At 70.8% G+C, this 108,920-nt stretch carries 110 protein-coding genes (1 of these 110 running past the window's edge); 47 read left to right on the forward strand and 63 right to left on the reverse strand.

What is annotated here, in order from left to right; translation table 11 throughout:
* Positions 1–438: 438 nt before the first annotated feature.
* The 5 genes from rpmH (at position 439) to AC6EUL_RS04600 (ending at position 4,247) form a co-directional block, all read left to right on the forward strand.
* Positions 439–573 (forward strand): 50S ribosomal protein L34, encoded by a 135-nt coding sequence (gene rpmH / locus AC6EUL_RS04580; RefSeq protein WP_055947927.1) that lies wholly within the window; start codon positions 439–441, stop codon positions 571–573.
* An 85-nt stretch (positions 574–658) separates the two neighbouring features.
* Positions 659–1,243 carry a ribonuclease P protein component gene (gene rnpA / locus AC6EUL_RS04585; protein ID WP_499869112.1) on the forward strand — a complete coding sequence of 195 codons (585 nt, stop codon included), beginning with the start codon at positions 659–661 and terminating at the stop codon, positions 1,241–1,243.
* Positions 1,236–3,089: a membrane protein insertase YidC gene (gene yidC, locus AC6EUL_RS04590; RefSeq protein ID WP_056352709.1), complete on the forward strand. Its 1,854-nt coding sequence runs from the start codon at positions 1,236–1,238 to the stop codon at positions 3,087–3,089. Before rnpA ends, yidC begins: the two co-directional genes overlap by 8 nt.
* Positions 3,090–3,225: 136 nt before the next feature.
* On the forward strand, positions 3,226–3,876 hold the full coding sequence (gene yihA / locus AC6EUL_RS04595; protein ID WP_056215233.1) for a ribosome biogenesis GTP-binding protein YihA/YsxC: 651 nt from the start codon (positions 3,226–3,228) through the stop codon (positions 3,874–3,876).
* Positions 3,873–4,247 carry a DUF423 domain-containing protein gene (locus AC6EUL_RS04600; protein ID WP_056215230.1) on the forward strand — a complete coding sequence of 125 codons (375 nt, stop codon included), beginning with the start codon at positions 3,873–3,875 and terminating at the stop codon, positions 4,245–4,247. Before yihA ends, AC6EUL_RS04600 begins: the two co-directional genes overlap by 4 nt.
* Before the next feature lie 129 nt (positions 4,248–4,376).
* Here the strand turns inward: AC6EUL_RS04600 and AC6EUL_RS04605 are convergent, their stop codons facing one another.
* Together AC6EUL_RS04605 and AC6EUL_RS04610 are read right to left on the reverse strand one after the other, a co-directional pair.
* A complete protein-coding gene (locus AC6EUL_RS04605; protein ID WP_499869115.1) occupies positions 4,377–5,000 on the reverse strand; it encodes a carboxymuconolactone decarboxylase family protein in 624 nt (207 codons plus the stop codon).
* A gap of 35 nt (positions 5,001–5,035) precedes the next feature.
* A complete protein-coding gene (locus AC6EUL_RS04610; RefSeq protein ID WP_056215223.1) occupies positions 5,036–6,481 on the reverse strand; it encodes a short-chain fatty acid transporter in 1,446 nt (481 codons plus the stop codon).
* 162 nt (positions 6,482–6,643) lie between these two features.
* Between AC6EUL_RS04610 and AC6EUL_RS04615 the strand changes: the two genes are divergently transcribed.
* The gene (locus AC6EUL_RS04615) at positions 6,644–7,027 is read left to right on the forward strand and encodes a hypothetical protein (protein WP_056215220.1); all 384 of its coding nucleotides are present in this window, start codon (positions 6,644–6,646) and stop codon (positions 7,025–7,027) included.
* A gap of 72 nt (positions 7,028–7,099) precedes the next feature.
* Here the strand turns inward: AC6EUL_RS04615 and clpB are convergent, their stop codons facing one another.
* Positions 7,100–9,730 carry an ATP-dependent chaperone ClpB gene (clpB, locus tag AC6EUL_RS04620; RefSeq protein WP_056215216.1) on the reverse strand — a complete coding sequence of 877 codons (2,631 nt, stop codon included), beginning with the start codon at positions 9,728–9,730 and terminating at the stop codon, positions 7,100–7,102.
* A 229-nt stretch (positions 9,731–9,959) separates the two neighbouring features.
* Here clpB and AC6EUL_RS04625 point away from each other — a divergent pair, with 229 nt between their 5' ends.
* Positions 9,960–10,736, forward strand: coding sequence for an MOSC domain-containing protein (locus AC6EUL_RS04625; RefSeq protein ID WP_499869118.1), 777 nt, complete (start codon positions 9,960–9,962; stop codon positions 10,734–10,736).
* On the opposite strand, the gene AC6EUL_RS04630 is transcribed toward AC6EUL_RS04625, so the two are convergent.
* Positions 10,733–11,008: a hypothetical protein gene (locus AC6EUL_RS04630; RefSeq protein ID WP_056215210.1), complete on the reverse strand. Its 276-nt coding sequence runs from the start codon at positions 11,006–11,008 to the stop codon at positions 10,733–10,735. The genes AC6EUL_RS04625 and AC6EUL_RS04630 overlap by 4 nt on opposite strands.
* A gap of 199 nt (positions 11,009–11,207) precedes the next feature.
* Positions 11,208–11,417 carry a hypothetical protein gene (locus AC6EUL_RS04635; RefSeq protein ID WP_056215206.1) on the reverse strand — a complete coding sequence of 70 codons (210 nt, stop codon included), beginning with the start codon at positions 11,415–11,417 and terminating at the stop codon, positions 11,208–11,210.
* A gap of 262 nt (positions 11,418–11,679) precedes the next feature.
* Here AC6EUL_RS04635 and argB point away from each other — a divergent pair, with 262 nt between their 5' ends.
* Positions 11,680–12,576, forward strand: a complete 897-nt coding sequence (gene argB / locus AC6EUL_RS04640) for an acetylglutamate kinase (protein WP_055947887.1) — start codon at positions 11,680–11,682, stop codon at positions 12,574–12,576.
* A gap of 21 nt (positions 12,577–12,597) precedes the next feature.
* On the opposite strand, the gene AC6EUL_RS04645 is transcribed toward argB, so the two are convergent.
* Genes AC6EUL_RS04645 through AC6EUL_RS04660 form a run of 4 tightly spaced genes read right to left on the reverse strand, consistent with a single transcriptional unit; the run spans position 12,598 to position 16,128 of the window.
* Positions 12,598–14,319 (reverse strand): SpoIIE family protein phosphatase, encoded by a 1,722-nt coding sequence (locus tag AC6EUL_RS04645; RefSeq protein WP_499869121.1) that lies wholly within the window; start codon positions 14,317–14,319, stop codon positions 12,598–12,600.
* The gene (locus AC6EUL_RS04650) at positions 14,316–15,176 is read right to left on the reverse strand and encodes a GGDEF domain-containing protein (RefSeq protein WP_499869123.1); all 861 of its coding nucleotides are present in this window, start codon (positions 15,174–15,176) and stop codon (positions 14,316–14,318) included. The genes AC6EUL_RS04645 and AC6EUL_RS04650 overlap by 4 nt, the downstream gene beginning before the upstream one ends.
* Positions 15,173–15,559, reverse strand: coding sequence for a DUF1987 domain-containing protein (locus tag AC6EUL_RS04655; protein ID WP_056215197.1), 387 nt, complete (start codon positions 15,557–15,559; stop codon positions 15,173–15,175). Before AC6EUL_RS04655 ends, AC6EUL_RS04650 begins: the two co-directional genes overlap by 4 nt.
* Positions 15,560–15,573: 14 nt before the next feature.
* On the reverse strand, positions 15,574–16,128 hold the full coding sequence (locus AC6EUL_RS04660) for a SiaB family protein kinase (RefSeq protein WP_056381416.1): 555 nt from the start codon (positions 16,126–16,128) through the stop codon (positions 15,574–15,576).
* 406 nt (positions 16,129–16,534) lie between these two features.
* Here AC6EUL_RS04660 and AC6EUL_RS04665 point away from each other — a divergent pair, with 406 nt between their 5' ends.
* Positions 16,535–17,263, forward strand: coding sequence for a pyrimidine 5'-nucleotidase (locus tag AC6EUL_RS04665; protein ID WP_056215191.1), 729 nt, complete (start codon positions 16,535–16,537; stop codon positions 17,261–17,263).
* A complete protein-coding gene (locus tag AC6EUL_RS04670) occupies positions 17,260–17,679 on the forward strand; it encodes a metallopeptidase family protein (protein ID WP_499869127.1) in 420 nt (139 codons plus the stop codon). The genes AC6EUL_RS04665 and AC6EUL_RS04670 overlap by 4 nt, the downstream gene beginning before the upstream one ends.
* A gap of 4 nt (positions 17,680–17,683) precedes the next feature.
* Here the strand turns inward: AC6EUL_RS04670 and AC6EUL_RS04675 are convergent, their stop codons facing one another.
* The 5 genes from AC6EUL_RS04675 to AC6EUL_RS04695 all read right to left on the reverse strand — a co-directional run bounded on the left by AC6EUL_RS04675 (position 17,684) and on the right by AC6EUL_RS04695 (position 21,625).
* Positions 17,684–18,922 (reverse strand): peptide ABC transporter permease, encoded by a 1,239-nt coding sequence (locus tag AC6EUL_RS04675; RefSeq protein WP_499869130.1) that lies wholly within the window; start codon positions 18,920–18,922, stop codon positions 17,684–17,686.
* A 110-nt stretch (positions 18,923–19,032) separates the two neighbouring features.
* Positions 19,033–19,560 carry a DUF2937 family protein gene (locus AC6EUL_RS04680; RefSeq protein WP_056491762.1) on the reverse strand — a complete coding sequence of 176 codons (528 nt, stop codon included), beginning with the start codon at positions 19,558–19,560 and terminating at the stop codon, positions 19,033–19,035.
* A gap of 67 nt (positions 19,561–19,627) precedes the next feature.
* Complete coding sequence (locus tag AC6EUL_RS04685) at positions 19,628–19,915, reverse strand: hypothetical protein (protein WP_056381406.1); 288 nt, start codon at positions 19,913–19,915, stop codon at positions 19,628–19,630.
* Between the two features lie 5 nt (positions 19,916–19,920).
* A complete protein-coding gene (locus AC6EUL_RS04690) occupies positions 19,921–20,922 on the reverse strand; it encodes a WD40 repeat domain-containing protein (protein ID WP_499869132.1) in 1,002 nt (333 codons plus the stop codon).
* 13 nt (positions 20,923–20,935) lie between these two features.
* Positions 20,936–21,625 carry a YoaK family protein gene (locus AC6EUL_RS04695; protein WP_056381404.1) on the reverse strand — a complete coding sequence of 230 codons (690 nt, stop codon included), beginning with the start codon at positions 21,623–21,625 and terminating at the stop codon, positions 20,936–20,938.
* Between the two features lie 168 nt (positions 21,626–21,793).
* Between AC6EUL_RS04695 and AC6EUL_RS04700 the strand changes: the two genes are divergently transcribed.
* The 3 genes from AC6EUL_RS04700 to AC6EUL_RS04710 are packed head-to-tail and all read left to right on the forward strand — an operon-like array spanning position 21,794 to position 23,768.
* Positions 21,794–22,222 carry a response regulator gene (locus tag AC6EUL_RS04700; protein ID WP_056215166.1) on the forward strand — a complete coding sequence of 143 codons (429 nt, stop codon included), beginning with the start codon at positions 21,794–21,796 and terminating at the stop codon, positions 22,220–22,222.
* 51 nt (positions 22,223–22,273) lie between these two features.
* On the forward strand, positions 22,274–22,636 hold the full coding sequence (locus AC6EUL_RS04705; RefSeq protein WP_056215163.1) for a hypothetical protein: 363 nt from the start codon (positions 22,274–22,276) through the stop codon (positions 22,634–22,636).
* A gap of 55 nt (positions 22,637–22,691) precedes the next feature.
* Positions 22,692–23,768 (forward strand): ROK family protein, encoded by a 1,077-nt coding sequence (locus tag AC6EUL_RS04710; RefSeq protein ID WP_056215160.1) that lies wholly within the window; start codon positions 22,692–22,694, stop codon positions 23,766–23,768.
* Between the two features lie 14 nt (positions 23,769–23,782).
* Here AC6EUL_RS04710 and AC6EUL_RS04715 read toward each other — a convergent pair whose 3' ends face one another.
* The 14 genes from AC6EUL_RS04715 to AC6EUL_RS04780 all read right to left on the reverse strand — a co-directional run bounded on the left by AC6EUL_RS04715 (position 23,783) and on the right by AC6EUL_RS04780 (position 36,948).
* Positions 23,783–24,394 (reverse strand): DUF2939 domain-containing protein, encoded by a 612-nt coding sequence (locus AC6EUL_RS04715; RefSeq protein WP_499869136.1) that lies wholly within the window; start codon positions 24,392–24,394, stop codon positions 23,783–23,785.
* Between the two features lie 14 nt (positions 24,395–24,408).
* A complete protein-coding gene (locus AC6EUL_RS04720) occupies positions 24,409–24,966 on the reverse strand; it encodes an RNA pyrophosphohydrolase (RefSeq protein ID WP_499869303.1) in 558 nt (185 codons plus the stop codon).
* Between the two features lie 92 nt (positions 24,967–25,058).
* Positions 25,059–26,273 carry a divergent polysaccharide deacetylase family protein gene (locus AC6EUL_RS04725; RefSeq protein WP_499869305.1) on the reverse strand — a complete coding sequence of 405 codons (1,215 nt, stop codon included), beginning with the start codon at positions 26,271–26,273 and terminating at the stop codon, positions 25,059–25,061.
* A 132-nt stretch (positions 26,274–26,405) separates the two neighbouring features.
* On the reverse strand, positions 26,406–27,728 hold the full coding sequence (locus AC6EUL_RS04730; RefSeq protein WP_056215148.1) for a S41 family peptidase: 1,323 nt from the start codon (positions 27,726–27,728) through the stop codon (positions 26,406–26,408).
* The gene (locus tag AC6EUL_RS04735; protein WP_244476451.1) at positions 27,728–29,050 is read right to left on the reverse strand and encodes a murein hydrolase activator EnvC family protein; all 1,323 of its coding nucleotides are present in this window, start codon (positions 29,048–29,050) and stop codon (positions 27,728–27,730) included. The genes AC6EUL_RS04730 and AC6EUL_RS04735 overlap by 1 nt, the downstream gene beginning before the upstream one ends.
* Before the next feature lie 29 nt (positions 29,051–29,079).
* On the reverse strand, positions 29,080–29,580 hold the full coding sequence (gene rlmH, locus AC6EUL_RS04740) for a 23S rRNA (pseudouridine(1915)-N(3))-methyltransferase RlmH (protein ID WP_056275575.1): 501 nt from the start codon (positions 29,578–29,580) through the stop codon (positions 29,080–29,082).
* A 16-nt stretch (positions 29,581–29,596) separates the two neighbouring features.
* Entirely contained in the window at positions 29,597–30,040 is a 444-nt protein-coding gene (gene rsfS, locus AC6EUL_RS04745) for a ribosome silencing factor (protein ID WP_082501367.1), read from the reverse strand.
* A gap of 63 nt (positions 30,041–30,103) precedes the next feature.
* A complete protein-coding gene (locus AC6EUL_RS04750) occupies positions 30,104–30,727 on the reverse strand; it encodes a nicotinate-nucleotide adenylyltransferase (RefSeq protein ID WP_499869139.1) in 624 nt (207 codons plus the stop codon).
* A gap of 30 nt (positions 30,728–30,757) precedes the next feature.
* On the reverse strand, positions 30,758–32,056 hold the full coding sequence (locus AC6EUL_RS04755; protein ID WP_499869141.1) for a glutamate-5-semialdehyde dehydrogenase: 1,299 nt from the start codon (positions 32,054–32,056) through the stop codon (positions 30,758–30,760).
* A gap of 108 nt (positions 32,057–32,164) precedes the next feature.
* Positions 32,165–33,301: a glutamate 5-kinase gene (gene proB, locus AC6EUL_RS04760; RefSeq protein WP_499869143.1), complete on the reverse strand. Its 1,137-nt coding sequence runs from the start codon at positions 33,299–33,301 to the stop codon at positions 32,165–32,167.
* Positions 33,302–33,377: 76 nt separating this feature from the next.
* Entirely contained in the window at positions 33,378–34,412 is a 1,035-nt protein-coding gene (gene obgE / locus AC6EUL_RS04765) for a GTPase ObgE (protein ID WP_056352666.1), read from the reverse strand.
* A gap of 159 nt (positions 34,413–34,571) precedes the next feature.
* Positions 34,572–34,838 carry a 50S ribosomal protein L27 gene (gene rpmA, locus AC6EUL_RS04770; RefSeq protein ID WP_056179428.1) on the reverse strand — a complete coding sequence of 89 codons (267 nt, stop codon included), beginning with the start codon at positions 34,836–34,838 and terminating at the stop codon, positions 34,572–34,574.
* A 39-nt stretch (positions 34,839–34,877) separates the two neighbouring features.
* Entirely contained in the window at positions 34,878–35,192 is a 315-nt protein-coding gene (rplU, locus tag AC6EUL_RS04775) for a 50S ribosomal protein L21 (protein ID WP_056215136.1), read from the reverse strand.
* Between the two features lie 223 nt (positions 35,193–35,415).
* On the reverse strand, positions 35,416–36,948 hold the full coding sequence (locus AC6EUL_RS04780) for a helicase HerA-like domain-containing protein (protein WP_056275570.1): 1,533 nt from the start codon (positions 36,946–36,948) through the stop codon (positions 35,416–35,418).
* 148 nt (positions 36,949–37,096) lie between these two features.
* Here AC6EUL_RS04780 and AC6EUL_RS04785 point away from each other — a divergent pair, with 148 nt between their 5' ends.
* Both AC6EUL_RS04785 and olsB read left to right on the forward strand, forming a co-directional pair.
* Complete coding sequence (locus tag AC6EUL_RS04785; protein ID WP_274534728.1) at positions 37,097–37,531, forward strand: DUF2267 domain-containing protein; 435 nt, start codon at positions 37,097–37,099, stop codon at positions 37,529–37,531.
* Between the two features lie 215 nt (positions 37,532–37,746).
* A complete protein-coding gene (gene olsB / locus AC6EUL_RS04790; protein WP_499869146.1) occupies positions 37,747–38,793 on the forward strand; it encodes a l-ornithine N(alpha)-acyltransferase in 1,047 nt (348 codons plus the stop codon).
* A gap of 12 nt (positions 38,794–38,805) precedes the next feature.
* On the opposite strand, the gene AC6EUL_RS04795 is transcribed toward olsB, so the two are convergent.
* The 4 genes from AC6EUL_RS04795 to AC6EUL_RS04810 form a co-directional block, all read right to left on the reverse strand.
* A complete protein-coding gene (locus tag AC6EUL_RS04795; RefSeq protein ID WP_499869148.1) occupies positions 38,806–39,897 on the reverse strand; it encodes an acyltransferase family protein in 1,092 nt (363 codons plus the stop codon).
* Between the two features lie 84 nt (positions 39,898–39,981).
* Positions 39,982–40,845: an SDR family oxidoreductase gene (locus tag AC6EUL_RS04800; RefSeq protein WP_056215117.1), complete on the reverse strand. Its 864-nt coding sequence runs from the start codon at positions 40,843–40,845 to the stop codon at positions 39,982–39,984.
* A complete protein-coding gene (gene queG, locus AC6EUL_RS04805; protein ID WP_499869306.1) occupies positions 40,842–41,987 on the reverse strand; it encodes a tRNA epoxyqueuosine(34) reductase QueG in 1,146 nt (381 codons plus the stop codon). The genes AC6EUL_RS04800 and queG overlap by 4 nt, the downstream gene beginning before the upstream one ends.
* 68 nt (positions 41,988–42,055) lie before the next feature.
* Positions 42,056–42,748 carry a glutathione S-transferase family protein gene (locus AC6EUL_RS04810; RefSeq protein WP_056215114.1) on the reverse strand — a complete coding sequence of 231 codons (693 nt, stop codon included), beginning with the start codon at positions 42,746–42,748 and terminating at the stop codon, positions 42,056–42,058.
* A 255-nt stretch (positions 42,749–43,003) separates the two neighbouring features.
* On the opposite strand from AC6EUL_RS04810, the gene AC6EUL_RS04815 reads away from it, so the two are divergent.
* The 5 genes from AC6EUL_RS04815 to AC6EUL_RS04835 all read left to right on the forward strand — a co-directional run bounded on the left by AC6EUL_RS04815 (position 43,004) and on the right by AC6EUL_RS04835 (position 48,104).
* A complete protein-coding gene (locus AC6EUL_RS04815) occupies positions 43,004–43,807 on the forward strand; it encodes an undecaprenyl-diphosphate phosphatase (protein WP_056352881.1) in 804 nt (267 codons plus the stop codon).
* Positions 43,808–43,976: 169 nt separating this feature from the next.
* A complete protein-coding gene (locus AC6EUL_RS04820) occupies positions 43,977–45,836 on the forward strand; it encodes a methylmalonyl-CoA mutase family protein (protein ID WP_499869150.1) in 1,860 nt (619 codons plus the stop codon).
* 66 nt (positions 45,837–45,902) lie between these two features.
* Positions 45,903–46,289, forward strand: a complete 387-nt coding sequence (locus AC6EUL_RS04825) for a hypothetical protein (RefSeq protein ID WP_056215104.1) — start codon at positions 45,903–45,905, stop codon at positions 46,287–46,289.
* Between the two features lie 173 nt (positions 46,290–46,462).
* On the forward strand, positions 46,463–46,894 hold the full coding sequence (locus tag AC6EUL_RS04830; RefSeq protein WP_056275555.1) for a hypothetical protein: 432 nt from the start codon (positions 46,463–46,465) through the stop codon (positions 46,892–46,894).
* A gap of 154 nt (positions 46,895–47,048) precedes the next feature.
* Entirely contained in the window at positions 47,049–48,104 is a 1,056-nt protein-coding gene (locus tag AC6EUL_RS04835) for a sensor domain-containing diguanylate cyclase (protein ID WP_244479581.1), read from the forward strand.
* 14 nt (positions 48,105–48,118) lie between these two features.
* Here the strand turns inward: AC6EUL_RS04835 and AC6EUL_RS04840 are convergent, their stop codons facing one another.
* The 3 genes from AC6EUL_RS04840 to lepA all read right to left on the reverse strand — a co-directional run bounded on the left by AC6EUL_RS04840 (position 48,119) and on the right by lepA (position 51,669).
* On the reverse strand, positions 48,119–48,811 hold the full coding sequence (locus AC6EUL_RS04840; protein WP_056215097.1) for a L,D-transpeptidase: 693 nt from the start codon (positions 48,809–48,811) through the stop codon (positions 48,119–48,121).
* 190 nt (positions 48,812–49,001) lie between these two features.
* Positions 49,002–49,847, reverse strand: a complete 846-nt coding sequence (locus tag AC6EUL_RS04845; RefSeq protein ID WP_082487559.1) for a glycosyltransferase family 2 protein — start codon at positions 49,845–49,847, stop codon at positions 49,002–49,004.
* A gap of 16 nt (positions 49,848–49,863) precedes the next feature.
* Positions 49,864–51,669, reverse strand: coding sequence for a translation elongation factor 4 (gene lepA, locus AC6EUL_RS04850; RefSeq protein ID WP_056215406.1), 1,806 nt, complete (start codon positions 51,667–51,669; stop codon positions 49,864–49,866).
* A gap of 261 nt (positions 51,670–51,930) precedes the next feature.
* On the opposite strand from lepA, the gene AC6EUL_RS04855 reads away from it, so the two are divergent.
* From AC6EUL_RS04855 to AC6EUL_RS04865, 3 genes are all read left to right on the forward strand, one after another.
* A complete protein-coding gene (locus tag AC6EUL_RS04855) occupies positions 51,931–52,671 on the forward strand; it encodes a response regulator transcription factor (protein WP_056491792.1) in 741 nt (246 codons plus the stop codon).
* The gene (locus AC6EUL_RS04860; RefSeq protein WP_499869154.1) at positions 52,668–54,005 is read left to right on the forward strand and encodes an ATP-binding protein; all 1,338 of its coding nucleotides are present in this window, start codon (positions 52,668–52,670) and stop codon (positions 54,003–54,005) included. Before AC6EUL_RS04855 ends, AC6EUL_RS04860 begins: the two co-directional genes overlap by 4 nt.
* 137 nt (positions 54,006–54,142) lie before the next feature.
* Positions 54,143–54,403, forward strand: coding sequence for a hypothetical protein (locus AC6EUL_RS04865; RefSeq protein WP_056215088.1), 261 nt, complete (start codon positions 54,143–54,145; stop codon positions 54,401–54,403).
* Positions 54,404–54,507: 104 nt separating this feature from the next.
* Here AC6EUL_RS04865 and AC6EUL_RS04870 read toward each other — a convergent pair whose 3' ends face one another.
* Positions 54,508–55,323: a HugZ family pyridoxamine 5'-phosphate oxidase gene (locus AC6EUL_RS04870; RefSeq protein ID WP_200917608.1), complete on the reverse strand. Its 816-nt coding sequence runs from the start codon at positions 55,321–55,323 to the stop codon at positions 54,508–54,510.
* 342 nt (positions 55,324–55,665) lie between these two features.
* Here AC6EUL_RS04870 and AC6EUL_RS04875 point away from each other — a divergent pair, with 342 nt between their 5' ends.
* The 5 genes from AC6EUL_RS04875 to AC6EUL_RS04895 all read left to right on the forward strand — a co-directional run bounded on the left by AC6EUL_RS04875 (position 55,666) and on the right by AC6EUL_RS04895 (position 59,702).
* Complete coding sequence (locus AC6EUL_RS04875) at positions 55,666–56,376, forward strand: response regulator transcription factor (protein WP_055947774.1); 711 nt, start codon at positions 55,666–55,668, stop codon at positions 56,374–56,376.
* A 97-nt stretch (positions 56,377–56,473) separates the two neighbouring features.
* Positions 56,474–58,195: a sensor histidine kinase gene (locus AC6EUL_RS04880; protein WP_082487557.1), complete on the forward strand. Its 1,722-nt coding sequence runs from the start codon at positions 56,474–56,476 to the stop codon at positions 58,193–58,195.
* Positions 58,196–58,215: 20 nt separating this feature from the next.
* Positions 58,216–58,737 carry an HPr kinase/phosphorylase gene (locus AC6EUL_RS04885; protein WP_499869157.1) on the forward strand — a complete coding sequence of 174 codons (522 nt, stop codon included), beginning with the start codon at positions 58,216–58,218 and terminating at the stop codon, positions 58,735–58,737.
* A gap of 125 nt (positions 58,738–58,862) precedes the next feature.
* Entirely contained in the window at positions 58,863–59,264 is a 402-nt protein-coding gene (locus AC6EUL_RS04890) for a PTS sugar transporter subunit IIA (protein WP_055947765.1), read from the forward strand.
* A gap of 117 nt (positions 59,265–59,381) precedes the next feature.
* Positions 59,382–59,702, forward strand: coding sequence for an HPr family phosphocarrier protein (locus AC6EUL_RS04895; protein ID WP_056491804.1), 321 nt, complete (start codon positions 59,382–59,384; stop codon positions 59,700–59,702).
* Between the two features lie 24 nt (positions 59,703–59,726).
* Here the strand turns inward: AC6EUL_RS04895 and AC6EUL_RS04900 are convergent, their stop codons facing one another.
* From AC6EUL_RS04900 to AC6EUL_RS04910, 3 genes are all read right to left on the reverse strand, one after another.
* Positions 59,727–60,641, reverse strand: a complete 915-nt coding sequence (locus tag AC6EUL_RS04900; RefSeq protein WP_499869159.1) for a GNAT family N-acetyltransferase — start codon at positions 60,639–60,641, stop codon at positions 59,727–59,729.
* Positions 60,642–60,856: 215 nt separating this feature from the next.
* On the reverse strand, positions 60,857–61,984 hold the full coding sequence (locus AC6EUL_RS04905; RefSeq protein ID WP_499869161.1) for a CobW family GTP-binding protein: 1,128 nt from the start codon (positions 61,982–61,984) through the stop codon (positions 60,857–60,859).
* 340 nt (positions 61,985–62,324) lie between these two features.
* Positions 62,325–63,845, reverse strand: coding sequence for a D-alanyl-D-alanine carboxypeptidase family protein (locus tag AC6EUL_RS04910; protein WP_499869163.1), 1,521 nt, complete (start codon positions 63,843–63,845; stop codon positions 62,325–62,327).
* Between the two features lie 369 nt (positions 63,846–64,214).
* On the opposite strand from AC6EUL_RS04910, the gene queE reads away from it, so the two are divergent.
* From queE to queC, 3 genes are read left to right on the forward strand one after another with little or no spacing between them, the layout of a single operon-like run.
* Complete coding sequence (gene queE / locus AC6EUL_RS04915) at positions 64,215–64,847, forward strand: 7-carboxy-7-deazaguanine synthase (RefSeq protein WP_499869165.1); 633 nt, start codon at positions 64,215–64,217, stop codon at positions 64,845–64,847.
* Positions 64,848–64,881: 34 nt separating this feature from the next.
* On the forward strand, positions 64,882–65,247 hold the full coding sequence (gene queD, locus AC6EUL_RS04920) for a 6-carboxytetrahydropterin synthase QueD (RefSeq protein ID WP_056215059.1): 366 nt from the start codon (positions 64,882–64,884) through the stop codon (positions 65,245–65,247).
* On the forward strand, positions 65,244–65,951 hold the full coding sequence (gene queC, locus AC6EUL_RS04925) for a 7-cyano-7-deazaguanine synthase QueC (RefSeq protein WP_499869168.1): 708 nt from the start codon (positions 65,244–65,246) through the stop codon (positions 65,949–65,951). The genes queD and queC overlap by 4 nt, the downstream gene beginning before the upstream one ends.
* Here queC and AC6EUL_RS04930 read toward each other — a convergent pair.
* Both AC6EUL_RS04930 and AC6EUL_RS04935 read right to left on the reverse strand, forming a co-directional pair.
* Complete coding sequence (locus tag AC6EUL_RS04930; RefSeq protein ID WP_499869170.1) at positions 65,918–66,832, reverse strand: Brp/Blh family beta-carotene 15,15'-dioxygenase; 915 nt, start codon at positions 66,830–66,832, stop codon at positions 65,918–65,920. The genes queC and AC6EUL_RS04930 overlap by 34 nt on opposite strands.
* 5 nt (positions 66,833–66,837) lie before the next feature.
* Positions 66,838–67,590: a bacteriorhodopsin gene (locus AC6EUL_RS04935; RefSeq protein WP_056215049.1), complete on the reverse strand. Its 753-nt coding sequence runs from the start codon at positions 67,588–67,590 to the stop codon at positions 66,838–66,840.
* A gap of 561 nt (positions 67,591–68,151) precedes the next feature.
* On the opposite strand from AC6EUL_RS04935, the gene AC6EUL_RS04940 reads away from it, so the two are divergent.
* Together AC6EUL_RS04940 and AC6EUL_RS04945 are read left to right on the forward strand one after the other, a co-directional pair.
* The gene (locus AC6EUL_RS04940) at positions 68,152–68,994 is read left to right on the forward strand and encodes an outer membrane protein (protein ID WP_056352622.1); all 843 of its coding nucleotides are present in this window, start codon (positions 68,152–68,154) and stop codon (positions 68,992–68,994) included.
* 93 nt (positions 68,995–69,087) lie between these two features.
* Positions 69,088–70,077: a catalase family peroxidase gene (locus tag AC6EUL_RS04945; RefSeq protein ID WP_499869172.1), complete on the forward strand. Its 990-nt coding sequence runs from the start codon at positions 69,088–69,090 to the stop codon at positions 70,075–70,077.
* Between the two features lie 133 nt (positions 70,078–70,210).
* On the opposite strand, the gene AC6EUL_RS04950 is transcribed toward AC6EUL_RS04945, so the two are convergent.
* From AC6EUL_RS04950 to AC6EUL_RS04960, 3 genes are all read right to left on the reverse strand, one after another.
* Positions 70,211–70,816 (reverse strand): cyclase dehydrase, encoded by a 606-nt coding sequence (locus AC6EUL_RS04950; RefSeq protein ID WP_499869174.1) that lies wholly within the window; start codon positions 70,814–70,816, stop codon positions 70,211–70,213.
* A gap of 33 nt (positions 70,817–70,849) precedes the next feature.
* Positions 70,850–72,022, reverse strand: coding sequence for a zinc-dependent alcohol dehydrogenase (locus AC6EUL_RS04955; protein ID WP_499869175.1), 1,173 nt, complete (start codon positions 72,020–72,022; stop codon positions 70,850–70,852).
* Between the two features lie 85 nt (positions 72,023–72,107).
* Positions 72,108–73,019 (reverse strand): LysR family transcriptional regulator, encoded by a 912-nt coding sequence (locus AC6EUL_RS04960; protein WP_056275502.1) that lies wholly within the window; start codon positions 73,017–73,019, stop codon positions 72,108–72,110.
* Positions 73,020–73,114: 95 nt separating this feature from the next.
* Here AC6EUL_RS04960 and AC6EUL_RS04965 point away from each other — a divergent pair, with 95 nt between their 5' ends.
* Entirely contained in the window at positions 73,115–73,561 is a 447-nt protein-coding gene (locus tag AC6EUL_RS04965; RefSeq protein ID WP_056215022.1) for a DMT family transporter, read from the forward strand.
* A 12-nt stretch (positions 73,562–73,573) separates the two neighbouring features.
* Here the strand turns inward: AC6EUL_RS04965 and AC6EUL_RS04970 are convergent, their stop codons facing one another.
* Genes AC6EUL_RS04970 through AC6EUL_RS04980 form a run of 3 tightly spaced genes read right to left on the reverse strand, consistent with a single transcriptional unit; the run spans position 73,574 to position 76,808 of the window.
* Positions 73,574–74,044, reverse strand: coding sequence for a secondary thiamine-phosphate synthase enzyme YjbQ (locus AC6EUL_RS04970; RefSeq protein ID WP_056381356.1), 471 nt, complete (start codon positions 74,042–74,044; stop codon positions 73,574–73,576).
* Positions 74,041–75,765, reverse strand: a complete 1,725-nt coding sequence (locus AC6EUL_RS04975; RefSeq protein ID WP_499869178.1) for a cisplatin damage response ATP-dependent DNA ligase — start codon at positions 75,763–75,765, stop codon at positions 74,041–74,043. Before AC6EUL_RS04975 ends, AC6EUL_RS04970 begins: the two co-directional genes overlap by 4 nt.
* Positions 75,762–76,808, reverse strand: coding sequence for a ligase-associated DNA damage response exonuclease (locus AC6EUL_RS04980; protein WP_499869180.1), 1,047 nt, complete (start codon positions 76,806–76,808; stop codon positions 75,762–75,764). Before AC6EUL_RS04980 ends, AC6EUL_RS04975 begins: the two co-directional genes overlap by 4 nt.
* 41 nt (positions 76,809–76,849) lie before the next feature.
* Between AC6EUL_RS04980 and AC6EUL_RS04985 the strand changes: the two genes are divergently transcribed.
* Positions 76,850–77,785 (forward strand): class I SAM-dependent DNA methyltransferase, encoded by a 936-nt coding sequence (locus AC6EUL_RS04985; protein WP_499869182.1) that lies wholly within the window; start codon positions 76,850–76,852, stop codon positions 77,783–77,785.
* 193 nt (positions 77,786–77,978) lie between these two features.
* Positions 77,979–78,716 carry a YoaK family protein gene (locus AC6EUL_RS04990; RefSeq protein ID WP_056215006.1) on the forward strand — a complete coding sequence of 246 codons (738 nt, stop codon included), beginning with the start codon at positions 77,979–77,981 and terminating at the stop codon, positions 78,714–78,716.
* Between the two features lie 34 nt (positions 78,717–78,750).
* Here AC6EUL_RS04990 and arfB read toward each other — a convergent pair whose 3' ends face one another.
* Positions 78,751–79,170: an alternative ribosome rescue aminoacyl-tRNA hydrolase ArfB gene (gene arfB, locus AC6EUL_RS04995; protein WP_056215003.1), complete on the reverse strand. Its 420-nt coding sequence runs from the start codon at positions 79,168–79,170 to the stop codon at positions 78,751–78,753.
* Positions 79,171–79,210: 40 nt separating this feature from the next.
* A complete protein-coding gene (locus tag AC6EUL_RS05000; RefSeq protein WP_056215000.1) occupies positions 79,211–79,495 on the reverse strand; it encodes a BolA family protein in 285 nt (94 codons plus the stop codon).
* Between the two features lie 135 nt (positions 79,496–79,630).
* Here AC6EUL_RS05000 and AC6EUL_RS05005 point away from each other — a divergent pair, with 135 nt between their 5' ends.
* From AC6EUL_RS05005 to cobT, 3 genes are all read left to right on the forward strand, one after another.
* Positions 79,631–80,257 carry a J domain-containing protein gene (locus AC6EUL_RS05005; RefSeq protein WP_056214996.1) on the forward strand — a complete coding sequence of 209 codons (627 nt, stop codon included), beginning with the start codon at positions 79,631–79,633 and terminating at the stop codon, positions 80,255–80,257.
* A 255-nt stretch (positions 80,258–80,512) separates the two neighbouring features.
* The gene (gene cobS, locus AC6EUL_RS05010) at positions 80,513–81,496 is read left to right on the forward strand and encodes a cobaltochelatase subunit CobS (RefSeq protein WP_056214992.1); all 984 of its coding nucleotides are present in this window, start codon (positions 80,513–80,515) and stop codon (positions 81,494–81,496) included.
* A 37-nt stretch (positions 81,497–81,533) separates the two neighbouring features.
* Positions 81,534–83,435 carry a cobaltochelatase subunit CobT gene (gene cobT, locus AC6EUL_RS05015; protein ID WP_499869184.1) on the forward strand — a complete coding sequence of 634 codons (1,902 nt, stop codon included), beginning with the start codon at positions 81,534–81,536 and terminating at the stop codon, positions 83,433–83,435.
* Between the two features lie 104 nt (positions 83,436–83,539).
* Here cobT and addA read toward each other — a convergent pair whose 3' ends face one another.
* From addA to ahcY, 8 genes are all read right to left on the reverse strand, one after another.
* Positions 83,540–87,028: a double-strand break repair helicase AddA gene (addA, locus tag AC6EUL_RS05020; RefSeq protein WP_499869186.1), complete on the reverse strand. Its 3,489-nt coding sequence runs from the start codon at positions 87,026–87,028 to the stop codon at positions 83,540–83,542.
* Entirely contained in the window at positions 87,025–87,273 is a 249-nt protein-coding gene (locus AC6EUL_RS05025; protein WP_499869188.1) for a hypothetical protein, read from the reverse strand. Before AC6EUL_RS05025 ends, addA begins: the two co-directional genes overlap by 4 nt.
* Before the next feature lie 18 nt (positions 87,274–87,291).
* A complete protein-coding gene (locus AC6EUL_RS05030) occupies positions 87,292–87,705 on the reverse strand; it encodes a PIN domain-containing protein (protein ID WP_499869190.1) in 414 nt (137 codons plus the stop codon).
* 66 nt (positions 87,706–87,771) lie between these two features.
* Positions 87,772–90,912, reverse strand: a complete 3,141-nt coding sequence (gene addB / locus AC6EUL_RS05035; RefSeq protein WP_499869192.1) for a double-strand break repair protein AddB — start codon at positions 90,910–90,912, stop codon at positions 87,772–87,774.
* 67 nt (positions 90,913–90,979) lie between these two features.
* A complete protein-coding gene (locus tag AC6EUL_RS05040; protein WP_499869194.1) occupies positions 90,980–91,717 on the reverse strand; it encodes a nucleotidyltransferase family protein in 738 nt (245 codons plus the stop codon).
* Between the two features lie 76 nt (positions 91,718–91,793).
* Entirely contained in the window at positions 91,794–93,320 is a 1,527-nt protein-coding gene (gene tsaE / locus AC6EUL_RS05045; protein ID WP_082514018.1) for a tRNA (adenosine(37)-N6)-threonylcarbamoyltransferase complex ATPase subunit type 1 TsaE, read from the reverse strand.
* Between the two features lie 192 nt (positions 93,321–93,512).
* Positions 93,513–96,011: a sensor histidine kinase gene (locus AC6EUL_RS05050; RefSeq protein ID WP_056275702.1), complete on the reverse strand. Its 2,499-nt coding sequence runs from the start codon at positions 96,009–96,011 to the stop codon at positions 93,513–93,515.
* 313 nt (positions 96,012–96,324) lie between these two features.
* A complete protein-coding gene (gene ahcY, locus AC6EUL_RS05055) occupies positions 96,325–97,731 on the reverse strand; it encodes an adenosylhomocysteinase (protein WP_156389726.1) in 1,407 nt (468 codons plus the stop codon).
* A 300-nt stretch (positions 97,732–98,031) separates the two neighbouring features.
* On the opposite strand from ahcY, the gene AC6EUL_RS05060 reads away from it, so the two are divergent.
* Entirely contained in the window at positions 98,032–98,379 is a 348-nt protein-coding gene (locus AC6EUL_RS05060; RefSeq protein ID WP_499869197.1) for a hypothetical protein, read from the forward strand.
* Between the two features lie 14 nt (positions 98,380–98,393).
* Here the strand turns inward: AC6EUL_RS05060 and AC6EUL_RS05065 are convergent, their stop codons facing one another.
* Both AC6EUL_RS05065 and AC6EUL_RS05070 read right to left on the reverse strand, forming a co-directional pair.
* Entirely contained in the window at positions 98,394–100,010 is a 1,617-nt protein-coding gene (locus AC6EUL_RS05065) for an AMP-binding protein (protein ID WP_056214965.1), read from the reverse strand.
* 10 nt (positions 100,011–100,020) lie between these two features.
* Positions 100,021–100,620, reverse strand: coding sequence for a nitroreductase family protein (locus AC6EUL_RS05070; protein WP_056352603.1), 600 nt, complete (start codon positions 100,618–100,620; stop codon positions 100,021–100,023).
* A 437-nt stretch (positions 100,621–101,057) separates the two neighbouring features.
* Between AC6EUL_RS05070 and AC6EUL_RS05075 the strand changes: the two genes are divergently transcribed.
* Positions 101,058–102,395 (forward strand): GGDEF domain-containing protein, encoded by a 1,338-nt coding sequence (locus AC6EUL_RS05075; protein WP_499869198.1) that lies wholly within the window; start codon positions 101,058–101,060, stop codon positions 102,393–102,395.
* Positions 102,396–102,419: 24 nt separating this feature from the next.
* Here AC6EUL_RS05075 and AC6EUL_RS05080 read toward each other — a convergent pair whose 3' ends face one another.
* Both AC6EUL_RS05080 and AC6EUL_RS05085 read right to left on the reverse strand, forming a co-directional pair.
* Positions 102,420–102,659: a hypothetical protein gene (locus AC6EUL_RS05080; protein WP_056275467.1), complete on the reverse strand. Its 240-nt coding sequence runs from the start codon at positions 102,657–102,659 to the stop codon at positions 102,420–102,422.
* Between the two features lie 87 nt (positions 102,660–102,746).
* Entirely contained in the window at positions 102,747–102,977 is a 231-nt protein-coding gene (locus tag AC6EUL_RS05085) for a hypothetical protein (protein ID WP_244472713.1), read from the reverse strand.
* A gap of 120 nt (positions 102,978–103,097) precedes the next feature.
* On the opposite strand from AC6EUL_RS05085, the gene AC6EUL_RS05090 reads away from it, so the two are divergent.
* Positions 103,098–103,322, forward strand: coding sequence for a hypothetical protein (locus tag AC6EUL_RS05090; protein ID WP_056275463.1), 225 nt, complete (start codon positions 103,098–103,100; stop codon positions 103,320–103,322).
* Between the two features lie 4 nt (positions 103,323–103,326).
* Here the strand turns inward: AC6EUL_RS05090 and AC6EUL_RS05095 are convergent, their stop codons facing one another.
* On the reverse strand, positions 103,327–103,935 hold the full coding sequence (locus AC6EUL_RS05095; RefSeq protein ID WP_056275460.1) for a glutathione peroxidase: 609 nt from the start codon (positions 103,933–103,935) through the stop codon (positions 103,327–103,329).
* A gap of 192 nt (positions 103,936–104,127) precedes the next feature.
* On the opposite strand from AC6EUL_RS05095, the gene AC6EUL_RS05100 reads away from it, so the two are divergent.
* Positions 104,128–104,646: a PRC-barrel domain-containing protein gene (locus AC6EUL_RS05100; RefSeq protein ID WP_056214946.1), complete on the forward strand. Its 519-nt coding sequence runs from the start codon at positions 104,128–104,130 to the stop codon at positions 104,644–104,646.
* 212 nt (positions 104,647–104,858) lie between these two features.
* On the opposite strand, the gene AC6EUL_RS05105 is transcribed toward AC6EUL_RS05100, so the two are convergent.
* The gene (locus tag AC6EUL_RS05105; RefSeq protein WP_056214943.1) at positions 104,859–105,293 is read right to left on the reverse strand and encodes a response regulator; all 435 of its coding nucleotides are present in this window, start codon (positions 105,291–105,293) and stop codon (positions 104,859–104,861) included.
* Between the two features lie 380 nt (positions 105,294–105,673).
* On the opposite strand from AC6EUL_RS05105, the gene argJ reads away from it, so the two are divergent.
* The 4 genes from argJ to AC6EUL_RS05125 all read left to right on the forward strand — a co-directional run.
* A complete protein-coding gene (gene argJ, locus AC6EUL_RS05110) occupies positions 105,674–106,924 on the forward strand; it encodes a bifunctional glutamate N-acetyltransferase/amino-acid acetyltransferase ArgJ (protein ID WP_499869202.1) in 1,251 nt (416 codons plus the stop codon).
* A complete protein-coding gene (locus tag AC6EUL_RS05115) occupies positions 106,921–107,664 on the forward strand; it encodes an SIMPL domain-containing protein (protein WP_499869204.1) in 744 nt (247 codons plus the stop codon). The genes argJ and AC6EUL_RS05115 overlap by 4 nt, the downstream gene beginning before the upstream one ends.
* Positions 107,661–108,089 carry an 8-oxo-dGTP diphosphatase MutT gene (gene mutT, locus AC6EUL_RS05120; protein ID WP_499869206.1) on the forward strand — a complete coding sequence of 143 codons (429 nt, stop codon included), beginning with the start codon at positions 107,661–107,663 and terminating at the stop codon, positions 108,087–108,089. Before AC6EUL_RS05115 ends, mutT begins: the two co-directional genes overlap by 4 nt.
* An 84-nt stretch (positions 108,090–108,173) precedes the next feature.
* Positions 108,174–108,920 carry the start of a DUF6880 family protein gene (locus AC6EUL_RS05125; RefSeq protein WP_499869208.1) on the forward strand. Its footprint extends 804 nt past the window's final position, so only the first 747 of its 1,551 coding nucleotides appear in the window; its start codon is at positions 108,174–108,176; its stop codon lies beyond the right edge, outside the window.

Here is a 108,920-nt window from a genome sequence, read left to right on the forward strand (position 1 = left end):
CCCGCTTCCGACGCGATCCCGATGCCTACCTCACCGCCCTCGAACGCCAAGCCCAACAGTTAGATTTGCCAGCCTAGAAAAAAAGGCCGCCCGTCGCGGGCGGCCTGACTAGCGAGTTTCGGGAGCAGTCCAAGCGAGCGAATCGGAAGATCCGCGCGTTGTCCGGAAGAACCGAACAGGATCACAGGATGGCGCGGATCGGTTAACGGACGGTTCACGGATGGCGTCGGGGCGCCAGATCGCGAACCCCGGATTTCGCCGTTTCGGCAGGCTCCGGAATTGACTCGCGCGGGACCTTGCCCCATAAGCCGCGCCATCGCGACGCGGCGCCCTTGAGGGGCGCTGTTCGCGCTTGCAGACACATTTCAGGGCGAGTGAATATCCGGTGCGGCCTTCGGTGCGGCCCGGATCGATCCTCGGCCATTCGGAGATCGCGCCATGAAGAGAACCTATCAGCCCAGCAAGCTCGTGCGTAAGCGTCGTCACGGCTTCCGCGCCCGCATGGCCACTGCCGGCGGCCGCAAGGTCATCGCGGCCCGTCGCGCGCACGGCCGCAAGAAGCTCTCCGCCTGAGAGATCCGCGGCGCCGTCACGGGCGGCGCGCCTCATCATGAGCCTGGCCAGGGGCCACAGGACCCGCTGCGAGATCGGATCGGGCATGTCATCGGCCCCATCCGCGATCGGGCGGCTGACGCGACGCTCCGAGTTCCTGGCCGCGGCCGGCGGACGTCGCTTCCACAACGAACGCTTGTCGGCGCAGGGCCTCGTCCGCGCCGTTGAAGCGTCCACGGACGGCGTCCCCGGCGATCCGGCGGGTGGCGGACTCCGAATCGGATTTACCATCACCAAGCGGGTCGGCCACGCCACGGAGCGCAATCGCATCCGGCGACGGTTGCGCGCGGCCGTGGCCCAGGTGGCCGGCGATCTGCCGGTGCGTCCGGCCGACGTGGTGCTGGTGGCCCGGCGCCCGGCCCTGCACGCTCCTTTCGAGACTCTCATCGACGACCTGCGCCGTGCCGTCGCCGTGGTGACGAAGCCGCAGGATCAGAAATCTGCGACGTCCGATCCGCGGCCCGCTCGGCGCGGACGCGGCAAAGGCGCGCCCGCGTCTGGCGCATCGGCGGCGGCTCCGCTATTGGCCTCGGGCGCGACGTGCTCCGCCGTGCCGGCCGGTCCCGGTCCGGCGCGCGCGAACGCGCCCTCCCCTCCTCCCAAAGCATGCGACGGACCGACCGATGGGTAACGACAAGACGAACATGATCGTCGCGATCGCCTTGTCGCTGGCGGTCCTGCTCGGCTGGAACTATTTCATCGCCGCTCCCCGCGTGGAGCAGCAGCGTCAGGCCGCCCTTCAGAACAAGGCGGCCACCCAGCCAGCCGGTCCCGACGGCGTACCGAGCGCCAGCCCGAAGGAAGGCGGCCCGGCCAATCCCGTCCCCGGAACCCTGCCGGGCGCCTCAGGTGCCGGCGGCGGTGTGGTGCCGCGCGAGACGGCGATCGCGCGCTCCCCGCGCGTCACCATCGACACCCCGGCGCTCGCCGGCTCCATCGCCCTGAAGGGCGGCCGCATCGATGACGTCTCACTCAAGAATTACCACGAGACCGTCGACGACAAGAGCCCGAACATCGTCCTGCTCTCGCCCACCGGCACCGAGAATCCCTACTACGCCGAGTTCGGCTGGGTCGGCCAGAACGCTGGTCCCCTGCCCAACGGCGACACCGTCTGGACCGCCGATGCCACCTCCCTGGCGCCGGGCAAGCCCGTGACGCTGAGCTACGACAACGGCGCGGGCCTGCTGTTCAAGCGGACCATTGCGGTGGACGACAAGTTCCTGTTCACCGTTCGCGACGAGGTCGAGAACAAGGGCGCCAACGCGGTTTCCCTCTATCCCTACAGCCTCGTCTCGCGCTGGGGTAAGCCGCACACCCAGGGTTACTACGTGCTGCACGAGGGCCTGATCGGCGTCCTCGGCGCCGACGGGCTGCAGGAATACACCTACGACCACCTCGCCAAGGAGCCGGCGCTCGGCAATGCCAGCACCAAGGGCAAGACCTGGCCGGGCGTGACCGGCGGCTTCGTCGGGATCACCGACAAGTACTGGGCCGCCGCCGCCATCCCGGATCAGGCGACCCCCTACACGGGCAGCTTCACCGAGCGGACCGACGGTGCCACCAAGGTCTATCAGGCCAACGTGCTCGGCAACGTGCAGGTGATCCAGCCCGGTGCCTCGGCCGCCGCGACCCAGCAGCTCTTCGCCGGCGCCAAGGAAGTGAACACCGTCAACGCCTACCAGGCGAACCAGAACATCAAGCAGTTCGACCTGCTGATCGACTGGGGTTGGTTCCACTTCATCACCAAGCCGATGTTTCGGGCGCTGGACTTCTTCTTCCACCTGTTCGGTAACTTCGGCGTGTCGATCCTCGTGGTGACTTTCTGCCTGAAACTGCTCTTCCTGCCGATCGCCAACAAGTCCTACCAGTCCATGGCCAAGATGAAGGCCGTGCAGCCGGAGATGACGTCGATCCGCGAGCGCTATGCTGACGACAAGATGAAGCAGCAGCAGGCGATGATGGAGCTGTATAAAAAGGAGAAGATCAATCCGGTCGCTGGCTGCTGGCCGGTGCTGATCCAGATTCCGGTCTTCTTCGCGCTGTACAAGGTCCTGTTCATCACCATCGAGATGCGGCATGCGCCGTTCTTCGGCTGGATTCAGGATCTGGCCGCGCCGGATCCGACGAACATCCTCAACCTGTTCGGCCTGCTGCCCTTCGCGGCGCCCGACTTCATCCACCTCGGCATCTGGCCCATCATCATGGGCATCACGATGTTCATCCAGATGAAGATGAACCCCGCGCCGCCGGACCCGGTCCAGGCGCAGATCTTCACCTTCATGCCGATCGTGTTCACCTTCATGCTCGGCTCGTTCCCGGCCGGCTTGGTGATCTACTGGGCCTGGAACAACACCCTGTCGGTGATCCAACAATACGTCATCATGCGCCGCAACGGGGTGAAGGTGGAGCTTTGGGACAACCTGCGGGGGATGTTCCGACGCAAGACTGCCGACAAGAACGCCGTCGCCAAGAGCTGATCGCTCCGTCCACAAGGACCGCGACGCTTGTCCCAACCCGGTCCTCTCCGTTTCACGACGGGGAGGACTTCCTGTTTCCGGCGTGTCGGCTCGCGAGAGTGATGAGCACGCCCTCTCCTCCGCCCGGAGCCGCTCGATGTCCCAAGCCGAAGACGATGCCGCCCTGCTGGAGGCCGGCCGCCTGCTGTTCGCGGGCGCGGCCGACTTCATCGCCTCGGCCCCCAACGTGCCCGCCCTTCCGCCGATGAAGGGCGTGGAGATCGCCTTCGCGGGCCGTTCCAACGTGGGCAAATCGAGCCTCGTCAACGCACTTACCGGGCGCAACACCCTGGCGCGGACCTCGCACACCCCGGGGCGCACGCAGCAGCTGAACTTCTTCGATATCGGCGGCCGCCTGACCCTGGTCGACATGCCGGGCTACGGCTACGCGGCGGTGGAGAAGACCAAGGTCGAGGCCTGGACCGACCTGATCCACGACTACCTGAAGGGCCGCTCGAACCTGGCCCGGGTGTTCATGCTGATCGACTCGCGTCACGGCCTGAAGAGCATCGACACCGACGTCCTCGACGGCCTCGACAAGGCCGCCGTGAGCTACCAGATCGTACTGACCAAGGGCGATGCCCTGAAGAAGTCCGAGATGGACGCCCGCATCGCCGGGGTGCAGGCCGCCATCGCCCGGCGGCCGGCCGCCTACCCGGAGATCCTGCTGACCTCGAGCCGCGACGACCGGGGCGTACCCGAACTTCGGGCCAGTGTCGCCCGCCTGCTGCAGGAGCGCGGCGCGTGAACGGCCTCGATCGCGTTCTCCTGGCGCTTGGCGCCCTCGCGGGTCTCCTCGGCGTCGCCGCGAGCGCCGCGGCGGCCCATCTCAGCGGGGCTGACAGCCTGAGGACCGCCGCCCAGTTCCTGCTGTTCCACGCCCCAGCGATCCTCGGGCTCGTGGCGTTGGCCGCCAACGGCACGACGCACCGGCCGGTCACCCGCCTCGCAGCCGCCGCCCTGGTGGTCGGCCTCGCACTGTTCTCGGGCGACCTTGCGCTTCGGGCGCTCCATGGCACACCGCTCTTTCCCATGGCGGCCCCGACCGGTGGCTTCGTCCTGATGGCCGGCTGGCTACTCGTGGCCGCGGCAGCCTTCGTTCCGGCCCGTCGGTCCTGAGGTATGAGCCGGCGGCTGGGCGTCGGAAGAGCATCGCGTCACCGCGCGGGCGACGCAGCGTCCTCGGCCCTGAAGCCGTGCACCCTCGTACGCCCTCGACGGCCCCGCAGAGCCGCTGAAGCCCGTCGCTTAACGGATCAGCGGCGGCAGTTGCGGCGCGGCGCCGTCCGGCAGCGCGGTCTGGGCCATATTCATGCTCATGGCGAGCAGCGTGTAATAGCCGTTGATGCCCGCCATCTCGATGGCGCCCTGCTCGCCGAGGGTTTGGACCGCCCGGGCGTAGGTGGTGTCGCTCACCGCCTTGTTGTGATGCAGCTCCGTCGAGAACGCGTAGACCAGCGTCTCCTCCGGCCCCATCGCGTCCGGCCGCCGGCCTTCCCGGATCGCGGCGACGATCGCCGGATCGAGGCCGGCCTTCAGGGCGATCGGCGCATGGATGTGCCACTCCAACTGCTGCGTCCATTCCCGGGCGGTGATCAGGATGATGAACTCGCTCAGCCGCAGGGGCAGTACGCTGCGGTAGCGCAGGTGCAGCCCCATATTGCTCGCGTTGGTCATCAGCTCGGGACTGCGCAGGAGCGGCACGAACGGACCGAAGACCGCGGTCTTGCGCGCCGCGAGAAAAGCCTCGGAGGCCGCCTTCTGCTCCGGGCTGAGGGTATCGGCCGGAATCGGCGGCAGGCGGTCTTGGGCCAAGGCAGACAGGCTCCCGAAGAGAAGGATCGACAGGACCGGCAGGACGGCGACACGCATGGGTTTACTCCTCCGGTCCGGCTTCCGGCCGCAATCTACGGCATCACCGGCGGGTGGTAGGTCAGCGTGAAGGCCAGGGCCCAGAGCAGGAACAGCACCACCGGCAGGTGGATGAGGAGCTGTAGGAAACTGAACCCGACGATGTCGCGCGCCTTCAGGCCGAGGATGCCGAGGAGTGGCAGCATCCAGAACGGGTTGATCAGGTTCGGTAGCGCCTCGGCCGCGTTATAGACCATCACCGCCCAGCCGAGATGGACCTGCAACTCGTTGGCCGCCTGCATCACGTAGGGCGCCTCGAGCAGCCATTTGCCGCCGCCCGACGGCACGAAGAAGCCGAGCACCGCCGAATAGACCCCCATCGAGATCGGGAAGCTGCCCGTGGTGTTCAGGCTGACGAAGGCGTGGGTGATCACCTCGGAGACCGAGATCCCGGCGGCGTTCTTCGGCCCGGTCAGCATCGCGCTGATGGCGGCGTAGAGCGGGAACTGGATGAGGATGCCGGCAGTCGCTGGAACGGCCTTGGCCACCGCCACGAGGAAACGCTTCGGGCGCCAATGCAGCAGCAGCCCGAGGGTGATGAACAGGAGGTTGTAGGTGTTCAGGTTCGAGATCGCGGTGATCCAGGATTGCCGCGCGAACTCCTGGTAGATCCAGGCGCCGGCGATCACCACGAGGAGGATCGTGAGGATCGGGGAGTGCTCCAGCCATTCACCGGGTTGCTCGGGCCGGCCGAGATCGGCTTCTTCGCGCGCGACGCTCACGCCGAGATCCTCGGCCGTCACCGCAGTGCTCGGGCGCGGCGCGGAGGCATAGGCGATGATCACCGACATCACGAACAGGATCGCGGCGATCAGCATCGACTGCCAGAGGAAGATGGTTTCGCTGAAGGGAATCACGCCGGTGATCGGCAGGAGCGCCTTCGGCAGGCTCGCCGGGTTCGCCTGGAGCTGGGCCGCAGAGGAGCTGAGGCCCATGGCCCAGGTGGCGCCGAGCCCGAGATAGGCGGCGGCCCCGGCGGCACGGTAATCCATGCGAAGTTCCGTGCGACGGGCGAGCGCGCGGGCGAGAAGGCCACCGAAGATCAGGCTCAGGCCCCAGCTCAGGAACGAGGACAGCATGGTCGCCGCGGCCACGAACCCGACGGCGCCGCGGCCGGTCTTCGGGATCGCGGCGAGGCGATCGATCAGCGCCTGGACCGGGGGTGCCGTCGCCACCACGTAGCCACCGATCGTCACGAAGGCCATCTGCATGGTGAAGGGGATCAGGCTCCAGAAGCCGTCGCCGAAGCTCTTGGCGATGGCGGGCGCCGGGGCACCGTTGGCCAGCGCGCCGAGGGCAACGATGACCACCGCGATGGCGACGAAGATGAAGGCATCGGGAAACCACTTCTCGGCCCAGGCGGTGAAGCGGATGCCGGCCCGCGACAGGGCGCTGTCCAGCGCGGCGGAGTCGGCGCGACGCTCCGGCGTGGGTGTCGACATCGGAAAGTCCTGGGAACGAGGGAATGGCCTTGGGAGGCGCATTGTCCGCAATTGCTGATCCGGCTCAAGACGGAATCCCGCCGGTACACAGGCTTGCCTGTGATGATCGGGTGAGACTGTCAGGGTCGCCGCTTCAGGCTTCCTTGAGGGTTCGCCTCTACGATGCGCCCTGTTCTCGCGTGGGAGATCCTGTTCGTGGCCGAAATCTCGAAGCTCCGAGACCTCGATGCGAGAATGGCCGAACGGCGTCAGGCCAGCACCAAGGTGCGGGATCTGGCCCGTCAGGAGCGGGACAGGACGGACTTCGAGAAGCCCTTCCTGTCGCCCCTTGGGTGGATGATCGCGGTCATCCTGAACTTCGCCCTGGTGCTGGTCGTGGGCCTCGGCACCGTGCTGGTCCCGCCCCTGATGGCCTGCCGCGAGCAGAGTGCGCGCGGTTTCTTCGCCGGCGACTCCTTCCAGGCCTGCGCCGGCCGGGGCATCTCGGCCAGCTTCCAGGACTTCGACCGTCGCATCCGCCGCCTCGTCCTGCGTTCGGGACAGTGAACGGCCGGCCTGACGATGCCCGCAACGGCGGCTGCCGTCGCGGGCCCCGGGATGTCGGGATGACGCCCGGCCTCAGTTGAGGGTGACGCTCTCCGGCCGGCGCTCGGTGCTGAGGCCCGATTTGCCGACCTTCAGCCCGAGGGGACCGACCTCCACCGGCACCACTTCCCCATCGTGGATCAGCCCGGACAGGAGCTGCTCCGCCAGCCGATCCTGCACTGCCTTCTGGATCACCCGCTTCAGGGGACGCGCCCCGTAGGCCGGGTCGTAGCCCTTGTCCGCGAGCCAGTCGCGGGCCTTCGGATCGACGTCGAGGGTGATCTTGCGCTCGTCGAGGAGCTTCTGCAGGCGCTTCAGCTGGATCTCGACGATCGCACCCATCTCCGACCGCTTGAGACGGTGGAACAGGATGATCTCGTCGATCCGGTTGAGGAATTCCGGCCGGAAGTGGCTGCGCACCACACCCATCACCTCCTCGCGCACGACATCGGTGTCGTCGCCCTCACTCTGGTTGACGAGGTATTCCGAACCGAGGTTCGAGGTCATGATCAGGAGCGTGTTGCGGAAGTCCACCGTCCGACCCTGTCCATCGGTCAGCCGGCCGTCGTCGAGCACCTGGAGCAGGACGTTGAACACGTCCGGATGCGCCTTCTCGACCTCATCGAACAGCACGACCTGGTAGGGCCGGCGCCGAACCGCCTCGGTGAGTGCTCCACCCTCCTCGTAGCCGACATAGCCCGGAGGCGCACCGATCAGCCGGGCCACGGAGTGCTTCTCCATGTATTCCGACATGTCGAGACGCACGAGTGCCGTGTCGTCGTCGAAGAGGAAGCCGGCCAGGGCCTTGGTCAGCTCGGTCTTGCCGACACCGGTGGGCCCGAGGAAGATGAACGAGCCGATCGGCCGGTTCGGATCCTGGAGACCGGCGCGGGCCCGGCGGACGGCGGTCGCCACCGCCTCCACCGCCTCGCGCTGCCCGACGACGCGCTCGCCCAGCACCGTCTCCATGGCCAAGAGCTTGTCGCGCTCGCCCTCAAGCATCTTGTCGACGGGAACCCCGGTCCAGCGCGAGACGACACCCGCGATGTGGGCCGGCGTCACCGCCTCCTCGACCATGCCGTCGCGGACCACGGCGCTCTCGGCCTGGGCCTCGATCTCGGCGAGCTGGCGCTCCAGCCCCGGGATCACGCCGTAGGCGAGCTCGCCCGCGCGCTGATACTGCCCCTGGCGCTGGGCCGAGGCCAATTCGTTGCGCGCCTCGTCGAGCTTGCGCTTGAGTTCGGCGGCAGCACCGAGCTTGTCCTTCTCGGCCTTCCAGCGCGAGGTGATCGCGGCGGACTGCTCCTCGAGGTCGGCCAACTCCTTCTCCAACCGCACGAGGCGGTCGCGGGAGGCGGAATCGGTCTCCTTCTTGAGGGCCTCGCCCTCGATCTTCAGGCGCACGATCTCGCGGTCGAGGTTGTCGAGCTCCTCGGGCTTCGAATCGACCTGCATGCGCAGGCGCGACCCGGCCTCGTCCATCAGGTCGATGGCCTTGTCCGGCAGGAAGCGATCGGTGATGTAGCGGTTCGACAGGGTCGCGGCCGCCACCAGCGCCGCATCCTGGATGCGCACGCCGTGGTGCTGCTCGTACTTCTCCTTGATCCCGCGCAGGATCGAGACCGTGTCCTCGACGGTGGGCTCGGACACGAAGACGGGCTGGAAGCGCCGTGCCAGGGCCGCGTCCTTCTCCACGTGCTTGCGGTACTCGTCGAGGGTGGTGGCCCCGACGCAGTGCAGCTCGCCGCGGGCCAGCGCGGGCTTCAGCAGGTTGGAGGCGTCCATCGCCCCATCCGCCTTGCCGGCCCCGACGAGGGTATGCATCTCGTCGATGAACAGGATGATCCCGCCTTCGGCCGCCGTGACCTCGGAGAGCACGCCCTTCAGCCGCTCCTCGAATTCTCCGCGGTATTTGGCACCGGCGATCAGCGATCCCATGTCGAGGGCGAGCAGGCTCTTGTCGCGCAGGGATTCCGGCACGTCGCCGTCGACGATGCGCAGGGCGAGACCCTCGACGATGGCGGTCTTGCCGACGCCGGGCTCGCCGATGAGGACGGGGTTGTTCTTGGTGCGCCGCGACAGGACCTGGATCGTGCGACGGATCTCCTCGTCACGGCCGATCACCGGGTCGAGCTTGCCCTCGCGCGCCGCTTCCGTGAGGTCGCGGGCGTATTTCTTCAGCGCATCGTAGGCGTTCTCGGCCGTGGCGTTGTCGGCGGTCCGGCCCTTGCGCAGGGCGTTGATCGCGCCGTTGAGCGAGGCCGGCGTGACGCCGGCCGCCGCCAGCGCGCGACCGGCCTCGGTGTCCTTCTCGACCGCGAGGGCGAGCAGCAGGCGCTCGACCGTGACGTAGCTGTCGCCCGCCTTCTCGGCCGCCTTCTCGGCGGTGTCGAACAGGCGCACGAGTTCGCGCGTCGCCTGCGGCTGGGACGCGTTGCCGGACACCTTCGGCTGCTTGGCGAGCCAGGCCTCGGTCTGCGCGAGGGCGACCCGCGACTGACCACCCGCCCGATCGATCAGACCGGCGCAGAGGCCCTCGGGATCGTCGAGCAGGACCTTGAGGATGTGGCCCGGCTGGAATTGCGGATGGCCCTCGCGCATCGCGAGGTTCTGCGCCGCCTGGACGAAGCCGCGGGCGCGCTCGGTATAGATCTCGAAATTCATCTGTGTCCCACCTCCCCGTGTCGGCACGACCCGCCGCCCGCTCCTCGCGGCACGGCCGATCGCCGAGACGTCGCCCCCACGGCCGATGCCGCTGGAGACCCCGGCGCCACCTGGCCGCCGGTCTTCGAGATGTAGTGTTGCAAATCGGCACCACAAGGGTGTGGAGCGCGATGGCAGGCGGCCGGCCGCGGGCTTGCGCCCGGACGCCTTTCAGGGCCACGCTCGGCGCATGACGGACACGCCCAGCCTGCGCCTCGACGCCCTCCATCGCTACCCCGTCAAGGGGCTCTCGCCCGAGCCGATGGACCATGCGACCTTGACGGCGAGTGACTACTTTCCGGGCGACCGCCTGTTCGCGGTGGAGAACGGCCCATCGGGCTTCGACCCGGCTGCCCCGGTGCACCAGCCCAAGATCAAGTTCCTGATGCTGATGCGCGACGAGGCGCTGGCGCAGCTCGACACGCTCTACGATCCCGAGGACGGGACGCTGACGATCCGCCAGGGTGGCGCGATCGCGGCCCGTGGCGACCTCGCCCAGCCGGAGGGACGGGCCGCCATCGAAGACTTCCTCACCCGCACCATGCCCGGATCCCTGCGAGGCCCAGCCCGCATGTTGTCGGCACCGGCCGGTTATCGCTTCACGGATTCCCCGCGCGGGTTCGTCTCGCTTCTCAACCTCGCCAGCGTCGCGGCACTCGAGACCATGACCGGCGCGGCGGTGGACCCCCTTCGCTTCCGGGCGAACCTCCACGTCACGGGCCTCACCCCCTGGGCCGAGCTCGATCTCGTCGACCGCACGCTGACGACGGAGGGCGGCGTGCGCCTGCGCATCCACAAGCGCACTCAGCGCTGCGCGGCGACCAATGTCGACCCGGTCACGGGCCAGCGCGATCTCGCAATCCCTCGCACGCTCGCGCAGCATCTCGGCCACACGGATTGCGGTGTCTACGCGGAGGTGCTGGAGGGCGGCGTGCTGACGGTGGGCGAGGCTCTCACCCTGGGCTAGATGGCGTCGCGGTGCACGAGGACGATGGCGGCGGCGTACCCGGCCCGGCGCAGATGGCGCAGGTCCGCGTGACGGCGCTCGCAGGTGACCTTGAGGTAGCGGCTCTCGCCTGCGGTCAGGCCCGTGGCGGCCGCGGCGGTCTGCCCGTGCATCAGGCACTCCATGGGGGTGCGGGCAGGGGCGACCATGACGTCGAGGGCGGTGTCGCGGGAGCAATCCTTGGCGAGGAGCGTCGCGGCACAGACGAGGGCGACGGAGAGCAGTTCAGACATGACGGACCCCTTGTTCGAGATGGCGAATAAGGTCCGCGGTGTGGCTCCGGCGTGTGAGCGGCCGCGTGATCGTTGCCTTGGTGTTCCCCGTATCGTTGTTGTCGTTGGAGAGGGCGAAGCACGGCGTGTGCCAGCGTCGTGTCCCAGGAGGCGCGGATCACCGTCCTACGAGGATGGGGCCGCCGTTGGCGCGACCTCGTCAGCGGCGGATCTGTAACCAATGCGGCTCGGGCTCGGATCGCGGCAGGACCGCCGCGACGGCGTCGAGATCGACGGTGAATTGTTCGGTCAGGAGGCGCCAGACCTCGGATGGGGAGGCCGCCTGCGGGTTGAGCTGGTCGACCGCGCTGGCGATGTGGTGCGGGCTCAACAGGGTGGGACGCGGATGGTACGGATCGGCATTCAGCATGGTGCAGGATCCCCGGCGACTTTCCGATCATGGTTCGTCAACCTTAAGGAACCCTTACCGGTGAGCGGTTGCAACCCCGTTCTCGATGCCTCCGCGAAATGGTTCCACGTGCTCCGGCAGCGCCGTCACGCGATGGGGGCCGACAATACCCGGCATCGCCGCGTGAAATTCATTTCCCCGCTGCTTCGCACCGTCGCGATGCTGCGCTAGAAGCCCGGCGTCGCGCGCGGTGCCCGACGCGCCATCGAGGACGAGCCCCACGATGAAAGAACCGCTGCCCAACGTCCATGTGCGCGCCGAGGTCCTGGTCCAGGCCCTGCCGCACATGCAGCGCTACGACCAGGAGATCGTGGTCATCAAGTATGGCGGCCACGCCATGGGAGACCGGGCGGCGGCGGAGGATTTCGCCGAGGACATCGTGCTCCTGGAGCAGTCCGGCCTGAAGCCGATCGTGGTCCATGGCGGCGGCCCGCAGATCGGGCGGATGCTCGGCCGGCTCGGCATCGAATCGGAATTCCGCGGCGGGCTGCGCGTCACCGACGAGGCCACCGTCGAGGTGGTCGAGATGGTCCTGGCCGGCTCGATCAACAAGCAGATCGTCGGCTGGATCTCGGCCGAGGGCGGTCGCGCCATCGGCCTCTGCGGCAAGGACGGCAACATGGTGCGGGCCCGCAAGGCCACCCGGACCATCATCGATCCCGAGAGCCAGACCGAGCAGGAGGTCGATCTCGGCCTCGTGGGCGAGCCCGAGCACGTCGAGCGCGGCGTTCTCGACGCGGTGCTGAAGGCCGAGCTGATCCCGGTCCTGGCTCCCGTGGCCTTCGGGGCGGACGGCCAGACCTACAACGTCAATGCCGACACCTTCGCGGGCGCGATCGCGGGGGCGCTGCGGGCCAAGCGCCTGCTGCTGCTCACCGATGTTCCTGGGGTGCTCGACAAGGACAAGAAGCTCATCCCCGAGCTGTCGATCGACGATTGCCGCCGGCTCATCGCCGACGGCACCATCACGGGCGGCATGATCCCGAAGGTGGAGACCTGCATCTACGCCCTGGAGCAGGGCGTCGAGGCGGTGGTCATCCTCGACGGCAAGGTCAGCCACGCGGTGCTGCTGGAGCTGTTCACCGATTACGGTGCCGGCACCCTGATCCGTCGGGGCTGAACTCCCTCCCCTGCCTCGCGCTCAGGTCGCGCGGGGCAGCGTCCGCGGCCGGAAGGCCACCAGGGTCATGTCGTCCCGACGCGTCTCCTCGCCGCGATAGGCGGTGAGCGCCGCATCGAGGATCGTCACCTGCTCCGCCAGGGGCGCCGCCTGATGATTGCCGAGGATCTCGGTCACGCCGCGATGGCCGAGGAGGCGTCGGGCCGGGCCGGTGCCGCCCATCTGGTCGGTGATGCCGTCCGTCATCAGGTAGAAGGTCGTGCCGGGGGCAACGCGCAGGCGCGTCTCCTCGACGGCGAAGCGCTCGCCCGGCCGCTGCGGATAGCCGAGGCCGCGCTTGGCGCCGCGGATGCGGGTCACCGCCGCGCCTTCGAGGGTGGTCAGGGCCGAGCCGGCGCCGGCGAAGCGGATCTCGGCCGCGGCCGGGTCCCAGACGCAGAGGCCGCAATCGAGGCCGTCGTCGGATTCCGATCCCCGTCCGTCCTGGCGCAGCTGGGTCCGCACCATGCCGTCGAGGGCCTCCAGGATGGCGGCCGGATCGCGCAGGCCGCGCTCGTGAATCAGACGGTCGAGGGCGGTGGCGACGATGAGGGTCAGGAAGGCGCCCGGAACGCCGTGCCCGGTGCAGTCGGCCACCAGCAGGATGCCGAGGCCGTCGATCTCCTCGAGCCAGAAGTAATCGCCCCCGACCAGGTGCAGCGGCTCCCAGAGCACCGCCACCTCGAGGCCCGTGCCGTCGAGGGCCGACCGGTCGGGCAGCACCGAACTCTGGATGCGGCGGGCGTAGCCGATGCTCTCCATCACCAGGTGGTTGGCCTGGGCCAGCTTGTGGTGCGCCTGCTCCAGCTGCTGCAGGAGCTGCTTGGCCTCGTCGCCGGCGCGGAGTCCGTCGACCATGCGGTTGAAGGCTTGGGAGATGACGTCGATCTCGTTGCTGGCGCGGAAGGCGCCATCGAGCTCCACCGGCACCCAGCGCTTGTGCTCGACCTCTCGCATGGCCAGCAGCAGGCGCTTCAGGGGGGCCAGCACGTGCCGCCGCACGTTGGCGTGCAGGGTCAGCACGAAGGCGAGCATCAGGATCAGGCTGGTGACGACGGCGAGGATCGCCTGCTTCTCGGCGTTGCCGCGCAGGGCCTCGGCCGAGATCGACAGGGTCAGGTGCCCCACCGGGGGGGCGACTGGGCCGGCGAAGAGATCCGCCTGCGTGGTGATCTGCTCGAAGGACCGCCCGCGCTTCGGCTCGCCCAGCGTCATCACCACGGTGCCGGCGGCGTCGCGCAGGGTCGCCGCGCGGAAGGCCGGGTCGAGGGTCAGGGCCTCCATCGGGCGGCGATAGACCTCCGGGCTGCCGCTCCAGCCGGGGCCGGCGATGGCCTTGGCAGTCAGGGACGCCATCAGGCCTGCGCGCTCGGTGTAGAGGTGGAGCTGGTCGCGATAATTGACCCAGGCGATGCCGATCTGCGTCACCAGGACGACCACCGCGATCACGGGATAGATCCGCAGGAAGAGGGTGTGGGCGAGGCTGTCGAGGTCACGCCCCTGGGCCGCGCCGCGCAGGGCGCCCGGACGCATCGCGCCCGGCTCGCCGGTCGGGACATCGACGAAGCCAGCCGCGCTGAGGAAATCGCTGCTGCGCCGCGGGCCGGCGCCGCGCAGGGACCCGCCGCGTCCCTCGCCGGAGGCAGGCCGGCTGCCGGCGGACGCGCCGGGGGCGGCGCCGAGGGCCGGGGTCTCTGCGGTCATGGCCGAATCGCGGCGCCGGAGACGTCCGGCGCGCCGGGCCTCAGCGCGATACGATTGCGACCGCAATCCTTGGCCGCGTAGAGGGCCGCGTCGGCCCGCTGCATGGCGCTCTCCAGGGTTTCGCCCGGCTCGGACTGGGCGACGCCGATGCTCACGGTGATCCGCATGGCGGCATCCATCATGGGCACCGGCGTGGCGGCAACGGCCTCGCGCAGGCGTTCCGCGAAGGCCGCGGCGCCCTCCAGGCCGGTATCGGACAGGACGATGGCGAACTCTTCGCCGCCCGTGCGGCCGACGAAGTCGAGGGTGCGCAGGTGCGCTCGGCAGATCGCGACGAAGGAGACCAGCGCGGCGTCGCCGGCCGCGTGGCCGAAGCTGTCGTTGAGGAGCTTGAACCGGTCGAGATCGAGGATGAGGATGGAGACCGGGGCGCCGCTGCGGGCGTGGCGCAGCCATTCGCGCGCCGCGACCTCCATGAAGCGGCGACGCGCCAGGGCACCCGTCAGGTCGTCGGTATCGGCCAGACGGCGCAGCTCGGCCTCGAGCCGGGTGCGGTGCTCGATCTCACCGGACAGGGCGGCATTCAGGGCCTGGAGATCCCGGCGCTGATCGGCGAGGCGCTGGTTCGCCTTCTGCAGGTCGAGCTGCATCCGGTCGCTCATCCGGACCAGCCTTTGCTGCTCGCGAAAGCCCCGGCGATAGGCGTCGGCCAGCGCCTGGACGCCGCCGGCGACGTCCGAGAGCCCCGACAGCATCGCCTCGGTGCGGGTCAGCACCGCTTCCTCGGCGTCGTAGAGGCTGAAGGAATCAGCTGGTTCGGAGGCCGCGCCTCCGACGGCCCTGATCGCGCGGGTCATGCGGCCTCCCTCACCATCTCGAACCGCGCGTAGGAGAAGTCGGCGGCGAAGTCCTCGCCCGCCTCCTCGATGGTCTCGTCACCATCGGCGAACCGCCAGCGCACCGTGACCGCGCGCCCTTCCTCGGCGGCGTCCTCGAGGGGCATGAACAGGTTCATCAGCGCTTTGGCGCTCGACGAGTTGAAGTAGGCCAGCCCGACCTCGAACACGATCGGGGTCGCGGAGGTGTCCGCCAGGTAGGCGCGCAGGGCCTGGAGCAGGGGGCCGAAGAAGGCGGCCGCATCCTCGGGGTAGGATTCGCCGTGCAGGGACAGGTGCCCGGTCGCGAAGTCGAAATCGACCCGCGGCGAGCGGTCCGTGGCGGCAAGCTGGATTCGGTCCATCGGTGGTCGGCCCGTCAGATATAGGCTTTGAGGCAGAAGAAGCTGCGCCCGGAGCCGAGCGCCTGGAAGTCGTACTCGACCGGGGCGCTGGAACGCCGTGCGATCTCGATCAGGCCGATGCTGCCGCCGAGGCTTCCCTCGTCCGGTGGCTGGCGGAGCTTCTCGCGGTAATACGCCTTCAATTCGTCGCTGTTCAGGCTCGCGATGTGGTCGAGGCGGGCGCGCAGGGGCGGGACGTCGGGATCGGGCAACTCGTTTCCGCAGACGACGTAGAAGCGTCCCGCCTCCATGCCGACGACGATCACTCCGTTGCTGATCAGGCTCGCCTGCGGACCGGACGGCTTCACGACCTTGTCGGCGGAGTAGCGGATGACGTTCTGGGCCTGCTCGACGAAGATCGCGAAGACCCGCTTGGCCACCGACGCATCGGTCTCGCCCTGGCTCATGCGCAACTTGAGCACTTCGCCGAGAGAGAACAGGACATTCTCCGAGATGTCGCCGCCGAAGGAGAGGATCACGCCCTGGCGCCGGGACGCATCGAAGAAGTTCATGAAATCGCGTGCGAGCAATGCAATTTCTCCCGCCTCACGGGGCCGGCAGCAGACTTGGACGTCGCGCAATACCGCTCTGATCGAATAGCTCGTCGTTCGTATATGTGGAGTTAATCTGGCCTTTTCGTCACGTCTCTCCGCCAGCAAGCAGAATAGCGCCAGGACAATGACTAAGCTGCCTATTTCGAATCCACACAGGACTGATTCTGCCTAACCACTGATCACTTCATCTCGGGTGCGCGTGGAGAGGCGGCCGTCAACGAACCGAGCGGACGAGGTGGACCCAGGGTACGGCCGCGGGAATGCTTGCGGGATGCCGACGGCCATGCTCTGAAAAGCACGCGCCCCGCTTCCCTTCGCGGTGTCCGGTCCCCATCTCGAACGGCCGGGCTTCGCGGCCCACCCAGAACCACATCGACCGACCTTGTTTCTACCCGGCGAACCCCACTTCACCACCGCCCAATCCCGCGGCTTTCGTCAGGTCGACACCTGGGTGTTCGATCTCGACAATACGCTCTATCCGAGCGACGCCCGCGTCTGGCCGCAGGTGGACGAGCGCATCACCCTCTACGTCATGCGCCTCTACGGACTCGACGGTCTCTCGGCTCGGGCGCTACAGAAGTATTTCTACCATCGCTACGGGACGACCCTGAAGGCGCTGATGGTGGAGTCGGCCATCGATCCGCACGACTTCCTCGACTTCGCCCACGATATCGACCATTCGTCGATCCGCCTCGACCCGGCGCTGGGCGCTGCCATCGAGCGCCTGCCCGGCCGCAAGCTCATCCTCACCAACGGATCGCGCCGACACGCCGAGAACGTGGCGGCCAAGCTCGGCATCCTCGACCACTTCGAGGACGTGTTCGACATCGCCGATGCCGATTTCATTCCGAAGCCCGAGCGCTCCACCTACGAGCGGTTCCTGAAGCGCCACGGCGTGGAGCCGCGCCGGGCGGCCCTGTTCGAGGACATTGCCCGCAACCTGATCGTGCCGCACGACATCGGCATGTCCACGGTGCTGGTGGTGCCTCCAACGATCGACCCCTTCCGGGAAGCCTTCGAGCAGGAAGCCGTGCGCGAACCGCATATCGACCACATCACCAGCGATCTCGCCGGCTTCCTGGCGGAGCGCGTGTTGCCGGAACTCCCGTGAGCGGCGGCGAACCGGACTGGACGTCGGCTCGGGCACCGGACCTCGGTGCGATCGAGGATCTGGCGGATGCGGCCTTCGCCAATCTGCCCCTGGCATTCCGGAATCTCTGCGCCGGCCTCGTAATTCACGTGGAGGACTTCCCCGACGAGGAGACCCTGCGGGAGATGGATTGCGAGAGCCCCTTCGATCTCCTCGGCCTGTTCCGTGGGATCGGTCTCGCCCAAAGCGGCGAGGCGGCGACCGGACAGATGCCGAATCAGGTCTGGCTCTACCGTCGCCCCCTGCTCGACGACTGGGCCGAGCATGATGAGACCCTCGGCCACCTCGTCACGCACGTCCTCGTCCACGAGATCGGGCACCATTTCGGCCTCTCCGACGCCGATATGGAGGCAATCGAGGCGGCTGCGGACGCCTGAGGCGTCAGGCTTTCTGGGCGGACGGCAACAGGCTGGCCTTGGGCCGGCGGGTGCGGAACTGCCCGCGCTCCACCGCGACGAAAACCAGGACCGCGAGCGCCAGGGTGGTAAGCCACCACATCACCGTCATCCCGACGCCGATGCAGGCGATGAGGAAGGCCGAGGCGAAGGCCGCCATGGCGCCGGGCACCAGCACCGATGCCTCGCGACCCGCGCGGCGGATCGCGGCGTGCAAGGCGAAGGCCGCCGCGAAGGCCCCGACGAGGCCGAGTTCGTACCAGAGCTCGAACAGCAGGGTCCGCGGCGCGTTCATCGGCAACAAGTTGACGTAACGACCTCGCAGGGCCGTCTCGAGGCCGTGCCCGGTGACGAGCCGCAGCGGCTCACTGGTCGCGATGGTCTGCCAGGCCTTGAGGCTCAGGACGCCGGTTGCACGCCCGCCGAACACCGTCGCACCGATCGGCCGGGCAATGAAGGGCAGGATAGGTCCCAACACCAGCAGGGTGGCCGCCGTGACGCCGAGGAGGCGCGGCGCGAGCATGGGCCGGAAGGCCGCGAGCGCGAAGGCGACCGCACCCAGCGCCAAGGCGACCAGGGTTGTCGGGCCGGGCGAGACCAGAAGTGCGACCGAGACGAGCAGGGCGAGCCCGAGGGCCTCGCTGTTGCGCCCGCGCGAGCGGAGCCACGAGACGGCCGGCCAGACGAACAGGATGAGCAGGATCAGGCCCCGGTCGAGGATCGCGTCCTCGTCGGGTCCGAGGAGCCCCTGTCCGAACGGCCCCTGCCCCGTGAGCCCAAGCCCGATGGCGAAGATGGCCGCCGCCGCCACGCCCACCGGCAGGAGATAGAGGTTTGCCGAGCGCATGCGGTCCGGCAGAGCGAGGTAGGCCGCCATCGTCATCAGAAGCGTGGCGATGACGTTGAGAAGCCGTTCGGTGGCGAGGCTCAGAAACGGCGTCCAGACCAGCGACAGGGCCGACCAGAGGATCACCAGGCAGCCGGCCAGGAAGGCGGGCGAGCGCAGCAGGCGCGTGGAGGCCGGGCGGACCGGTCGCGCGCGGCCGTCGATGGCGCTCGCCAGGAGCAGGAGTGCGATGGAGATCGGCGCGAGGATGACCACCGCGCGGCGGGCGACCTGCGCCGCCACCGGCATGATCACGAACAGGCCGATGAAGCCGATGCGACGCAACAGGGCGGCGGCATCGATGGCTGGGTCGACCGAAGTGGAAGGAACGCGCGCCATGGTTCGAAGGAGGCCGTGAAACGGCGCCAGGATGAGGCCCGCGCGCTAACCGTCAGACCCTAGTGCAGCCGCGGGAGCCGCGCTGTAGACGGCGGGCAACAGTCGCGTCCTCACGCCGGTCGGGTCATGGACTGCCGGCCACGACCCGCCAGGAGCCACCGACCGAGATCGGCGAGGATGCGCCAGCCGGCCCAGGTGGCCAGGAAGCCGAGCAGGCCGGCGGTCAGGCCGTCGACGGTGGTGGGGATCGCCGGAGTGTAGTCCTGGTAGGTGGCCCGCGCGAGGGCGAGGTCGGGATCGCGCATCAGGGCCACGACGCGGCCGAGGGGGCCACCGGCCTCCGCGAGCTCCCGGCGCTGCCGTTCAAGGGCAGCGAGGCGCACGATATCCTGGCGCGCCGCCTCGCCGCGCCGGGCGACGAGAGGGTCGCCGTCGCCGCGCAGGCGTGCCACCGCATCGTCGCGACTGCGGCCGGTGGCAACGGCATCAGCCTCGAAACCGGAGACCACGCGGCGCAGTTCGTCCAGGGTGCCACCGAGCCGCTGGGCATATTGCTGGGCGAATTCCGGCGCCTGCGCCGCCAGCGCGCCGCCGAGAAGTCCGAGGGCAAGCCCCAGGGTGCGTAGGACGCGAAACACCGGCCTCTCCGCGCGGGTGGCAATGGGGGACAAGGGCCCGACGGCGCGGCGGGTTCCGGCGCCCCGCTCAGCCCCGCGACGCCGTCCCCTCCCCGGCGAACGCCGCGGCGATGTCCGCTTCGGTCACGTCGGGCAGGGGGCGGCCTACCTTCAGGGCGCGGGTCGGGAGCCCGGGGGCGAGGATCAGGATGACGGTCTCGATACCCGGGCAGGCCGGGTCGGCACAGACGATCTCGCTCGCCTTGACGGTGATGGCCTCTTCGAGACCGCCGCAGCGGCGGACCCAATCGACGATCGCCGCGCGGGCCTCCTGATCCGCCGGCGGGCGGCGGTTGCCGAAGCCGAACAGAGCCATCGGGGTCAGGCCGGGAGAGTCAGGAGGCCGGCCTGCCCGTCGGCGCAGCCGAAGGCGAGGCGGCCGCCGCGCCCATCCCAGGCCAGGGCCGAGATGGCGCTGCCCTTCACCGCGGGCCGGACCAGCAGTTCCGAGGCGTCGGCGAAGCGCACGAGCAGGATGCAGCCGTCCTCGTAGCCGACGGCCAGGACCAGGGCCTTGGGGTGGAACGCCACCCGCGAGACCCGGGCGGGCCGCACGCCGCACTCGCGGGGTGCCTTGCCGGTGGGGCCTTCCTTGGAGTCAAAGGGCCAGACGATGGCGGCCTCGGCGCCGCTGGTCGCGAGCCAGTGTCCGTCGCCCGACCAGGAGACCGAGCGCACCTTCGCAGGGTATCCCGACATCCGCATGTGGCCCCGGTCGGGTTGCAGACGCCAGCCGTGCAGGGAGTTCTCCTGCATCGTCGTCACGACGAACCGGCCATCCGGCGACCAGGTCACGTCGATATGCGAGCCCTTCCACTCGATGAAGTCGGGCGCGGTGTCGAGGTTGGGGTACCAGAGGGTGGCGCCGTTGTAGTGCGCCACCGCGAGACGGTAGCCCTTGGGCGCGAAGGCGAGGCCGCGGGCGGTGGAGGGCGCCGCGAAGGTCTTTTCCCGCCCCTTCGCGTCGCGGGCGACGACATTGCGCCCGGCCGCATAGGCGAGGCCGCCCTCGGGATGCAAGGCAAGGGCGTCGATCCAGGCACCGTTCTTTGCGCGGGCGACCTCGACGACGTCGCCCGCGTCGGAGGTCGCCACCACCCGGCCATCGTCGCCGCCGGTGACGAGGCGGCGGCCGTCGCCGGCCGCCACCAAGATGCCGGCCTCCGGATGCGCCTCGACCCGGCGGAGTTCGGCGCCGGAGGCCAGGAGCACGCCGCCGTCCCCGAGGGCGAGGGCCAGGGTGTCCTTCAGCCAGACCGTGGCGGTGACGTGGGCACCGGCCGCCAGCGGCGTCACGTGATCGAGGAGGGAGGGGACACTCATCGCAACGGGTCTCTCAACCAGGGGCTCGCGGGCTCACTTGGCGACGGCGGCCTTCGCCGGCGCCGCGCGCCGTCAGGACCGTCGCGACGAGCGCGAGGAGGCCGGCGATGCCGGCGGGAATGGCGAGGGCATACAACGCCAGCCTTCCGTAGGCGACCGTTCCGGCCACGGATCCGACGAGGAGCGCGAGCCAGACGACGCCGTCGCCGATCCAGGCGGTGCGCGCACCGCGCCGGGCGAGCGCCAGGGCGAGCTTCTGGCCGAACCCGAACAGGGCGCCGGTCACGAAGGTGGTCCCGGCCCGGAAGCCCTGGACATGGGACAGCACAGCGTTCTGCGCGCCCATCGCCAAGGCCAGCATCAGCGAGGCGATGCCGGAATCCGGCGCGGCCGTGGCGGCCTCGAAGGCGGCGCCGACGATCGCGGTCTCGAAGCCGAGGATGACCGGGGTGACCCAGCGCGCGGGCGTCAGGGCCGAGAGGCCGCCGCCGCAGATGCCGCCCGTGAGGAAGGCCGCAATCAGCAGGGCCGGCAGAAGAGCGTGGTGCGGGTCGCCGTGCCCGAGGGAGACCGCGAACTGGGTCGTGTTCCCGCTCATGAACGAGGTGTAGAGGCCGCCGAGCCTGATGAACCCGAGGGCGTCCACGTAGCCGGCCAGGGCCGTGAGGACGAGGCCGAAGCCGAGATGCCAGGGACGGGTCATGGACGCAACGCGCACCCGCTCACCGGCACCGCCGCAGGGTTAAAGCTTCGCTTACCAAGTCCGCGCAATTGGAGTGATCGGCGGCGAACGATGCGCCTCGGCGACCCGTTTGTCTTGCGATCCGGCTCGGCCCCCAGGGGCTCACGCCGGATGAGTAGGAGTTGCGTCATGATTTCCTTCGCCTGCGCCTTTCCCGCCCATCCCGCCTTCAACCCGCGCGCCGCCGCCGAGACCGTCCTGGTGGTCGAGGATGAAGCCATGGTCTGCGAGCTCGCCGCCGAGGCGCTGCTCGACGAGGGCTACCGCGTCCTCACCGCCGCCGATGCCGACGCGGCGGAGGACATCCTGGCGCGGGAGCGCGTCGACCTGCTCTTCACCGATATCGATCTGGCCCGCAACACGAACGGGATCGCCCTGGCGCATCGCGCGCGCCGCTACTTGCCGAACCTGCCGGTGGTCTACACCTCCGGTGGACGCGGCCACCTCTCGCAGGCCGAGGCCGTCACCCAATCCGTCTTCGTTCCGAAGCCCTACCGCCTGAGCCATCTCGTAGCCCTCGCCAACGAGATCCTGCGTCCCCACCCCCACCACGGTTGAGACCGGACCGCGCGCGGCGCGGGTTCGGCCGCCGGAGCCCGGAGCCTTCCCATGCGCAATCTGTTCCTCCCTCTCCTCGTCCTCCTGGCCGGCACGGCGACGGCCTCGGCCGCCTGCGACGTGAAGGGCGCCAAGCTTGAGGAGGCCATCGCGGCCAAGGCCGAGCTGCGCGAGACGGCCAACAAGCAGACTGTGCGCGACCTGCGCACCCTGCGCGACGCGGCCATCGTGCTGGAGACCTACAAGTACGCCGCCGAGTGCGAGCGCCTGGTCGAGATCGTGCGGGCCCTCGCCGCGAACCCCGAGAAGACCATCGAGCGCGGCGGCGATACCGACGAGGACAAGGCCGAGGACCTGATGGAGGCCCGCGAGCCGAAAGCGCCGGCCCCGGCCGAAACCGCCAAGCCCAAATGAACGCGCCGTGCGTTGAGCTGCGCAGAACGACACGACGAGGGGCAAGCGGAGCGGCATGGCGAAGGACACTCAGATCCGCGAGGCGGGCATCGCGCACGCGGCGCAACGGCTGCCGTCGGTGGTGGTCGACGATTACAACATCGAGCTGAAGGACGGCGACGGCTTCATCGGCGACCGGGTTTCGAAGTCTGCGTTCCGCGAGATGCTGGAAGCGTGCCGGGAGCGCCTGCGCGCCGTGGGCGCCGATCCGCTGGGCGACAAGGCGAGCTGCGATTTCTCCAAGCGCCGCATCGACCAGATCCTCCTCGGCGAGGATCCCCTCGCCGCGGGCGTGGTGTTCAGCGCCATCGAGGACTTCGCGCAGGAACTCGCCCGCGTGGCCCGCCTCTTCCTCGGCCAGGACGGCTGGGAGGGAACGCAGGCGATCGTGGTTGGCGGCGGCTTCAGCGACAGCCGGGCCGGCCGCCTCGCGGTCGCGCGGGCGGGCTACCTTCTGCGCGCCGGGGGCCTCGGCATCACCCTCGAACCGATCCGGCACCATCCCGACGAGGGCGGCCTGATCGGCGCGGTGCACCTGGCGCCGTCCTGGATGTTCTCCGGATACGACAGCCTGCTGGCCGTCGACATCGGCGGCAGCAACATCCGCGCGGGCGTCGTGGTCACGAATCTGAGGAAGGCCGCGGACCTCTCGCGCAGCGAGGTCTGGCGCTCTGAGATCTGGCGCCATTGCGACGAGGACCCGATGCCGAGCCGCGACGAAGCGGTGGAGCGCCTCGTGGGCATGCTCGGCGACCTGATCCGCCGGGCGGACCGCGCCAGCCTGACGCTGGCTCCGTTCGTCGGCATCGGCTGTCCCGGCATGATCGAAGCCGACGGCACGATCGATCGCGGGGGCCAGAACCTGCCCGGCAACTGGGAGGGCCGTGACTTCAATCTCGCCGAGCGGGTGACGGCCGCGATCCCCCGGATCGGCGAGCATCCGACCATGGTTGTCATGCACAACGATGCCGTGGTGCAGGGCCTCAGCGAAGTTCCGCACCGGACGGACGTGACCCGATGGGGGGTACTCACCATCGGCACCGGCCTGGGCAACGCTCGGTTCACCAACCGCGGCACGGAGGACGAGATCTAGCCGCCGGGGCGGCCTCAGCGCGCCTTCGCGCCGGTGCGCGCGAAGGCCTGGGCGATGCGCTCGCGCAGCTCGTCGTTCAGCTCGATGTCGACGATGCGCCAGGTCCAGGCGCGCAGGCGCAGGCGGATCCGCAGGCGGCGGTCCCGGCCCGCCTCCGGCGGCACGCCGACGACCACGGTGCGGAAGCCCCGCATCTCGGAAGCGAGATAGAACGGGATCAGCCGGCGCAGGGCCTCGATCCGCAGGCCCCCGCCCCCCGATTTCTGCTCCGGCCCGTCGCGGCCGAATTCCACCGATTGCGGCCACCCGTCATCGAGGAGGTCGACGACCGTCCTGGGCGTGACCAGGGCCTCGGCGATCGGGATCGCCAGGGCCGCAGCGGCCTCTGCGATGCGCTGGCGCTCCCGGGGCTCCGCATCCGGCGCGGCGGGATCCCGCGCCTGGGCCGCCGCGGCGGCCTGTCGGATCACCGAGAGGCGCAGGGATCGGAAATTGACGTGCTGGGTGATGTAGTCGGTGTCGTGCGCCTGGACCGCGCGGGCGATGTCGTAGAGCGCCCAGAGCGGCGTCAGCGTGTACGCGAACCAGCCGAGCACCAAGAGGATCGGGATCGACCACCACCGCATCGGGCGTCAGGCCGTCACGCCGGGACGCGCCACGTCGTGAACCCGGAGAAAGCGTCGACCACGCCTTCGTAGACCGGCCGCTTGAAGGGCACGATCAGATCCGGCAACCCGGCGATCGGCTCCCAGCGCCAGGCATCGAACTCGGACGTGAAGGCACCGTTGCCCGGCGTTGCGACGTCGATCTCGTCGTCCGAACCGAGGAAGCCGAACGCGAACCACTTCTGCGTCTGGCCGCGGTAACGCCCCTTCCAGGCCTGCTTCAGCACCGTCGGCGGCAGGTCGTAGGAGAGCCATCCCGGGGTCTCGCCGAGGCGCACCACGGAGCCGGCCGAGACGTTGGTCTCCTCGTAGAGCTCCCGCAGGGCAGCGGCTTCCGGATCCTCCCCCTCGTCGATCCCGCCCTGGGGCATCTGCCAGGCCCGTCCGTCCGCCACGTGCTCCGGCCCGGCATCGGCCCGCCGCCGCCCGATGAAGACGAGACCGGCGCGCGAGATCAGCGTGATGCCGACGCAGGGACGGTAGGCAAGGTCGGCGCCGTCGGCGAACGGGGATGCGGTCATGGCGGCGACCATAGGCAGGCGGGGCATGTGCCGCAACGCACGAAACGGCGCCGCAGCGCAATTCCAAGCCGGGTCGCCCGGCCCGATCCATTACTCCGGATGTCTCAGGGCTTGGCGCTGGTGAGCCGGGTACTTGAGCCGCTCCCACGCAGGGCGACGCTGACGGGAACGAGGCGGATGCCGCGCGCCTCCGCCTCGGCGGCCCAGCGGGCGATTCGATCGATGCTCATCGGCAGGGCAGAGGCGGAGCCGAAGGCGAAACCCTTCTGACGCGCCTGCGCTTCGAGCCGGGCCAGTTCCCGGTCGATGGCCTCGGGTCGCGCCAGGGCGTCGAGGACGATCTCGGCCCGGGTGAAGGGCACCTTCCCCTTGGCGGCCAGCGCGGGGGCGATCGAGCGCGGGGAGGTGCCGTCGTCGACGAAGCCGAGGCCCCGGGCCCCGATCTCGCGCAGGACCGGCTCCAGGGCAGCCGGATCGCTGGTGAGCTTCGCACCCATGTAGTTGACGATGCCGACGAAGCCCGAGAACCGGCTCATCACCCAGCTCAGGCGATCGAGATTCTCCGGCGGGCGCGAGCTGGTGAGAAGCGTCTGGGGACCGGGATCGCTGTCGGGATAGTCGAAGGGCTCCATGGGCACTTGGAGCAGGGCCTCGTGTCCGGCTTCGCGGGCCCGGGCGACGGTCCGCTCGAGGTCGCTGCCATAGGGCGCGAAGCCCAGGCTGATCGCCGGGGGCAGGCGGGTGATAGCGCTGGCGGTCGCCGCCTGGCCGATCCCGAGGCCCGAGACCAGGATGGCGATGCGGGGCCCGGAACCACCGGGATCCGGCCGTGCGTAGACGTCGAGAGGGCGCAGGCGCCCCTCGCCGAGGCGGGGGATGTTGCCGTGGCGGCCGCGTTCGACGAGCCGCGGATCCGGAGCGGCGCTCAGCTTCACCGGGGTCGTGGACGGAACCTGGATGACCACCGCATCGGTGGGGGCGGCCGTGCCCGTCGGGCGAACGACGGTGACGCCGGAGGCGGTCTCGACGTCGCTGGCGCTGCTTGGACCGGATTTCGCGGCCTCGGGCTTCGATGCCTGTACGGCCGGCTCCGGTAAGACCGGTTCGCGGAGCGCGATGACCGCCACGGCGCTGGGCTCGCCGCCCTCGGGATCCCCGGCCACGACGAGGATGCTGGCGCCGAGCACGAAGCCCGCCACGAGGCCGCCGAGCACCATCGGGGCGGTCACCCGCACCTGCCGCAGCGCCCGCAGACGCTGGCCGGCGGTCGGCTTGCCGCCGAGCGGACGGGTCAGGATGTCGTCGGTGGCCACGCGCAGCCGCTTCCCCAGGCTCCCGGACCGGGGATCGCTGAGGGACTGGCCGAAACGGCCACGGCCCCCAGCGTCGGTCCTGAACCGACATTGGGGGCCGCCATGGTTAACGTTTCGCTAAGGCGCCGCGGATCGCGCTCAGTTCGGGACGGCGGCCTTAGGCGTGTTGGCCGCGCCCTTCTGGATCCCACGCAGGAAGTCGAAAGCGGCGATGAGCTGCTTGTCCTTGGCCGGGTCCGGCGGGACGTAGGCGGACGAACCGCCGCGCTCCTCGACGTCCTTCTGCTTCAGGTGCCCCTTCAGGCCGGCCTCGCCCTTCGTCTCGTCCTTGCCCTTCAGCTCGTCCGGCACCTCCTGCAGGATCTCCTGGTCCGGCTCGATGCCCTTGGCCTGGATGGAGCGGCCCGACGGCGTGTAGTAGCGGGCGGTGGTCAGACGCAGGGCGCCGCTGCCGCCCAGCGGAATGATCGACTGCACCGAGCCCTTGCCGAAAGAGCGCGTGCCGAGGACCGTGGCGCGCTTGTGATCCTGCAGGGCGCCGGCCACGATCTCGGAGGCCGAGGCCGAGCCGCCGTTCACCAGCACGACGATCGGCTTACCCTTGGTCAGGTCGCCGGCCTTGGCCGAGAAGCGCTGCGTCTCGTCCGGGTTGCGGCCGCGGGTGGACACGATCTCGCCCCGGTCGAGGAAGGCGTCCGACACCATCACGGCCTGGTCGAGGAGACCGCCCGGATTGTTGCGGAGATCCAGCACGTAACCCTTGAGCTTGTCGGCGCCGATGTCGGTGTTCAGCTTGTCGATCGCCGCACGCAGACCGTCGAAGGTCTGCTCGTTGAACTGGGTCAGGCGGATGTAGCCGACGTCGCCGCCCTCGGCGCGGGAGCGCACGGGCTTGATCTTGATCACGTCGCGGTTGAGCGTGACCTCGATCGGGTCCTTCGACTCCTTGCGGCTGATCTTCAACTTCACCGGCGAGTTCACCGGGCCGCGCATCTTGTCGACGGCCTGATTCAGGGTCAGACCCTGGACCTGATCCTCGTCGATCTGCGTGATGACGTCGTTGGTGAGGATGCCGGCCTTCGAGGCGGGCGTGTCGTCGATCGGGGTCACGACCTTGATCAGGCCGTCTTCCATCGTGACCTCGATGCCGAGGCCGCCGAACTCGCCGCGGGTCTGCACCTGCATGTCGCGGAAGCTCTTGGCATCCATGTAGCTCGAATGCGGATCGAGCGAGGTCAGCATGCCGTTGACGGCCGCCTCGATCAGCTTCGCCTCGTCGGGCTTCTCGACGTAGTCGGTGCGCACCTTCTCGAACACGTCGCCGAACAGGCTGAGCTGACGGTAGGTCTCCGCGGAGGCCGCGACCGCGCTCGTCCCCGAGAGCAGTCGGGTCTGGGTCGCCACCATGGAGGACCCGACGCCGAGGAACGCGCCGAGCAGAACGAGGGAAACCTTGCGCATTATCCGCGAACCTTCTCGCTGGGGCTTTTCGCCCACCAAGGCTCCGGATCGATGGAGCCGCCGTCTTTTCTGAACTCTACGTACAGGACCGGATCGCCGCGATCCGCGGCTGCCGCATCGGCGCCGGTACCGCCCTCCCCCATCGCCGCCACCGGCTCGCCCGCGAGCACGAACTGGCCGACTTCGACGTTGATCTGGTCCATCCCCGCCAACAAGAGATAGTAGCCATCGCCCGCGTTGATGATCAAGAGTCGCCCGTACGAGCGGAACTGCCCGGCGAAGGACACCCAGCCATCGGCCGGTGACGAAACCACGGCCTTCGGCCGTGTCGCGAGCGATATGCCGCGGGTGGTGCCGCCGTTGCCGTCGGGCTGGTTGAAGCTGCGCAGGAGCGCCCCGCTGACCGGACGCGGCAGGTCGCCACGGGTGTCGACGAAGCGCACCTTCGGCGAGAGCCGGGCAGGATCCCGGGCCCCGGCGGCAGCGAAGCGCTCCTGCGTCGCCCGGGCCTCGCGGGTCTCGGCGGCCTTGGCCTCCTCCGCGGCCCGGCGGGCGGAGGCGACCTCCCCCTCCATCCGGTCGAGGAGATCCTTGAGGCTGCGGGCCTGTACCGACAGCTCGGCCGTGCGGGTCCGCTCGGCCGCGAGGCCGCTCTCGACTTCGGCCTGACGGGTGCGGCGCGCGGCGATGAGGGCGTTCAGGCGCTGCTGCTCGCGGGCCCAGCCCGCGAGATCGTTGGTCAATCCTTCGCGATCGGCTGCGATGAGGCCCTTCAGCCTCACGAGTTCGGAGAGGTCGGCGGCAAGGGTCTCGGCCTCGCCGCGCAGTTCGGGCACCACGGCCCCGAGCAGCATCGAGGTACGGATCACGGCGAGCACGTCTTCCGGCCGCACCAGCACGGCGGGGGGCGGCCGCCGCCCCATCCGCTGCAGGGCCGCCAGGATTTCCGCGATCACGCCGCGGCGGGAATCCAGCGAGCGGCGCAAGGCCGCCTCGCTGGCACCGAGCGTCTTCAGGCGCTCCTCCAGCCGGCTCATCCGGACCTCGGTGGCCTGCGCCTGGCGCGCAGCGTCCAGAAGCGCGGTGTTGAGCTTGGCCCGGTCGCCGCCGATGCTGGCGATCTCCGCCTCGTACTTGGCGCGGGCCCCGGTGCTGGCGGTGAGGGCGTCCTCGATGCGCCTGAGGTTCTCGGCCCGACGGGTCTTCTCTTCGAGAGCCTTCTGAACCGCCTCCGGCGTCGCCGGTTCCTCGGCGCGGAGTGCGGCCGGCGCGGCGAGGAGCGGGGGCGCCAGGAGGACGAGCGCCAGCACGCCGCCCCTCATGCCGTCTCGCCTGCGTCGCGTGGCCGGGTTCATCGCTCGTCGAGGTTTCCGCGGTGGTACGGGTGGCCGGCAAGGATCGTCAGCGTGCGATACACCTGCTCCAGGGCGAGGACGCGCACAAGCCCGTGCGGCAAGGTGGCGGCTCCGAACGAGAGGCTGAGTTCGGCCCGGTCCCGCACGGTGGTGTCCAGGCCGTCGGCGCCCCCGATGGCGAGGACGAGGACGGAGCGGCCCGCATCGCGCCAGGCGCCGACGCGCGTCGCGATGGTCTCGCTCGTGAGATCGGCGCGGCCGCGCTCGTCATAGACCGCCAGCGCCGCGCCGGCGGCCGCATGGGCGAGGATCGCAGCTCCTTCCTCGACGGCGCGGTCCTGCGCGCGGCGAGCCCGGCTCTCGGGGATCTCGGCGATGTCGCAGGCGGCGAATCCGAGGCCGCGCCCGAGCTGTGCGGCCCGTTCGCGGTAGCGGGCGGCAAGGTCGCGCTCGGGTCCGGGCTTCAGGCGGCCGACTGCCGCCACGAGGAGGCGCACGAAACGGTGCCGGCGCTCACTCGGCGACGGCGGAAAGGGGACGATCGCTGGTCGGTCGATCGGCGCCCCACATCTTCTCGAGATTGTAGAAGCCGCGCACCTCCGGCCGGAAGATGTGCAGGATGATGTCGCCGGCATCGATGAGCACCCAGTCGCAGGCCGGGAGGCCCTCGACGCGGGCAGTACCGAGCCCCTTCGACTTCATCTCCTGCAGGACCCGGTCTGCGATGGCGCCGACATGGCGCTGGGAGCGGCCGGAGGTGATGATCATGGTGTCGGCCAGGGAGGTCCGGCCCATCAGATCGATCTCGATCGTCTCTTCGGCCTTCATGTCCTCGAGGCAATCGAGAGCCAGGCTCCGGAGATCGTCGATCTTCCGGTTGGTGGAGTCTTCGGAGCCGGGGGCTCCGGTATGGACCGCGTCGTTCAGCGTCTGGGTTCCTGCAATCGCCATCGTCATCCCGTGATCGTACCCTGTATGCGGATAAAGTGGAACGTGGCTCTTGCCTTTTCCATGACTGGCCTAGGCACCGTCCCCCGTCCTGGCCCGCAGCGCCGTCGACGAGAGGGTCGAGCGCGGCCCGTGCAGGAAGACCCAGGCCGGGGCCGGCCTGTCGGCCAGGGTGGGCGCCTCCGCTTCGGGAAGACGCCAGCGCGCCAGGGCCCGGGCGGCGCGGGCGGCCGGAGCCGTCAGCGTGAAGCCGGGCCGGTCGATGATCGCGATCGGCATCACGCGCGCGATCTCGAAAAATCCCTGCCAGCGATGAAATGTCGCGAGGCTGTCGGCGCCCATGATCCAGACGAAGCGCACCGATGGATTGCGGCGGGTGAGGAAGCGCAGGGTCTGGCGGGTGTAGCGCGCGCCGATCCGCGATTCGAAATCGGTGACGTCGATGCGTGGATGGTCGGCGACGCGGTCCGCCTCGGCGACCCGCCGGTCGATGGCCGCGAGTTCGCCCCTGTCCTTCAGCGGATTGCCCGGCGTCACCATCCACCAGAGGCGGTCGAGGCTCAGCCGCCGCAGGGCGACGAGACTGACATGCCGGTGCCCGAGATGGGCCGGGTTGAACGAGCCACCGTAGAGGCCGATGCGCAGGCCCGATGCGACGGGGGGCAGGCGCACCGGCCCCGATGCGTCAAGGCGCATCGGAACCCGGTCGGGTCAGGCGAGACCGCGTCAAGGACGCGTCTGCCCGTTCCCGTGGACGCGATACTTGAAGGTCGTCAGCTGCTCGACACCCACCGGCCCGCGCGCGTGCATCCGTCCGGTGGCGATGCCGATCTCTGCGCCGAAGCCGAACTCGCCGCCATCGGCGAACTGGGTCGAGGCGTTGTGGGTCACGATCGCCGAGTCGACTTCGGCGAGGAAGCGGGTCGCCTCGGTCATGTCGTCGGTGACGATCGCGTCGGTGTGGTGCGAGCCGTTGGTCTCGATGTGCTCGATCGCGGCGTCGAGGCCGCCGACAACCCGTACCGAGATGATGGCGTCAAGATACTCGGTGCGCCAGTCCGCCTCGCTGGCGGCGGTGACCCGGTCGTCGACCGCCTGGGTAGCGGCGTCACCGCGCACGGCACAGCCGGCATCCAGGAGGGCGGAGACGAGGGGGGCCAGGTGCGTGTCGGCACAGGCATGGTCGACGAGCAGGGTCTCGGCGGCCCCACAGATGCCGGTGCGGCGCATCTTGCTGTTGAGCAGGACGGTACGGGCCATGTCGAGGTCGGCGCCGGCCGCCACGTAGACGTGGCAGATGCCGTCGAGATGGGCGAAGACCGGAACCCGGGCCTCCGCCTGCACGCGTTCCACCAGGCCGCGCCCACCACGGGGCACGATGACATCGATGCCCCCGTCGAGGCCGGTGAGCATCGCTCCCACCGCGGCGCGGTCGCGGGTCGGCACGATCTGTATGGCGTCGGCCGGGAGGCCGGCGGCATCGAGCCCGGCGCGCATGACGCGGGCGATGGCCATGGCGGAACGGTGACTGTCCGAGCCCGCCCGCAGGATTGCGGCGTTGCCGGCCTTCAGGCAGAGCGCACCGGCATCAGCGGTGACGTTGGGCCGGCTCTCGAAGATGACGCCGATCACGCCAAGCGGGACGGCGATGCGCTCGATGAGCAGGCCGTTGGGCCGCTCGAAGGCCGCGATCTGACGTCCGACGGGATCGGGCAGCGCGCCAATCTTGGCCACAGCGTCCGCGATGCCGTTGAGACGGCCCGGATCGAGGGTGAGGCGGTCGATGAGCGCCTGGGTCTGGCCGGCAGCACGAGCCGCCTCAACGTCAAGGATGTTCTCGGCCAGGATGACGTCGCGCTCGGCGCGCAGGCGCTCGGAGATCAGGCGCAGGGCCGTGTCCTTGGTCTGAGCTGGGGCGAGGGCGATCTGGCGGGCGGCGGCGCGGGCGCGCCGGCCAATGGCGTTCATCTCCTCAGAGAGATCGCCGGGGGGCGCAAAATCGGTTCGCAGGTTCAGAACGGGCACGGCCTTCATCCTCGCGACCGTCGCGGAAAGGGGCGCGGCCGCCATGTGTTCCCGCCCGTCATGCCATGCCGGATACCGTCTCAACAAGCATCGCCGCTGACAGAGCTGCTATTCCCACACCATAGCGAGGTCGTCGCGGTGGACCATCTCGGCTCGACCCGGATGGGTGAGGAGGTCCGCGATCTCCCGGCTCGGCCGGCCGATGATGCGCAGGGCCTGATCGCTGTCATAGGCCACGAGCCCGCGCCCGAGGATGCGCCCGGCCTCGTCGCGGATCACCACCGCGTCGCCGCGGCCGAAGCCGCCCTGGACTTTCGTCACGCCCACGGGCAGCAGGCTCGCGCCGCCCTGGAGGGCCCGCGCCGCGCCGGCGTCGACCGTGAGGATGCCACGCGGCTCCAGGGAGCCGGCGATCCAGCTTTTGCGGGCGGTGACGGGGTTCGAGCCGGACAGGAACCAACTGCAGCGCCCGCCCCGGAGGATGGTGCGCAGGGGATTCTTCTCTCGCCCGTCGGCGATGATCATGTGGGTGCCGCCGCTCGCGGCGATCTTGGCCGCCTCGACCTTGGTGCGCATCCCGCCGCGGGAGAGTTCCGAGGCCGGCCCACCCGCCATGGCCTCGATATCGGGGGTGATCCGCTCGATCAGGGGCAGGTGGCGCGCTGCCGGATCGGTGTGCGGGGGCGCGGTGTAGAGGCCGTCGATGTCCGAGAACAGCACCAGCACGTCGGCCCCGATCATCGTGGCGACGCGGGCGGCGAGGCGGTCGTTGTCGCCGTAGCGGATCTCGCTGGTGGCCACCGTGTCGTTCTCGTTCACGACCGGCACCGCCCGCACCTCGAGGAGCTTCAGCACCGTGGCGCGGGCATTCAGGTAGCGCCGGCGCTCCTCGGTGTCCTGCGGCGTCACCAGGATCTGGCCGGCGGCGATGCCATGATGGCCCAGAGCTTCGGACCAGTGCCGCGCCAGGGCGATCTGTCCGACGGCCGCCGCCGCCTGGCTCTCCTCCAGGCGCAGAGTCCCGGGCGGGTAGCCCAGCACCGTGCGTCCCAGGGCGATGGCCCCGGAGGAGACGACCAACACGTCGGCGCCGCTGGCATGAAGGTCGGCGATGTCCTCGGCGAGTGCACTCAACCAGGCATGGCGCAGGCGCCCGCGCGTCCGGTCGACCAGGAGGGCCGAACCGACCTTGATGACGATGCGACGGAAATCTTGGAGATTGGGGGGCTGAACGGCGGAGGTCATCGGAAGCGTCGGCGAGAGGACGATGGAGCGCTTGTGACGACCGGTTGCCCGCCGCACAAGACCGGGTTGCCCCTCCTCAGGGTTGCCACGCCTCCGCCGGCCGCGCCTCGGCCTCGGCGAGCTTGGCGGCGTCCATCTCCCGAGCGAGCGCCCGTAGGGCATCCTGCACGCCGAGGCCGGTGGCCGAGGACAGAACGAGGGGCTTCTTCTTCGAGGCGCGCTTCAGGCGGGCGACCTGCTCCTTGAGCACGTCCGGATCGACGACGTCGGCCTTCGAGAGCGCCACGATCTCGGGCTTCTCGTCGAGGCCGTGGCCGTATGCTTCGAGCTCGCGCCGGACGAGCTTGTAGGTCTGGCCCGCATGTTCATTGGTGGCTTCGACGAGGTGCAGCAGCACCCGGCAGCGCTCGACATGGGCCAGGAACTTGTCGCCGAGGCCGACGCCGTCATGGGCGCCCTCGATCAGGCCTGGGATGTCGGCGAGAACGAACTCACGCTCGTCGGAGCGCACCACGCCGAGGCCCGGGTGCAGCGTCGTGAAGGGGTAGTCGGCAATCTTGGGCTTGGCCGCCGTCACGGTGGCGAGAAAGGTCGACTTGCCGGCGTTCGGCAGCCCGACGAGACCCGCATCCGCGATGAGTTTTAGGCGCAGCCAGACCCATTGCTCGTGGCCTTCCAGGCCCGGGTTGGCATGCTTCGGGGCGCGGTTGGTCGAGGTGGTGAAGTAGGCGTTGCCGAAGCCGCCGTTGCCGCCCTTGGCGAGACGCACACGCTGGCCGACATGGGTCATGTCGGCGATCAGGGTCTCGCCGTCCTCGGCCAGGATCTCGGTGCCGGCCGGCACCTTCAGAACCACGTCGGCACCGTTGGCCCCATGGCGGTTCGAGCCCATGCCGTGCTCGCCCTTCTTGGCCTTGAAGTGCTGCTGATAGCGGTAGTCGATCAGGGTGTTGAGGCCGTCGACGCACTCGACCCAGACGTCGCCGCCGCGCCCGCCGTCGCCGCCGTTCGGGCCGCCGAACTCGATGAACTTCTCGCGCCGGAACGCGACGCAGCCGGCGCCGCCGTCACCGGAGCGGACATAGACCTTGGCTTCGTCGAGGAATTTCACGGGCGGACTCGGATCGGTTTGGGGCTCGGCACGGACGCGGCGCCGAAACGTCGACGGGCGACACGTTGGACGAAACGACAACGGGGAAGACGGTTTCCCATCTTCCCCGGGATCATCTGGTGGTCGGGCCCGCCTGGCGGAAGGCCCTGGCTCGGCGCCTTACTCGGCGGCTTCCTGCATCGGCACGACGGTGACGAAAGCGCGACCGCGCTTCGTCTCGAACAGCACCCGGCCTGCGGCCTTGGCGAACAGGGTGTGGTCCGTGCCGATGCCGACATTGGTGCCGGGATGCCACTTGGTGCCGCGCTGGCGCACGATGATGTTGCCCGGAATGACGGCTTCCGAACCGAACTTCTTCACGCCGAGGCGCTGGCCGGCCGAGTCGCGGCCGTTGCGGGACGAGCCGCCTGCTTTTTTATGAGCCATGGGGAATTACTCCGAATTCTTGGATCTCAGGTCGGATCGTCAGGCGCTGATGCCGGTGATGCGGACCACCGTGTGATGCTGGCGGTGGCCCCGCTTGCGGCGGGAGTTCTGGCGGCGGCGCTTCTTGAAGGCGATGACCTTCGCGTCGCGGCCGTGGCTGACGATCTCGCCGGTGACGCTGATGCCCGAGAGCAGCGGCGCGCCGACCTGAGTGGCGCCTTCGCCGTTCGTGAACAGGAGCACGTCACCAAAGGTGACGGCCGAACCGGCCTCACCCGCGAGGGTGGCGATCGTGATGGTGTCGTTGGCGGCGACGCGATACTGCTTGCCGCCCGTCTTGATGACTGCGAACATCGTTCTCTCTTCGTGTTCTCTGCCGGTCTCCCGCTCGCCGCGAAGCGAGCCTGGACCGTCTTCTTGTTCAGGTCATCCGCGACACCGGATCGGGGCTTGATGCCTGGGCCGAGCGCGAACGCGAAACGCGCGGACTTCGTCGAGGAAGCCGCGCGAGAGGCGGTGGATAGGCGGGGACGGGGTGATTTGTCAATGCGGGCGCGAAGCCTCGGCGCCCGACAAGCTACCGCTTCGTCAAGCCGCCCAGGACGTTCCGCAGGATCGCGTTGCCCACCTCGGTCCCGACCTTGCGGGCCATCGAGCGGGCGGCGTTGCCGAGCACCTGCTCGGCGAGGCCGGGGGCCGGCCGGCGGCCGCCCTTACCGGCGGGCTTGCCGCCAAGGACGCCCCCGAGCCAGCCGCCGAGCATTCCGCCCAGGCTCCCCTCGGCGGCCTGGGCCCCGTCCGCTCCGCCGCCGAGGCCCTTGCGGGCGGCCAGCATCTCGTAGGCGCTCTCGTTATCGACCGCTTGGTCGTACTTGCCGCGCACCGGGCTCTTCGCCAGGAGCTCGGCGCGCTCGGCCGGGGTGATGGGACCGACGCGGCCCTGGGGCGGGGCGATCAGGGCGCGCTCGACGACCGAAGGCGTGCCTTTCGCTTCCAGGAACGAGACGAGGGCCTCGCCGACGCCGAGCTCGGTGATGGCCTTGGCGACGTCGAAACCGGGATTCTGGCGGAAGGTCTCGGCCGCGGCCTTCACGGCGCGCTGGTCGCGGGGCGTGAAGGCGCGCAGGGCGTGCTGCACCCGGTTGCCGAGCTGGCCGAGGACCGATTCCGGTACGTCCAGGGGATTCTGCGTCACGAAGTAGACGCCGACGCCCTTCGAGCGGATCAGGCGCACCACCTGCTCCACCGCGTCGAGGAGGGCCTTCGGGGCGTCGTCGAACAGGAGGTGCGCCTCGTCGAAGAAGAACACCAGCTTCGGCTTGTCGAGGTCGCCGACCTCGGGCAGCTGCTCGAACAGCTCGGAGAGCATCCAGAGCAGGAACGAGGCGTAGAGCCGGGGCCGTTGCATCAGCTTGTCGGCGGCCAGGATGTTGACGATGCCCCGGCCCTCGCGGTCCACCCGCATGAAGTCGTTGAGGTCGAGGGCCGGCTCTCCGAAGAAGCGGTCCGCTCCCTGGTTCTCGAGCATCAGGAGCTGGCGCTGGATGGCGCCCACGGAGGCCGCCGAGACGTTGCCGTACTGGCCCGAGACCGCCTTCAGGTTCTCGGTGAGGTAGAGAAGCAGGGCCCGCAGATCCTTGAGGTCGAGGACCGGCCACTTGTTGTCGTCGGCGACCCGGAAGGCGATGTTGAGGACGCCCTCCTGGGTGTCGTTGAGCTCCAGCAGGCGCGCGAGCAGCAACGGCCCCATTTCGATGACGGTGCAGCGGATCGGATGGCCCTGATCTCCGAACAGGTCCCAGAACACCGTCGGGAACCGGTCGGGCTCGTAGGGGATCCCCAGTTCCGCGGCGCGCCCGACGAAGACCGGCTTGGATTCCCCGGCTGCCGCGAGGCCCGAGAGATCCCCCTTGATGTCGGCGGCGAAGACGGGGACGCCGGCGTTGGAGAACCCTTCCGCCATGACCTGCAGGGTCACGGTCTTGCCGGTGCCGGTGGCCCCCGCCACAAGGCCGTGGCGATTGGCGAGCCGGAGGGTTAGGCCCTCGGGCTTCAGGCTGCCGTCCTTCAGCGGCGCTTTGCCGACCAGGATCGTGCCATCGTCCTGCATGACCGTCCGTTCCTCTTCGCCGGCCTGGGCGCGGCGGCATCGACCGTGAGGGTTATGGGCCGCGACCGCGGCATTTTCCAGCGCTTCGCGGGCCGGCCTTGATTTCGGGGCGACGAGGCCGGAAGGACAACATCCCGACCGAGCAGCAATCCCGGCCGCGCGGAACACCCGGCCACCCAGGAGCCCGTTTGAGATGGAAGAGTTGATCGCCCGCGTGACGAACCGGACCGGCCTCGACGCCGCCACGGCCCAGACCGCCATCGGCCATATCCTGGCCTTCCTCCAGAAGGAGGGGCCCGCCACCGAGGTGAGCCAGCTGCTCAGCGCCCTGCCGGGATCCGAGACCACGATCGCCGAGGCCAATGCCGGCGAAGGCGGCGGCGGCCTGATGGGCATGCTGGGCGGCATGATGGGCGGCGGCGGCGTCATGGCGCTGGGCCAGAAGCTGATGTCGGCCGGTGTGCCGATGGGCCAGATGCAGCCCCTCGGCCAGGAACTGTTCGCCTACGGCCGCGAGAAGGCCGGAGAGGACGTGATGGGACCGATCGTCGGCTCGATCCCGGGTTTGAACCAGTTCGTCTGAGTCCATTCGTGTGCGATCGGTGGGCCCGGTCCTTCGGCGACTACCCATCGGGCGGTCGCCGTGCTGCCGGGTCCTTCCCGTTGCAAACCTCTCTGGCTAAACGGCAATCCGTGTCATAAAAGCGTGTGGGCTTCGTGATGTTGTGACGTCCCGAAGGCACGAGGCCAGGGGCTCCCGCGGAGCCGCCTCGGTGTCCCGACAGGGCGGATTGGACGATGGTCCCGAACTTCGCGCGCGATGCCTCCATGGCGTGGCTCAATGGCTGGGAGGCGCATGTGCACGCCCCCTTCGCCCGGCTGAAGCAGCGCACCGCCGAGGCGGGACGCGGCGGCCTGCCGGCCTTCCATCCCCGCGGTCTGCTGCTCCCGCCCGGGGCGGCGGCGATCCGGTTCAAGCCCCGCCTGAAGAAGCCCCTGGCCGCGCCAGGCCTCGCCCCGACCCTCGGCCGGATCGGCACCCTGGAGGTCCGCCTCGCCACCACCGTCGCGGAGATCCGGCGGGCCCAGCGCCTGCGCTACCGGGTGTTCTACGAGGAGATGTCGGCGGTCCCGAGCGGCTTCGCGATGCTGTCGCGCCGGGACATCGACGATTACGACGCGGTCTGCGACCACCTCCTCGTCATCGATCACGCGGCCGTGAACACCACGCCCTTCGCCACCAAGCCCTTCCGCCGGGCCCGGCCGAAGGTGGTCGGCACCTATCGGCTCCTGCGCCAGGAAGCGGCCGACAGCCACTTCGGCTTCTACACCGCGGGCGAGTACGACATCGCCCCGATGATGGCGGCCAATCCGGGGGCGCGCTTCCTCGAACTCGGGCGCTCCTGCGTGCTGAAGCCCTACCGGACGAAGCGGACGGTGGAACTGCTCTGGGCCGGGATCTGGGCCTATGTCCAGCACCACCGCATCGACGCCATGCTGGGCTGCGCCAGCCTGGAGGGAACCGACCCCGACCGCCTCGCCCTCCCCCTGAGCTTCCTGCACCACCATGCCCGCGCCGCGGAGGGCTGGTGCGCCCGCGCCCTGCCCGAGCGCTACGTCCCCATGGACCGCCTCGCACGTGAGGCCGTGGATCCCAAGGCGGCGCTGCAGGCGCTGCCGCCGCTGATCAAGGGCTACCTGCGCGTCGGCGCCACCTTCGGCGACGGGGCCGTGGTGGACCATCAGTTCGGCACCACGGACGTCTTCGTGGTGCTGCCCGTCTCGGCCATCGCGGAGCGCTACCGCGACCATTTCGGACCGGCGGCGAACCGCAGGGCCGCCTGACGGCCCATCGGCTCAGGGTCCCGCCGTCCCGGTGGCGGCAAGCCCCGGACGGCCCTCGACGGCGGGGGCCGTCCGGCTTCCGAGGGCACGCAGGAGCGGCCGCTCGAGGGCGTGATAGGCCACGAAGCCGACAGCGACGCCGAGGACCAGCGCCAGGGCGATGAGGAGGTCGGGCGCCAGGCTGTCGCGCGCCACCGCAGCCCGCAGGAGTTCGAACGTGATCGTGTGGGTGAGATAGATCGAGTAGGACGCGTTCCCGAGGCCCTCCAGCGCCGTTCCGACCCGCATGCCGGCGCGCTCCATGAGCAGCAGGCCGCCGACCACGCCGGCGCTCGGAACGCCGAAGACCAGCACCCGGTAGGCGGCCCCCGGCAGGGCGACGGTGCATTCCAGCTCCGAGGCGTGACCGAAGCCGAAGACCAGATTCAGGGCAAAGCCGATCAGACCGAAGGCCAGAAGATAGCCCGCATCCGTGCGCCCGACGGTGCCGCGCCGGTAGAGCCACGCGAGGCCGATGCCGAAGCCGAATTCGAGGATGATCGGATTGAGGAGGAACAGGGTGAGGTGCTCGGGCCGCGCGAGGGCGAAGAGTCCCGCGAACAGGGCGAGCGCCACGGAGAACCGGCCCCTCGGCGTCCAGAAGAGCCACGCGCGGGCGAGATAGACGCAGAGATAGAACAGCATCTCGAAACAGAGCGTCCAGCCGACGGCGAGGTACGGCATCTCGAAGCCGCGCTCACTGAACGGGATGAACAGCACCGTCGCGGGAATTCGGTGCGGGTCGGGCAGCCCGGACAGGAGCGTCAGGCCGACGACGAGGCCGCTCAGGAGCCAGTAATACGGCACGACGCGCAGGACGCGACGCAGGGCGAAGCGATGCGCGGAGGGCAGATCGACGATGCGCTGCGCCGTGAGGGTGATGATGACGCCGCTGATGACGAAGAAGACGTCGACGCCGACGGCTCCGAAATCCTCGAGGTGGCCGAGGCGGCCCTGAACGGGCTGCCCGGAACTCAGGGTCTTGGCGAGGTCGAAGGCGTGGGCGTAGACGACCAGGCACGCCGCGATTCCCCGTAACGCCTGAAGGGAATGGAGGATTTTCACGGCGTGGTCCCTCGGTGAGGCGGGCCGAACCGTCGCGATGGCCGGTGCGACCGGACCCGGGCGCCCACGGGGCGGGCCGGGCCGCTACGCCGTTCGCGCATCCGCCACGAGGGCGGCCAGGCCCTCGCGGTAGGTCGGATAGGCGAGGTCGACGCCGAGTTCGTCCCGGATACGGTGGTTCCGGACCCGCTTGTTCTCGCCGTAGAAGCTGCGCGCCATGGGGCTGAGGTCGGCGGTCTCGAAATCGACCTCCGGCGGCAGCGGCAGGCCGGCGAGCTTGGCGGCGTACTCGGTGACGACCTGGGGCGGCGTCGGCTCGTCGTCGGTGACGTTGTAGACCGCGCCGGCCCGGGGCTTGTCGATCGAGGCCAGGAGCGTCGTGGCGATGTCGTCCACGTGGATGCGGTTAAAGACTTGGCCCGGCTTGATAATCCGCTGCGACTTGCCTTCGCGCAGCTTCACGATCGGGTTGCGGCCCGGGCCGTAGATGCCCGACAGGCGGAACACCTGGACGGGTTTGCCGGTCTCGCGGCCCAGCGCCAGCCAGGCCTCCTCGACGGCGAGGCGCCCCTGCGAGCGCCCGCTCACCGGACTGGGAGCGGTGTCCTCGTCGATCCAGGCGCCCTGGTGGTCGCCGTAGACGCCGATGGTCGAGAGATAGCCGATCCAGCCGATGCGGCTCTTCGCGATGGCGTCGCGGTATACGCCGAGGGTCGTGTCGAGGTCGCGGACCGGAGGGGCCGAGACGAGGAGCACGTCCGTGTCGGCGAGGTCGGCCGCGATGCGGGGGTCGTCGGAACCCGGTCCGAAGGCCCGCATCGCGGCGATGTCGCCGGGTCCGGTCCGCGCCGGATCGGTGACCGTGGCGCGGACCGCGTCGAAGCGGTCGCGGGCGCGCTCCACGAAGCGCCGGGCGGTGAAGCCGAGACCGAAGACGAAGAGGTTCATGCAGCAACGGGTCCTGTCGTCTCGGGGCCGTCGGAATCGAGGGCCAGGCGCCACTCGGCCCGGACGGCATCGTCGGTTTCGCCGACACCCCGGGCGTTGAAAAGGTCCCGCAACCGTCCCGGAGGGACGAGGCGCCCGAGGGCCCACACCGCCATGCCGCGCACGAGGGGCGACGGATCGGACAGGTTCGCCTCGGCCGCCGCGGCGAGACCGGGCTCGCCGGAGTTGCCGATGGCGATGAGGACGTTGCGCAGGAAGCGGTCCCGGCCCGTGCGCTTCACGGGCGTGCCGGCGAAGCGGACCCGGAAGGCCGATTCGTCCAGGCCGGCGAGCTCGGCCAGGGGCGGCGCCGCGAGATCGGCGCGGGCGGCCATGCGGCCCTCGGCGGCCACCGCGGCGAACTTGTTCCAGGGGCAGACGGCGAGGCAGTCGTCGCAGCCGAAGACCCGGTTGCCGATGGCGGTGCGGAACGCCGTCGGAATCGGCCCGGCATGCTCGATCGTGAGGTAGGCGATGCAGCGGCGCGCATCGAGCTGGTAGGGCGCCGGGAAGGCGTTGGTCGGGCAGATGTCGAGGCAGCGGCGGCAGGAGCCGCAATGGTCGGCCTCCGGCGCGTCCGGCTCCAGCTCGGCCGAGGTGTAGATCGCCCCCAGCAGCAGCCAGTTGCCGAGGTCGCGCGAGACCAGCACCGTGTGCTTGCCCTGCCAGCCGAGGCCGGCGGCGGCGGCGAGCGGCTTCTCCATCACGGGGGCGGTGTCGACGAAGACCTTCACCCGGACGTCGCCCTTGGCCGAGAGGTAGCCGCCGAGCTCCTTCAGCTTGCCCTTGACCACCTCGTGGTAGTCGCGCCGCTGGGCATAGGCCGCGATGGCGCCCCGGTCGCGCCGGGCCAGGAGGGCCAGGGGATCGTGCTCCGGGCCGTAATTCATGCCGAGCATGACCACGCTGCGGACGCCGGGCCAGAGGGTGGCGGGGTCGGCGCGCTGGTCGGCCCGCTCGACCATCCACTCCATGCTGCCGTGGTGGTCGGCGGCGAGCCAGGCGGGGAGCCTTGCCTTCAGTTCGGGCACGGCGTCGGGCCGGGTGACGCGGACGGCCTCGAAGCCGAGGAGGCGGGCGCGCGCCTCGACGGCGCGACGCAGGTCGGCGCCCGCGAGGACGGTTCGGGGCGCCCTGGTGGCGGCCCGGGCCTGCGGCGTCCGCTTTGGGTTCAAAAATCCAGGTTCGCGTAGTGGTCCGCCGGCGCCATGCCCGGCACCCGGTCGGCCAGCAGGGTGCGGAAGCACGGGCGGGATTTCACCCGCGCGTACCAGTCCCTCGCCGTCTCGTCCTCGTCCCATGGCACGTCGCCGAGATAATCCACGCAGGACAGGTGGGCCGCCGCGGCGAGATCGGCATAGGTCAGATGGTCGCCCGCCAGCCATTTCCGGCGGGACATGAGGTAGCCGATATACTTCATGTGGTAGCGCACGTTGGTGCGCGCGGCGCGAATGGCGTTCATGTCCGGCGGGCCGCCGCCGTTGGCGCTGTTCATGAAGCGCTTCGAGATCTTCTCGGTGACGAGGTACTCGGTCACCTCGGCGTTGAACTTCACCAGGAACCAGTCGAGCAGGCGGCGGACCTCGACCCGGGCCGCCGGGGTCTCGGGCAGGAGGCGCCGGCCGCTGAGGCCGAGCCCGCGAGTCTCGTCGAGATACTCGGCGATGATTCCGGCTCCCGGCACGGCGAGCCCGGTCTGCTCCACCAGCACCGGCGTCGTCCCGGCCGGGTTGATCAGCAGGAAGGCTTCGCGCCGGTCCCAGGCACGCTCCTCCATCAGCGTCGGCTCCATGCCCATCTCGGACAGGACGAGGCGGATGAAGCGGGAATGCGGGCAGAAGGGAGAGTGGTAAAGCGTCGCCATCGAGGCCGTTTCGAACGGGGAGGGTGTGCCGGGGGACGGGCCGCGTCGGTGCCCCGCGGGGATGGTCGGCGGCGATAACACTTATGGCCCGATGATTGCCGCCTCATTAACATGCCTGGCGCGAACGCGATAACCATCCGTCAACCTTGACGGATCAGCCTCGATCCGCGAAGGCCGCGCGAGGTGGATCCACACCCCCCGCTCCGGACCGGCCCGGTCCCCCGAAACACCCCCAACCGTCGAGGCGCTGAGATGATGGATGCGATGGGCATCGCGAAGGCGGTCGTGCTTGCCGTGGTGGAGGGGGCGACCGAGTTCATCCCGGTCTCGTCCACCGGGCACCAGCTCCTCGTCGGCCACTTCATCGGCTTCGAATCGCCCAACAACACCTTCGAGGTGCTGATCCAGCTCGGCGCGATCCTGGCGATCCTGGCCGTCTATTTCCGCCGGCTCCTCGGCATCACCCTGGCGCTGCCCAACGACCCCAAGGCCCGTCGATTCGTCCTCGGAATCCTGGTGGCCTTCCTGCCGGCGGCGATCATCGGCGGGCTCTTCTCGAAGTACATCAAGTACTACCTCTTCAATCCCTGGATCGTCTGCGCGACCCTGGTCGCCGGCGGCATCGTCCTCCTCGTCCTCGACGAGACCGACCTGGAGGTGAAGAAGCACGATGTCTTCGACTTCACCCTGCCGATGGACTTCCGGATCGGCCTGTTCCAGTGCCTCGCGATGATCCCCGGCGTGTCGCGCTCGGGCGCCACCATCGTGGGCGCGATGCTGATGGGGGCCGACAAGCGCTCGGCCACCGAGTTCTCGTTCTACCTCGCGATCCCCACCATGGCGGGGGCCTTCGCCAAGGACCTGCTCGACAACTACAAGAACCTGTCGCGGGACGACACCGGCCTGATCGTGATCGGCTTCATCGTCGCCTTCATCTCGGCCTTCATCGTGGTCCGAACGGTGCTCGACTACGTCGCCTCCCACGGGTTCCGGCTGTTCGCCTGGTGGCGCATCATCGTCGGCTCGCTGGGCTTCGCCGGCCTCATCATCTTCGGCTGACGCGCGTCGCCCGGTCCCCGGATCGATCCGGATAAAAAATACAGAACGGGGAGGCGATTGCGTCCGCGCGCCGCCCCGTGCAAGGGCTGTCCGGATAAGGATGTCCGGCCACGCTTGGCTGGCGCCAAGCCGCTTGGCCGGAGCCAAGCATCTGCGGAGGCCAGCCCCGATGGAAGACCGTCCCCTCGCCGACCTGTTTCCGCCCGCGACCCGCGCGCGCTGGCTCGGCCTCGTCGACGGTGTTCTGAAGGGCGGCGACTTCGAGAAGCGCCTCGTCGCGAAGACCGCCGACGGCATCCGCATCGAACCCCTCTACGACGCCGCCGCGCCGGTGGCGCAGCCGGTGCGGGCCCCCGGCCCGTGGCGCGTGGCCCAGCGGGTCGACCACCCGGACGGCGCCCAGGCGAGCGCCCTCGCCCTGGCCGATCTCGAGGGCGGCGCCGACGCCCTCACCCTGGTCTTCGCCGGCGCCCCCTCCGCGCGGGGCTACGGCCTCACCGCCACCACCGCCGCCGACCTCGACGCAGCCCTCGGCAACGTGATGCTGCCGCTGATCGCCACCCGGCTCGATGCGGGCGCGCGCGGGATCGAGGCCGCCTTCCTGATCCGGGACGTGGTCGCGGCCCGCGGCGAGACCCTGAAGGGCCTCGACCTCGACCTCGGCCTCGACCCCATCGGCACCCTGGCGGCCGGCGGGTCCCTGGCGGAGGATTACGGCGCCGAGATCGCCCGCACCCTGGCGGCCTTCGACGCGGAGGGCTTCTCGGGACGCGCCTGCCTCGCCGATGGCCGGCCCTACCACGAGGCCGGCGCCAGCGAGGCGACCGAGCTCGCGGCCGTGCTGGCCACCGCGGTGGCCTACCTGCGCGCCCTCGAAGCCAACGGGCACCCGCTGGAGCGCGCCCGGGAGGCCGTGGCGGTGCTGCTCACGGCCGATGCCGACGAGTTCCTGACCATCGCCAAGTTCCGGGCCATGCGCCGGCTCTGGGCCCGGGTGGAAGCGGCCTGCGGCCTCGACCCCCGGCCCCTGCGCCTCCATGCCGAGACCGCCTGGCGGATGATGACCCGGCGCGACCCCTTCGTGAACATCCTGCGCACCTCCATGGCCGCCTGCTCGGCCGGCCTCGGCGGCGCCGACGCGATCACCGCCCTGCCCTACACGGCGGCCCTCGGCTTGAGCGACGCCTTCGCCCGACGGGTGGTGCGCAACAGCCAGATCGTCCTCATCGAGGAATCGAACCTCGCCCGCGTGGCCGACCCGGCCGCCGGCGCCGGCAGCTTCGAGACCCTCACGGGCGAGCTGACCACGGCTGCCTGGGCCGCCTTCCAGGCCATCGAACGCGAGGGCGGCCTCGTCGCGAGCCTGCGGGCCGGTGCGATCCAGGGACGGATCGCCGCGATCCAGGCGACGCGGGCCCGGAACGTCGCCACCCGCCGCGAGGCCCTGACCGGCGCCAGCGAATTCCCCTACCTCGCCGAGAAGCCCGTCACGGTGCTGGACGTCGCCCCCGTGGCGGCGCCGCCCGCCGCCGGCTTCGGCAGCGGATCGGCCCTGACCGCCCCGCCCCTGCCGTCCCTGCGCCTCGCCGAACCCTACGAGGCCCTGCGCGACGCCTCCGACGCGGCGCTGGCCGCGAGCGGTCGACGCCCCGCGGTGTTCCTGGCCAATCTCGGACCCGTGGCGGTCTTCAACGCCCGCTCGACCTTCGCCGCCAACGCCTTCGCGGCCGGTGGCATCGAGGCGGTGAACCAGGAGGGCTTTACCGATCCGGCGGCCCTGGCCGAGGCCTTCCGGGCCTCGGGCGCCCGCATCGCCTGCCTATGCTCGTCCGACGCGCTCTACGCCACCCACGCGGTGGAAGCCGCCCGGGCCCTCAAGGCGGCCGGGGCCAGCACCCTGTACCTGGCCGGCAAGGCGGGCGACCTCGCAGCCCCCCTCGAGGCGGCCGGCGTCGACGGCGAACTCCATGCCGGCGGCGACGTTCTGGCGCTGCTGACGGGAGCGCTGGCGCACGCGACGAACGCGTAAGCGCGCAACCCTGGGGCGGTCGCGCTCGTTCTCGGCCCAGTCGAGTCGAAACACGAACGGATTCCCATGCGACGCGCAGCCCTCGCGGTGACCACCCTTGCCCTCCTGACCGCCTCCGCCGGGGTCGCGGATGCCGCCAAGAAGAAGGTCCAGGTGCCCAACCGCTACGACGGCACCTGGAGCATCGAGGTGGTCACCCTCGACGGTCCCTGCGACCGGGCCTACCGCTACGGCGTCCAGATCCGGCGCGGCGAGGCGAGCTATGCCGGCGGCGAGTTCAACATCAACGGGCGCGTCTCGCAGACCGGCGCCGTGCGGGCGGTGATCTCCCGCGGCAGCGACGCCGCCGACGTGGTCGGCCGGCTGGGCCGCTCGGGCACCGGCAACGGCACCTGGAACACCACGGGGCTGATCGCCTGCAGCGGACGCTGGAACGCCGAGCGTCGCGGCTGAGGCCGCGCGTCGCGGCTGAGGCCGCGCCCAGGATGGCCCTGTGATGGGCGCGCCACAACCGCGCGCCGATCGTCGTCGGACCGCCCGGTGCCGGACTTCTGCCCTTCTCCGGACCAAATCGCTGGTGAATACTCGCGTCGGATCGAGATCGATTTCGCACGGGGCTTCCGACGATGAAGGCTTTGCTGTTCGGCGCTTTGGTGACGACCTTGGGATGGGGCGCCGCGGCGGAGGCGGCAGGGCGCAATCCGGCGCAACCGCACGGGGTCATGTCCCCCCTCGAGCGGGCGGCGACGGAGTGCTTCGCCGAGACCGTGCTGTCCAACCCCGCCGCGACCCGGCACGCCCGCGCGGGCCGCTGGTACGAGGCCGCCGGCGTCACCGGCTTCCTGTGCCGCCCGGAGGTCGACGCGATGATCCAGGCGCATGATCGCCTCTACGGCCGCGGCACCGGCGCCCGCTACTTCCAGACCGCCTACACCCGCCATCTCGGCCAGCAGCTCGCCGAGCGCCTGCAGCCGATGCTGGAGCGCAAGTCGATGGCGAGCGCCGAGCCGCCGGTCGACAAGGTCGAGGCCCAGGACGGGGACAAGCCGGCCGAATAGGTCGACTCCGCCCGAAACTTCTCCCGCCGATGGCCTCCGTTAACCGGCCTCCCCTTAGCGTGATGACGAGAGGACATCTCGAAGCCGGGACGGCATTGCTGACGATCCGTACCTGCTCCGGGCTGAAGACCTTGGCGCGAACGGGGCACGCCGCGTGAGTTCTGACGACGATCCCATCGACCCGCTGCCGACGCCGCACCGCCCGCGCCTGGCGTCCGCCGCTCTCCGGCTGGCCACCCGGGCGGTCGACGCCGCTGCCGCCCAGCGCTGGCGGGACACCGCGACGATCCTGACCCTCCGGGGCGAACTCGCCGCCCAGGCGGCCTTGATCCAGCGCCAGGCCGACGCCCTCGCGGACATGACGCGCATCTTCGAGGCGGCCTCGGCCGAAGCGCGGATCGGCCTCTGGCAATGCGACCTCCCGGACGAGTCCCTGCGCTGGAGCGAGGGGGTCTACGACCTCTTCGAATTCCCGCGCGGATCCCCGGTGAGCCGGCCGGAGACCCTCGCCTGCTACACCGAGGAGGCGCGACGCCACCTCGTGGCCGTTCGAGCGGAGGCGATCGGCCGGCGCTCCCCCTTCACCCTCGATGCCGAGATCGTCGCCGGCCGCGGCAGCCGCCGCTGGATCCGCATCACCGGGTCGGTGGAGACCCGCGCGGGCGTTCCCGTGCGCCTGTTCGGGTTCAAGCAGGACATCACCGAGCAGAAGCTGAGCGCCGACCGCACGCGCTACCGGGCGGAATTCGACCGCATGACGGGCCTGGCGAACCGGTCGGTCTTCGACGAGCGCCTGGCGCAGCTGTCGGAGAGCGGGGCCCTGTTCCTGGTCGACCTCGACGGCTTCAAGGCGATCAACGACACCTACGGGCACGCCGTGGGCGATGTCTGCCTGCAGGAGGCCGCGCGGCGCCTGCGGGCGGCCTGCCAGGAAACGGACCTCGTCGCCCGCATCGGCGGCGACGAGTTCGCCGTCCTCGTGGAGCGGGAGGCCGACGGGCCGTTCTGCGAGGCGATCGGCCGGCGGATCGTCGCGGCCATGCGCGACCCCTACCACCATCGCGGCGTCTGCCTGCGGTTCGGCGCCTCCGTGGGCATCGCCCGGGCCGCCGCCTCGGCGCCGGCGGATCTCTTCACCCGCGCGGACGCGGCCCTCTACGCGGCCAAGGCCGCCGGCCGCGGCACCCTGCGCATGGCCCTGCCGCGCTGAGGACGCGTCCGCCCTCAGGCGGGCAGGACGACCACCTTCGTCTTCACCGGCGTGCGGGCGTAGAGGTGGATCATGTCCTGGCTCAGCAGGCCGACGCAGCCGCTGGTGATGCCCGAGCCGATCGTGTCGGGCTCGCTCGAGGCGTAGATCGTGTAGAGCGTGTAGGCGCCGTTCTGGTAGAGGTGCAGGGTGCGGGCGCCGAGGGGGTTGTCGAGGCCGCCCGGCATGCCGCGGGCGTACTTGGCCGCCTCGGGCTGGCGCCGGATCATCTCCGCGGGCGGGGTCCAGGTGGCCCATTCGGACTTGCGCCCGACATAGGCGTCGCCGCTCCAGCGGAACCCGTCGCGACCGACATTGGCGCCGTAGCGCGTCGCGGTCCCGTCGCCCTCGACGCGGTAGACGTAGTAGTTGGCCGGATCGACGATGATCGTGCCGGCGGCCTCCTGGGTCGGGTACGGCACCGTGCGGCGGAAGTATTTCGGATCGACCCTGCTGATGTCGGTGGCCGGGATGGGGAACCTCTCCTCCGGCATCGGGCCGTAGATCTTGGCCGCCTCGGCGCGCAGGACGCCGTCCGAAGAGACGCAGCCGGCGAGCCCGAGGGCGCCGAGGCCGGCCCCCGTACCGACCAGGAAGGACCGGCGGCTCAGGCGGCCCATTCGCCCGTCCGTCGTGCCGGACTCAACGTTCCTCGTGTCCCTCGTCATCGCAGGCGTCCCGTCTTCCCGTCGCGCGACGGGCCGACAGATCGCCCGGGTCCGCGCGGCCCCTATGGCCAAGCTGACAGTGCCGGTCCCCGGTCCGGCTGGCAAGCCGGGCGCCGGGGGCGGACGTCAATCGCGAGCAGGAACCGACCGATTGCGTCGCGGATGTGGCCGGGCGGGCTCCGGCGGCGCCTCAGCCGGGGGCGTCCGGGGCGGAGCGCTTGGCCCGGCGCAGGAACGGCAGCCCCGTGGAGGGCTGGCCGCGGGTCGCCTCGTGCATCTTCGCGATCCGGATGAAGCGGCCATAGGCGAGGACGCTGGCCATCACGAAACCGTCGAGGCCGGCGAGGAAGAAGCGCCGCAGGATGTAGAACTTCAGGAAGTTGAGGGGGTACTCGAACACCAGCCGCAGGCCGGTCTCGAAGCGCGAGCCGATCGGCTGCGTGTCGGCGGCGAGCTGCCCGACATAGTTCGACTTGGCGATGGCGTGGTTCCAGTCGCGAAAGGTGTGGTGCCAGACCACGGACCGGATCGTCACCGGCTTCGCGTCCGTGGTGATCGCGAGCTTGTCCCAGTTCGGGTTGTCGGTGGTGCGGGCCACCCGCCGGTCGTACAGGTAGATGTTCTCGGTGCAGAAGGCCCAGGGCGAAGGGCGCGCGTGGTGCGGCAGCACCATCGCCTTGCGGACGATCATCAGGGACGGAATGTCGCCCCCCTGGAAGATCCCCCGGATCTCCCGCACGATCTCCGGCGTCAGGATCTCGTCGGCATCGACGCTGAAGACGTGGTCGTGCCGGCAGAGGTCCTCGCCGAAGCGCCGCTGCGGCCCGAACCCCTTCCAGGGGTTCACCACCACCCGCGCCCCGAGGGCCTCGGCGATGGACACGGTGGCGTCCGTCGAACCCGCGTCGATGACGAGGATCTCGCACCGGAGCGGCAGCACCGAGCGGAGGCAGGCCGCGATGCGGTCGGCCTCGTTCAGCGTCCGGATCAGGACGGTGAGCGGGATGGGGGCGTTCGGGTCCCGGTGCGGATCCACGGTCGGGCGGCCCGGCTCAATCGTCCATCTTCAGGGCGGCGATGAAGGCCTCCTGCGGGATCTCGACCTTGCCGAACTGGCGCATCTTCTTCTTGCCCTCCTTCTGCTTGTCGAGGAGCTTGCGCTTGCGCGAGATGTCGCCGCCGTAACACTTGGCGGTCACGTCCTTGGACAGGGCCTTGATGGTCTCGCGGGCGATGATCTTGCCGCCCAGCGCCGCCTGGACCGGGATCTGGAACAGGTGGCGGGGGATCAGGTCCTTCAGCTTCTCGCACATGGCGCGGCCGCGATGCTCGGCGCGGGTGCGGTGGACCAGCATCGAGAGGGCGTCCACCGGCTCGGCATTGACGAGAATCGACATCTTGACGAGGTCGCCCTCGCGGTAATCCGAGATGTGGTAGTCGAACGAGGCGTAGCCCTTGGAGATCGACTTCAGGCGATCGTAGAAATCGAACACCACCTCGTTGAGCGGCAGGTCGTAGACCACCATGGCGCGCTTGCCGACGTAGTTCAGATCGACCTGGGTCCCACGCCGGTCCTGGCAGAGCTTCAGGACGCCGCCGAGATACTCGTCGGGGGTGAGGATGGTGGCGCGGATCCACGGCTCCTCGATGGCGGTGATCTTCATCACGTCCGGCATGTCGGCCGGGTTGTGCAGCTCCTTGATCGTGCCGTCCGTCATCTGCAGGCGGTAGACCACGGAGGGCGCCGTGGAGATCAGGTCGAGGTTGAACTCGCGCTCCAGGCGCTCCTGGATGATCTCGAGGTGGAGCAGCCCGAGGAAGCCGCAGCGGAAACCGAAGCCCAGCGCGGCGCTCGTCTCCATCTCGTAGGAGAACGACGCATCGTTGAGCCGGAGCTTGCTCATGGCGCTGCGCAGGGTCTCGAACTCGGCCGCGTCCACCGGGAAGAGCCCGCAGAACACCACCGACTGCACGTCCTTGAAGCCCGGCAGCATCTCCTTGCAGGGGCGCTTGTCCTCGGTGAGCGTGTCGCCCACGCGGGTGTCGGCCACCTCCTTGATCGAGCCGGTGAAGAAACCGACCTCGCCGGGACCGAGCTCGCCGATATCGGCCATCTTCGGCCGGAACACGCCGATCTTGTCGACGCCGTGGACGGCATCGGCCCGCATCATGCGGATGTTCATGCCCTTCTTGAGCACGCCGTCGACGATGCGCACCAGCACGACGACGCCGAGATAGACGTCGTACCAGCTGTCGACGAGGAGCGCCTTCAAGGGCGCGTCGCGGTCGCCCTTGGGCGGCGGCAGGCGCGTCACGATCGCTTCCAGCACCGCCTCGATGTTGAGGCCGCTCTTGGCCGAGATCGCCACGGCCTCGGAGGCGTCGATGCCGATCACCTCCTCGATCTGGGCGCGGATGCGCTCGGGCTCGGCCGCCGGCAGGTCGATCTTGTTGAGGACGGGCACGATCTCGTGGTTGGCGTCCAGCGCCTGGTAGACGTTGGCCAGCGTCTGCGCCTCGACGCCCTGCGAGGCGTCAACCACCAGCAGCGAGCCCTCGCAGGCGGCGAGGCTCCGGGACACCTCGTAGGCGAAGTCGACGTGGCCGGGGGTGTCCATCAGGTTGAGGACGTAGTCCTTGCCGTCCTCGGCCCTGTATTCGAGCCGCACGGTCTGCGCCTTGATGGTGATGCCGCGCTCCTTCTCGATATCCATCGAGTCGAGCATCTGCTCGCTCATGTCGCGCAAGGCCACGGTGCCGGTGGTCTGGATCAGGCGATCCGCGAGGGTCGACTTGCCGTGGTCGATATGGGCGACGATGGAGAAGTTGCGGATGTTGTCGATGGGGGTCGTTGTCATCGAGGATGCGATCTCCGGCGCGCGCGGCCCGCCGTCCAAGGGACGGACCCGGCGCACGGTTTCTTGGAATGGGAAACAGGTCGCCCGCAGATAGCAGTGCCGGCTCCGTGCGCCAAGCGCAGGCCCGGTGCGCCCAGCGCGCGCCGGACGCGGCCGGGGGCCGAGCCCAGCCCGGGCTTGCGGCGGCCCGCGATTTCCGGCTGATTCCCCGCGCCCGCCGATTCGCGACGGTGGCCGCATCCTCGGAGCCGAGCCAGAACCATGAACCCGTTGGAGGGCGCCGGGCCGATGCCGGAGCTGGGCCACGTCCTCCTGGTGGAAGACGACGACGGCCTGCGCATCCTGGTGAGCCGGGCCCTGCGCGACAGCGGCTACCGGGTCACCGGATGCCGGAGCGGCGCCGAGATGTGGCGGCTCCTGCCGGAGGGCGGGGTCGACCTGATCCTCCTCGACGTCATGCTGCCCGGTGCATCGGGCCTCGACCTGCTGCGCGCCCTGCGGGCCCGCTCCACCGTGCCGGTCATCGTCGTCAGCGCGCGCGGCGAGGAGGCGGACCGGGTGCTGGGCCTGGAACTCGGGGCCGACGACTACATCGCCAAGCCGTTCGGGCGCCCGGAGCTGCTCGCGCGCATCCGGGCGGTCCTGCGCCGCTCCGTCCTGGCGCCGGCGGCCTCCCTGGGCGGCGAGACCCTCGTCTTCGCGGGTTGGCGCCTCGACCTGCGCAGCCGGGCCCTGGTCGATCCGGACGGCGCCGGCGTCGACCTCTCGGGCGCGGAATACGACCTCCTGCTGGTGTTCCTCGACCATCCCGGGCGGGTCCTCGGCCGCGAGCAGATCCTCGAGCTGTCCCGGGCCCGCCTCGGCTCGCCCTCCGACCGCAGCGTCGACACCCTCGTCAGCCGCCTGCGACGCAAGCTCGACCCGCCCGAGGGCGAACCGCCGGTGATCAAGACGGTGCGGGGGTCGGGCTACATGCTGGCCGCGAAGGTCGAGCGCCGGTGAGGCGCCTGTTCGCCCTGTCGCGCAGCCTGGAGGCCCGGACCCTCGTCGTCCTCCTCGTGGCCATCCTGGCGGTGCATGGCGGGGCCCTGCTGCTCTATCGCCGATCGGCGGCCGCCGCCTCCGCCGAGGCGTTCGCCGCCCAGGTGGCGACACAGCTCGCCCTGGCCCGCGAGGCGGTGATGCGGCGCCCGCCGGCGGCGCGCAACGCCGAGGCCCAGGCCCTGTCCAACCCCCATTTCGAGGTCGCCTGGACGGACGCCCCCGCCCCGGCCGGGCGACGGAGCGACCCGGCCCTGGAGCCCCTGCACCAGCGCCTGACCGCCCTCGACCCCAGCCTCGGCCCCAACCTCTCCCTGGTGATGGAGGGCGACGCGGACCCGCTCCACCGGCTCGATCTCGGCGGCACGCTGGCGCTCCCGGACGGCAGCCAGCTGACCTTCCACTCCGCCCACGCCTCGGGCATGGCGCTGAGCAATCCCTGGGCCATGCTGGCCACCGCGATGGCGATCCTGGTCGGCCTCGCCGCCGTGCTGCTGACCCACCGGATCGCCCGGCCCCTGCGGGCGCTCGGCCACCTCACCGGGCTGATCGGCCACGCCGTCGGCCAGGGCCGGGTGGTCCCGGTGCCCGAGGTCGGCCCCGACGAGACCCGCGCGATCGCCCGCGCCCTGAACGGCATGCAGATGCGCATCCGCGACCTCGTCACCGAGCGGACCCAGGCCCTGGCCGCCGTGTCCCACGACCTGCGCACGCCGATCGCGCGCCTGCGCCTGCGCCTCGATGGCGTCGCCGACGACGGGCAGCGGCACGCGATGGCGTCCGACCTCGACGACATGCAGGCGATGATCGACTCGACCCTGGCTTACCTGCGCGGCGATGCCGATCCGGAGGTCCGGCGGGTGACCAACGTCGCCAGCCTGCTGATGAGCATCGCCGATGCCGGGCAGGATGCCGGACACGCGGTGGTGTACGAGGGGCCCGGCCGGGCGCTCGCCGCCATCCGGCCGGTGGCGCTCCGGCGCGCCCTGGACAACGTGGTCGACAACGCCGTCCGCTACGGGGACCGCGCCCGGATCGGCCTGGCGCTCGCGGACGCGGGCCTGGAGCTCTGGATCGACGACGACGGCCCCGGCCTGCCGCCCGACGCGGTCGACCGGGCCTTCGCGCCGTTCACCCGCCTGGAAACCTCCCGCAACCGCAACACCGGCGGGACCGGCCTCGGCCTGACCATCGCCCGCCGGGTGATCGAGGCCGAAGGCGGCCGCATCGGCCTGGAGACCCGGCCCGGCGGCGGCCTGCGGGTGCGGATCACCCTGCCGCGCCCGGTGGGCTGAGGCGGGATCGGATCGGCGACGCGGGCGCGCCGCCGCGTGCCACACTTCGTCACGGACCCGGCATCGGGCAGCCAAACGCCTCGGCTACATCAGGTCTCGACGCAGCCGACGGGGCTGCGGGACACGAGGACGAGACCATGTCGCGCATCAGCATCACCCTTCTCTCCCTGGCCCTGATGACCGCCCTGGCGGGACAGGCCTCCGCCACGGAGGGCAACGGAAACTCCGAGAACCCGTCGCAGGCCGTCCCGAATACCGGCGGCGTCTCGGGCGGCCCGAACCACCACACCGAGCGCGGCGCGCCCGCCACGATGCCCGAGAGCGGCAAGCCCGTGCAGGCGGCCAAGGACGGCCACACCCACACCCACGCCAAGACGCACACGCACGACAAGAAGTGAGGGCGCGACACGACGGAAGGGCGCGACGGAGCCTGCAGGGCCGAACGCCGATCCGAGCGTTCGGCCCGGCGCCCCCGGTCCCGCGCAGGGGTCCGGGCCCGCGCCTAATCCGCCGGCGCGCCGTCCCCGGCCCGGACCTGGGCCGCCATCGCCACCAGGGCCTTGCGCAGGGCGCCCATCTCGCGGACCGGCTCCGGGTAGAGCACCCGCGCGGTCCGGTCGCCGGTGAGGAGATCCATCCCCTCCGGGTCGAGGCCGGTGAGCCGCCACGGGCCGGGCTCGGCTCCGGCGGCCTGGGCATAGAGGGCGAGGGCGTCGGCGTGGTCGGCGTTCATATGCGCGACGGCCCCTTCCTCCCCCGCCACCAGCCCTTCCGCGCCGGTGAGGTCGAGGCGCAGCTCGTCGGCCGTCAGCACGGCGGCCTTGGCGAACCCGCCGTTGAGGTGCCCGGCCGTGGGCGCGAGGGCGAAGAAGCCGAAATCGGGGAAGTCGGCGTAGAGCTTCGACTTCGGATGCCGGGCCACGAAGCGGGCGCGGGCCCGCGGCTCCAGGGTCTGGGTCACCCGTCCCGTGACGGTGAGGCGCGGATGGGCGAGCGGGTCGCCCTTGCCGCCGGCGCTGAACAGCAGCGAGGCGCGCGGGTCCTTCAGCAGGTTGCGGGTATGGGCCGAGAGCCGCGAGAGCAGCATCAGGGGCGTGCCGTCGACATCCGTGGCGATGGTCACCAGGGAGGCGAAGGGCGTGCCGTCCTCCGGGTCGAGGGTGGCGAGCGCCCCGGAGCGGATGCTGCGCAGGAGATGGCGGGCGAGGCCGATCGCATCGAACGGCGCCTCGGAGGCCGGCAGCGGCACCGCCGGCCCGCGCCGCTCCCCCCCGGTCCTGGTCTCGCCTTCGGCCATCTTGGTCTCGCCCTCGGCCATGAAGATCCCCCTCGATTCGGTGCCCGCGGACCGGCGCTCAGGCCGCGTTCAGCCGCCGGATCATAGCCAGGGTTCGGGGCTCCGCACGAGGGCACCGGACTGCGGCCCGTTGGCATCAGTCAAGCGCCAAACGAACAAACGACCGAGGTCGCTCGCTTTTTCAGCATATTGCCATTACACAGCCTGACTCTCCGCGCGAACGCGGCCCGCCTCCCCGGCACGGTCGCCACCGCGTTTTTGCCGATCTCTGCCCTCTGTCCGCGACGGAGGATGGGGTGGGATGCGGAGGGGCTGGCGCCATCAGACGTCCGCCGAGCCGCATCCGAGCAACAGGACACGCGCATGCCGACCATCGCCCTCGTGGACGACGACCGAAACATCCTCACCTCCGTCTCGATCGCGCTCGAGACCGAGGGATACCGCATCCAGACCTACACCGACGGCGCCTCGGCGCTGGACGGCCTTAAGCATTCCCCGCCCGATCTCGCGATCTTCGACATCAAGATGCCGCGCATGGACGGGATGGAGCTTCTCAGGCGTCTGCGGCAGAAATCCGACCTTCCGGTGATCTTCCTGACCTCGAAGGACGAGGAGATCGACGAACTGTTCGGCCTGAAGATGGGCGCCGACGACTTCATCCATAAGCCGTTCTCGCAGCGCCTCCTCGTGGAGCGCGTGAAGGCCGTGCTCCGGCGCTTCGCTCCGAAGGACGGCCCGGGCGCCGCCGCCCGCGAGGCCGATGCCGCCGCCCGCTCCCTGGAGCGCGGCCTCCTGATGATGGACCCCGAGCGCCACACCTGCACCTGGAAGGGCGAGCCCGTCACCCTGACGGTGACGGAGTTCCTGATCCTGCAGGCCCTGGCCCATCGCCCCGGCGTCGTGAAGAGCCGCAACGCCCTGATGGATGCGGCCTACGACGACCAGGTCTACGTCGACGACCGCACCATCGACAGCCACATCAAGCGCCTGCGCAAGAAGTTCAAGGTCACCGACACGAGCTTCGACATGATCGAGACGCTCTACGGCGTCGGCTACCGCTTCAAGGAGAGCTGAGGCCCGGCCCGGGCCTCCATTCCCTCCCGCAACGCTGTTCCCTCACCACCGGACGCTCGTGGCCACCACAGATCAAGGCGAAATCCCGTCGCGCGGCATGCTGGGCTGGCCGCGCCAGATCTGGAACGGGATCGGCCAACGGGCCTCGTCGAGCCTGACGCGACGCATCGTCGTGCTCAACCTCGTCGGGCTGATCGCGCTCCTGTTCGGCTTCCTCTACCTGAACCAGTTCCGCCAGGGGCTGATCCAGGCGCGGGTGCAGAGCCTCCTCATCCAGGGCGAGATCATCGCCGGCGCCATCGCCTCCTCGGCCTCGGTCGAGACCGACACGATCCGGATCGACCCCGACAAGCTGCTCCAGCTCCAGGCCGGCGAGGCCGAGGAGCCTTCCTCCCCCCTCACCTTCTCGCTGAACCCGGAGCGGGTGGCTCCGCTGCTGCGGCGGCTGATCACGCCCACCGGCAACCGCGCCCGGGTCTACGACCAGGAGGGCGGCCTCCTGTTCGACACCCGCACCCTCTCGGCGCGGGGCGAGATGAACCGCAGCGACCCGGATGTCCGGCCACGCAAGCGCACCTGGCTGGAGAAGGCCTGGGAGGGCGTGCAGGCGAAGCTCGGGACGAAACTCGGCGGCGACGGCGCGGCCCCCGGCGTCGAGGATGTCGGCCCGGCCAGCGGCCACGGCCTGAAGGAGGTCCAGGTGGCGCTCACGGGAGCCCGCGGCACCATCGTCCGCCGCAACCCGGCGGGCGAGACCATCGTCTCCGTGGCGGTGCCGATCCAGCGGGCCAACTCCGTGCGCGGCGCCCTGCTGCTGTCCACGCAAGGGGGCGACATCGACCGCGTCATCGCCTCGGAGCGCTTCGGCCTGCTGCAGGTCTTCCTGATCGCCGCGGCGGTGATGCTCGTCCTCTCGATCCTGCTCGCGGGCGCCATCGCGGGGCCGGTGCGGCGCCTCGCGGATGCGGCCGAGAAGGTGCGGCTGGGCATCAAGTCCCGCGAGGAGATCCCCGACTTCACCGGGCGCACCGACGAGATCGGCCACCTGTCGGGGGCCCTGCGCGACATGACCCAGGCGCTCTACCGCCGGATCGACGCCATCGAGAGCTTCGCGGCCGACGTGAGCCACGAGCTGAAGAACCCCCTCACCTCGCTCCGCAGCGCCGTCGAGACCCTGCCGCTAGCCAAATCCGATGATTCGCGCGGGCGCCTGCTCGCCATCATCCAGCACGACGTGAAGCGCCTCGACCGCCTGATCTCCGACATCTCCGATGCCTCGCGCCTCGATGCCGAGCTCGCCCGCGCCGAGGCCCGCCGGGTCGACATGCGCAAGCTGATGACCACCGTCGTCTCGGTGGCCAACGAGCGCCGGCGCCCGAAGGACGCGGCGATCCAGTTCGACGTGGACACGCCCGCGGGCGAGATGGACGCGCCCTTCACGATCTTCGGCCACGACAGCCGCCTCGGCCAGGTGGTGAACAACCTCCTCGACAACGCCCGCTCGTTCTCGCCCCCCGATGCCAAGGTGCGGGTGGCCCTGCGGCGGGTGCGCAGCGACGTCGAGCTCATCGTCGAGGACGAGGGCCCCGGCATCCCCGAGCACGCCCTGGAGCGGATCTTCGAGCGCTTCTACACCGACCGCCCGGAGCAGGGCTTCGGCCAGAATTCGGGCCTCGGCCTCTCGATCTCGCGCCAGATCGTCCAGGCTCATCGCGGCACGATCCGGGCCGAGAACCGGCCAGGCCCGGCCGACGAGGACGGCGAGCCGACGGTGCGCGGCGCCCGCTTCATCGTCCGCCTGCCGGCCGTGACCCGCTGAGCGGGGAGGCCGGCCGCGCCATGGGCGATCCGTCGAGCCGCACCGACTCGGTGCATGCCACCTGCATCGCGCTGGGCGACGCGGGCGTGCTCATCCGGGGAGCGTCGGGCGCCGGCAAGTCGACCCTCGCGCTCCTCCTCCTCGACCGGGCGGAGCTGATGCAGGGGTCGGCGCACCTCGTGGCCGACGATCGGGTCCGGCTGACCCGCGCGGGCGAAACCGTGGTGGCCCATGCCGACCCCGCCCTCGGCGATCGGATCGAGGTGCGGGGCCTCGGCCTGCTCCGGGTCGCGGAGATCCTGCCCCGCGTTCCGGTTCGCCTGGTGGTCGACTGCGTCGCCGACGCCCCGCGCCTGCCCGAGAGCCCCTTGAGCCGCACGCCGCTCCTCGGCCTCGACCTGCCGGCCCTGCGCCTCGACGCGGCCCTGCTGCGCTCCGGCCTCGCGCCGCGCCTCGTGCTCGATGCCCTGGCCGCGTGCTCCGGCGTGGCAAGCGGGACGCACCGTCCGGTCTTGCGTCTGCCGCCGCTCCCGAGACCGTAGCGCCGGTGCCACCAGCGTGGCATGATGATGACGTTCGAGCACACAAAATGCCGCATTCACCTTGCGCTCGACCTTGCGCTGCACAAAATGGCGGCTCCGCTCACAAGGCGTTGGAACCCGCGTCGATGATTGGAATGGTGCTCGTCACCCACGGGCTATTGGCGACCGAGTTCAAGGCTGCCCTTGAGCATGTCGTCGGGCCGCAGAAACAGATCGAGACCATCACCATCGGTCCCGAGGACGATATGGAGCTGCGCCGGCTCGACATCATGAATGCGGTCAGCCGCGTGAATACCGGCAAGGGCGTCGTCGTGCTCACGGACATGTTCGGCGGCACGCCCTCGAACCTCGCCCTCTCGTGCATGAACGGCGGCCAGGTCGAGGTGGTGGCGGGCATCAACCTGCCCATGCTCATCAAGCTCGCCAGCGTCCGCGATGCCGAGCCCCTCGGCGACGCCGTCCTCCACGCCCAGGAGGCCGGCCGCAAGTACATCAACGTCGCGTCGCGCGTGTTGGCCGGCAAATAGGCTTTCTTCCCTTGCCGCCACGGCTTACAGGCAGTCTCGGGCCCCTGGCATGAGCGGTGGGCCGGCCGAGGCCGCAGGATGCGGCGCGGCGCGCCAGCGAGGGGACGGCCGACGCCCATGAGCTACGACGACGACGCCGAGGACAGCCTGCCGCCGGTGCCCGAGGGCGGGCTGATCCAGGTCCTTCCGATCATCAACCGGCGCGGCCTGCATGCCCGGGCCTCGGCCAAGTTCGTCCAGACCGTCGAGCGCTTCGATGCCGCCGTCACCGTGACCCGTTCGGGCGAGACGGTGGGGGGCCGCTCGATCATGGGCCTCCTCACCCTTGGCGCCGCGCAGGGGACCTCGATCGCGGTGGTGACCTCGGGCGGCGACGCGGAGGCCTGCATGACGGCGATCACCGACCTCCTCGCCAACAGGTTCGGCGAGGACGAGTAGGCGGAGGGGCGCGGCGCGCTCCCCTCAGGCGCGGCGGCCGAACCGCTCCGGCACCCCCTCGCCCGCGACCTGTCGCCAGAGAACGGCCTGCGCGCCGTGGCCGAGCGTGATCGTGGCCGCGACGATGGCATCGTTTCGCCGGGTCAGGGCGACCGTGGCCTGCCGACGCTGCGCGAACAGCCGCGTCACCACCCGCACCAGGGCCGCCTCCGACGGATCGCCGATGATCGGGGCGGACGAAACCTCGGCATCGAGGAGCAGGAACTCCTCCACCGCATCGCGGACGAGGCCCGGCTCGCTGACCCGCTCGACCTGCGCCGGGTTCGCCCGCACGCCGACGAGGCTGTGGGCCGGGATCCCGGCGCGGCGCGGGACGGCCCGGAGCGGGGCGATGGCGGTCTCCGGCCTGGGCGCGGCCACGGGCTCGAGCGCCAGGACGGCGCGGGGACGCAAACGGCGCAGGCAATCGGCCACGGCCGCGCGCACGGGCTCGAAGCAGGCCGGGGCGATGGCCGGGGTGAGCGTCGTGCCATGGGGCTGCCAGAGGCCGATCCGCTCCTGGCCCCAGAGGGTGTGCGGCATCGCCAGCGGCAGCACGGCGGCGAGCTGGTCGGGCCCCTGCCCGGTCGCCCAGGCGAGGGCGAAGACGAGGTCGCGCCCTCCCGCCTGATGCTGGGCCACCGACAGCAGGTGGTCGGGATCGGACAGGACCGGATCGGCGACCCGGGCGCGCACCAGCAGCGCACGCCACGCCGCGATCTCCGCCTCGCTCACCGCCGCCGCCCGGCGCAGGTCGACGCGCCAGGACACGGATGCCCCGATCGGCGAAGCGGGCGCGCGCTCGATCGCATCGGCCAGAGAAGTGCCGGCCACCGAACCCGCGACCACCGAACCTCCGGCCGCTGCGCCGCCCTCGATCACCGTGAAGCGCTGTCTCATGTCCCGATCCGATCCCGCCGACGTCCCATTCCGGGACACTGGGGCGCCCCGAGGCGCCAGTCGGCATTAAGATTTCAAGATCGGTGCCGCCCGTTTCCGGACGGGGTGCCTCCTAGAGCATGTTCAAGCGAGGGGGATTCCGGCTCGCGTGAAGAAAATGCAACCACACAATAGATCAGGGCAATTTCGGTGATCCAGAGATCACCGAAATTGCCCTAGCCGCCCGGAATCGCCAGGGGATTGTGGGTCAGCGCCGCCGCGTCGGGCGCATCGATGCGCGGCCGTCCGAGGAAGGCGTCCCACAGGCGGGTGACGAAGGCCGGGTCGAGGTCGCGCAGGATCAGGACGAGGCGCGAGCGATGGTCGGCATCGGGCCAGGCCTCGAGATGGACCGGGGCGTGGATCACGTGCTGCACCCCGTGCACCACCAGCGGCCGGTCGGGGGCGTCGGCCAGGGCCACGAGCCCCTTCAGGCGCAGCAGGTTCGGACCGTGGGCCGAGCGCAGGAGATCGAGGAACATCTCGAAGGCGGCCCGGGGCACGGGCACGTCGCTGGTCAGGCTGAAGGCCCGGATCGCGGCATCGTGCCGGTTCACGTCGTGCCGGTGGTGGCCGTGGTGGTGGTGCCCCGCGTGGTCGTGCCCGTGATGGGCCTCGCGCGCGGCCTCTTCGCCGAGCCAGGCGCGCACGTCGGCGCTCTTGCCGTCGAGGCCGAACAGGCCGCCGAGGAGGTCGGCGGGCGCCACCGCGGCCGCGTGCAGGGGCGCCGTCGGGTTCAGGGCCCGCAGGCGCGCCTCCAGGGCGCGGCCGTCATCCTCCGCCAGATCCCGTTTCGTCACCACGATCTGGTCGGCCACCGCCACCTGCCGCACGGCCTCGGCATGGGCGTCGAGGGTCGCGGCGCCGTTGACCGCGTCGACCACGGTGACGACGCCCTGCAGACGGTACCGGATGACGAGATAGGGGTGGTAGATCAGCGCGTGCAGGATCGGGGCGGGGTCGGCGAGGCCCGTCGTCTCGATCACCACCCGGCGGAAGGGCTGGATGCGGCCGTTGTCGCGCTTGCGCAGCAGGTCTTCCAGCGTCGCGATGAGATCGCCCCGCACCGTGCAGCACAGGCAGCCCGCCCCCAGCAGGACCATGTCCTCGTCGATCCGCTCGATCAGCAGATGGTCGAGGCCGATCTCGCCGAACTCGTTGACGATGACCACGGTGTCGGCCAGCGCCGGATCGCGCAGCATCCGGTTCAGCAGCGTCGTCTTGCCGGCCCCGAGGAAGCCGGTGAGGACGGTGAGCGGGATCGGCTCGGGCGCGCGGGGATCGGGCTTGGACAGGTCGGTCATCCCCCTGACCTAGCCCTCCGGGCGGCGGCGCTCAATCCTCGTGGGTGTTATAATGTTACAGAACACACACGTGTCGGGTTGGCGCATGGGGCTGAAGCAGGGCCGTCGTCCCGGAACGCATGATGTAACGCATACCGTCATTCCGGGGCGCCGAAGGCGAGCCCGGACCCGAAGGGGCGCGCCGAAGGCGTGCAATCCAGAACCGCTGACTGTGGACAGTCCTGCACCCTCGGCGTGTCTGGATTCCGGGCTCCGCTCCGCGGCCCCGGAATGACGTGGGGCTGAAACGGGCCCGTGGGCGAGGCCGGCCGCACCGCGCGAACCGCCCCCCGAAACCGTCCTACTCGTCCGCCTGGGCCTTGCTGGCCGCCTTGGTCGCCTTCGCCTTGGCGGCGGCACCGGCCGGCTTGTTCTCGGCCTTGGCACCCGCCTTGGGGGCCGCCTTCGCCGCCGGCTTCTTGACCGCGCCGACCTTCAGCTTCGGCGCGCCCTCCATCACGGGCGTCGACTCGGCGGGGGCGTAGGCGCTGGCCGTGGCCGGAACGCCGGCCTTGCCGCGGGCGAGGGCCTTCTTCGGCTCGGGCCTGGCGGCGGCCTTCGGGGCGGGGGCGGCCGCCTTGGCCTGGTGGGCGGCCTCGCGCTTGGCCGCGACCGCCTCGAGCTTGGCCTTGCGGGCCTCAGCGAGCTTGGCGGCCTTCTCCGCCTTCTCGGCCTCTTCCTGCTCGTTCAGCGCGATGGCGCCCTCGGCCGGGTCGCGGCCGATCCAGACCAGGATCGGCTGCAGCGGGGCGCGGGGCGGCAGGGCGCGGTTGCGCAGGGCGGCGCTGTTCATGGTGGCGAAGGCCAGCGCCGCGGAGGGCGGGGCGGCGGCGGCCATCAGCTGCGCGTTGGCGTTGTCGGCGCTGGCGCCGGCGGCGCTCGCGCTGGCCGTGATGGCGCCCTGGCCCTCGTCCACCGGCATCGGCTTCTTGCGGTCGCAGATGTAGGGCCGCATGTCCGGCGGCTCCGAGAGGCCGGAGGACGGCAGGGCGTCGAGGGTCTGGGCGCCCCAGCCGGGGGACTGGCTGAAGCCGTAGTCGAACAGGTCGGCCGCCTTCAGGTCGCGCTCGCGGGCGCTGGGCTGGCCCATCACCACGGTGAGGATGCGGCGTCCGTTGCGGGTCGCGGTCGCCACCACGTTGAAGCCGCCCGAGCAGATGAAGCCGGTCTTCATGCCGTCGGCGCCGGCATAGCGGCCCAGGAGACCGTTGTGGTTGGCCATCACCGAGCGGCCGAACTGGATCGCGCTGATCGAGAACAGCGCGCGGCTCTCGGGGAAGTCGCGGATCAGGGCGCGCCCCAGGACCGCCATGTCGCGCGCCGAGGTCCATTGCCGGGCATCGGGCAGGCCGTTGGGGTTGGTCCAGCGGCTCTCGCGCATGCCGATGCGCTGGGCGGTCTCGTTCATCATCTGGGCGAAGCCCTCGACGGAGCCGCCGAGATTCTCGCCGATCGCCCAGGCCACGTCGTTGGCCGACTTGACCATGATGATCTTCAGGGCGTTGTCGAGGGTGAGCTTGGTGCCCGGGCGGAACCCCATCTTCGAGGGCGGCTCGGCGGCGGCCGCCGGCGAGATGGTCAGGAGCGTGTCGAGGGAGAGCTTGCCCTGCCGGACGAGGTCCAGGGCGACGTAGGTCGTCATCAGCTTGGTGATGGAGGCCGGGAACCACGGGTCCGTGGCCGCCTGCCCGTAGATCACCTTGCCGGAATCGACATCGACCACGAGGATCGGTGCGGTGGTGGCGCTCGCGGAACCCGCACCCAGCAGGCCCGCCGTCACCGCGAGACCGACGACGAGGCGCCTCAACAATCCGTTCGACATCAGGCCTGTCTCAAGAAGGAACGCCCCGGCCCGATCGATGATCGGCCCTGGCGGGAAGCCGGTCAACGGCCAAGCTGGCATGCCACCCCTCCGGGAGCGGCGGCAAGCGCGCCTCGCCGGATCGTGACACGGTCTCCACAAAGCCGCGTTCCGTGGCAGGAGCATGGCAGACCCTCTCGCAGACGCGAGAGGCCGGCGGAATCATGGTATACCGCCGCCCTCCGCATGGGTGGGGGCCGCCGGGCCCCGTGGTGCCCGCGCCGGGGACCGCTTATGTGCGCGTGGGGCGCTTATCGCGGCCGACGGATGTTTCAGAGGATGGGGTGCGCTTGGCCCGGACGGTTCGCCGGGGCGGGTGCCGAGGACGTGATGGCGTACGCAGTCAAGGAACTGTTCCACACCCTGCAGGGCGAGGGCGCGCAGGCCGGCCGCGCGGCGGTGTTCTGCCGCTTTTCCGGCTGCAATCTCTGGTCGGGCCGCGAGGAGGACCGCGCCACCGCGGCCTGCCGGTTCTGCGACACCGACTTCGTCGGGATGGATGGCGAGGGCGGCGGGCGCTTTTCCACGGCGCCGGACCTGGCCGACGCCATCGCGAAGACCTGGGCCGGCGGGCCGCGCCACCGCTACGTCGTGTTCACCGGCGGCGAGCCGCTGCTCCAGCTCGACGACGCCCTGATCGCGGCCGTCCACGCAGCCGGCTTCGAGATCGCGGTGGAGACCAACGGCACCCTGGCGGCCCCGGCCGGGATCGACTGGATCTGCGTCAGCCCCAAGGCCGGCAACCCGATCGTCCAGCGCAGCGGGCACGAGCTCAAGCTCGTCTTCCCGCAGGCGGAGGCGGGACCGGAGGCCTTCGCGGATCTCGACTTCCGCCACCACTGGCTCCAGCCCATGGACGGGCCGGACCGGCTCGCCCACACCGCCGAGGCGGTCGACTATTGCCGGCGCGACGCGCGCTGGCGCCTCTCGCTCCAGACCCACAAGATCATCGGGATTCCCTGAGGGTCCCTGCCGCTCGCACCATGAAGATTGCTCGATGAAGATTACCCAAGCCTTCACCTTCGAGGCGGCCCACCGCCTGCCGAACGTGCCCGAGACCCATCGCTGCCACCGCATGCACGGGCATTCCTACCGGGTCGAGCTCACCCTCTCGGGGGCCGTCGACCCGGCCAGCGGCTGGGTGGTGGATTTCTTCGACGTCGAGCACGCCTTCGCGCCGGTGCTGGCGCGCCTCGACCATTACTGCCTCAACGAGATCGAGGGGCTGGAGAACCCCACCGCCGAGCACATCGCGGCCTGGATCTGGGACCGCACCAAGGCGGCGCTGCCGGCCCTCTCCTCCGTGAAGGTCTACGAGACGCCGATGTCCTGGGCCGAGTACGAGGGCGAGAGCCAGCGATGAGCGCGGGGCGCGCCCTGGTCCTGTTCTCGGGGGGCCAGGATTCCACCACCTGCCTCGCCTGGGCCCTGGAGCGCTTCGCGCATGTCGAGACCCTCGGCTTCGATTACGGCCAGCGCCACCGGATCGAACTCGACTGCCGGGACGCCCTGCGGACGGGGATCGCGGCCCTGAAACCCGAATGGGCCGCGCGCCTCGGCGACGACCATACGCTCGCCCTCGACGCCCTGGGTCAGGTCTCCGAGACGGCCCTCACCCGCGACACCGCCATCGCGTTCGAGGCGGGCGGATTGCCCAACACCTTCGTGCCGGGCCGCAACCTCCTGTTCCTGACCTTCGCGGCGGCGCTGGCCTATCGCCGCGCGCTGACGCACCTCGTCGGCGGCATGTGCGAGACCGACTATTCGGGCTACCCGGATTGCCGGGACGACACCATCAAGGCGCTGCAGGTGGCGCTGAACCTCGGCATGGACCGGCGCTTCGTCCTGCACACGCCCTTGATGTGGATCGACAAGGCCGAGACCTGGGCCCTGGCCCGGGACCTCGGCGGACAGCGGCTGGTCGATCTCGTCGTCGAGGACAGCCACACCTGCTACCTCGGCACCCGCGGGGACCGCCATCCCTGGGGCCACGGCTGCGGCCAGTGCCCGGCCTGTGATCTGCGGGCCCGGGGCTATGCCAAGTTCGTCGCCGAATCGGTCGCCTGAACCGCCGGCGCCCGGGCCGCGATCCGGTCGAGGAGGACGTGCGGCACCGTCAGGGCCGACAGCATCCGCAGGGTGAGGCACAGCAGGGTGGCGGCGGGGTCGTCCGTGCCGGCGGCGTAGAGCGGCCACAGGGCTGCGCCGAGCAGGAGCGTCAGGCCGAACACCGGCAGCGACGCGCGGACGGCCTTGCCCATCGTGTCGATGCCCGGCGCCCGGGTCGGATCGCGCACCAGCGCCCGCATGTGCCGGGGACCGTGGAGTCCGACGAAGTACAGGGTGAAGGCGGTGAGCGGCGGCAGCAGCCAGAAGGCGGCCGCCAGGGCGGCCATCTCGCCGCGCACGGACCAGGGTCGCCGCCCCGCGAACAGCCAGGAGGCCGCGAGGGCGAGCCAGACCCAGGACGCCGCCCCCCACCAGCCGGGGAGCTCCGGCATCGGCACCCGCGTGACGGCCGCGAACAGCCCGGCGGTCTCCTCGGGCCGCAGCAGGGCCGGCAGCGCGACCGGCAGCCCCCCGCGCACCAGGACCTCGAGGGGCCGGCCCGGCCCGGCATCCTCCTCGCCGAAATGCAGGACCGACAGGGCGAGGAAGCCCGCCAGGGTCGCCAGGGGGGCGACCTGCCAGGCGAGCAGGACCAGGCCCGCGAGGCCCAGATACGGAACCGCGAAGATCCCGAACCAGGCCCATCCGAAGCGGGGGCGCAGCAGGGGCGCCGCCACGGCCCCGTCCAGGGCGCCGTGCGGCACGCCGAGCCCGATCACCACCGCCAGGGCCGCGAGCCAGGACGCCTCGCGCGGCAGGGCCGCGGAGGCGACGAGGGCGAGCGCCGCGCCGGCCCCCGCCAGGGGCAGGAGCCCCGCGAGGGACGCGCGCGCCGCCATCCGGATCAGGCCGCCCGGCGCAGGGGCTTGGCCGTGACCGTGCCTTCGGCGAGGTCCCGGTCGACGGCCCGCGTGGTCTGCAGCGTCGCCATCACGCCGTAGACCACCTTCGCGGTCAGATCGAGGATCGCCACCACGGCCAGGGCCACGGCGGGGGACAGGAAGCCGAGGCCGTCCTGGCCGACGAGGAGCACCACCGGATAGGCGCACCAGACCGCCGAGAGGAACACGGCGTTGCGCAGGAAGGCGGAGCGAACATCGGCCCGTTCGGCGGCGTTCTCCTCCCGCAGCTGCACGAAGATCCCGTAGAACACGGCCAGGAACGCGCCGCAGGAGATGGCGAACCAGGTCCACTTCACCCAGGCGACCGTCGAGAGGCCGAAGGCCAGGGCGGTGACGATCATGATCAGGTCGGAGCCGACGAGGCCCCAGACGACGGCCGGACGGCGCATCCCCGAATGCATCGCCGTGCGGGCGAGGCCGACGAGCAGCAGGGGCGTGGTGAAGGTCCAGTCGATGTAGCGGGCGAAGTAGAACTGCCGCGCGGCGTCGGCCGCTTCCGGACCGGCCGGCAGGGCGATGCTCCCCTGCCCCGTCGCCATGGCGAAGTAGGAACAGGCCGCGATGATCGGCACGATCCCGTGGATGATGGCATCCGCCTCCTCCGCGGGGGTCCGCCGCTTCCCGAGGAACAGAATCGCGGCGGCACCGGCCGCCATGCCCGCGAAGCCGAGCCAAAGCCAGAATTGAGGCGTCATCAACATCTCGTTGCTACAGGGATGAAAGGCTCGCCCCGAACGTGGCGGCACCCCTGCCCAAGTTGCCTCGGCGTCGATCGTTGCACGGAGAAGAGGTCACAGTCGGGTGAGACCGGAAGGCCTCCGCCGAGCCATGCGCGAAATGCAGGGGCAGGACCGGAAAGCCGGCCTCGGCAGCCAGCAAATCGGCAGCGACGATCGCGGATGCGAGCCGCGGCGCCGCCCCGGAGCGACCCTGCCCCCCTTCACGCCGGAGCCGCAGATTCAGGCCGCAATACCGAGCGCCGCGATTCGCCCTCTTGGGCAAGCCGACGCCCAATAGTGCAGTAAAGAACAGAGTTCTGTTTTAATCCGCTATCACGAAAATTTTATTACCAGGAGATCCCTTGGCATTTCTGTTGCACATGGATCACTGCGACACCGGAAAGCGGCGGATCTGCTTCGGAATACGACGCCCGAACGCCGCAAGATCTATGCATGGTCATAAGGGATCGGCATGTCGAGGGTGGGCGGGCACCGTCCCTCCATCCCGAAAGTCCTGAACCCGAAGGCCCTTTGCCGATGCTCAAGACGCTGCTCCTGGCCGGCGGTGCCGCCGCGCTTCTCTCCAGCGCCGCCGCCGCCGCCGACCTGCCCCGCCGTCAGGCCCCCCCGCCGGTCTTCACGCCCATCCCGGTCTTCACCTGGACGGGCGCCTATTTCGGTATCAATGCCGGCTACGCCTTCAGCGAGAACGACACCATCCGCACCACGGGCATCAACACCCCCGGCGGCGCGCAGCTGCAGAACAACGTCGTCAACGGCCTGCGTCAGGCGTCCGTGCGGAATGCGTCGGAAGGATTCACCGGCGGCGGCCAGGTCGGCTACAACTATCAGTTCACCCCGGGCAGCGGCATCGTGGTCGGCCTCGAAGCCGATGCGCAATACACCGACCTCCAGCGCACCACGACCCAGGTCATCTTCAACCCGGTCTTCAACCCGAACCAGCTGACCAACAGCTACCGCACCGAGCTGTCGTTCCTCGGCACCGTCCGCGGCCGGATCGGCTACGCCTTCGACAAGTTCCTGATCTACGGGACCGGCGGCTTCGCCTACGGCGACGTCACCCAGCGCATCACCTTCACCACCGGCCTGCCCGTCACCTATGCGGGGTCGCGCTCCAATATCGAGACCGGCTACGCCTATGGCGGCGGCATCGAGTACGCCCTGCCCACGGACTCGTTCTTCAACTTCTTCAAGTCCAGCGCCGTGACCCTCAAGGCCGAATACCTGCGCTACGATCTCGGCAGCCGCAATCTGCTCGTCGCCAGCGTCGGCGGTCCCGGTGTCGGCTACAACAGCCGCATCTCCACCGAGGGCAGCCTCGTCCGCGCCGGCCTGAACTACAAGTTCGGCAGCTACTAGGCCCGACCCGGCCGACACCCCGGGGATCGCGCCCGGGGTGTCGGCTCCGTTGTCTCCCGACCTCGATCCGTTTGCCCGTGGGGTGCGCCCGTGATGAGACCGAACCTGCTGCTCCTCGGCGGTATCGCCGCCCTCGCCTGCTCGACGCCTGCGAAGGCCGAACCCGAGACGCAGGCCATCGTCGACGCCCTGTTCAAGGCCGGCGGCAATCAGCCGAACGTGCGCGGGAGCGGGGCCAAGGGCGTCTGCGTCACAGGCAGCTTCACGCCCTCGGCCGAAGCGCAGAACCTGTCCAAGGCGCCGCACTTCAGCCGCGCCCCCGAGAAGCCCCTGCCGGTGACGGCCCGCTTCTCCATGGGGGGCAGCAACCCGAAGGTCTCGGACAAGGCCAAGCCCGTCACGCGCGGCTTCTCCATGCGGATCAACCACCCCGCCGGCGACATGGTGTTCGTGTTCATCTCGGCCCCGGTCTTCGGCTCCAAGACTCCGCAGCAATTGCTCGATTTCGCCAGCGTGCGGGCGCCGGGACCGGACGGAAAACCGGATGCCGAGAAGATCAAGGCGTTCGGGGTGGCCAACCCCGAGACGACCCGGCAGGCGGCCTGGCTCAACGCGCGCCCGGTGCCGGCGAGCTACGCGGGCGTCGATTACTGGGGCGTCCACGCCTACACGCTCACCGACGCCGCCGGAAAAGCCACGGTGGCCAAGCTGAAGACGGTGGCGACGGCGGGCCAGCTCGGCCTCACGGACGACGAGGCCAAGGCCAAGCCCGACGCGTTCTACGCCGACGAATTGACGGCGCGTCTCGCGCAGGGGCCGGCGACGTTCGACCTCGTGGCGATCCTGGGCGAGCCCGGTGATCCGACCCAGGATCCCACCGTCCTCTGGCCCGAGGAGAATCGCAAGTCGGTCAAGCTCGGCACCCTGGCGATCGCCGCCCTCGCGCCGGCCGCCACCTGCGACGCGGCGACCTTCGATCCGGTGGTCGACCTGCCCGCGGGCGTGGCCGGCCCCGCCGACGATCCGATGTTCGCCATCCGCTCGCCGGCCTACGCGATCTCGCTGTCGCGGCGGGCGAACTGAGGCCAAGCACCCGGCCGGGGCGGTCCTGGACGGGCGATGGCGGGATGCCGGCCCGGGACAGCTTGTGGTGCGGAGCGACCCCCGTACGGCGGCGCCCGCATCGCGACCGGGCGATTCGCGCCCGGTCCGCGCCCTAAGCCCAGGCCCGGAGCCCCTCCGGCGTCGTGAATTCGGGGGGCCGGACGTCGCGGGCGGCGCCGCGCGTCGCGTCGATGCCCTTCGGGAAACCGCTCCGGCTCCGATAATCCGCACGAACGCGCTCCGAGGGCGCCAGGGGGGCATCGGACAGGGCCTGGGCGCAGAGCACGTCGATCACGCCGACGCCCGCCAGGGCGCCGAGGGCGATGCCGGTGTTGGCGCGGTGGCGCGGATCGCCCGTGAGGCCGGGCAGGACGGTGGCGACGTCGAGGACGTCGCCGGCCACCCGGGCCCAGATCCAGGGCGTCGGATCGTGGGAGCCGAGGATGCCGGCGCCCTGGACGATCTCACGCACACCGTAGGCGCGCACCAGCGCGCCGGCGCGGGGCATGCCGAGCCAGCGCGCGATGGCGTCGCCGCAGGTCAGCTCGGTGATCCCGAGGGCGAGGGAGAACCAGCCGAGGCCCTGCGCCACCTGGCGCGTGGCCGGATCGGGCCGGCGCCGGCGGTCCGAGGACAGCCGGGCGGGCGGGACTTCGGGCCTCGTCCGACCGGAACGAACGGTCGGATCCGGACGGGACGCGGATGCGGATGCGGGCATGCGGACTTCCTCCATCGAGAAAACGGGCGGCGCTCAGGGCCGGAGCACGACCTTGATGCAGTTGTCCTTCTTGTCGCGGAACGTCTTGTAGAGATCGGGCCCGTCTTCGAGGCGGCCCCGGTGGGTGATGACGAAGGAGGGGTCGATCTGCCCGTCGGCGATCCGCTTCACGAGGTCGTCGGTCCAGCGGTTCACATGGGTCTGCCCGGTGCGGACGGTGAGGCCCTTGTTCATCAGGGCGCCCATCGGGATCTTGTCCACGAGGCCGCCATAGACCCCCGGGATGGAGAGGATGCCGGCCGGGCGGCAGACATAGATCATTTCCCGCAGGACGCTGGCCCGGTCGCTCTCCAGCATCATCGCCTGCTTCAGGCGGTCATAGGCGTGCTCCAGGGCGCGGGGGGCGTGCGCTTCCATGCCGACGGCATCGATGCACTTCTCCGGACCCTTGCCGGCCGTGAGCTGGTTCAGTCGCTCGACGGTGCTCTCCGTGCCGTTGTCGATGGTCACGGCGCCCCCGGCCCGGGCCATCTCCAGGCGCTCGGGCACCCGGTCGATGCACACCACCTGCTTGGCGCCGAGCAGGATCGCCGAGCGGATCGCCATCTGGCCGACCGGGCCGGCGCCCCAGATCGCCACGGTGTCGGTGGGCTGGATGTCCGCCTGCACCGCCGCCTGCCAGCCGGTGGGGAAGATGTCGCCGAGGAACAGGACCTGCTCGTCGGTGAGCCCCTCCGGCACCTTGATGTGGGTCTTGTCCGCGAAGGGGACGCGAACGTACTCGGCCTGGCCGCCCGCATAGCCCCCGGTGAGGTGGGTGTAGCCGAAGAGGCCCGCGGTGGTGTGCCCGAAGACCTTGGCGGCGAGGTGCTTGTTGCGGTTCGAGCGCTCGCAGACCGAGAAGAAGCCGCGCTTGCACTGGTCGCATTCGCCGCAGATGATCGTGAACGGGATCACCACCCGTTCGCCCTTGCGCAGGCTGCCGCCGACGCCCTTCCCCGTCTCGACCACCTCGCCCATGAACTCGTGGCCCATGACGTCGCCCTTCTCCATGCCGGGCATGACGTGGTCGTAGAGGTGCAGGTCCGAGCCGCAGATGGCGCAGGCCGTGACCTTGATGATCGCGTCCCGGTCGTCCTCGATCCGGGGATCGGGGACGGAGTCGCAGCGAATGTCCTGAGCGCCGTGCCAGACGAGAGCCTTCATCGTATCTCTCCCACGTGCGGTGTCGTGTCGCCGATATGCTGAGAACCCGGCGACGGGACGTGAGTTCGGTTCGGGATCGCAGGTCTCAATCGGGCGCGAGGATCGGTTCCGGAACCAGCGCGTCGCGCTCCAGGCGGAGGAAGTCGATCAGGCGCTCCGCGAGGCGCCCCGGCGGGCGGCCCGCCGGCCGGATCAGCGCGGTCTCGATCGGCAGGGCCGGCCGGAACGGGCGCAGCACGATCGGCAGGCCGGTGAGTTCGCCGGCCGGGACCGGATCGACGATGGCGAGGCCCAGGCCCTCCGCGACGAGCCCGCAGCGCGCCGCCGTGTACTGGGCCATCAGGGGAAAGCGCGGCACGCACCCGGCCTCCGCGAACCGCGCCTCGACGGCCTCCTGGAACAGGCCGGGACCGCCGGCGATCAGGGTCTCGCCGACGAGGTCCTCCACCCCGATGGCGCGCCGGCGGGCCAGCCGGTGCCGGCGCGGCAGAGCGCAGACCGCGTCGACCGTGAGGAAGCCCTCGGCCGCCACCCCCGCATGGCCGGAGCGCGGGCGGGCGAGGCCGAGGTCGCACCGGCCCGAGGCGGTCCAGGCCCAGATCGTGTCGGGGCTCGGCACATGGACGGCGACGCGGGCACCCGGATGCTCGGCCATGAGGCGCCGGATCGCTCGCGGCAGCAGGCGGGAGGCCAGGGACGGCTGGCAGGCGACGCGCAGGGGCCCGGTGCCGAGCTCGCGGATCTGCCGGGCGGCGTGGGTCAGCTGTTCGAGGCCGGCATGGCTCCGCTCAACCTCGCGGGCGAAGGCCTCCCCCTCGGGCGTCGGCCGGGCGGTGCCGTGGCCGCGCACGAACAGCGAAAGGCCGGTCTCGGCCTCGAGCTGGGCCATGGCCCGGCTCACGTGCGGCTGGCCGATGCCCAGCGCGGCGGCGGCCCGGGTCATCCCGCCATGACGCATCACCGCGCGGAAGAGATCGAGATGGCCCGGATTGATCATGCCCCATCCGCATGGAAACGCGCCGATCCGTCATTTGACGGCATGGCCACGGAATGGTTGTCAAGGCGCCCGTGTCCCGAACAGGTGCCAGGCCGATGCTCAACCTCCTGCTTCCCGTGGCCCTCTCCGTCATGGCGGGCGCCAGCATCGTGGTGCAGCAGGCGCTGATCGCGAATCTCAGGATCGCCCTGAATTCCTCCGCCTGGGCGGGCTTCGCCAGCTACTTCGTCGGCCTCCTGTCCATGGTGGTGCTGGCCCTGGCCCTGCGCGACCCGCTGCCGGCGGCCAGCCTGACCGGGCGCATTCCGTGGTGGGGCTGGAGCGGCGGGTTCTTCGGCGCGGTCTTCATCGCGCTCGCCACGATCCTGGTGCCGGAACTCGGCGCGGCGACCTTCCTGGCCCTCCTCGTCACCGGCCAGATGCTGGCCTCGGTGGCCTTCGACCATTTCGGCTGGCTCGGCCTCGCCCAGCGCGAGCTCGACGCGACCCGCGTGGTCGGCGTGGCGCTCCTGATCGGCGGCGTGGTGCTGATCCGGCGCTGATCCGGCCGGTTCTCAGGCGCCGAGCCCCTGCAGGACGATTTCCCGGCGGTGCGGCCGGTCCCGGTGCTCGACGAGGTAGATGCCCTGCCAGGTCCCGAGGGCGAGGCGCCCGCCCCTCACCGGGATCGCCAGGTTCGAATCCGTCACCATCGTGCGGATATGGGCTGGCATGTCGTCCGGCCCCTCGGCGCCGTGCGCGTAGCCGGCATGGCGCGGCGCGAGCCCGTCGAGGGCGGTAAGGAGGTCGGTCCGCACATCGGGGTCGGCATTTTCCTGGATGGTCAGGGAGGCCGAGGTGTGCCGGCAGAACACGGTGACGAGGCCCTCCGCGATCCCGCTCTGCGCGCGGAAGGCCTCCACCGCCCCGGTGATGTCGGTGAAGCCCTGGCCGGGCGTCGAGACCGTGACCGTGGCCGCCGCCTGACGCGCCACCGGGCCGCTGGCGAAGCCCTGCAGCGCACCGATCTTGCCCGCCTGCCTCATCCGTGCGTCTCCGTCAGGGTCTCGCCCGGCGCGATCTCGCGCTCGCCCCGGGCCAGGATGGTCTCCAGGGCGTCGATCCGGTCGGCCTCCGCCGCCGGCTTGTCCCAGCGGATGCGCGCCACCCGGGGAAACCGCATGGCGACGCCCGACTTGTGCCGGGTCGAGCGCTGCACCCCCTCGAAGGCGATCTCGAGCACGAGGCCGTGGTCGAGGCCGTAGGACACCTCGCGCACCGGGCCGAAGCGCTTGGTGGTGTTGTTGCGGACGTAGCGGTCGAGCTTCTGCAGCTCGGCATCGGTGAAGCCGTGATAGGCCTTGCCGACCGGCACGAGCTCGGGCGTGCCGTCCTCGCGCGCGCGCCAGACCCCGAAGGTGTAGTCGGAGTAGAACGACGAGCGCTTCCCGTGTCCGCGCTGGGCGTACATCATCACGGTGTCGACGCGGAACGGCTCGCGCTTCCATTTCCACCACGGCCCCTTGGGCCGGCCCGGCAGGTAGACGCTGTCGCGGGCCTTGAGCATGACGCCCTCGATGGCGTCGGCATCCTCGCCCGCCCCCACGGCGGCCGGGTCGGCGCGGGCCGCGGCCAGATCCGCCCAGCTGGCGAACGGCACCAGGGGCGATAGGTCGATGCGGGCGTGATCGAGGGCGGCGACGAACGCCTCCAGGCGGGCCCGGCGCTCGGTGAAGGGCAGCGGGCGCAGGTCCTCGCCGTCCGCCTGCATCAGGTCGTAGGCGCGGACATGGGCCGGGAACTCCTCCAGGAGCTTCGGGGTCACGGCCTTCCGGTTCAGGCGCTGCTGGAGCACGTTGAAGCTCTGCACGCGGCGCTCGCGCAGGATCAGCAACTCGCCGTCGATGGCCCCCGAGAAGGTGATCGCCTCGGCCAGATCCGGGAAGGCGCCGGAGATGTCCTCGCCGGTGCGCGAGTAGATCCGCGCCACCTGTTCCCCGGCCGCGTCCCGTCCGCCGACGAGCTGAACCCGGATGCCGTCCCACTTCCACTCGCCGGAAAACGCCGCCGGATCGAGCTTTTCGAAATCGCCCTCCTCGTCGATGGGGTGGGAGAGCATCGGCGGCCGGAACGGGGCCGGGTTCAGGGTGGTGGGGCGCTCGCCCCGGCCCTCGACCCAGGCGAACAGGGTGGCGTAGGGCGGCTCGAGCCCGTGCCAGACCTCCTCGACCGCGTCGGCCTCTTGGCCGCCCAGCGCCCCGATGGCGGTCTTGGCGAGGCGCGCCGAGACGCCGACGCGGAGCGCGCCGGTGATGAGCTTCAGCAGCGCCCAGCGCCCGGTCTCATCGAGGGCATCGAGCCACGCGGCGATGCGGGCGGGCAGGTCGGCCTTCTTCACCGTGCCCAGCGTCTCGACCACCTCGGCGAGCGTCGGCACGTGCGGGGGCGGGTTGTTGTGGCCGGGGCCGATGACCGGCTCGCCGTCCGAGGGCACGGGCGCCGGCCAGATCAACGCCGTGGTCTCGGCCAGATCGCCCACGTAGTTGTGCGACAGCCCGAACAGCACCGGGTCGACGCGGGCTTCGACCAGGCCCCGGATCATCGCCGGCTTGGCCTCGCGAAAGGTCAGGCCGCCGGTCATCGCGGCGAGCGCGTAGCCGCGCTCCGGGTCGGGAGCGTGGGTGAAGTAGTCCTGCAGCAGGCGCAGCTTGGCGTTGCGGCGCGGCTCGTAGGCGAGGCGGTCGAGGAGGTGGGCGAAGTCGTTCATGCGACGGCCTCCTCCGGCGGGGCGACCGGCTCGGACTCGCCGTCGTCGCCGTAGCCGAGGAGGTGCAGGGGCTTGGCCTTGATGCCCTTCGTCCCGCACCAGTGCACCAGGGCGTCCTCCTGCCCGTGGGTGACCCAGACCTCCCCGGCCCCGGTCTCCAGGATGGTGCGGCAGAGATCGGGCCAGTCGGAATGGTCGGAGATGCAGAGGGGCAGCTCGACCCCCTTCTGCCGGGCCCGGGCCCGCACCCGCATCCAGCCCGAGGCGAAGGCCGTGACGGGGTCGGGGAACTTGCGCGACCAGACGTCCTGGATCGACGAGGGCGGGCAGAGCACGATGGCGCCGTGCAGCGTGGCCCGCTCGGTGGCCACCACCTTGGGGGTCTCGCCGAGCGGAATGCCCTCCTGCCTGTAGAGCTCGGTCAGCTTTTCCATGGCGCCGTGCAGGTAGATCGGCCGGTCGTAGCCGGCCTCCCGCAGCAGGGCCATCACCCGCTGCGCCTTGCCGAGCGCGTAGGCGCCGACGATGTGGGCGCGCTCGGGGAACAGGGCCACGGAATCGAGGAGCTTTTGCACCTCGTCGCGGGTGTCCGGCATCCGGAACACCGGCAGGCCGAAGGTCGCCTCGGTGATGAAGACGTCGCAGGGCACCACCTCGAAGGGCAGGCAGGTCGGGTCGTCGGCGCGCTTGTAATCGCCCGACACCACCACCCGCACGCCCTTCGCCTCGATCGCGATCTGGGCCGAGCCGAGCACGTGCCCGGCGGGGGCGAAGCGCACGGTGACGTCGCCGATGCGGATCGCCTCGCCGAGGGGGGCCTCCTGCCGGCTCGCGCAGAAATCGGCGCCGTAGCGCACCGCCATGATGCGCAGGGTCTCGCCCGTGGCCATCACGCGCCCGTGCCCCGCCCGGGCATGGTCGGCATGGCCGTGGGTGATGAGGGCGCGCGGCACCGGCCAGGTCGGATCCACGTGGAAGCCGCCGAGGGGGCAGTACAGGCCCTCGCGGGTCAGGGTGAGAAGATCGCTGGCGCTGAAACTCATTGGCGCGGCATATAGGGCGCCCGACGCCCATGCGCAGCCACATGTCCCGCACGATCACCTCCGGCGACCTTCGCGCCGACCGGCGCTACGCCTACGCCCAGGGCTGCCTCGACGACGGCGATCCGGACGCTGCCGCCGAGATGGCGGAGCAGGCCCTGGAGATCGCCCCCCGCTTCGCCCCGGCCTGGTTCCTCCTCGGCCGGGCCCGCGAAGGCCGGTACGCCCAGAGCGGGCGGGCCAGCGATCACCACGCGGCCCTGCGCGCCTACGCCAGCGCCCTCGACCTCGACCCCGAGGACGCGCAGGGCGCCCGCCTCGCCCTGGTGCGCATCGGCGCCGGCGAGGCCGCCAGCGCGATCTCGCCGGGCTACGTCCGGGCGCTGTTCGACGCCTACGCGCCGCGCTTCGACCGCCACCTCGTGGAGGGCCTGTCCTATCGCGGGCATACGCTCGTCGCCGATGCGCTCGAGGCATCGGCAGGTCCGGCCACGCCCCTCGGGTGGGTGATCGACCTCGGCTGCGGTACCGGGCTCGTCGGGGCCGCCCTCGCCGGCCGGGCGCAGTTCCTGACCGGGATCGACCTCTCGCCCGGGATGCTGGCCGAGGCCGGGCGGCGCGGCGGCTATCACCGGCTGGTGGAGGGCGAGCTGGTGGCGGCGCTCGGCGCCGAGCCCCCCGCCTCGGCCGATTGCGTCACGGCCGCCGACGTCATGATCTACGTGGGCGATTTCGCCGGCGTGGTCTCCGGCAGCGCCCGCGTCCTGCGCCCGGGCGGGCGCTTCGCCTTCACGGTGCAGTCCCATCCGGGCGACGGACTCATCCTGGGACCGGATGCGCGCTACGCCCATGGCGACGCGCTGGTGCGGGGGACCCTGGCGGGGGCGGGGCTCGCCCTCGAACGCGCCGAGCCGGCCGTCGTACGACGGGAAAACGGCGCCGACGTCCCCGGCCAAGTCATCGTCGGCCGGCGGCGGTAACATTCACGTGTCCGTCGCCGCCCTTGAGCGCCAGCGCACGACGCGGTTGAACCAAACGGGAGCGTGACTGTTGCCCCGGACGCATCGGAGCACCCCGCCCGGGACCTGACGTCGAGGTCCGGCGGTGCACTGAGCGTATCGGCCTTACGCCACCGTAGTTCAGCCGCCGCACGGGACGGAGGATAGCAACCCTATGGCAGAGACGCAGAACAAGTCGTTTCCGGCGAGTGCCGCGACGCGCATCCCCTTCGCGCTGGCCCTCTCGGCCGTGGCCGGTTGCGCCGATTCCATCGGCTTTCTCGAATTCTCGCAGCTCTTCATGTCGTTCATGAGCGGCAACACGACCCGATTCGGCGTCTCGGTCAGCCGCTTCGACTGGGAGAGCACGTCGCGGGTCGCCTCGGTCATCGTCCTGTTCTGCTTCGGCGCCTTCGCCGGCACCCTGATCGCCGCCTGGGTCGGGCGCTGGCGCCTCTCGGTGCTGCTCCTGCTGCAGTCGGTGCTCCTGACCATCGGGCTCATCGTCCCCCACGGCACCTTCGCCTTCCCGCTCCACGCCTACCCGATCGTCATCGCTCTGGGCCTCCAGAACGCGACGCTGCAGGACGAGGGCGGGCGCAGCCTCGCGCTCACCTACGTCACCGGCGCGGTGGTGCGGTTCGGAACCGGGCTCGCCAACCTGATGCTCGGCACGGTGGCCCCCTCGTTCTGGATCCAGGCCCCCCTCTGGGCAGCGCTGAGCACCGGCGCGGTCATCGGCGGCTTCCTGCAGATGCGCTACGGCGAGGATGCGTTCCTGTTTCCGGCCGCGGTCTCGGCGCTGCTCGCCCTCATCGCCCTGGTGCTGACGATCATGAAGCCGGGCAGCCGCTACGTCAGCGGAGAGGTCGAGACGCATCCGCCGGATGGTACGGCGGCGGCCAAGATCTGAGTGGCGATCTGAGCGGAGATCCGAGGCGCGGCCCCTAATCCAGGCCGCTGCCGCGCAGGCGCTTGGTGGCGCTCCGCTTCGACTTCTCGTCGAGGCGGCGCTTCTTCGAGGCCAGCGTCGGGCGCGTGGCGCGCCGGGGCGTCGGCGGCACCGCCGCCTCGGCCACGAGTTCGGCCAGCCGCTCGCGGGCATCGGCCCGGTTGCGGTCCTGGGTCCGGAAGCGCTGGGCGCTGATCACGATCACCCCGTCGACGGTGAGGCGCCGCCCCGCCAGCCGCATCAGGCGGACGGCCACCGCGTCCGGCAGGGCGGCCGACCGCCGGGCGTCGAAGCGCAGCTGCACCGCCGTCGAGAGCTTGTTGACGTTCTGTCCGCCGGGGCCGGATGCACGCACGAAGGTTTCCTCCAGCTCCGCCTCGTCGATGGCGATGTGGGGCGTGCATTGAAGGGCCACGGCGGAATCTCTCGCAGGATCTGGGATCAGGTCGCCGCGTTCAGGCTGCTTCGGCGGGCGTGCGGGCGCGCACCGCCAGGGCGTGGAGTCCGCGCTGGAAGGCCGGCTCGAGGGCGGCGTTGACGAGGCGATGACGTTCGACGCGGCTCTTGCCCTCGAAGGCGGCCGCGACCACGTCCAATCGGAAGTGCGTCTCTCCTTCGGGCCGCGCTCCCGAATGGCCCGCATGCAGGTGCGATTCGTCGATCACCGCCAAGTCCTGCGGCGCCAGTTGCACCCGGAGCGTGTCGGTGATCCAGTCCTTCAGGGTCACGGTCTCGGTCATCGCGGGCGTCTCCTCGTTTTTGGACTGCGGTCAAGCGCCGGCGTCCGGTCTCACGCGTCAACCCCCGAACACCGCATGCGGCATCAGGCCCGCCGCTCTTGTGTCTCCGACCCACCCCCTCATAATCGCCCCATCATGGATCTCAACTCGCCCCTGTTCGACAGCATCCGCATCAAGCCGTCCTGCGACGAGCCGAAGACGGCCGCAGCCCAGACCTGCGAGACGCCCGGGTGCAAGAACCCCGGCCTCTACCGCGCGCCCAAGGGCCGCAAGGCGGAGGGGCAGTACTGGCGTTTCTGCATGGATCACGTGCGCGCCTACAACGCCACGTACAATTACTTCGACGGCATGAACGATGCGGCCGTGCAGGCCTTCCAGAAGGACGCGATCATCGGGCATCGCCCGACCTGGGCGATGGGCGTGAACCCGGCCACCGCGGGGGAGCGCGGCAAGGCGGCTCCGAAGCGCGATTGGGCCTATGTCGATCCCCTGGACATCCTGCGGGCCGAGGGCGTCGGCGAGACCGCCCGGCGCAAGGCCGCACCCGAGCCGCGCCGACCCCGGCACTCGGCGGCGACCCTCAAGGCTCTCGACGTACTCGGCCTCGACGAGAATGCGGATTCGGCGGCCATCAAGGCGCAGTACAAGACCCTGGTGAAACGCTTCCACCCCGACGCCAATGGCGGCGACCGCTCGTTCGAGGAGCGTCTGCGCGACATCATCCGGGCGCACGATGCCCTGCGCGCCGCCGGCCTCTGCTGACGCGGCGACCGACGCCGGCCCGAGGTTCCGGCACGATCGATGCACGTTTTCTGGGTCTCCCCTGCTCAGGATGGGGCGGCAATTGCCGCGTGAGGCCCTATATGCAGTCCCGACACCCCTTGGCGCCGCCCGGCGCCGACCTTTAGATGGCGGTCGCGCGCGGCTCATCGTCCCCGAGCCGCGAGACCCCGAAGTCCGACATAGCCCGCGTGTTCCGTGACACCCCCGCGGCACCCGCGCCCCGACGAGGTCCTTATGCTTTCTGACGTCTCGCCCGCCTCGCTCCCCGACCGGGAAGTCTCCGTCCGAGAAGCCTTCGGCATCGACCTCGATCTCCGGGTCCCGGCCTTCTCGCAGAGCGAGGAGCACGTGCCGGACCTCGATCCGGACTACATCTTCGACCGGGAGACCACCCTGGCGATCCTGGCGGGCTTCGCCCGCAACCGGCGCGTGATGGTCACGGGCTATCACGGCACCGGCAAGTCCACCCATATCGAGCAGGTCGCGGCACGCCTCAACTGGCCCTGCATCCGGATCAACCTCGACAGCCATGTCTCGCGCATCGACCTCGTCGGCAAGGACGCGATCGTGCTGCAGGACGGAAAGCAGGTCACGGCCTTCCAGGACGGCATCCTGCCCTGGGCGCTGCAGAACAACGTCGCCCTGGTCTTCGACGAGTACGATGCCGGCCGCCCCGACGTGATGTTCGTGATCCAGCGCGTGCTGGAACTCTCCGGCCGCCTGACGCTGCTCGACCAGAAGCGCGTGATCCGCCCGCACCCGGCCTTCCGCCTCTTCGCCACCGCCAACACGGTGGGCCTCGGCGATACGTCCGGCCTCTATCACGGCACCCAGCAGATCAACCAGGGCCAGATGGACCGCTGGTCGATCGTCACCACCCTGAACTACCTCGCCCATGACCGCGAGGTCGACATCGTGCTGTCGAAGGCGGCGCACTACCAGCGCGACGGCGGCCGTGACATCGTCAACCGCATGGTGCGCGTGGCGGACCTGACCCGCAACGCGTTCATGAACGGCGACCTCTCCACGGTCATGAGCCCCCGCACGGTGATCACCTGGGCCGAGAACGCCGACATCTTCCAGGATATCGGCTTCGCCTTCCGGGTGACCTTCCTCAACAAGTGCGACGAGCTGGAGCGCACCCTCGTGGCGGAGTTCTACCAGCGCGCCTTCGGCAAGGACCTGCCCGAGAGCGCCTCGAACGTCGCCCTGAGCTGACCCCCTCCCGTCCGTTTCGAGGAAACCGTCGACCCGCATGTCGATCTCCAACCGCAAGCCCGGCGACCGGCGCGAGCCCGTCGCCGAACCGCTCAAGCGCTCGGTGGCGGGCTGCCTGCGCGCCATCGCCAAGCGCTCCGAGATCGAGGTGGTCTATGCCAGCGACCGCCCGGCGCTGACGGGTGATAAGGCGCGCCTCCCCGAACCGCCGCGCAAGCTGACGCCGGAAGACGTCGCGATCCTGCGCGGGAACGCCGACTCGATGGCCCTGCGGCTCGGCTGCCACGACGTGGCGGTGCATCGCCGGCTGGCGCCGGAGAATGCTGGCGCCCGGGCGGTCTTCGACGCGGTCGAGCAGGCCCGCGTGGAGGCGATCGGCTCGCGCCGCATGTCCGGCGTCGCCGCGAACCTCTCGGCGATGCTGGAGGACCGCTACCATCGCGGCGGCAAGTACGAGGACATCACCGACCGGGCCGACGCACCGATGGAGGATGCCGTCGCCCTGATGGTGCGCGAGCGCCTGACCGGTGCGGCGCCCCCGGAGGCGGCCCGCAAGATCGTCGACCTCTGGCGCACCCACATCGAGGAGAAGGCCGGCCCCAACCTCGACGGGCTGATCGGCTCGATCGAGAACCAGCGCGCCTTCGCCCGCTCGGTGCGCGACCTCCTCAGTTCCCTCGACATGGCGGACGAGACGCCGTTCGATCCCGAGGACGACGAGAACGAGGACGACAACGAGGCCCAGGACGACGAGCAGACCCCGAGCGAGGGCGAAGCCGAGGAGCAGTCCCAGGGCGACCGCTCCGAGATGGAGACCTCGCAGGAGGCCTCCGACGAGTTGCAGGAGGGCGCCACCGAGGCCGCCGATGCGCCCTCGGGCGAATTGCCCGACGAGGCCGAGAACGCCGAATCCGAGGAAGCGTCGGAGGCCTGGCGGCCGCCGTCGCAGCGGGCGAACGAGCCGCGCGGGCCGGAATACAAGGTCTTCAACCCGCGCTTCGACGAGATCATCCACGCCGAGGACCTTTGCGACGCCGAGGAGCTGGCGCGCCTGCGGACCTATCTCGACAAGCAGCTCGCCCATCTCCAGGGCGTGGTCGGGCGCCTCGCCAATCGGCTGCAGCGCCGGCTCCTGGCCCAGCAGAACCGGGCCTGGGACTTCGACCTCGAAGAGGGCCAGCTCGATCCTGCCCGCCTCGTGCGCGTGGTCACCGACCCGTTCCAGCCGCTCTCGTTCAAGCGCGAGAAGGACACGAATTTCCGCGATACCGTGGTGACGCTCCTGCTGGACAATTCCGGCTCGATGCGCGGGCGCCCGATCACGGTGGCGGCGACCTGCGCCGACATCCTGGCGCGGACCCTCGAGCGCTGCGGCGTCAAGGTCGAGATCCTGGGCTTCACCACGCGCGCCTGGAAGGGCGGACAGTCGCGCGAGGCGTGGCTCGCCGGCGGCAAACCGAACACGCCGGGGCGCCTCAACGACCTGCGCCACATCGTCTACAAGAGCGCCGACGCGCCCTGGCGCCGCGCGCGCAAGAACCTCGGGCTCATGATGCGCGAGGGCCTGCTCAAGGAGAACATCGACGGCGAGGCGCTGGACTGGGCGCACAAGCGCCTGCTGGCCCGGCCCGAGCAGCGCAAGATCCTGATGGTGATCTCGGATGGCGCGCCGGTCGACGACTCGACCCTGTCGGTCAATCCCGGCAACTACCTCGAGCGCCACCTGCGCTGGATGATCGAGGACATCGAGACCCGTTCGCCGGTGGAACTGCTGGCCATCGGCATCGGCCACGACGTGACGCGCTACTACCGCCGCGCCGTGACGATCATCGACGCCGAGGAACTGGGCGGCGCCATGACGGAAAAGCTCGCCGAACTCTTCGAGGAGGATTCGGGCACGTCGGCGCCGCAGAAGCGGGTCGCCGGCGGGCGGCGGTAGCGTGTGTCAGGGATAAGGGGGAACCGGTTACCCGGAAAAGACTTACGCTGAGAAAGGATTAGGGAGTCTGTCCGGTTCAGGATGAACCGGACAGACTCTTGGGCTCACGCTGCCCTCTGCGCCAGCGCGTCGAGGGCGGCCGCGACGGCCTCGGCATCGAGCCGGCGGATGACGGGCCCCGAGGTCCAGACCAGCATCGGCACCACGCGGTGGCGCGGGTAGATCTCCGCCAGAAGCGCGGCATAGAGAGCGATCTGCCCGGCTTCCGCGCGCGGCAGAGGCGCCCCGTCCCGCGGGGGCCGGCCCGTCTTGAAGTCCGCGACCCAGACCGTGTCCGGGGCGATGGCCAGGCGGTCGACACGACCGAAGACCGGGCGCGAGACGCCACCGACCACGACCCGCCCCGACAGCGTCACCTCGGCCCGTGCCTCCGGTGCGAAGAGCGGCGCCAGGTCGGGCTCCGCGAACAGGTGCAGGGTCGCGGCCACGATGCCGTCCTGCTTGGCACGGTCGAATCCGGGTGCACGGGCGCGCACGAAGGCGGTCGCGGCGGCCTCCCGCTGGGCCGGGTCGATCCGCGGCAGGTGCTCCACCAGGGAATGGATCAGGGTCCCGCGCCGGCGCGCCTCGCTGTCGGCCTGCCGCTGGCCCGGCTGGCGGCGGGTGTCGGCGGCCCCGAGGGCGCCGGACGGCGTCACCGGAGGGGCGGCCTCGACCTCGGCCGGGACGGGGGCCTCCAGCCAAGCCGGCAGGTCCGGCGGCCCCTCCGCCGCGGAGGGGGACGGGGCCGCCGGCTCCGCCGCGCCGCCGTCGCGCCACAGGGTGGCGGGGCCGTGGGGGGTCTCCAAGACCTCCCCGAGACCGAAGGACCGTTCCAGGCCGGTGCGGACCATCTCGCACCAGGCGGCCTCGCTCGGGGCCTCGTGCCCGCGATAGGGCGCGATGACGAGGCGGTCGGCGGCACGGGTCATCGCCACATAGAGGAGGCGGTTGTGCTCTTCGCGGGCCCGGGATTGCAGGGTGGCGCGGGCCTGGGTCACGGCCTCGCAGTCGCCGGCCTTGGCCCCGGCCCAGACCGGCGGCAGCAGCGCGGCGCCGTGGCCGAACCGCTGTACCCCCGGCACGAGCGGCAGGAGCGGCGGGTCGTTGCGCCCCAGGGCCTCGCAGCCGTCGATGACGACGACCACCGGGGCCTCCAGCCCCTTCGCCCCGTGCACCGTCATCACCCGGACCTCGTCGCGGCCGGAATCGAGATCGCGCTTGACCGTGTGGCCGCCCTCTCCGCGCCCCGGAACGGTGTCGTAGCGGGCGAGGAACCCGCCGAGCGAGGGCGCGTCGGGCGCCTGCTCGGCCTGGGCCGCCGTCATCAGGAAGACGTCGATGGCGTCGCCGGCCTCGCCGCCGAGGCGGGAGACCAGGGCGCGGCGGCCGCCGCGAGCCCCGAGCAGCGCGGCGTAGAATCCGAACGGGCCCTCGCAGGCCGCGAGGGTGATCCAGGACGTGAGGGCCGCGTGGCCGCGGATCGCCGCGGGGTCGCCGGCCGCCGCATGGCGCGCGAGGGAATCCTCGAGGGTTTCGTCGAGGTCGCGCCGTCCGGCGATGCGCACGAGGTCGTCGTCGTCGAGTCCGACCAGGGGCGTCTTCAACGCGCCGGCGAGGGTCAGGTCGTCGGCCGGCAGGAGGCCGGCGCGGCCCACCGCCACGAGGTCGTTGACGGCGATGTGGGCGGCGATGTCGAGGCGGTCCTGGCCGGCGACGGGCACCCCGAGGGCCTTCATGGCGCGGATGACCTCCTCGAAGGCCGCCGAGCGCTTGCGCACCAGGATCAGGATGTCGCCGGGGCGCCAGACCCGGCCGGTCTCGTCGCCGGCGGTGATCCAGGTCAGGGCCGCCCGGGCGACCCGGCGTGCGGTGACGATGGCCGGTGCGTTGGTCTCCGGCGCGTCGACGGGGGCGGCCCAGGCATCGGGCTCGGGCTCGTCCGCCGGCTCCTCGATGGGCCAGAGTTCGACGGTGCCGGGCGCCGTGACCCGGGCGGTGCTGTGTGTGGTGCCGACGGCCGCGTCCTCGAAGGACAGGCCCTCGTAGTGCTCGGGGATCGCGAAGGTGGCGTCCACGGCCCGCAGGACCCCGCCGGCCGAGCGGAACGACAGGTTCAGGTGGACGTCCTCGAAAGCGAGGTCGGCGCCGGCCGCCGCCCGCTGCCAGGCGCGCCGGGTGGTCTCGAACTCGCGGGGCTCGGCCCCCTGGAAGCTGTAGATCGACTGCTTGGGGTCGCCGACGGCGAAGCGGGTCCGGGCGACCTCGCGGGCGCCCTCGCCGGAGGCGAACTCGGCGGTGATGCGGCGCAGGATCTCCCACTGGTGCGGGTTGGTGTCCTGCGCCTCGTCGATGAGCACGTGGTCGACGCCGCGGTCGAGCTTGTACAGCACCCAGGTGGAATCCACCCGGCCGAGGAGGTCCAGGGTCTTGTGGATCAGGTCGTCGAAGTCGAGGGCGCCGAGGCGGGCCTTCTGGGCTTCGACCCGGCGGTGGATCTCGCCCGCGAGGGTGAAGAGCGCGCGGGTGCGTTCCAGGGCGCGCACGCCGCGCAGGGCGTCCCGCAGCGGCTCCAGGCGGTCGCGCTCGTCGCACAGGGCCTGCTTGGCATCCTCCGGCACAGCCTTGGTGCCGAGGCTCCTGTCGGCCTTCGGGGCGCCCTCCTTGGTGAAGAAGACCCCGAGGTAAGTCTCCAGGGCCTCGGCGGGCGCGGCCGCCGCCACCGCGAGCAGCCTGTCGGCGATGCCGTCGTCGGTGGCCTTGCCGGTGCGCAGGCGGCCGGCGAACGCGGTGAGATCGCCCAAGCCCCCGTCCAGCATCCGTGCCTCGATCGCCGCCGCGCTGTCGCCGGGCCGGACGCCGAGGGTGTCGGCCAGCGCGGCGAAGGGGCCGTCGAGGCCGACGCGGCTGTCGAGCACGTCGCGGGCCCGCATGGCGCTGCGGATCGCCTTGCGCAGGGCGTCCCCCGTCGCCTCGGGGCCGACGACGGCGAGGGCCTCGCCGAGAGGCCGATGCCCGCCGCCGATGGCATCGGCGAGCACGTTGCCGGTCTCGATCCGGAAGGCCTCCGCGGCCTGGGTCTCGTCCAGCACCACGAAGCGTGCCGGCACGTTCGCCTCGAAGGGGAACATGTGCAGCAGGCGCTCGCAGAGGGCGTGCAGGGTCTCGATCTTCAGACCCCCCGGCGTCTCCACCGCGCGGGCGAACAGCCGACGGGCGACCTGCAGGGTCTTGCGGGCGGGGCGCTCCCCCGTGAGTTCCGTGAGTTCGGCCGAGAGGGCGGCGTCGTCCAGCGTCACCCAGCGGCCGAGGACCCGGAACACCCGGATCGACATGTTGGCCGCCGCCGCCTTGGTGAAGGTGAGGCAGAGGATGCGGGCGGGCGGCGCCCCGTCGAGAAGCAGGCGCACCACCCGGTCGGTGAGGACCTTGGTCTTGCCCGCGCCGGCATTGGCCGAGACCCAGGCCGAGGCGCGCGGATCGGCGGCCTGGCGCTGCGCCGCCTTGGTGAGGTCGTCGACGACGAAGGTTTCTCGGACGGTCGCGGCGCTCATCGATCCGACCTCATCCGGTCCTTCGCCTCGGGGGGGGCGTCGGGGGTCCCGTCGAGCAGGGCCAGGGCCGCCTGCACGTCGGCGCGCTCGGCCCGCGCCTGGAGCGCCTTCAGGCCGCGACGATGCCCGAGGCCCTCCGCGATGAAGGCGACGAGCAACTGGTTGATGGAGACGTTGTCCTCGTCAGCGGCCGTCTTGGCCTGGGACATGACGTGGTCGGGCAGGCGGAGTGCGAAGTTCGGCATGGCCCATCCTCGTATCTGTCAGCGGGTCAGGTAGGCTTGCGGGGTCATCGCCCGAAGACCGAAAGCCGACAGGACCGGCTTTCGGAAGTGGCGATCGTGGGTCAGGATCAATTCGGCTCCGGCGGCCAGGGCGCATTCGACGTAGAGATCATCCATCGGATCATCCAGGAACGGCCTGAAGCGGAACCAGGACAGGGTCAGGACCGCGGTCGCGCATAGGGCGTCCAGGATCGCGTCGATCCCGGCCTCTTCGATCCAGGGCGTAGGCCCCAGGAGCCCCGGACGTTTGAGGACATCCTCGTACTCGAACACCATCGCAGGCGAGAGCGCGAACGAAAACCGACGGGTGAGCAGCCCCCGCAGCACGGCGTGGGATGCGCCGTTGCGGGATCGCAGCGCGCCGAGCACGACGTTGGCATCGACGACGACCATCTTCTCAAAATGATATTGCGGGCGATATCGGTCAAGAGCGAAATCAGGCTTGTCCCGCGCGGTCCTTCAGCCCTCCCCCTCGCCGCCGAGCGACCATTCGAGCACCCGGGCGAGGTGGTCGTAGTCGCCGTAGGACTTGGCGTATTTCGGGTAGGGTCGGGAGGTGTAGGCGGCCTCGCCCGTGAGGAAGCGGGCGACGAGGCCGCGGAAGCGGGCGACGTGCTCGGCCACGATGGCGGCGACCTCGCGCTCGTCGCCCCGCGGCGGCTTCACCGCCAGGGGCTCGAAGGGTTTGCGGCCGCCCGAGGCGTGGACGTAGAGGAGGTCCGGCGTCAGCGTGGTGGCGGGGAAGCCGTCGAAGGCCCCGGCCATGAGCATCGCCGCCTCCAGGGTGAGCTGGGGCGAGAATCCGGCGAAGACCTCCTTGTTGCTCGGCGGCAGCCCGGTCTTGAAGTCGACGATGCAGGCCCCGCCGTCGCGGCGCCGCTCGATCCGGTCGGCCCGCGCCCGCAGGGTGAAGGTCTCGGTGCCCATCGGGATCACCCATTTGCCGGAGATTTCCGGGTGCACCCGGCCCAGCTGCGTCCGGCGCTCACCCTCCCAGGCGAGATATTCTTCCGACAACCTCACGAAGCGGGGCCACCATTCCGCGTACAGCGAAGGGTAGGTATCGTTGATCGACGCAAAGGCGTTCGCCGCCATGCCGGCCAAGACCTCTGCTGCCAAGGTGCCGTCCGGAAGGGAATCCGGGTAGCGCTCGGCGAAATCTCCGAGAATCTCGTGGATCAGCGTGCCGCGGTCGGCGGCCCCAGGCTCGGCCGCCACCGGATCCAGCGGATCGAGGCCGAGGACGTGCCGGGCGAAGATCACGTAGGGGTCGCGCACCAGGGTCTCGACCTCGGTGACGCTCAGGGACCGCGGGAACAGGGCCGGATCCGGCTTCGGACGGGGCTGCTTGAGACGGGCCTGCGCCGGGCCGGTACCCTGGTCGAGGGCGGCGGCGTAGGCCGAGAAGCGGCGCCCGGCGGCCAACGCCCAGTTCCAGCCGGCGTCGCCCGTGAAGGCGCGCAGGCGCTGCAGGAAGCGCGACGGCACGGTCGGTGCGCCTTCGCGCTTGGCCGCCCGGGTGATGAGGGCGTCGTGGTGGCCGAGGGCCTGGACGAAGTCGTGGGCGCTCTGGCCGATCCGGCGCTCGGGCGGGTTGAGGCCGATGCGCTCGCGCATGGGCCGGTTGAGGAAGGCGTCGGTGGTCGTCTTCATCGGCCAGACGCCCTCGTCGAGGCCGCCGAGCACGACCCGGTCGACGCTCATCAGCCGCGCCTCCAGCAAACCGAGGATGCGCAGGCGCGGATGCGGGCGCCCGTCGCTGCAGGCCACCAGTCGCTCGCGGGCGAGCGCCGTGAAGAAGGCGGGGTAGTCGCCGAAGCGGCCGGGCAGCAGGCCGGGTTCGGCCATCTCGAGGTCGTCGAAGAGGGTGTCGAGCACGCCGAGCGACGCGTCGTCGACGGCCTCGCCCTCGGCCGCGTCGATCAGCCGGTCGAAGGTGGCGCGGTGGCAGGCGGCGTAGGCGACGAGGTTGCCGACGCCGCGGTGATCGGCGTCGAGGAAGCCGTCGAAGGCCACCTGCAGCCGGTCCAGGAGTCCGGCGGCGAGGTCCCAGTCGCGCTCGGTCAGGCGGCGCTTGGCGCGGGGCCGTCGCCCGGTGGCGCTGCGCTGGTCGGCCAGGGCCTGCCGCAACCCGGCGAAGCCCGGCGCCGGGGCGGGCCCGCGCAGGGTGCCGATCTCCAGGGCGGCGGCGGCCCGGACCACGTCCCTGCGCGGCAGGCCGAGGCGGACATAGGGATGGGACAGGAGCGTGATCAGCCGGGCCGGCTGGAGATCGGCCGCGACCTCGGCGGCGAGCCGCGCCAGGCGCCCGGCCCGGCTGCGCGACAGGGCCTCGCCGCCGGAATCCTCCGCGACGATGCCCCAACGGGCGAGTTCGGCCGCGACGCGCAGGGCCAGGGCGCGGTCCGGGGTCACCAGGGCCGCGGTCGCGCCCGGCGTTTCCAGGGTCTCGCGCAGGGCGATGGCGATGATCAGCGCCTCTTCCCGCTCGTCGCTGGCCTCGACCACGGCGAGGCCCCGCAGGCCCTCCTCCGCCAGCCGCGCGCGGTCGGCAGGGTCCAGGGCGGCCCAGGCCTCGGTGGTCTCGGCCGGGCGCAGGGCCTGCGACAGCAGCCCGAAGCGGGCGTGGGACTCGGCAGAGGTCTCTCCGAGGGTCGCCACCTGCGCCCGGTCGCGGTCGAGACCGGCCGGACCGAGGAGGCGATGCAGGACCGCCTGCGGATGGCCGTGGGCGATCTCGCGCGAAAAGCCCTCGCCGGTCTCGATGGCGTCCCAGCCATCGCCGTCGAGCTCGGAGTCGAGGCCCGGCAGAACCACGGCGCCGCGGGGCAACCCGGCCACCGCGGCGATCAGCTTCGCGGTGGCCGGCACGGAGCCGGTGGAGCCCGCCACGATCACCGGGTCGGCGGGCCGATCCCGCATCAGCCGGTCGGCTTCGGCCAGGACGAGGCGGCGCGAGCGCGAGACCGGGTCGCTCATCCCGCGCTCGGCGAGGATCCCGGGCCAGGCCTCGGCGGCGATCCTCACGAAATCCAGGGTCAGGCCGAAATAGCGCGAGTACTCGGCCTCCACGGCGCCGCCGATCTCGTCCCAGGGCAGCCCCTCGACGGTGAGCGCGTCCATGAGGCGTTCGAGGTCCGCGGCGAGCCCGATCGCGTCGGCGGGGGAGGACGGCACCAGGAAGGGCACGTCGTCGTCGATGGGCAGCAGCGTGCGGTCCACCGCCTCGGCCCAGCCCTGGACGAGGCGGGCGAGGATGAGGCGGCGCTCCAGAGGCGGCATCGCCGGGGCGAGACGGTCGGGACCGTTCTCGAGGAGCGGGTTGGCGGCGAGATCCAGCTCCGCCTCGTCGGCCTCGCCGAGGGGGACCATCCGGGGCAGCAGGGCGGCGTGACCGAGGCGCGCGGCGAGGATCGCGGCCAGCGCCCGCACCGCCCTCTGGGTCGGCAGGTAGAGGGTGACGGAGGCGAGCGCGAAGGGGTCGTCGCCGATCGCGCCCACGAGGCGCCCCGAAATCAGGGCGTCGGCGAGGGTCGGCAGGAAGGGCGCGCCGGGCGGGATCGAGAAGACGTGGGCGGTCGGGACGTCTGAGGTCGGCATCCCACCCTCCATGCCACCAAATCCCCGGCCCGGGAATGCGATGCCCCGCGGAATCGCCGACCTGCGCTCAGAGCGTCGGCGCCGTGGACTTCACCCGGGCCTCGGCGGCCGTGATCGCCTCCGGCGTGCCGACGTGGAGCCATTGCCCGTCGAGGCGCAGGCCATGCAGGCGGCCGGCCGCGATGGCCCGGTCGAACAGGAGGTTGAGGGAGAAGGCCCCTTCCGGGGTCCCGGCGAACAGGCCGGGCTTCAGGATGGCGACGCCGGCATAGATGAACGGCGCCACCTCGCGCTCGCCCCGTCGCTCCAGGGCCCCGGACGAATCCATCGCGAAGTCGCCGTTGCCCTCGTAGCCGAGGCTCGTCGCGGTCGGGGCGAGGAGGAGGAGGATGTCCATCGCCGCCGGGTCCCAGGCGGCGATCAGGCGGCCGAGATTCGACTCCGGGCCCTCCAGCCAGAACGAGTCGGCGTTGAAGACCACGAACGGGTCCTCGCCGAGGAGCGGCAGGGCCTTCTTCACGCCGCCACCGGTCTCCAGCAGGGCGTCGCGCTCGTCCGAGAGCACGATCGCCGGGGCGGTCCGGCGCTTGCCCACGTGCCCCTCGATCAGGTCGGCGAGGTAGTGGACGTTGACCACCGCCTCGGTGATGCCGCCCTCCGCCGCCCGGTCGAGGGCGTGGTCGAGGAGCGCCCGGCCGGCCACCTCCACCAGGGGCTTGGGCACCGTCGCGGTGATCGGGCGCATGCGCTTGCCGAGGCCCGCCGCGAGGACGAAGGCGCGGGTGATGGGGGCTGTGTCGGACATGGCGTTCGTCTCGTCGGAGAGGTCTCGGGCGGGCGCGGCCGCCCTCCGGCAGCCTCCCCGCGGGCATCGCGGGTCTTCAGCCGCCCTCGGCCGGCTCGCCCCCGGCCTTCGGCACGAGGTGCGGCAGGTGCGCCTCGTGCCAGAGGCGCAGATGGGTCAGGGCCGGGTGGTTGAGGTTGCGCGCGAGGTAGCCCTCGATGCGCGGCAGGTGCGCGAGGTAGGCCGGCTTGCCGTCGCGCCGGTCGAGGCGGGCGAAGATGCCGAGGATCTTGGTGGCGCGCTGGGCGGCCAGCACCGCGTAGGCCCGGGCGAAGGCCTGCATGTCGAAGTCGGGCTCGCGGGCCCGGCGCTCGCGCACGTAGAGGCCGAGGAGGCGCAGCTCGAACTCGGCGGTCGCGTCCACCCGAGCGTCCTGGAGGAGCGAGGCGACGTCGTAGGCCGGATGGCCGAGAACCGCATCCTGAAAGTCGATGACGCCGATGCGCTCCAGCCCCTCGCGCTCGGGCAGCCAGATCAGGTTCGGCGAGTGGTAGTCCCGCAGGGTCCAGGTCGGGCGGTCGGGCTTGATGCTGTCGAGCACCTCCGCCCACAGGGCCACGAATTCGGACCGGGCCGCGTGGGGCAGCTCGCCCCCGCGGATCGCCGGGCAGTACCAGTCGGGCAGCAGTTCGGTCTCGAACACCAGGGCTTCGAGGTCGTAGGGCGGCAGCACGTGGTCGATGCCGTCGGCCACGGGGAGGACGCCCGGCAGCTCGGTGGCATGGAGCTTGGCCAGGAGGCGCACCGCCTCGGCGTAACGTTCCGGGCGCGGCCCGTTGGCGTCGACCACCGGTTCGGTGCCGAGATCCTCCAGGATCAACAGACCCTCGGCGAGGTCCTCGCCGTAGATGCGGGGCGCCGAGAAACCGAGGGCGCGCAGGCCGCGATCCATGCCGACGAAGGCGTGCACGCTCTCGGCGAGCTTGACGATGGCGCTGTAGGGGCGGCCGTTGCGGACCGGGGGGCCGTCGGCGCGGGGCGGCGAGATCATCAGCACGGCGGTCTTGCCGTCCGGCTTCACGAGCCGCTCGTAGGCCCGCGAGGAGGCGTCGCCCTGCATGTTGACGCGGGCGGCCTCGTCCCAGCCGCTGCGGACGAGGAGGAGGCGCAGCGCGCGCGCCCGCTTGAGCCGGGCGGCCATGCCGCCGCTGCCGTCGATGCGGGCGAAGCGCGCCCCGTCCCCGAACTCGGCCCGCAGGGACAGGTCGACGGTCAGCATCGGCGCGTCGCGGTGTCCCAGGCGCTCGGGCCACTCCACCAGGGTGATGGCGGTCTCGGCCATCTCGTCGAAGCCGAGCTCGACGAGTTCGTCGGGGCTGCGCAGGCGGTAGAGGTCGGCATGCACGATGGCCCGCCCGTCGGCGGCCTCGTAGGGCTGGATCAGCGTGAAGGTCGGGCTCGGCACGTCGAGGTCCGGGTCGCCCACGAGTTCCCGGATTAGCGCGCGCGCGAGGGTGGTCTTGCCGCCGCCGAGGCCGCCGGACAGGGCGACGATGTCCCCCGGCACGAGGAGCCCCGCGAGGAAGCGGCCGAGATCCTCGGTGGCGCTCTCCTCCGGCAGCATGATCTCCCAGGCCGATTTCACCTCACGCTGGGGCGTGTCGGCACCATCCTCGTTCAACGCCCAACTCCTCCATGGCCGTGCGCCGCCCCGGCCGGACCCGGATCGCGCGGAGCCCCGCTGTCATACCGGAGCATCCTTAACCAAATCGCGGACGGACCGAAGGCTCCATGGGGACGCCCCCGTCCGGCGCCCCTACTCGGCGGCATCCCGCCGCGCGGTCGGCTCGGTGATCGGGAAGGTGCAGGTGACGCGGGTTCCGGCGCCGGGGGCCGAGTCCAGGCCGACGCGTCCGCCATGCAGTTCCACGAAGGAGCGCACGATCGACAGGCCGAGGCCGACGCCGCGATGGCGGGTGCCGAGGGTGTGGCTCTCGAAGCGGTCGAAGACCCGCGCGGCGACGTCGGGCGGCATGCCCTGCCCCTGGTCGGCCACCGCCAGGGTCAGTTCCGAGGCGTTGCGGCGCACCTCCACGCGGACCTGCTGGCCCGGCGCCGAGAAGCCGACGGCGTTCGACAGGAGGTTGAACAGGATCTGGCGGACGCGCTTGCCGTCGGCCACGAAGGTGCCGACGTCGTCGGGCACGTCGAGATCGAGGGCGATGGCGGAATCGGCGAGCCTGTCCTCCAGCCCGCGCACGGCGGCATCGACGGTGGCGCGCACGTCGACCACCTCGCGGGTGAGCTCGAGGGAGCCCGCATCGATGGAGGCGAGGTCGAGGATGTCGTTGATCATCACGAGCAGCGCGCCCGACGAGCGCATGATGTGGCCGGAATACTCGCGCTGGCGCTCGTTCAGGGCGCCCACCGTCTCGTCGCCGAGGAGCTGGGTGAAGCCGATGATGTTGGTGAGCGGCGAGCGCAGCTCGTAGGAGACGTGGTTCACGAAGGTGTCGCGCAGCTGCGAGGTCCGCTCCAGGGCGTCGTTCTTGTCGGTGAGCGCGCGCTCCACGTTCACGCTGGCGGTAACGTCGATGAGGGTGAGCAGCGTCGCGCCCTCGGGCAGCGGTTGGGCGGCGCAGTCGAGCACGGTGCCGTCGACGATCTCCAGGCGGCAGGTCAGGCCGGCGCGGCTTTCCAGGCCGGTGATGGCGCCGCGGATGTCGATCCACGGGTCTTCGTCGGGCGAGAGGGTCTGGCAGGCGGCGATGACGGCATCGACCCGGGGGCGCTCGCGCAGGGTCTCGGGATCGAGGCGCCACAGGGTCGCGAAGGCACGGTTGGCGAAGGTCAGCCGGCCGTCGGCGCCGAACACCGCCACGGGCTCCTTCAGGGTGTCGAGGGTCTCGGCCTGGACCCGCATCAGCGCGTTGTAGCGGGATTCGAGCTTCATGTTCTCCGAGACGTCGTCGAACAGGTAGGTCAGGCCGCCCTGGGGGTTGGGATCGGCGACGACGCGCAGCGAGCGCCCGTCGGGCAGGTACCACCAGGCCTCGTTGGCCTCCACGGCGCGGTAGGCGGCGAGCACGTCGGCCTTCCAGGACTTGAAGTCGGCCTGCTCGGGCAGTTTCCGGGCGGCGCGCAGCCGGTCGAGGATCTCGCCGTCGAGGGGGCGGCCGTCGAGGAAGGCCGGGTCGAGGTCCCAGAGCTGGCGGTAGGCGGCGTTGTGGAAGATCAGGCGCTGGCGGGCGTCGAACATCGCCACGGCGGTGGGCAGCTGGTCGAGGGTGCGGACGTTGGCATCCATCTGCCGCTGCAGGTCGGCGCGGACGCTCTCGAGCTCCGAGACGTCGACGGCGATGCCGACGCGGCCGGTCTCGATGGCGCTCTCGGTGACGTCAAGGGTCCGCCGGCCGCCCGCCACCACGGCGGAGAGACGATGCGGGACGCGCCCCCCGGTGGCCAGGCGGCCGGATTCGTCGCGGGCGATGAGGTCCCGGGCCTGCCGGTCGAGGAGCTCGACGCCGGCCTCGAGGGCGTGCTCCCGGGTGCCCCCCTCCACCGCCGCGACGTAGGCGAGGTTGACCCAGGCGAGCGCCCCGTCGCGGTTGCGGCGCCAGACCGGCTGCGGGATCGCGTCCAGGAGACTGCCGAGCGCCGAGAGGCCGCGCTTGGCCTCGTACAGGGTGAGGCGCAGGTCGATGAGTTCGCGCTTCTCGTCGGTCGTCTCGCGCAGGCGCAGGATCGCGCGGCCGGACAGGGCCTGCCCGTGCGCGTCGATGAAGCGGCCCGACTGGGTGCGCAGGCTCAGGCGGAAGCCGGCGCCGCGGGCGCGCAGCGCCTCGACGGCCGTGTTCAGGGCGTCGGCGTCGACCGCATGCAGCCAGGTCTCGAAGCCGGGCAGGCCGGGATCGGCGTCGCCGGGCGCGCGCCGGCCATCGATGAGGCCGAGATCGCCCTCGATGGTCGGCGCGCCGCGGCCCGACCAGGTGATGAGGACCTGGCGCTCGGCGTTCAGGAGCATTTCGGCGCGGTCGTGGGACTCGCGCAGGGCCGACAGCTCGGTGACGAGGTCGCGCTCGCGCCGGGTCCAGCGGCTGCGCTCGCGCATGTGCAGCAGGGCCACGATGGTGGCGAACACCGTCAGGCCGATCAGGATGGCGAGACCGGCCGCGTTGTGCGTGTGTTGCCCGAACCCCGAGACGGCAGCGCCGGCATCCAGCCCCGTCCCGGCCGCCCGCGCCGGGGGACCGGCCACGGCGACGGCGAGAGAGCCGGCGCACAGCAGGGCGCGCGCCGTTCGTTCGACCCTCATGATCCGTCCCGCCTCCACGAATCTTCGATGAGACGCCGAAAGGCGCCCATCCCGCAACCGGCCGGAGGCCGGCTGCGAGCCACTCCATCTGAGGAATCAGCCCACACTAGCGCGAGGCGGAATCGTCCCGGAAGAGGCTTAAGCTTAACTTTAGAGGCTTCGGAGGCGATGGCCGCGCAGGAGCGCAGAAAAGCCACACTGCGACGGCGCGTCCAGCAGGGACCGGACGCGCGAAAGCCCGGCACGGGGCCGGGCTTCGCTGGGGCCGATTGGAGGTCGTCGCGGCGCCCCGCGAGGGGCGCCGGAGCGGTCTTCAGTAGCGGTAGTGGTCGGGCTTGAACGGGCCGTTCTCGGAGACGCCGATATAGGCGGCCTGGTCGGGACGGAGCTTGGAGAGCTTCACGCCGATCTTCTCGAGGTGGAGGAGCGCCACCTTCTCGTCGAGGGCCTTCGGCAGGGTGTAGACCTGCTTCTCGTACTTGCCCGGGTTGGTCCAGAGCTCGATCTGGGCCAGGGTCTGGTTGGTGAAGGAGGCCGACATCACGAAGGACGGGTGGCCGGTGGCGTTGCCGAGGTTCACCAGGCGTCCCTCCGACAGGAGGATGATGCGGTGGCCGTCGGGGAAGGTGATCTCGTCCACCTGCGGCTTGATGTTCGACCACTGCATGTTCTTCAGGCCGGCGACCTGGATCTCGTTGTCGAAGTGGCCGATGTTGCACACGATGGCGCGGTCCTTCATCGCCCGCATGTGCTCGATGGTGATGATGTCCTTGTTGCCCGTCGCGGTGACGAAGATGTCGGCGCGCGGCGCGGCGTCCTCCATCGTCACGACCTCGTAACCTTCCATCGCGGCCTGGAGCGCGCAGATCGGATCGACCTCGGAGACGAGGACGCGGCAGCCGGCGTGGCGCAGCGACGAGGCCGAGCCCTTGCCCACGTCGCCGAAGCCCGCGACCATGGCGACCTTGCCGGCCATCATCACGTCGGTGCCGCGGCGGATGCCGTCGACCAGCGACTCGCGGCAGCCGTAAAGGTTGTCGAACTTCGACTTGGTGACGGCGTCGTTCACGTTGATCGCCGGGAAGAGGAGCTTGCCCTCCTTGGCGAGGTTGTAGAGGCGGTGCACGCCGGTGGTGGTCTCCTCGGAGACGCCCTTGATCGAGTCGGCGAGGCCCGCGAACCAGCCCTTCGGCTTCTCGCTGAGCTTCTTCTTCAGGAGCGCGAAGAAGATCTCCTCCTCCTCGGATTCCGGCTTGTCGAGGAAGGCGGTGTCGCCGTTCTCGGCGCGCAGGCCCAGGTGCACGAACATGGTGGCGTCGCCGCCGTCGTCGAGGATCATGTTCGGCAGGCCGCCGTCATGCCAGTCGAACAGCTTCGAGGTGTAGTCCCAATACTCCTCCAGGGTCTCGCCCTTGATGGCGAAGACCGGGATGCCGGCGGCCGCGATGGCGGCGGCGGCGTGGTCCTGGGTCGAGTAGATGTTGCAGGAGACCCAGCGGATGTCGGCGCCCAGCGCCTTCAGGGTCTCGATCAGCACGGCCGTCTGGATCGTCATGTGCAGCGAGCCGGCGATCTTCGCGCCCTTCAGGGGCTGCGACGGACCGAATTCCTCGCGCGTGGCCATCAGACCCGGCATCTCGGTCTCGGCGATCGAGATCTCCTTGCGGCCGTACTCGGCCAGACCGATGTCCTTGACGATGTAATCCTGGGCCGGGGAAATCTGGGCCATTTCGTAACTGCTCCGTCTCTCGTTGCGTCTCGGCGAGGCCTATAGCAGGGCGCCGGGCCAGAGGCAATCAAGATATAAAGATGTCTTTATGCGAATGATTCCAGTCGGTCCCGCCTGGGCCGGTCGGTCGCCCGCGCGTTATAAATCCCGCAGAACGTGTCTTTTAGGGATCGGTTGTGTCTGCGCCGGGCCTGCGACTCGGGCATGCTCCGGCGCAGTGTTCCCAAGAGCGGGGCAGCCCCCATGATCCGGCACGTCGTCCTGGCCAGCGCCATCGGTCTCGCTTCGGGCGTGACCGCCCAGGCGAGCCCGATGCGCGTGGCCACGTTCGAGAAGGTCGTGTTCGGAAGCAGCCGGCTCACGGCCGCCTCGTTCTCCTCGCTCGATCCGACTTGCAAGTCTCTCGGCCCGATGACGATCAGCCTGATCGAAGCGCCGCATGACGGCCGCGTGCAGATCGCGCAGGGACAGGATTTTCCGAGCTTCCCGATGTTCAATGCGCGGGCGCACTGCAATGCCCGCAAGCGGCCCGCGACCTTCGTGTTCTACATTGCGGCGCCCGGCTATACCGGCCGCGACGCGTTTGTTCTCGAACTGGTCGATCCGGTGGAAACGTCAGCCGCGTCCGCTACCGCGTGACGGTACGGTGAGCCTCACCCCTCGTCGCGCAGCTGCCGGCGGATGATCTTGCCCGTGGTGGTCATGGGCAGATGATCGCGAAACGCGATCGCGCGCGGGTATTCGTGGGCCGAGAGGCGGGTGCGCACGAAGGCCTGGATCTCGGCGGCCAGGGCATCCGAGGCCTCGTAGCCCGGGCGCAGGACGACGTAGGCCTTCACGATCTCGGTTCGCAGGGGATCCGGCTTGCCCACCGCGGCGGCGAGGGCCACGGCCGGGTGCGCGCCGAGGCAATCCTCGATCTCGGTGGGACCGATGCGATAGGCGGCCGAGGTGATGAGATCGTCCTCGCGCCCGACGAAGTGGACGTAGCCGTCGGCGTCGCGCCGGGCGGTGTCTCCGGTGAGCATCCAGTCACCGAAGAACTTCTTCGCCGTCGCCTCGGGCTGGTTCCAGTAGCGCAGGAACATCACGGGGTCGGGCCGGGCGACGGCGATCTCGCCGGGCTCGTCGGCGGCGGCCTCGCTGCCGTCCGGCCGCAGGATCGCGACCCGGTGCCCAGGGACCGGGCGTCCGGTGGAGCCGGCCCGCGCCACCCCGGCCGCCCGGCAGGCGGCCAGGACGAGGTTGCACTCGGTCTGGCCGTAGGCCTCGCCGATGGTGAGCCCCAGTTCGCGCCGCGCCCAGTCGAAGGTTTCCGGACCCAGGGCCTCGCCGGCGGAGGCGATGTTGCGCAGGCGGGACAGGTCGAAGCGCCCGCGCGGATCGGCGACGCCGCGCAGCATGCGCAGGGCCGTCGGCGGCAGGAACGCGAGGCTGATCGCCCGCTCGGCGATCAGCCGGAACGCGGCCTCCGGCTCGAACCGGAAATTCGGGCAGGCCAGCACCGGCACGCCGAAATGCAGGCTCGGCAGCGTCGCGTTGAGGAGGCCGCCGGCCCAGGCCCAGTCGGACGGCGTCCACATCCGGTCGCCGGCCTGCGGCGGAAAATCGTGCATCATGCAGAAGCCCGGCAGATGCCCCAGGAGCACCCGGTGGGCGTGCAGCGCGCCCTTGGCCGGCCCGGTCGTACCGGAGGTGTAGATCATCAGGGCGGGATCGTCGGCCCGGGTGTCGACCGGCACGAACCCGCCCGGCGCCTCGGCGAGCAGGGCATCGCAGCCGAGGGCCTCGCCCCGCGCGCCGTCCACGCAGACGACGAGGTCGAGGTCCGGCAGGTCGGCGCGGAGGGCCTCGATCTTGGAGAGGCCCGCCGCGTCGGTGATCAGGACGCGGGCCCCGGCATCGGCCAGGCGGTAGCGCAGGGCGTCCGGCCCGAACAGGCCCGCGAGCGGCAGCGCGATCGCCCCGAGCTTGTAGGCGGCCGCATGGGCGATCACCACGGCGGCCGATTGCGGGAGCAGGACCCCGACGCGGTCGCCGGGCACCACGCCCCGGGCCCGCAACCCGGCCGCCAGACGATCGGAGCGATCCTTCAGGTGGCCGAAGGTGACGTCCGAGACCCGCGCCCCGACGAGCTCCTGGATCGCGACCCGATCGGGCGCGCGCAGAGCCCAGCGGTCGCAGACATCGACGCCGATGTTGAACCGCTCCGGGATGTCCCAGGCGAACCCGGCGACGAGCCCGGCATAATCGGGGGCGGATCTCAGCACGGCGGACGACTCAGGCTTCGCGGGCCTTGAAGGCACCGGCGAAGGCGAAGTCGCTGATCGGCCGCCGGCCGTTCGGCACCTCCTTGGCCCGCTGCTCCTCGGTGAGATCGGCCGGGTTCGCCGCGCGCCCGACGGCGTAGGCCGCCTCGACCTGATGATCCGGCGGCACGTTGAGCACGGTGACGGAGCGCGCCTTGTCGAACCCGCCCATGCCGTGCACGTGCCAGCCCTGGCGGATCGCCTGGAGCTGGAAGTTCGCCGAGGCGGCCCCGGTGTCGAGGGAATGGCTCGCCGAGGGCGTCAGGCCGTCACCGGTCTTCATCAGCTTGCTCGAGACCAGGATGACGAGGGCGCCGGCCCCCTCCGCCCACTTGCGGTTTCCCGGCACCAGCAGGTCGAGGAAGGTCTCCCAGGCGGGGGTTCCGCGCAGGGCGTAGACGAAGCGCCAGGGCTGGGAGTTGTAGGAGGACGGCGCCCAGCGGGCGGCCTCGATCATCCGCAGAAGCTCGGATTCCGGCACGGCCTCACCCGTGAAGGCGCGCGGGGACCAGCGCTCGAGGAAGAGCGGATCGATGTCGTGGTCGGGCTGGCGTGGGTTCGAGAGGGTCACGGGCAGGCTCCAGAAGGCGTAGAGATCCGGGTCGAGGGGTGGCGACGGGCAGCCCCGAACGCGGTCCGCGGCGGCGCGCGCCCGGATCTGGACGAGGCATGCACGAGGTGGCCCCCGGGAGGCAATCGTCCATTCGGTCGGGCACCGTCACATCCCAAGATTGTGAGATACATTTTTGCACGTCCTGGTCATTCTGTGCCATCGATCGCTCGGATTTTAGCGATCGGGGCAAGCATGCCGACAGGAGTTGCGGTCACTCTTGCCCGTGGGGCCGAACGCTTGGCCCGGGAGCCGAACGCTTGGCCCGGAAGCCGAACTCTTGGCCCGGGGGCCGAACTCTTCGCCCGGGAACCGAACTCTTCGCCCGGGAGCCGAAGTGGCTCGCCTGCCCGCCGCCCGCCTGCCCGCCGCCCGCTTGCCCATGGATTTTTCCGCGCGTGATCGCTTCGTCTGCTGCCCGATCGTCCGACGATCCGGGCTCCCTGTCGTTTCGCGCCAGCGACCGTCTGCTGGCGCTCATCGAACGGACGCTGCAGGCGACGCGCTGGCGCCTCGTCTTCCCGGCCGAACTCGAAAGCCGGTTCGAGGCGGAGACCGGACGCCGGCGGGTTCGGCACCTGCGGCGCACCACCCTCATCGGCCTCGCGGTCTTCCACCTCTATGCCGGGGCCGCCTTCGTCACCACGCCCGACGTCGCGATGCTGAACCTGGTCCTGCGGTTCGCCGTGATGACGCCGCTGGCCATCGGGATCTTCGTGGGCCTGAGCCGGGTGAGCGCCCCCATTCGGGAGGCCCTGTGCGGCCTCGGCGTCCTGGCAGCGGTGACGATCCCGGTGCTCACGCTCTGGCTCGGCCACGGACCCAACGTCGCCCACGCGACCACGGCGATCTGGCTGACGGTGATCTTCGCCAACATCTCCCTGGCACTCCGGTTCACCTGGGCCTGCATCGTCTCCGGCACGACCGCGCTCGCCGGTGGCCTCGCCATCGCCGCCCACCCGGAGATTGCCCCGGATCTGGCAGGCCTGGTCCGGCTCGACATGCTGATCGGCATCGCCTTCAGTCTGGGGGCCGCGCATGAGATCGAGAGCGCCAACCGACGCAACTACCTCTACACGCTGCGGGAATCCTTGCGGGCGCAGCAGCTCGTGGTCGCCAACGCCCGGCTGACCCGTCTCTCGACCACGGACCCGCTCACGGGCCTCGCCAATCGGAGGGCCTTCTCGCAGCGTCTCGAAGCCCTGTGGCAGGCCTCCCGCGACGGCGATCCGTTCGCCCTGATGCTGGTGGATGTCGACCACTTCAAGCGCTTCAATGACCATTACGGACACGGGGCGGGCGACGCTTGCCTGTGCGAGATCTCGCGGCTGCTGACCGCCCGGGTCAGCGGGACCGCCGACCTCGTGTCGCGCTACGGCGGCGAGGAATTCGCCCTGTTGCTGCCGGGCCTCGACAGCGCGGCGGCCATCGTCCTGGCGGAGCGGGTCCGCCAGTCGCTCAATGCCCTCGCCCTGCCCCATGCCGGGCGCGGCGACGGCCTGGACCACGTCACCGTCAGCGTCGGCGTCGCGGCGAGCCCGGACGGCGCGGAGACCCCGGCCGCCCTGGTGGAGGCCGCCGATGCGGCGCTCTACCGGGCGAAGTCGGCGGGGCGCAACCGCACCAAATGCGAGGGTGCGCCCCCTCGCGCGGGGACCGGACCGGGCCTCGAGGTCGAGCCGGCCCTGGCCGCCTGGCCGGCTGGTGGGACCCCGCCCCGGCGACGCTCAGCCTGAGCGCCGCCGGACCGGGACCGGACGTCAATCGACCACGCGCGCCGTCGGACGATCGTTGCCCTGGGCGGTCTCGTCGTGCCAGGCGCCCTGGCTGTCCTGGTAGCGGATGCCCTCCGTCGAACCCGGAACCTGCTGCTCGGCCGCAGCGGCCTGGGCCGCCTGCAGGGCCTCGTCATGGCTCGGATAGGTCTCTGAGAACACGTCGCCGACCTTGTAGGCGAAGCCGCCATCGTGCTCGACGATGCGATAGGTGATCTCGGACATCGGCTGTTCCTTCCCGTTTCACGCACCCGCGCGTCTGCGAGCGCAGCATCCGGGAGGGCGAACACGGGGCGGTTCGGGAGGTTCCGCTCAGTGTCGGGTCGGGCTCGCCCAGGACAGGTTGGGAAGCGCCGCCGCGCAGCCCGCGATCAGCGAACCGCGCACATCGGCGGGGTCGTAGCCCGGCCCATCGGGAAACCCGATCGCGTGGGTGGTTTCGCTATCGGAGCGGCGGATATGGGCGACCCAGCCCTCCGGCGCCCGCTCGAAGGCGATCTCGAAGACGATACCCGCCTGCTCGAACCGGTGCGGCTTCATCATCCCGTTCCTCGACCCGTCCCGCGCCAGCCCGGATCTCAGGGTGATTCCGGGGCGGCCTCTCGCGGGATGTGGGGGTTTGCGATATCGGGACAAGGCAGTCAGCCGACCCCGGGAACACGCATGCGCCGCCTTTGCCTCGCTCTCCTCCTGACGCTGCTGGGCGCGGACCAGGGCGCCCGGGCGGAGTTCAGCCTATTCGGCAGCGCCGATCGCACCCCGGCCAATCCCTTCGCCTCGAACTACGCCTCGCCGCCGGTGCGCGGGACGTCGGAGCGGGCCCGGCGCCCCCGCCGCGCACCGCCTCCACCGGGGTCCCTGCGCCCGCCCCGGGACATCCCGCGCTGAACGCTCAGGCGGCGGGCAGCGCGTTGGCGATCGCGGTGACGATGCGCGGATCGTTGGGCTCGACCGAGGACGGGAAGGCGCCGATCAGGCTGCCGTCGCGGTCGACCAGATACTTATGGAAGTTCCAGCCGGGCGTGCTGCCGGGCTTCTCGGCGGCCGCCCAGCGATAGAACGGATGCGCGGCGGGACCCCGGACATGGGTCTTGGCGGTGACAGGGAAGGTCACGCCATGGTTCTTGCGGGCGGCCTCCGCGATGGCGACGCCGTCCAGGGGTTCCTGGTTGCCGAAATCGGGCGACGGCACTGCGATGACGGTGAGGCCCCGGTCACCGAAGCGGGTCCAGAGGCCCTGCAGCCCCGTGAATTGCCCGGCATAGCCGCAGGCCGTAGCCGTATTGACCACGAGGATGGGCCGACCGGCATAGGCCGAGAGCGGCAGGGTTCCGCCCTCCGGCGTCTCGAAGGCGAAGTCGCCCGCCTTCCTGGCGTCGGCCACGGCCGGGCGGACTCCGCAGACGAGGGCCCCACCGAGCAACGCGAGGGCGTGACGGCGCGGCAACCGCGCGAGCCGGGCGTTGGCGGGCCGGGCGTTGGGCAGCAGGACGTTCGACATGGTGCGGCACCCCGTTACGGGCGCGCGGACCGGTTCCGCCGCCCCTTGGACCGAGAAATCTAAGGCCCGACCGGCGTTCGTCCATTCACCATGCCGGATCGCGGGAACCTTTGGCGGAAGCTTGAACTTGAGCTGTGGCACCACGGCCCCCCTCGTTCGCCCTTCGGCCCGACCTTTCGAAAGACTTCGTCCATGCGCAGCCTGTTGCTCGGCACGACTCTCCTCGCTGCCAGCGCCACCCTCGCTCTCGCTCAGTCGCCGGATGCCACCGCGCCCGCCGCCTCGCCGGCACCGGTCCAGGCCGCCCCCGCGACCCTCGCCAACGATCTGCGCCCCACCTTCGTGGTGCAGAACAAGAGCGACATGGTCACGTCGAAGCTGGTTGGCCTGACCATCCAGAACGCCGCCAACGAGACCATCGGCGAGATCGCCGACGTCGTGCTCGACGAGAAGAATACGGTCAAGTCGTGGGTGGTCGGCGTCGGCGGCTTCCTCGGGATCGGCACGAAGTACGTGGCCATCGACCCGAGCGCCATGAAGCTCGTCCGCGTCGACGACACCACCCTGAAGGCGACCATCGACACCAACAAGGACCAGCTCCGCGCCGCGCCGGAATACGTCTACCTCGGCAAGGCCAAGCCCAATGCGGATGCCACCAAGACGAACACGGATGCCAATCCGAAGCCGGCGGACGCCCCCAAGGCGCAGTGATCCGGCCCGGATGGGTTGAACGGACGCCTTCGCATCCCTGCGAGGGCGTTTTTCGTTTCCGGGCATCGCAGGTCTGACCCGCAACGGACCGTCAGAAAACTGTCACGTCGTTGGGGTATTCGGCTCGCCAATCGGAGGCCAACGGCACCGCCGGTCGATCCCGAAGGGGACGGTTTCGAAGAGCCGGTCGCGTGCAGCGAAGGCGGATGAGATCAGGCAGGGCTGCGCAGAGCGTCCCGCACCGTGCTGGCGACGTTGTCGATGCGCCGGACCGCGATCAGGCCGTCGCGGTCGTCGGGGAATTGGGCGTCGAACAGCTCCTCGAGCCACGGCGTCGGATCGTCTTCGCTCGCCAGCGATTCCAGGTCGCTGGCAAAGACGATGCGAAGGTCCGGGCGTAGAGCACGGGCTTCCAAGGCCAGCTTCTGGCAGCAGAGCTTGCCCTGCAGGCTGACGTCCGTCACGAGAACATCGACGGGAAGGCCGAGGGCCAGGACCGTCATCGCGTCGACGCCGCAATCCACCGTGGTGGCCGCGAAGCCCGCTCGTCGAATCTGCGACGTCACCTCATCGCGCCAATGCTTCTGGCGACCGGCGATCAGAACCTGAACGCCGTAGGCGCCACCTGGCGAAGTCGGTCGTTCCATAGTCGAGACTCCCCCCTCGCGCCTGGACATCCGTGCCGATCACCTCGGAAACTGTGCGTCGCAGCATGCTATGTCACGTTCGCTCGTACAGACAAGCCCCCCATCCTGCCGAGGCGAGTGTCTTTCGGGCCCGCCTTCGTCTGATGTCCCGGACCGTCGACCCGGAGAACTCCCGCACGACACGATGCTGCACCGCAGCACTGGCTCAGGTCTGCAAGCGGATCCCCTGGACAAGTCCCTGGTCTGACAGGACTCGTGGCCGGCGCGTCCGATGCGACAGGGGGATGACGGTGGTCGCGGTTGACGCGGACGGCGCGCGCGGGGCAACACCGGCCTCGCCGCGCGCCCGAGACGGCCGCAGAGATCCGGAGCCCTCGCCCATGTCGTCTGCCAAGAGCCCCCCCGTCTCGCCGCTGGCGCCCCACACACAACCGCAGCTCCCGGCGATTCGCGGCGTCGGGCTCGCGACCGCGCAGGCGGGCATCCGCTATTCCGGGCGGACCGACGTGCTCTACGTGGCGCTCGCCGCGGGCACGCAGGCGGCCGGCGTGTTCACCCGCTCGAAATGCCCCTCCGCTCCGGTGGATTGGTGCCGCGAGGCGCTGGGCAGTGCGGGTGCCCGAGCCCTCGTGGTGAATTCCGGCAACGCCAATGCCTTCACGGGCCTGCGCGGGCGCGAGGCCGTTGCACTGACGGCCCGGATCGCCGCCGAGGCGGCACAGTGCCGGCCGGAGGAGATCTTCATCGCTTCCACCGGCGTGATCGGCGAGCCCCTCGACGCCACCAAGTTCGAGGGCGTGCTGGCCGACTGCGCCGGGCGGACCCGGGACGGCGCCGAGGCTTGGGCCGCGGCCGCCCAGGCCATCATGACCACCGACACCTTCCCCAAGCTCGCCACGCGCCGGGCCACCATCGACGGCGTCACCGTCACCCTCAACGGCATCGCCAAGGGCGCGGGCATGATCGCCCCCGACATGGCGACGATGCTGAGCTTCGTCTTCACCGATGCCGCCCTGCCCCAGGGGGTGCTCCAGGCGCTCCTCTCCGCCGGCACGGCCACCAGCTTCAACTGCGTGACCGTCGACGGCGACACCTCCACCTCCGACACCCTGATGCTGTTCGCGACGGGCGCGGCCGGCAACGCCGCGATGTCCGACGCCGGCGATCCGCGCCTCTCCGGGTTCCGCGCCGCCCTCGACGACCTCCTAGTCGATCTGGCCCAGCTCGTCGCCCGGGATGGCGAGGGGGCCCGCAAATTCGTCACCGTGCGGGTCACGGGGGCGACCAGCGACGCCTCGGCCCACCGCATCGCGATGTCGATCGCCAACTCGCCCCTGGTGAAGACCGCCATCGCGGGCGAGGATGCCAACTGGGGCCGGGTGGTGATGGCGGTGGGCAAGGCCGGCGAGCCGGCCGACCGCGACCGCCTCGCGATCTGGTTCGGCGACGTGCGCGTGGCGCGCGCGGGCGCCCGCGATCCCGATTACAGCGAAGCGGCGGCGAGCGCCGTGATGCGCGAGTCCGACGTCACCGTGCGGGTCGATCTCGGTCTCGGCGAGGGCAGCGCACGCGTCTGGACCTGCGACCTGACCAAGCTCTACATCGAGATCAACGGGGATTACCGCTCATGAGGCGCACCCAGGCGGTCGCCGTCTCCGCCTTCCTGGCGCTCGCCCTACTCGACGTCCCGGGCGCGGCGCGGGCCGAGGACAGGCCGGGGCTCGCCGAGGGCCGGATCAGCGTCGTCGGACGCGCCCGCTCCGAAGTGGCACCGGACTTCGCCTCGGTGGAGATCGGCGTCGAGGCCAGGGGCGCGACCCCGGCCGCCGCCCTCGACGGCGCCAGCACCGCCGCGAAGGCGATCCTGGCGCTGGCCGCCGACTTCAAGGTGCCGGAGGCGGATCTCGGCACCTCCGCGGTGACGCTGCAGCCGGTCACCCGCTCAGTCCGACAGGCGGACGGGTCCTTCGCCGAGAAGCCGGACGGCTACCGCGCCGCCAACACGGTGCGGGTGCGCCTCGCCGATATGGGGCGCCTCGGCGACCTGATGCGGCGGGCCCTCGACGGGGGGGCGAACCGCATCGACGGCGTCGGCTTCGGCCTGCGCGATCCCGACGCGGCCGAAAGCGCCGTGCGCAGCGCGGCGATGAAGGATGCGCGGACCCAGGCCGAACGGCTGGCCGAGGCGGCCGGCGTCACCCTCGGGCGGGTGGTGTCGATCCAGTCCCCGGCGACGGCCTCGGGGCCGCCGATCGCCTTCGCGGCGCCCGCGCCGATGCGCGCCAAGCGCGGCGGCACGCCGGTGCCCCTCGTCGCCGGCACCATCGAGACCGCCGCCGATGTCGCCGCGACCTTCGCGATCGCCCCATGACCCCGGCGACGCCCGCGCCCCTGCGCATCCTCCTCGTCGTCGCCGTCGCGCTGGTCGACACCGATGGACGCGTGCTCCTCGCCCAGCGCCCGCCCGGCAAGCAGCTCGCCGGCCTCTGGGAATTTCCCGGCGGCAAGGTCGACCCGGGCGAGCGGCCGGAGGAGACCCTGATCCGCGAGCTCGCCGAGGAACTCGGCATCACCGTGCAGGAGGCCTGCCTCGCCCCCCTCACCTTCGCGAGCCACGCCTATCCGGACTTCCACCTCCTGATGCCGCTCTACATCTGCCGGCGCTGGGACGGGTTGCCGCGCTCCATGGAGGGGCAGGCGCTGAAGTGGGTGCGTCCGCGCGACCTCAAGGACCAGCCGATGCCGCCGGCCGATGCGCCGCTGATTCCCTTCCTGCTGGATCTGCTCGGACCCTGATCCAGTTCTGACGGGCAGATCCCGTCCGGCGCGATCTGCCCTGTCGGGAAACGACTCGTCCCGTCGGGAGAGGGAGAACGGTGTATGGCACGCAGGGCAGCGGCGAAACCGGCGACGAAGGCGGCGGCCGTTCGGCCGCCCGTTGCGGACACGTCCCCCGCGAGCAAGCCCGAGCGCGCCGCGAGCGAGCCCAAGCGCGCCGCGAGCAAGCCTAAGCGCGCCTCGCGAAAGACCACGCCGAGCCCCGAGACCCTGACCGCGCTCGGGCTGGAGCGCTTGATCGGCCTCGTCCTGTCGGAGACGGCGCGGAACCCGACCTTCAAAAAGCTGGTGACCGCGGCGGTGGCGAGCCTGCAGGGGCCGGACGCCATCGCGGCGCTGATCGACCGGCGGCTCACCGCCCTGGAGCGGGGCCAGGGCTACATCGACTGGCAGAAGCAGCGGGCCTTCGCCGCCGATCTCGACGCCATGCTCACCACGGTGGTGACCGAGCTCGCCGCCCTGGACCCGCGGGCGGCCCTCGACCGGCTGATCCGCTTCCTCGGCGGGGCCAACGACGTCCTTGGACGCGCGGAGGATTCGAGCGGGCGCATCCACGGGGTCTACGAACGGGCGGTCGACGCGGCCGCTTCCCTCATCGTCGATCTCCCCGCGGAGGCGGCGGCCGGGGTCGCCACGGGGCTGGTGATCCGCCTCGGCGCCGACGGGTACGGCTTCGTGGAGACCCTGCTGCAGGACCTGATCCCGCGGCTGCCGGAGGCAGCCCTGCCCCCCCTCGACGCGGCCCTCGCGGACGCCACGCCCCCGGCTTCGGAAGCCCGGACCGGCGGC

The organism is Methylobacterium sp. 001424705, assembly GCF_059816145.1.

What these genes read in the sequence shown, in the direction of transcription:
- AC6EUL_RS05080 (WP_056275467.1), bottom strand. Translation starts at nt 102,659, where the DNA reads ATGTCCGAGATCACCTATCGCATCGTCGAGCACGATGGCGGCTTCGCC.
- AC6EUL_RS05115 (WP_499869204.1), top strand. Translation starts at nt 106,921, where the DNA reads ATGAGGCGCACCCAGGCGGTCGCCGTCTCCGCCTTCCTGGCGCTCGCC.
- AC6EUL_RS04815 (WP_056352881.1), top strand. Translation starts at nt 43,004, where the DNA reads ATGGATGCGATGGGCATCGCGAAGGCGGTCGTGCTTGCCGTGGTGGAG.
- AC6EUL_RS04610 (WP_056215223.1), bottom strand. Translation starts at nt 6,481, where the DNA reads ATGTCGACACCCACGCCGGAGCGTCGCGCCGACTCCGCCGCGCTGGAC.
- AC6EUL_RS04615 (WP_056215220.1), top strand. Translation starts at nt 6,644, where the DNA reads ATGCGCCCTGTTCTCGCGTGGGAGATCCTGTTCGTGGCCGAAATCTCG.
- AC6EUL_RS04780 (WP_056275570.1), bottom strand. Translation starts at nt 36,948, where the DNA reads ATGCAGGACGATGGCACGATCCTGGTCGGCAAAGCGCCGCTGAAGGAC.
- addB (WP_499869192.1), bottom strand. Translation starts at nt 90,912, where the DNA reads ATGCCGACCTCAGACGTCCCGACCGCCCACGTCTTCTCGATCCCGCCC.
- cobS (WP_056214992.1), top strand. Translation starts at nt 80,513, where the DNA reads ATGCTTTCTGACGTCTCGCCCGCCTCGCTCCCCGACCGGGAAGTCTCC.
- AC6EUL_RS04940 (WP_056352622.1), top strand. Translation starts at nt 68,152, where the DNA reads ATGCTCAAGACGCTGCTCCTGGCCGGCGGTGCCGCCGCGCTTCTCTCC.
- queC (WP_499869168.1), top strand. Translation starts at nt 65,244, where the DNA reads ATGAGCGCGGGGCGCGCCCTGGTCCTGTTCTCGGGGGGCCAGGATTCC.
- AC6EUL_RS05005 (WP_056214996.1), top strand. Translation starts at nt 79,631, where the DNA reads ATGGATCTCAACTCGCCCCTGTTCGACAGCATCCGCATCAAGCCGTCC.
- AC6EUL_RS04750 (WP_499869139.1), bottom strand. Translation starts at nt 30,727, where the DNA reads ATGCGCCTTGACGCATCGGGGCCGGTGCGCCTGCCCCCCGTCGCATCG.
- rpmA (WP_056179428.1), bottom strand. Translation starts at nt 34,838, where the DNA reads ATGGCTCATAAAAAAGCAGGCGGCTCGTCCCGCAACGGCCGCGACTCG.
- AC6EUL_RS04655 (WP_056215197.1), bottom strand. Translation starts at nt 15,559, where the DNA reads ATGGACCGAATCCAGCTTGCCGCCACGGACCGCTCGCCGCGGGTCGAT.
- AC6EUL_RS04730 (WP_056215148.1), bottom strand. Translation starts at nt 27,728, where the DNA reads ATGCGCAAGGTTTCCCTCGTTCTGCTCGGCGCGTTCCTCGGCGTCGGG.
- olsB (WP_499869146.1), top strand. Translation starts at nt 37,747, where the DNA reads ATGGTCCCGAACTTCGCGCGCGATGCCTCCATGGCGTGGCTCAATGGC.
- AC6EUL_RS04875 (WP_055947774.1), top strand. Translation starts at nt 55,666, where the DNA reads ATGCCGACCATCGCCCTCGTGGACGACGACCGAAACATCCTCACCTCC.
- AC6EUL_RS04825 (WP_056215104.1), top strand. Translation starts at nt 45,903, where the DNA reads ATGCGACGCGCAGCCCTCGCGGTGACCACCCTTGCCCTCCTGACCGCC.
- lepA (WP_056215406.1), bottom strand. Translation starts at nt 51,669, where the DNA reads ATGACAACGACCCCCATCGACAACATCCGCAACTTCTCCATCGTCGCC.
- AC6EUL_RS04935 (WP_056215049.1), bottom strand. Translation starts at nt 67,590, where the DNA reads ATGACGCCTCAATTCTGGCTTTGGCTCGGCTTCGCGGGCATGGCGGCC.
- rplU (WP_056215136.1), bottom strand. Translation starts at nt 35,192, where the DNA reads ATGTTCGCAGTCATCAAGACGGGCGGCAAGCAGTATCGCGTCGCCGCC.
- clpB (WP_056215216.1), bottom strand. Translation starts at nt 9,730, where the DNA reads ATGAATTTCGAGATCTATACCGAGCGCGCCCGCGGCTTCGTCCAGGCG.
- AC6EUL_RS04710 (WP_056215160.1), top strand. Translation starts at nt 22,692, where the DNA reads ATGGCGAAGGACACTCAGATCCGCGAGGCGGGCATCGCGCACGCGGCG.
- AC6EUL_RS05000 (WP_056215000.1), bottom strand. Translation starts at nt 79,495, where the DNA reads ATGACCGAGACCGTGACCCTGAAGGACTGGATCACCGACACGCTCCGG.
- argJ (WP_499869202.1), top strand. Translation starts at nt 105,674, where the DNA reads ATGTCGTCTGCCAAGAGCCCCCCCGTCTCGCCGCTGGCGCCCCACACA.
- AC6EUL_RS04735 (WP_244476451.1), bottom strand. Translation starts at nt 29,050, where the DNA reads ATGAGGGGCGGCGTGCTGGCGCTCGTCCTCCTGGCGCCCCCGCTCCTC.
- rsfS (WP_082501367.1), bottom strand. Translation starts at nt 30,040, where the DNA reads ATGACGATGGCGATTGCAGGAACCCAGACGCTGAACGACGCGGTCCAT.
- AC6EUL_RS04895 (WP_056491804.1), top strand. Translation starts at nt 59,382, where the DNA reads ATGAGCTACGACGACGACGCCGAGGACAGCCTGCCGCCGGTGCCCGAG.
- AC6EUL_RS04955 (WP_499869175.1), bottom strand. Translation starts at nt 72,022, where the DNA reads ATGAAGGCTCTCGTCTGGCACGGCGCTCAGGACATTCGCTGCGACTCC.
- AC6EUL_RS04930 (WP_499869170.1), bottom strand. Translation starts at nt 66,832, where the DNA reads ATGGCGGCGCGCGCGTCCCTCGCGGGGCTCCTGCCCCTGGCGGGGGCC.
- AC6EUL_RS04900 (WP_499869159.1), bottom strand. Translation starts at nt 60,641, where the DNA reads ATGAGACAGCGCTTCACGGTGATCGAGGGCGGCGCAGCGGCCGGAGGT.
- AC6EUL_RS05040 (WP_499869194.1), bottom strand. Translation starts at nt 91,717, where the DNA reads ATGTCCGACACAGCCCCCATCACCCGCGCCTTCGTCCTCGCGGCGGGC.
- AC6EUL_RS04910 (WP_499869163.1), bottom strand. Translation starts at nt 63,845, where the DNA reads ATGTCGAACGGATTGTTGAGGCGCCTCGTCGTCGGTCTCGCGGTGACG.
- AC6EUL_RS05100 (WP_056214946.1), top strand. Translation starts at nt 104,128, where the DNA reads ATGCGCAGCCTGTTGCTCGGCACGACTCTCCTCGCTGCCAGCGCCACC.
- AC6EUL_RS04950 (WP_499869174.1), bottom strand. Translation starts at nt 70,816, where the DNA reads ATGCCCGCATCCGCATCCGCGTCCCGTCCGGATCCGACCGTTCGTTCC.
- AC6EUL_RS05090 (WP_056275463.1), top strand. Translation starts at nt 103,098, where the DNA reads ATGCGCCGCCTTTGCCTCGCTCTCCTCCTGACGCTGCTGGGCGCGGAC.
- argB (WP_055947887.1), top strand. Translation starts at nt 11,680, where the DNA reads ATGAAAGAACCGCTGCCCAACGTCCATGTGCGCGCCGAGGTCCTGGTC.
- AC6EUL_RS04645 (WP_499869121.1), bottom strand. Translation starts at nt 14,319, where the DNA reads ATGACCGCAGAGACCCCGGCCCTCGGCGCCGCCCCCGGCGCGTCCGCC.
- AC6EUL_RS04830 (WP_056275555.1), top strand. Translation starts at nt 46,463, where the DNA reads ATGAAGGCTTTGCTGTTCGGCGCTTTGGTGACGACCTTGGGATGGGGC.
- AC6EUL_RS04885 (WP_499869157.1), top strand. Translation starts at nt 58,216, where the DNA reads ATGGGCGATCCGTCGAGCCGCACCGACTCGGTGCATGCCACCTGCATC.
- AC6EUL_RS05085 (WP_244472713.1), bottom strand. Translation starts at nt 102,977, where the DNA reads ATGATGAAGCCGCACCGGTTCGAGCAGGCGGGTATCGTCTTCGAGATC.
- AC6EUL_RS04985 (WP_499869182.1), top strand. Translation starts at nt 76,850, where the DNA reads ATGTCCCGCACGATCACCTCCGGCGACCTTCGCGCCGACCGGCGCTAC.
- AC6EUL_RS04720 (WP_499869303.1), bottom strand. Translation starts at nt 24,966, where the DNA reads ATGGTCGCCGCCATGACCGCATCCCCGTTCGCCGACGGCGCCGACCTT.
- AC6EUL_RS04880 (WP_082487557.1), top strand. Translation starts at nt 56,474, where the DNA reads ATGCTGGGCTGGCCGCGCCAGATCTGGAACGGGATCGGCCAACGGGCC.
- AC6EUL_RS04715 (WP_499869136.1), bottom strand. Translation starts at nt 24,394, where the DNA reads ATGCGGTGGTGGTCGATCCCGATCCTCTTGGTGCTCGGCTGGTTCGCG.
- AC6EUL_RS04990 (WP_056215006.1), top strand. Translation starts at nt 77,979, where the DNA reads ATGGCAGAGACGCAGAACAAGTCGTTTCCGGCGAGTGCCGCGACGCGC.
- AC6EUL_RS04820 (WP_499869150.1), top strand. Translation starts at nt 43,977, where the DNA reads ATGGAAGACCGTCCCCTCGCCGACCTGTTTCCGCCCGCGACCCGCGCG.
- AC6EUL_RS04840 (WP_056215097.1), bottom strand. Translation starts at nt 48,811, where the DNA reads ATGACGAGGGACACGAGGAACGTTGAGTCCGGCACGACGGACGGGCGA.
- yihA (WP_056215233.1), top strand. Translation starts at nt 3,226, where the DNA reads ATGTCCCAAGCCGAAGACGATGCCGCCCTGCTGGAGGCCGGCCGCCTG.
- AC6EUL_RS04960 (WP_056275502.1), bottom strand. Translation starts at nt 73,019, where the DNA reads ATGATCAATCCGGGCCATCTCGATCTCTTCCGCGCGGTGATGCGTCAT.
- rpmH (WP_055947927.1), top strand. Translation starts at nt 439, where the DNA reads ATGAAGAGAACCTATCAGCCCAGCAAGCTCGTGCGTAAGCGTCGTCAC.
- AC6EUL_RS04625 (WP_499869118.1), top strand. Translation starts at nt 9,960, where the DNA reads ATGACGGACACGCCCAGCCTGCGCCTCGACGCCCTCCATCGCTACCCC.
- AC6EUL_RS04675 (WP_499869130.1), bottom strand. Translation starts at nt 18,922, where the DNA reads ATGGCGCGCGTTCCTTCCACTTCGGTCGACCCAGCCATCGATGCCGCC.
- AC6EUL_RS04890 (WP_055947765.1), top strand. Translation starts at nt 58,863, where the DNA reads ATGATTGGAATGGTGCTCGTCACCCACGGGCTATTGGCGACCGAGTTC.
- AC6EUL_RS05050 (WP_056275702.1), bottom strand. Translation starts at nt 96,011, where the DNA reads ATGAGGGTCGAACGAACGGCGCGCGCCCTGCTGTGCGCCGGCTCTCTC.
- yidC (WP_056352709.1), top strand. Translation starts at nt 1,236, where the DNA reads ATGGGTAACGACAAGACGAACATGATCGTCGCGATCGCCTTGTCGCTG.
- queE (WP_499869165.1), top strand. Translation starts at nt 64,215, where the DNA reads ATGGCGTACGCAGTCAAGGAACTGTTCCACACCCTGCAGGGCGAGGGC.
- AC6EUL_RS04700 (WP_056215166.1), top strand. Translation starts at nt 21,794, where the DNA reads ATGATTTCCTTCGCCTGCGCCTTTCCCGCCCATCCCGCCTTCAACCCG.
- AC6EUL_RS04870 (WP_200917608.1), bottom strand. Translation starts at nt 55,323, where the DNA reads ATGGCCGAGGGCGAGACCAAGATGGCCGAAGGCGAGACCAGGACCGGG.
- AC6EUL_RS04635 (WP_056215206.1), bottom strand. Translation starts at nt 11,417, where the DNA reads ATGCTGAATGCCGATCCGTACCATCCGCGTCCCACCCTGTTGAGCCCG.
- AC6EUL_RS04630 (WP_056215210.1), bottom strand. Translation starts at nt 11,008, where the DNA reads ATGTCTGAACTGCTCTCCGTCGCCCTCGTCTGTGCCGCGACGCTCCTC.
- queD (WP_056215059.1), top strand. Translation starts at nt 64,882, where the DNA reads ATGAAGATTACCCAAGCCTTCACCTTCGAGGCGGCCCACCGCCTGCCG.
- AC6EUL_RS04965 (WP_056215022.1), top strand. Translation starts at nt 73,115, where the DNA reads ATGCTCAACCTCCTGCTTCCCGTGGCCCTCTCCGTCATGGCGGGCGCC.
- mutT (WP_499869206.1), top strand. Translation starts at nt 107,661, where the DNA reads ATGACCCCGGCGACGCCCGCGCCCCTGCGCATCCTCCTCGTCGTCGCC.
- AC6EUL_RS04695 (WP_056381404.1), bottom strand. Translation starts at nt 21,625, where the DNA reads ATGACCCGTCCCTGGCATCTCGGCTTCGGCCTCGTCCTCACGGCCCTG.
- AC6EUL_RS05105 (WP_056214943.1), bottom strand. Translation starts at nt 105,293, where the DNA reads ATGGAACGACCGACTTCGCCAGGTGGCGCCTACGGCGTTCAGGTTCTG.
- AC6EUL_RS04605 (WP_499869115.1), bottom strand. Translation starts at nt 5,000, where the DNA reads ATGCGTGTCGCCGTCCTGCCGGTCCTGTCGATCCTTCTCTTCGGGAGC.
- AC6EUL_RS05030 (WP_499869190.1), bottom strand. Translation starts at nt 87,705, where the DNA reads ATGGTCGTCGTCGATGCCAACGTCGTGCTCGGCGCGCTGCGATCCCGC.
- AC6EUL_RS05025 (WP_499869188.1), bottom strand. Translation starts at nt 87,273, where the DNA reads ATGCCGAACTTCGCACTCCGCCTGCCCGACCACGTCATGTCCCAGGCC.
- AC6EUL_RS04855 (WP_056491792.1), top strand. Translation starts at nt 51,931, where the DNA reads ATGAACCCGTTGGAGGGCGCCGGGCCGATGCCGGAGCTGGGCCACGTC.
- AC6EUL_RS04705 (WP_056215163.1), top strand. Translation starts at nt 22,274, where the DNA reads ATGCGCAATCTGTTCCTCCCTCTCCTCGTCCTCCTGGCCGGCACGGCG.
- tsaE (WP_082514018.1), bottom strand. Translation starts at nt 93,320, where the DNA reads ATGCTGCCGGAGGAGAGCGCCACCGAGGATCTCGGCCGCTTCCTCGCG.
- addA (WP_499869186.1), bottom strand. Translation starts at nt 87,028, where the DNA reads ATGAGCGCCGCGACCGTCCGAGAAACCTTCGTCGTCGACGACCTCACC.
- AC6EUL_RS04975 (WP_499869178.1), bottom strand. Translation starts at nt 75,765, where the DNA reads ATGAACGACTTCGCCCACCTCCTCGACCGCCTCGCCTACGAGCCGCGC.
- AC6EUL_RS04650 (WP_499869123.1), bottom strand. Translation starts at nt 15,176, where the DNA reads ATGACCCGCGCGATCAGGGCCGTCGGAGGCGCGGCCTCCGAACCAGCT.
- AC6EUL_RS04945 (WP_499869172.1), top strand. Translation starts at nt 69,088, where the DNA reads ATGAGACCGAACCTGCTGCTCCTCGGCGGTATCGCCGCCCTCGCCTGC.
- AC6EUL_RS04810 (WP_056215114.1), bottom strand. Translation starts at nt 42,748, where the DNA reads ATGGCGACGCTTTACCACTCTCCCTTCTGCCCGCATTCCCGCTTCATC.
- rnpA (WP_499869112.1), top strand. Translation starts at nt 659, where the DNA reads ATGTCATCGGCCCCATCCGCGATCGGGCGGCTGACGCGACGCTCCGAG.
- AC6EUL_RS04865 (WP_056215088.1), top strand. Translation starts at nt 54,143, where the DNA reads ATGTCGCGCATCAGCATCACCCTTCTCTCCCTGGCCCTGATGACCGCC.
- AC6EUL_RS04905 (WP_499869161.1), bottom strand. Translation starts at nt 61,984, where the DNA reads ATGACCGACCTGTCCAAGCCCGATCCCCGCGCGCCCGAGCCGATCCCG.
- AC6EUL_RS04685 (WP_056381406.1), bottom strand. Translation starts at nt 19,915, where the DNA reads ATGGCTCTGTTCGGCTTCGGCAACCGCCGCCCGCCGGCGGATCAGGAG.
- cobT (WP_499869184.1), top strand. Translation starts at nt 81,534, where the DNA reads ATGTCGATCTCCAACCGCAAGCCCGGCGACCGGCGCGAGCCCGTCGCC.
- AC6EUL_RS04980 (WP_499869180.1), bottom strand. Translation starts at nt 76,808, where the DNA reads ATGAGTTTCAGCGCCAGCGATCTTCTCACCCTGACCCGCGAGGGCCTG.
- proB (WP_499869143.1), bottom strand. Translation starts at nt 33,301, where the DNA reads ATGACCTCCGCCGTTCAGCCCCCCAATCTCCAAGATTTCCGTCGCATC.
- AC6EUL_RS04800 (WP_056215117.1), bottom strand. Translation starts at nt 40,845, where the DNA reads ATGAACCTCTTCGTCTTCGGTCTCGGCTTCACCGCCCGGCGCTTCGTG.
- AC6EUL_RS05095 (WP_056275460.1), bottom strand. Translation starts at nt 103,935, where the DNA reads ATGTCGAACGTCCTGCTGCCCAACGCCCGGCCCGCCAACGCCCGGCTC.
- AC6EUL_RS04690 (WP_499869132.1), bottom strand. Translation starts at nt 20,922, where the DNA reads ATGAGTGTCCCCTCCCTCCTCGATCACGTGACGCCGCTGGCGGCCGGT.
- AC6EUL_RS04970 (WP_056381356.1), bottom strand. Translation starts at nt 74,044, where the DNA reads ATGAGGCAGGCGGGCAAGATCGGTGCGCTGCAGGGCTTCGCCAGCGGC.